Origin of the sequence: Jiella marina, assembly GCF_024359545.1 — a bacterium.
Taxonomy (GTDB): domain Bacteria; phylum Pseudomonadota; class Alphaproteobacteria; order Rhizobiales; family Rhizobiaceae; genus Jiella.
Window position 1 is genome coordinate 1 of record NZ_JAKQZG010000012.1, and the last position, 112,379, is coordinate 112,379.

Sequence of the window (112,379 nt, forward strand, 5' to 3'; positions counted from 1 at the left end):
GGCAGACATAATCCACTCCACTTGCAAGCCCCATTGGGGTGCACAACTTATAGAGTAGGTTTGGGGGTGTTGGCGGGCTTTGTAAACGGCGTTTCGTAGTCCATGTCACACTCGCGGCCCTGCGCTTTGATCTCCCCGGTTCTTGGATCGCGACGAATCACCTGTGGTCCAAGTGATGGATCGCGGGGGCGACCAGCGATGTAAAACCGTTCCGAGGTATGAATACCGCTCTCCGTATTTCTGAAGACCGTCGCCGGGCCTGCGGTCCGGTGGAGTTCATCCTTATGATGCCATTCAAGTTGTTGCGGCCGTCCAAGTTTGTCGAAGACGATCTCCGATGGTGAGTCATCGGGCGGGCTCTGCCGTAGTCCATTGAATGTGGTGCGCTGAAATGTCCGCAAACCGGTATTTCGATCATACACGGTCTCGGTAACGTAAACATCCTCGCTGGGTTTAATGTATTTCACACTCAATGGTAGCGAATACATCTTAAAATTGCAATATTTGTCTCGTTCCCAACTATCTACGCAATTCTCAGCCGTTCCCCGGTCTTACCCGCTTTTTCCCTGACGGCTTGGGAAGCCTTTCGCTCGTCCTCCAGCCACTCTCATCCTCGGACAGGCCGAGAACCCTGTCTGAGCAACGGGTTGGCCAATTCCCGCGAGACACGAAGCTAGCACCGAGAACGGGCCCGTTTTCTCCAAACCCTCAGGAGAGAACGATGGGGTACTGGAAAGACGAACATGAACTCAAGCGTGGACGCATTCTCCTGCCGGACGGGCAGTGGGTTCGCCCGGTTGGGCCGATACTTAAGATTTGGGACGGCGATATCTGGTGCGATCCGAAGGAAGAAATCGATCAACCCACCTATGAACAGGGCCTCGCCCGCTTCATGGAGACGGTCGTGACGGCAGGCTATTGCGGACGCTCGGGAAGTGCGCGGTTTAATTTCGTGTATCAAAACGTCACTGACCGGGCGAAGGGAGACCTCTTCAATTGGGCGGAACGGTTTATCGACCGGGATGCGTTGCCGCGAAACCCGGAAGATGAAGTATCGATCTGCGACCGGTTCGGCTGCGCTCCGCGACGGACCATGAACCGACTGAAGGAGCGGATCGACGCGCCCAGGGAATATTTGCTTCAGGAGCGCGGTCTTTGGCGCATCTGCTATCTCTCGCTGGCGAGGAAGTGCTTCCTTGCTCGCATCGGGTATCCGGGCTTCTGCGTGCGGCAGATTTCCTAAGGTGTCTGGACTGACCGTTTAACAGGTCTTGGACCGGGCCGATCGTTGATTGGCCCGGTCGCTTCGTTCTCAGCTTGCTGTCCGTCCGGCCATTGGCATCGCGCATCACGATGTTCCTGTTCCCGCGAGTGGCCAGTTTGTGGATCAAACATCACGTTGTGGCAGGCAAGGCGGCACACACCGAAGACATGCTTGCCGACTGCGCGCTTCCGCCGGGGTTCGCGAGAACGCATTGGGGGTGCTGCTTCGAGCGAGTCGAAATCGAAGATAACGCCCGGACCGGGCCCTCAAGCATTCGCTGCCTCCTTCAAAGCCGGGGTCTCACCACCCCTAGGAAGGAGACAAGGAAATGACTACTGACGACAAGCCTAAGAAACCCGACCGGCTGAAGAAGCCCGAGCGCGCGCCCTATCTCAGTGCCGTTCTGGTGATCCTGCCGCTGATTTCCGCGATTATGCTTTGGACCGCGCTGCGCAATCTCGGCACCGCCGAGAGCGGGTTCACTGGCTTTCTGAAAACGCTGCTGCTGCCGCTGGCCGCGTTCATCGTGGCCTATGCGGTCTACCGCATGGCGATTGAGAAGGCGGCGACGCTCTTCTCCGTCGGTTATGTGTTGGCCGGGATCGTCGGACTCGTTTCGATTCTGATCGTCGGGGCGAGCCTCTTCATGGGGACGTTACCGGGCCTGATCATCAAGCAGGTGGAAGAGCGCCGACTGCAGGTCTACGCCTCCGAGACCGCGCGTTATTCCGACGTCCGGACGGCCCACGGAGCGCAGGCGGGGCGCGTCGTCCCGGTCGTCATGGCGATCGCTGCCGACCTCGATACCAAGACGGAATGCGAAAAGACGAGTTCCTGCGTGTCACTGCGCGGTTCCGGCGGCTATGGCAGCACGACACGGACGCTGGAAGCGCTCGCCAGCCGTGCGGCGGCGGTGCGGGACGAGGCTGCAGCCGGCCTCCAGCAACGTGATGCGGTGCGCGGCGAACTCGCGGATCATCTGGCGCGGATGGGAACTGTCCTCGCGGATGAAGACCGGGACGTCTGGGAGCGCCGGATCGCCTTGCGGGAACTCGATGCCGGTCTCGAACAGCTGCTGAACCGTCTGGACGAAGCTGTTCCGACGGCCATGCTCGCCGCCTATGCCGGGGAGTTGCGGACAGGCGTGAACATTCCGGACCGGCCCGACGTCACGGCCCGCGTCAATGCTCTGCTGGCGGGCTATGCCGCGAACCTCGAAACTGTTCTGGGTCAGGCTGGAACCGGGGCCATTGAGCGGCCCGCGTTCCCGCCGCGCACAGGGGCCATCCAAACCTTGTCATACGTCGGCGAATTCGCACCGGTGGCATTGCTTGTTCTCAGTGTAGAGCTCGTATTTCCCCTGGTTCTTTGGGTTTATACGGTCCTCTCACTCCTGTGGGCACGGTATCAGGCCAACCCGGATGACAACGGCCCGGCGCCGCGCGAGAGCGATTTCGACGATCTAACCAATCTCCGCCCCATCGACGTGCCGAAGCGTCGCCGCGTGCGGAAACTCGTCGAATCCGACGACGATCAGGACGTAGATGACACGCCGCCGGTTCGCCGGGGCCGCGCCCGCTGAGGCGATATTCGCGAAACTGCTTGATCGGGGGGCCTATGGCCCCCCGATCTGCGTTTGGCGTGAGGGTGGCCGGATGGCGCATTGCCAATTCCGCCCGAACCCCGCCGACGAGTGCTGACGAAACCTCCTAGCGATGACTAGCCGGGCAATGCGCGCGGTTTTTTTCAGTCATCAGGAAAGGCATTCGTCATGCCCATTGATTTCTCCTCAATTCCCATTTCCGGCGGCGTCCTCGTCGCTGGAGCACTTTGGGCCGGGGCCTCCGCCTATGCCCTTGGTCCGCTGGTCGCCGAACGTAGCGCCGAACAAATCGGCTGGACGGCCGATTGCGAGCAGCGGATCGCGGCCGACATCAAGACCCGCCAGCCTGCACCGGAGCCCGGTTTCGCTTTCCAGTGCGGTGATCTGCTCGGCGGTCTGCCGGGTGAGCAGCGCCAGTTCCTCGACATGTTCGGCATGGGTATCGCCTGTGACGCCATGGATCGGGCGCAAGCCCGCAAACGCCATCTCGCGGAACTGAAGCGCCAGCGCATCGAACGCGCTGCTGCCGAGGCCGGATCGCGCTGCGCATGTGCCGTCTCGCACATGACGATGGTGAAGCGCTGGGACTTTGCCCTCGCCGCCGGGACCGCGCGGACAGTCGTCCCGTCGTCCGTCACCAATCTCCGCGCCTCGCTGCTCGAATCCCTCGCCAGCCCCGCCTGCGCGGGCGTCGCGAAACTGGAGGACTGATCCATGATCTTCGGCACTGTTTCCATCGACGGCCACGCCGTCCACACACACCGGGATACCTACCGGATCGCCGATCTCAGCGTGTTCTCGGTCCGTCGTCCGTTTCTCGCCGTCGGCGCGACAATCGCAGCGGGGACGGCCGCCTTCGGTGTCGCCCATGCCGATCTGCTCTATCCGTCCGAATGGCTGGCGATCGTCGGCGTCTCGGTCGTTTCGCTCGCTTGCGGCTTGACCCTTGGGCAGCTGAAGCTTCTGAGCCGCGATCTGCGCGGCACGGAACTGACCGGTGCCATCTACGGCACCTATGGCCATCTCAACCGCGTGCGCAAAGAGGTGTTCTCCGTCCAGCTCAGCCTGCAGACGGGAGGCCGACCATGATCCCCGGCGGTCCCAATCTCCGCGCCATCATCCGCATCAATGTCCAGATCGTCTTCGGTCTCGTCTTCGCGGGCGTGGCGTGGCTCTCCTGGCAGAATGTTTCGGTTCTCTGGTGGCAACTCGGCCTGATCGCGATCCTCACCGCTGCTGCGGCGGTGGGGCTGCTCACGACGGCCGTCGGCGAGATCAAAGGCTTCGTGATGCGCGACCTGCGCGTCAACGCCTATCGTCGCCAGGGCGCGACGCCGAAGTCCGATGGCCTCGTTTCCTCCGACGCGCTGCGCAGCGAGGGGGTCATCAAATGAGTTGGCCCTTCGGAAAATCCAAGCCGGTTCCGGCGACTGCCAGAGCCATCATCGATCCCGAGGGGCGGCGGCTCCTCGGGACGACGTTCGCAGGTGAGCCGATCTGGGCGCCAAAAGGACATTCGCTCCTTTTAAGTGCAAATGGTGGTGGAAAAACCACGTGCGGTGCGATGGTCTGGCTCTATTCTTTGCTGTCCTCGGTCAGTCGCCCTGCGATACTGGCATTCGATAGTAAAAACGGCGAAATGGCTATGCAGGCCGCGCCGATGATTGCCGAGATGGGCATCCCTGTCGGAGTCATCGACGATACATTCGTGCTGGGCCCGGACTTTCCCTTCCGGGTTTCCCTGAACCCGTTCGGCGGGATCACCTCGGTCTATCAGCGGAACCGGGAAGACCTCGTCTTTTCCTCGGAAAACGCAAACCAGGCGCTCATTCCCGATCCACCGAATGATGCACGCAATCAGTACTTTAGGGATCAGCCGAGAACAATCATAGAGTTTGCGACCTACGCGCTGTTGAAGCGCAATGCCCGGCTCGCCACGCCCGGCGGCGTCTGGGGGCTGATTTCAAATCCGAAGATGCTCCTCAAGGTCGCGGCAGTCGAAGCCGACGAAGGCGAAGACATGCTCCAGGCTCTTGCCCTCGACGTGCTCGGCATGGCCGATCACGAGCACTGGCCGCAGCATAGGAGCGCTGCTCTGAAGTCTATGAGGGTGTTCGCCGCCGGATCGCGGCTCCATCGTGCCGGTCTCGATGCGGACACCACCCATGCCGATCTGATCCGCCAGCGTGCCGTTATCTTCCTCGTCGGTCCGCAGGCGTTCATGAACCGAATCGGCAACTATTACGCGCTTCATATCCTAAGCTTCTGCGAGGCGCTGTATGGTGGCGCGGGGCCGCTCACCATGATCGCGGACGAGTTCACGAATGCACCTCTGAAGCCACTGGTTGAATCGCTCACAACGCTACGCGCTTTTGGGGCAGAGTTCCACGGCATTGCGCAGAGCCGCTCGGAGATCGAACGACGGTTCGGACGCCTGGAAACCCAGACGATCGAAGAGAACGCCATCATCAAGCAGTGGTTCGGCTTCTCGTCCTTCGACGAAGCGGCCCGCGTCTCGAAGGCGATGGGCGAAGAGATCGTCGTCTCATCGAACTTGAGCGCCGGTCATCAGGATGTGCGGCTGCAAAGCACGTTCCAGACCAGCAAGGCGCCGGTGATGTCTGGGGCTGAACTGATGGCAATGCAGCGCGGTCATTTTCTGTATCATGCCAAGGGTCTTGGCTTCGGCACGGGCTTGATGACGGGCATGCAGAATATCGATCCGTTCTGCCACATGATCCGCCCCAATGATCTGGAAGGTGGTCGCCTGACGCCCGATCCGAAGTTCGTCTTCCGGATGCCGGGCCGGGAGGGCGAGCAATGATCGTCCTTCGCTATCTCTCGCTCATTCTGTGGGTCGCCGCGCCAGCGGCGGCCCTCGGTATCTATGCCGGCTGGGGCGTGCCGCATGTCATCTTTCAGTACACCTACCGGGACAACGGCCATCCGCACGACCTGACCGTCCCCCGACATTATCTGACCTGCACCTTCGTCGGTCCCTACGGTGCCATCACCGTGGCGGCGGAAAGGGCAAAGTGCGGGTGGGTTCGCTTCTTCAAGGATAGTGCGGATCAGTGAGGCGCGCCGGGCGGATGCCAGATCCGATGCTTCAAGCGGAAGATTTGGGTCAGCTCCGTCCGCGCCATGCCTTTCAAGACGTCGAGCACAAGGTCCTGCTCGACCTCGCGCCGCGCGATTTGCGCGTCGCAGAAAGCCCTGTCCTGCAGGACGAGCTGATACGGCCCAACCGCCTTCCAGAAAGCAGCATAGTCAAGCGGTTCGAGCCACTCGGTCACGTCTTCGATGTGTTCAAAGGCAGGCATGATCCCAGCGTACCAAAAGGCCGGATTCCAACGCAAATTTGTGACGAGAAGGAGCGCTTTCCTTGAGCGACGATCTGAGAAGCGAACTTGCCAAAGCGTTCGATGACGCCGTGCGCAAACACGAAGCGAAGGTCCTCAAAACCTCGCAGGATTGGCGCGCTTACCGCAAGATCGAGGAACGACACACTCGCGCCCGCGAAGATGCCGAGAGGCGCTACCGCGACGAATACGAGACGCGCGTCGAGAAGGCCCGGCGCGACATCATCGCGGAAAAGGCGACACCGGCCCACGAAATCCGCCCGCCTTTCGGAACCGATGAGTTCAAGAAGGAAGATATCGAGCTTCAGGCACACCGGCGTGTCCAGAAGGATCACGAGGTCATGCTGACGGGCATCGATCAGGCCGAGACGGCCGAAAAGGAAGCGTTGCTGGCCGAAGCCGCCGAACGGCGCAAGCTCGACGGTCAGTCAAAAGACCAGTTCGCGAAAGCCAGCGATCGCCGCTCCGGCCGCGATCGCCGCATCAGGCCGTCATTCAGCTGAGCAAACGAACGGAGAAAGGGAGCATTTGAGATGACTGAAGACGACAGCCGTATCACTGCCGCCCGGGAAAGCTTCACCGGCCGCAATCTCACCGGCAGCCAGTTCGACGAGGCGCACATGATCTGCGGGATCATCAAGCGCAGAATTGAGAAGGCCGGTTCCTTCCGTGAAGCGCTGACCGATTACGCTCATGCCTTCGCCCGCTCGGAGCGCTTCGACAGCGTGCAGGCCGAGACGGTTCTCCGCGACATGTTCAAGGCACTGAACGGCCAGACCATGAACGCCATGCGCGAGGGCCTCAAAGAGCGCGACGCTGAAATCGAGCGATCGCCGAGCGAAGACATTCACCTCCTGGCCCGCTCGATCCCGGATCGCATCAAGGACGGCCCGACCATGCCGTTCTACCGCGCCTATGACGAGGCAGGGCTGGAGCTCTCGCAAAAGCTCGGCATCACCGAGCAGACCGCCAAAGCGCTCATGAAGGAGACGTTCTATCAGGCCGAAGGCATGGACCTCTACGAGTTCTGCAAAGAAGTGGAGGAGGCCTATCACCGGCCCGTCCGCGAAGCCGAGCGCGGTGCCCGGAAGGCCGAAGCTGTGGAGAAGCGTCAGTTTTCGCCAACCCGCTAATCTAGCGTGGCGAAGATCATCTCCCGAGCGAACCAGTAATAGGAACTATTTCCTTGACATTATCGGTCGACTTTCTGTAGAGTGTTCTCTTTTTGTTCGAGATAGTAAATCGGACGCACAAAGGAGACGCCAGACGGAAGAAGGAGCAACAAGGCCATGACGCATCCCCCCATATCACCAGACAGCACAGCGAAGCCGGACCTTTCCCTCTCCGTCGATTGGGAGCTCTACGCCTCCTATCTCGAAGAGTCGGACGCCTCGGATGAAGACAAGCAGGCGCTGATCAAAAGCCTCTTTGCCATCGTCCTTGGTTTCGTCGATCTCGGCTTCCGGCTCAATCCGGTCCAGCACTGTGGCGGTGACGGGGGCGAGGAGGCGCTCCGCCAAATCATTGCAGAGCATGCGCAAGAATCGGGTAAACTGCCCCAAGGAGATGCGCATGAGTGAAGACCAGCAAATGAAGGCGGTGATCTACTGCCGAGTATCCTCAAAAGGCCAGCAGGATGAAGGGCATGGCCTCGAAAGTCAGGAGACCCGCTGCCGTCAGTATGCGGCGCTAAAAGGCTATGAAGTCACCGCCGTTTTCCCTGACACGATCAGCGGCGGCGGTGACTTCATGAAGCGCCCCGGCATGAAGGCGCTTCTCGCCTTTCTCGATGCTCAGCCGGACGAGCGCTTCGTCGTCATCTTCGACGATCTGAAGCGCTTTGCTCGTGACACGCGGTTCCACTTCGATCTGCGCGACGCCTTCCGGCAACGCAAGGCGGTTATCGAATGCCTGAACTTCCGCCTCGACGACACGCCGGAAGGCGAGTTCATCGAGACGATCCTGGCGGCACAAGGCGCGCTGGAGCGCAAGCAGAATGGCCGGCAGGTGGCGCAGAAGATGCGCGCCCGCATGGAAAACGGCTTTTGGACATTCAATTCCCCTGTCGGGTATGTCTTCAAAACGATCAAAGGCCGGGGAAAAGTGCTAGTGCCGAGCGAGCCGCTCGCCGGCATCGTCCGCGAGGCCTTTGAAGGCTATGCCGCCGGGCGCTTCCAGTCACAGGCGGAGATCAAGCGCTTCTTCGAGAGCTTCCCGGAGTTTCCGCGCAATAAGGCGGGCGGAATCACGTTCCAGCGCGTCACCGACCTCCTTACCCAGCCGCTATACACCGGCTATATCTGCAACGAGACTTACGGCCTCAACTGGCTCAAGGGCCAGCACGAACCGCTGATCTCGATCGAGACCTTCGACAAGGTCCAGGAGCGCCGCACAGGCCCGGCCAAACTGCCGATCCGCAAGGACATCGGTGACGACTTCGTCTTGCGCGGCTTTGTCGTCTGCGCGGATTGCAGTGTGCAGCTTCGCAGCTGCTGGACCACCGGCAACACCAAGCGCTATCCATATTATCTCTGTCAGACGAAGGGCTGCGAGAGCTACGGCAAGTCGATACCCCGCGATAAGATCGAGGGCGACGTCGGACAACTCGTCCGGACCCTTGAGCCGAGCCAAAAGCTGTTCGACCTCGCCGCGCGGATGTTCCGCGATGCCTGGGCGCGGCGCGCCGCCCAAGCCGCCGAGATGGTCAAATCCGGCAAGGAGCAGCTACGCACTATCGACAAGCGGATCGACGGACTTCTCGGCCGTGTCGTCGAGGCAACCAATCCGGCGGTGATCAAAACCTATGAAGACAAGATCAGCGAGCTCGAACGTGATCGCTTGAGGCTGCGTGAACAAGTCGCCGGATTCGTGCCGGAGGATGGCAGGCTGGAAAATCTGCTAGAACTCTCCCTCCGCTTCCTCGCAAACCCTTGGAAACTCTGGGAAACGGGCAATATCACAGCCCGCAGAATCGTGCTCAGATTGGCCTTCGTGGACCGTCTGGAATACGACCGGAAAACGGGTCCTAGAACCCCAAAAACCACCTTACCATTCAAGGTGTTAGAGGGGTTTTGCACTCCGCTTTTGGGAAATGGTGCGGGTGGTCGGACTCGAACCGACACTCTGTCACCAGAACCGGATTTTGAGTCCGGCGCGTCTACCGATTCCGCCACACCCGCAGTCGCTTCGAAGCCTGTCGCCAAGACGCGTTGCGTCTCGTCCGAGCTTCGTCATCGGCGCATCCCCATCGCACAGTCGAGGCCGTGTCGTCCAGGGTTTATTCCGGCCCGCCCCTGCGCGCTGGCTCAGCGCTCGATCCGTGGCAGCAGAACCTTTGCGGACAGTCCGCCGAGTTCGGAGCGTGAGAGTTCCAGCCGGCCGCGATATTCTCCCGTGACGTCGCGCACGATGGAGAGCCCCAGCCCGCTGCCCGGAGTCGCCTCGTCCAGGCGCTTTCCGCGTTTCAGGGCTTCCCGGATTTCCGCGCCGGTCAGGCCCGGGCCGTCATCCTCGATCGTGACGGCGAATCGTTCGGCCTCTTCGGCGCGGCAGGTCAGTCGAATGCGCGACTTCGCCCATTTTCCGGCATTCTCCAGAAGGTTGCCGACCACTTCCTCCAGATCCTGGCGTTCGCCGGCGAAGACGATGTCGTCGGCCGCCTCGGCAACGAACTCGACATCCAGATGCGGATTGAGCTTCGCGATGACGCGGACGATCCGCTCCAGGACGGGATGAACCGGCGTACGGAAGACGATGCTCTGTCCCTGGGCCGCGACCCGCGCCCGATCGAGATAATGTTGCACCTGCTGGCGCATGCGCTCGGCCTGCTCGGTGACCACACGGTCCTTGCCGCCCTCCATCGCCCGTGCCTCGTTCATCAGGATCGCGATCGGGGTCTTCAGGGAATGGGCGAGATTGCCGACCTGGGTGCGCGAGCGCTCGACGATGCGCCGGTTGTTGTCGATCAGCGCATTCATCTCCGCGGCGAGCGGTTCGATCTCGGCCGGGAAGCCCGTTTCGAGGCGCTCGGCCTCTCCTTCGCGCACGGCCGCGAGAGACCGCCTGACCCGTGCCAAGGGCCGCAAGGCGATCAGGATCACGAGCACATTGACCAGAATGGTGCCGAGTCCTACCCCGCCAAGATAAAGGAGCAGCGTCCGGTCGAAGGCTGCGATATCGTCCTCCACGGTCGCGAGGCTGCCCATGACGCGAAAGCGCGCGGCGTGGTTCTCGGCATCGAGAACCACCTCCGTCTCGGTCACGTGCAGGCGCTGCCGATCGGGGCCTTCGGTGACATAGCTTCGCCGGTACATGCGGTCGAAGGGTGCGCGCGAAAGCGGAAACTCGGGCACCGAAAGGCGCGCAAGGGACGCAGACGACAGCCCACCGCTTGTGTTTGCACTGGCCGGCACGACCTCCCAGTACCAGCCGGAAAGCGGCTGAACGTAGCGAAGATCGCCGAGATCGGGCGTTCCCTGCAGTTCGCCTTCCTCGTCGACACTCACCGTATTGACGAGATTGTAGAGCTGCGCCGTCAGGAGGTTCTCGAAACCGCGCGTCGCCGTCCTTTCGTAGAGACCTGAAATCAGGCCCCCGACCACCACCAGCGCGACCATGACCCAGAGACTGGTGAGCAGGATGACGCGAAGCGTCAAAGACCGGCGCTGGAACAGCGCGGAGATCGGCGCCAACCCCCGCTGCCTTGCCGGCCGCCCGGCCCGCCATTTCCGCAGCGTTTCGGCCGCGGCCCGTCCAACCATCAGCCTTCGCCGCCCGGATCGCGCATCCGGTAGCCCTGACCGCGGATCGTCTCGATGAGATCGACGCCGAGCTTCTTGCGCAAGCGCCCGACGAAGACCTCGATCGTATTGGAATCCCGATCGAAATCCTGATCGTAGAGATGCTCGATCAGCTCGGTCCGCGAGACCACGCGATCCTGATGATGCATCAGATAGTCGAGCAGGCGATATTCGTGGGAGGTCAGTTTCAGCGGCGTTCCGTCGACACTCACCCGGGACGAGCGCGTGTCCAGCCGTACGGGGCCGCAGAAGATCTCCGAGGACGCATGCCCGGCCGCCCGCCGGATCAGCGCGCGCACCCGTGCCAGGACTTCCTCGACATGGAAGGGCTTGGCGACATAGTCGTCAGCGCCGGCATCGATGCCGGCCACCTTGTCGCTCCAGCGATCGCGCGCGGTGAGGATGAGGACAGGCATCTGCCGGTTTTCCCGCCGCCATCGTTCCAGAACGCTGATGCCGTCGATCTGGGGCAGGCCGATGTCGAGGATGACCGCATCGTAAGGCTCCGTATCGCCGAGGAAATGCCCCTCCTCACCATCGAAGGCGCTATCGACGACATAGCCGGCGCCGGTCAGGGCCTCGGTCAACTGGCGGTTCAGGGTTTCGTCATCCTCGACGATCAGAACTCGCATGGATCAATTCCGTCCCTTCCGCCTACCGAATGTTCTGAATTCCCAAACTGGACCGGCCATCCGAAACGCGTGCCGATGCGGCCAGTCGCTCGTCACGGCCGAATGGTGATCGTCCGCTTGCGCGGCCGTTCGTTGCCCTTGCCTGGCACCAGAACCGTGACGACGCAAACCATCTGACCGCCCTGGTTGCGCGTGGAAACGGACAGCACCTGGCCACCGGTCTGGCGGGCGGCGCGACTTGCCGCGCCGGAACAATCGCTGGCCGCCACGCGGAAAGGCGCATCGAAACCCAGATCCGCCCGCGCTGCCGCAGGCGCGGGCCCAAGGCCCATCGCGAGAAGAAGCATCAACGCCAGGGATCGTCTTGCGCGTGTCATCCGAGTCCAATCGAGCGAGCAGGCGGTTTCATCATGGAAGAGACTGCTAGCAAATCCCGGCTGAATGACGAATGAACGTTTCGCGAGAAAGCCCGCCCGGCCCCGAACGGCAACCCTTCGCGCGGGAAGACTAGCCGCTCATCCCGGCCGAGAAAAGATCGCATTGCGAGCCGTGCCGGCCCCCCAGACCGGGCTGATCTGTGCGACCGAGACTGCCAGGACAGTGGGAAGCGCACCAAAGGCGGACATCTGGTCATCGGCCGAAACGACAAGGCCGGCTTGCATCGATTCCGTCGTGACCGCGTTCGCACCCCCATCACCAATTGTGACACGGTAGCGCTCGGCCTCCTCGCCGAGCGGAACATCCCGTGCCGACCAATTGTCGCCGCCCACGCGCGTGCGCCTGATCCAGGACAGGGTCACGCTGCCACCCTCTGCGAAGGCCGCACGCAGATGCACGGGCGAGAGCGGCCGCACCGAACGCTCGCCCAACGCCTGCGTGAGGGTCAGGGAAGCCGGATTGTCCAGGCTGCGGCCGAAAGGGGCGACGACGAAGTCGAGCGCCCGGCCCACCTCGCCGGCCTCGATGCCGAGGGGCAGGCAGGCCTCGTCGAGAAGCGCAAAGAGCGCTCCCGGCGAGGCGCCGGCCGCCATCGCGTCCTCCGTGCCGCCCTGGGCGCGAAGCAGGCCGCGCAATCTGTATTCTCCCAGCGCCACTTCTTCCGCCGTCTCGAACTGCAAAACCTCCAGGGCGCCATTGTCGCAAAGAACCGCGCAGAGGTTGCCACCGGCATAAAGATGAGCGCGCGAAACCGAAGACAGGGTTCCCCGCGGCAACGCGACGTCGAGCGCGTTCATCCGGTCCAAACGACCCTCGGGCCCAGGACCGAGCGGCGCGGTCAGGCGGCCGAGCGTGCCGCGCCTGGTGACCCGCAATCTTTGCCGCAGCGTGCCGTCATCGGCGAGCGTGTCGATCTCGTAGCCCGGGAACGGGCTGGCGCTGAGGGCGACCCGGGCGCCCTCAGCCCCGGAGCCGCCCGGCGGCAGCGGCAGATCGAGAAACGCCGCGAAGGGGCGTGAGGCCAAAGGCGGACGTGGATTCGACCCGACCACAGGCGCGCCCATGTCGATCCCGCCGCCGCGCCGTGGCGGAATCCGCCGCGCCGTGACGCGATGGGCCTCGCCTGTCTCGATCCGGATGACCAGCCATTCGCCTGGCCGGTCGCCGATCGTGACGGCATCACCCGCTTCGAGGACTAGGTCCGCGGCCTGCAGCGCAAAGGACGCCGTCTCGGAGGCGATCCCGCTTTCGCTCAGCATACTCGCCGCGAAGCTCTGTGCTGCCGCTTCGTCCATGACGGCCGGCAGGCTGACGATCTCTTGGCGCGGCGCCGGAACGCTCGCCCGGGTCGCCTCGGCGCTCCCGGTCTGATAGGCCCGCCAGGGGTCGAGAAAGTTCAGTGCCACGGCGTCCACCGTCTCGGCCGCTTCCGAGCGCCGCAATTCGACCAGCGGCTGATCGGCCTCGTCGACAAAGGTCGCGAGACTGCGCTCCGGCGAGACCCGCGCGAGCGAGCGGGCGACCAGCGTGCCGTCGGTGACATGGGCGATCGCACCGGTCAGGCGGAAAAGGCTCTCCAGCGAATCCCGCGCCGAGGCCGGTGCGTTCTCGACCCAGCCGCCCAGCGTGGCTTCGAGCCCGGTCAGATCAATGTCGGCGATCTCGTGCGCGCCAAGGATCTCGGCAACCAGCCGGTCGAGCGGTGCATTCGCCAGGCGGCCGCTCAGCCAGTGGCCGAGGCGCCAATTGTCCCCGTCGCTCCAGACGCCGGTGCGGGTGGGAAAGGCCGGAAACGGGCGCGCATCCCAGGTCCAGACATGAATCGCATCCGGGTCGACCATACGGCCGCCATAAACCGTCGAGACCGGGTTTGCCGCCTCATCGAACGCCTCGTCTTCCGGGTCCCAATAGGCGAGATGGGTTTCGAGAAAGCGCCTCTGGACGAGATCGTCCCGCCCGACGGTCGAGAAATGCGGGATGTCGCTTTCCGACGATTTCGGATCGACGAAGAGGTTCGGCTGATTGGCGCCCTTGTCGATCGCCGGACAGCCGAGTTCGGCGAGCCAGATGGGCTTGGCCATGGGCTGATAGGTGGTCGGGGTGGCCAGTTCGGTGCCGTTCCGACGTTCGTGGTGCGGGTTCGACCACCAGCCGACGAGATCCTTCGGCCGGAAGACCCAGGGCTTTCCGTGGGCGCCATCGCTGATCGGCGCACGGTTCCTGAGCGCGCGATCCGTCTCGCTCGGATAGTACCAGTCGAAATACTCGCCGCCGGCGATGCCGGCCCGCAAGCCGTTGCGATCGTAGATCGAGGGAGCGTCCGGGTCGCTGTCGCCGTCGCGCCAGTCGGTCAGGGGCAGGTAGTCGTCGATGGCGATCACGTCGATCGCCGGAGACGCCCAGAGCGGATCGAGGTTGAAGAAGACGTCGCCCGAGCCGTCGTCGGGGTGATAGCCGAAATACTCGCTCCAATCGGCCGAATAGGATACGACCCCTTCGGGCATCAGCGCCTTCACGGCTTCGGCGATCGCGATCAGCCCCTCGACGAACGGAAAGCGGCCTTGATCGTCGCGCACCCGCGTGAGCCCGCGCATCTCGGAACCGATGAAGAAGGCGTCCACACCGGCTTTCGCCGCCAGATGCGCCTGATGGAAGATCATGCGGCGGTAGGACCATTCGTTCGGTCCCGTGTAGAACAGTCGTCCGCCGACCCAGGAGAAGTCGTCCGGCGTGGCATCGCCCAAGAAACTCTCGATCGCCTGCCGTGCGGCGGCCGTGCCATCCGCGCTGCCGGCCGCGCCGACGGCGATATCGAGCGTGATCCGCCCGCGCCAGGGGAAAGCCGCCTGCTCGGTTCCGCCATAAGGGTCCGGCAGACCGTTCCCTTCGCCGATCTCCATGAGGATGAAGGGATAATAGGTGACCTTCAGTCCCCGCGCCTTCAGATCGGCGATCGCCCGCAAGACGCCCTGGTCGCTCGGCGTTCCGCCATAGGCCGGCCCGCCGTCGCGATAGGCGATGCGCTCGGCGGAGGCCCGGCCGAGCGGCCCGACATGCCAGTCCTCGGTCTCGTCGCGATCGTCGATCTCCACCTTGGGCTTGAACCGGCAGGATCCGGCCCGAAGGTCGTCGCCGAACCAGGCGACCACCAGGGCCGCGCGTTTCAGCGCGGGGCAGAGCGCCGTCAATTCGTTCATGGAAGCGGTGAAATCGCTCTCGCCATGGAGGATATTCCGGTTCAGAAGCGCATCTTCGCCTTCCGAGATCCGCTCGCGCACGACCTCGGGATCGAGGCCGTGTTCGCTCGCGCCGGGAATGACGGTGATCGCCCGGATCTGGCCTTCCAGCTCGCCGATCGGCCGCAGAACCTCGCAACTGATCTGCGGAATGCGATTGCCGTAGCGTTCGAGCGCCAGCCGCTCGAAGACGATATAGGCGAGGCCGCGATAGGCCGGCGCATTGCCCGCGCCCTGCCTCGCCTCGATCAGCGGATCGGGATCTTGCGTCTCGTTGCCGAGATAGACGCGGAAATTCACCTCGGTGAGGTCCATTTCCTCGCCATCGGCCCAGATCCGGCGGATGCCGGCGATCGGCCCCTCGCAGAGGCCAAGGGCGACATTGCCGAAATAGCTGTAGGTGGTGACCTCCACAGTCGGCTGAGCCGACTTGCCACCCTGGCGTTCGGTGTTGACCTCCTCCTCGAATCGGGTGGTCCAGATCACCTGCCCGGCGATCCGCGCGGTGCCGTAGATGCGGGGAATGCCTGTGCCTTCTTCCGCCGCCATGATGCGCAGGCTTTCGAGCCGCGCGCCTTCGATCCGCCGGGTCTCGCCGAAGAGAGACTGGTCGATCGCCGCGCCCGCGAGCGCACCGGCCGCACGGCCGAGAACCGCGCCGAAGGGACCGCCGATGAAGCTGCCGAGCACCGTGCCGGCAGCCTGCAGAACAAGAGTCGCCATCGATCACTCCGGAAAGCGGAAAGAGCCGGAAAGCCGAGCGCGCCAGGCCTTCGGAAAAGCGGAGGAGACAACCGCCGCGCCTTGATAGGCGTGGATGATGCGCTCGCCTTCGTCGAGGATCGCGCAATGGGTTGCCGGCGCGCCCCGCCGCCAGCGAAACAGGAGGACGTCGCCTGGCAGCGCATCAGCGAGATCGATTCTGTGGAGATGCCGTTCGGCCGCTTCCGTCAGCCGATCCGCCCCGCTGCGCAGGCTCCAAGTCACAGCATAGGCGCCGGGCGTTTCGGGCTCGCAGCCGTAAAGTTCACGCCACACGCCCCGGATCAGGCCGAGGCAATCGCAGCCGATGCCCCTGGTCGAGCCCTGATGCCGGTAGGGCGTGCCGAGAAACGCGCGAGCAGCGAGAAGCACTCGCGTTCCGACATCGTCCCTCATGGCACCACCGGCGACCCGTCATGCAGATTGCCGGACTTGGCGACGGCGAGCACCGCGTCGTTTCCGGGGATATGGGGAAACCCGCGAAAGTTCTGCCGGTTGGCGAAGCGGTCCCGGCAGGTGGAAAAGCGCTTGTCGCAGCCCTGGACCAGACGGAACCGATCGCCGGCCTCGATCTCCGCGACGACCGGCTCGGCGAGGATCAGACGAACCGTCCCGGCCCCCGTGGCCGCAGCCGAGGCGATGTCGGCGCCGAGGCCCGCCGCCTTGCCGTCGAGGATCACGGCTCGGCCGAAGAAATAGCAATCGGGAGCGGCCCCCAGCGGCGTCGCCGTCTCAATCGTCTGGCCATCGGCAGAAGACACGACGCATTCGACGGTGTAGGGAGCAGGCGAGAGGTCGAAGCCGCAGCGCGTATCGCCCAGAACGGCATCGCAGCGGCGGCGGTAAAGCCGCCCGCGCACGGCATCGAGCTTCGTCGCCAGGCTGCGGAGTTCGGCGGTGAAGGCGACCGCGCTGCGCTTGACCTCTCCGATCTGCGAGACATCGACGCGCAGATGCGCTGCAGGATTTCGCCAGTCGACGACGAAGGTCTCGACCTTTGCCCCATCATAGCGCCCGGCGGCGATGTCCGCCTCGGTGATGGCTACAGAACTCAGGGCGCCCTCCACTTCCCGCGTGGTCGGGCCGAGACCCAGGGCCGCTTCCGCCTCGCTCGCGCTCAGCCCTGAGGTCGCCTCGAACCGCGTGCCGTCGAATTCGAGCAGCCCGTCATGGTCGGTGAAACCGAAAACGACGCCGTCCTTGCGGGTCAGTCGCCAGCAATGGCTGAGCGTCGTCACCGGGCCGGCGGTCGCCGCCAGCATGTCCGGCGAAAGCGTTCTCATGGCCGTACCTCGATCAGGGGAATGCTGGGAATGTCGCCGGCCTCGAAGGCAGCGATGTTGATGGCGAGCTGATCGAGATCGAAGCGCACCGGCACGTCGAATTCGAACCCTGCCGTGATCGAGGCCGACATCGGCGGCGGCGCGTCGAAGCTCACGATCCCGGTGGCCGCATCCACCGTGACGCCGCTCGCCACAGCCACTCCGTCGATGGCGATCGTCACCGTCCCTGCAACGGGCTTTTCGATCGGCCGGCGATAGGCCCCTTCTCCGCTCCCATAGGACTTCAGGAGCTGGAACTCCGTCGTCGTTCCGTCGCCGGCACCGATCGCCTGGTCGAGGGGCGACTGCGCCTGTCCGAACGGCGCGGAGGAATGGTCGAGCGGGTCGCGAAAGCGAAAACCGGTGAACTTGCCGCGCCGCGCTTCGAAGAACTCGGCGACGGCCACCAGATCGGCCAGGCTCTTCAGCCCCGAACCCGCATCATAGCGATGGACGGAGCGGGCATGGCGCTGATTGCGATGTTCGAAGCCGGTAGACAGCCGCACGATCTCGGTCAGACGTTCCGGTCCGCCGGTGGTGCCGAAGGCGATGCGCAGCGGAAAGCGCTCCTCGCTGAAGCTCTCGATCGCCATCGCCTCACACTCCCCGGCGCCCGCGCACGGCCGCACGGGCCAGCATCGCCTGGATCTGGGCTTCCGCCCGCCGGAAGCTTGGGGCGTCGGGGGTGGCAACGTTGAAGATGATGTTCGGCGCTTCGCGGGAAGCCGGCGCCGCCACGCCCAGCGTTCCGTCGACGCCCCGGCTCAGAGGCAGGATCGCCTCGGCACCCGCCTCCCCCATCAGTCCGGTCTTGCCGCCCACCGGGAAGTAGCTCGGCGTCGAGACCACACCGCCCTTGGCGAAAGGCAGGATGGATCCCGATCCCGAGGCCGCCGATGCTCCTGTCAGTCCCGAAAACAGCTGGCCGATCGCGTTGGAGGCGAGATCGCCCAGGGGTTTGAGTGCGGCGTCGAGCGCGATCGACGAAAGCCGCATGGCGAGCTGGCGCAGCACCCCGTCGAGCGACCGGCTACCGGTGACGGCACTCGCGAAGGCCGACGTCAGGGCGGAGCCAAAGCTCTCGGCCCGTTTCGAAAGGTCGCCCAGCGCCTTGTCGAGTCCGGTCATATCCGCGCGGATCGCGACGGTGAACGTTTCGTCTTCTTCCATCGTGTTGGAATCCGTCATTGAGGATCGTTTGGCGAGCGCCGGTGTCCAAGGGGCTCGCCGATCGCGGAGGAATCAGGAAAGCGCGCCATCAACCGCTCGAACTCCGAGCGCGAAGGCAGGGGCCCGGCCGTGGCGATCCGCGGACCAAGAACGCTTGCCAGTTCGCGCGGCGTCATCCGCCAGAAGGCCTCGGACGAAAGCTTGAGGAGGCCGAAACCGACCGCCATTGCCTCGTCCCAGGGAAACGCTGCACTTCCCTCTTCTGCCGCCCGACGCGGCGGCCCGCTCAAGGGTTTGCGGTGCCTGCGCCGGCCGCCTCCTCGCCGCTGCCGAAGGCCGCCGAGAGAAGTTCCGCTGCAAGCGCAGCCGCCCCGGCAGCCGCCCCGTCGATCCGCATCCTCTCGACCTCGGCATCCTTCACCTCGGCCCCACCCCCGCGAAGGCCCGCGCCGATGATGCGGATGAGATCGCGAGCCGAGAGCCGGCCCGACTGGAACCGCTCCGCAAGCGCGCCGAGATTGTCGGCGGCAAAGGCGTCTTCCAGTTCGGCGAGCGCGCCCAGCGTCAGGCAGAGCCGGCGCTCCGTACCGTCGATGATCGCGGAGACCTCGCCGCGTCGTCTGTTCACCGCCATTGTCAAAGCGCCGCGAAGGTCAGTGCGCCGGCAGATTCGAAGGTCGCCTCGAAGGTGACTTCGCCATCATGCTCGCCGCCATATTCGAGCGCCGTCACCTGGAACGGTCCTTCGATCGTGCCGAAATCGGGGATCACCGCCTGAAAGGCGGCAATTCGCGATTCGAAGAAGAGCTGTCGTAGCTCGGCATCCGAGGTCGCATCCTTGAAGATGCCGCCGCCGGAAAGCGAAGCCCGCTGCACCCCAGCCCCGCCCAAAAGCTCGCGCCAGCGGCCCGCACTTTCGCTGTCGGTGATATCCACCGTCTGGGCATTGAAGGCGATCCGACGGGCGCGAAGCCCGGCGATCGTCTGGAAACTGCCGTCTCCATCCGCGTCCAGCTTGAGAAGAAGATCCTTGCCGCGTTGCGCGCTCATCTCGAACAGCCTCTCCCTCACGGCAAAGTCTTGCCGCGGCCAATAAAAAAGCGGCCCCGAAGGACCGCCGGTTCATGTGTCGATTGTGATGTCGGTCGAAGTCGCGCCCGACCGGCCTCCGTTCAGAGGCTCAGTCTCGGGCCCGTCATCCCTGCGATCAGGAGGCGAGCGGCTCCGTGACTGCCCGGAACCGCAGAATGCCATGATAGGTGGCCGTGTCCGTCTCGCGCCGCGCCTCGGCGAATTGCAGCCGCAGATTCACCAGCTGATGGCCTTCGAGGGTCAGATGCGCGTCGTTCAGCCGTTCCGAGATCTTGTCCATGATCTCGTAGGTCTCGGCCTTGCCGCCACCCTTCGCCCAGACATGGAGCGTCAGAATATGCTCGGCGCCGTCCTCGGTGCCGGTCGACCAGTCGACCACCGCCGTGCGGCCGAAGGTCAGATAGGGAAAGCTTGCCCGCTCCGGCCGCCGATCGAACACCTTGGGCCCGCCGAGAAGCGCCGTCAGCGCCGGGTCGGAGGTGAGTGTCGAAAAGATTGTTTCCTGAAGTTCAGCGCTGGGATGCGCCATTGGACCGGTCCTCGCTCACGGGATCCTACACTATGAAATATAAGTCGAAACGAACGCCTCGTCACGCGGTTCGAGCGTTCCTCGATCAAGTTTTTGCGTGATCGCCATTTCCGGCCGAACCGCTCTCTTGCCATGCCGCTTCGTCATCGTCCCACGGATTGGCGAAAAGCGCCGCAATCGTCCGGTCTCGGTCGAGATTGGAGGTGGAGGGCAGTCCATCGATTGGCCGGCTCCGGCCGGTTCTCGCCATCCGCGCCACCGCCTTTTCCACCCGCCGGCGGAATCCGCGGCTGAGGCCTGCGGTGTCGATCGACACGCTCAACCGCATCGGTCTCAACGCTCCTCTTCGCAGCGGCAGACGAGATAGCGTCCCGTTTCGTCGGGATCATGCACCGAGAGGATCACGAGCCGCCTCGACCCGATCCGCAGCGACATGCCCCGCATCACGTCCCCATTCGCCCGGCAGATCACCCGATGGGTCACGAGCGCCTCACGCTGGTCGAAACGCTCCCGGGAGACGACGGAGACGGGCTCGACGTGAACCGAGAGCTCCCGCACCTCCTGCCAGCTCGTCTCGCCGCCGCCTGCCCCATCATCGCCGATCACCGCCTGGTCGAGCGCCACTTGGCGGTTCAACATCCCGGGGTCCAGAAAGAGCGGCGCCATCAGAGCCGCACCCGGCGATAGGGCGCGATCAAATGCTCGGCGAGCGCTGGCCTCAGCGCCGGCTGCATGTCGCGGGAAACCAGAGCGCGCGCCTCGTAGCTCGTTGCCACCAGCATCTTCAACGCCAGCACCAGATCGGACGGGCGATCCGCATCGGCAAAGCCCGCCTGAAAGGTGATCTCGACGCCGTTCGCCGCGCCCTGGATGACCGGCTCGGCCAGACGAAACGCCTCCGTTCCGCGCGGCCGTTCGGCGATCGCCTCTTCCGCCGTGTAGACGGTGGGCGTACCGTCGGCCGCATAGGCGGTTACGGATTCCACGGTGATCAGCGGCCGCCTGGTGGCGACGATCCAGCCGTCGAGCGGCACCGGATCGAGGATCAGCCGAAAGCTGCGGACCATCAAGGCAAGTTGCGTCTCGCGTTCGATCGCCTCGCGGCCGGCTCGAATGAGGTCAGCGATCAGGTCGTCCTCGTCGTCGCGCTCGATCCGCGCCCAGCTCTTCGCGTCGGCAAGACTCAGCGGCTCCTCGGCGCCGCCGAGATCGATGGTCGTCATGGAGGGGCCTCCGAAAAGAGAAAGGCCCGGCGCAAAGGCCGGGCCCGACAGGTTTTTTGAGCGAATCGCGGATCAGGCGGAGAAGTCGAGGAACTTCGCCGCGTCGAAATCCTGGATGCCGCCGCCCACGCGCTTGGTCGTGTAGAAGAGGACGTAGGGTTTCGCCGAATACGGATCGCGCAGCACCCGCACCCCCTGGCGGTCGACCACGAGATAGAAGCGGGCGAAGTCGCCAAAGGCGATCGCATGCGCTCCGGTGGCGATATCGGGCATGTCCTCGGCCTCGACCAGCGGGAAGCCCATCAGCGTCGCCCGCGCGCCGGCCGAGGCCGGCGGCTGCCAGAGATAATTGCCGTCGGTGTCCTTCAGCTTGCGCACCGTGGCCTGCGTCCGGCGGTTCATGACGAAGCTCGCATTCTGGCGGTAGCCCGCCTTCAGCGCATAGACGAGGTCCACCAGGGCATCGGCAGCCTCGCCGGTGGAAAAGGCCCCGTCGGTCCCGGTCGACACGGTGCCCACCGAACCCCAGGCCCAACTCGCCTCGTCGACGGTCGGATAGGTCATGAACCCCCGGGGCTTGCTCGACCCGTCGCCGGTGACGAAGGCCGCGCCCTCCTGGGCGGCGAAGGCCTGCTCCACCTCCTCGCCGATCCAGCGATCGATATCGACTGCCGCGTCGTCGAGAAGGGCCGCCGTCGCCGCCGGCATGGCGTAGAGTTCCATCGTCGGGAAGGAGAGTTCGGCAAGCTGCGGCGCAGTGGTCTGCGGTCGCGCCGCGGTCTCCGTCACCCAGCCGGTCTGCGCGCCGGAGATGGCAAACGGCTTCTTCAGAACCGCGGTCGAGACAGTCCGCACCGTCGCGATCGAGCGGATCGGCGAGACCGCCGTCAGCCGGCGGCCGATTTCAGTCTCGGTCTCGTCGGGCACCAGGAAGCCGCCATCGGCCCCGGTGAGGCTCGACATCGCCTTTTCCTCGAAGCGCCGCAGCGGCCCTTCGTCTCCGCCCCGAACATAGCGCTCGAAGGCGCTCTTGTGCTCGCTGAAAGGCTGGCCGCGCCGCTCGCCGCCGCCCAGCGCCGGGCGCATCTCTTTCAGGGTCAGCCGCTCGATCCGCCGGTTCTGGCTGTCCAGCGCTTCGGCGATCCGGTCCACCTTGTCGCGGCTGACGACGTCGGACTGCATGCGCTGTTCGAGTTCGGCAAGCCGCGCATCGTTCGCCTCGCGAAAGCTCTCGAAGGTGCGCATCATCTCGTCGTGCAGCCCGGCGGCTTCCGGCTCGATCGTCTTCGTCTCGAACCCGATGGCGTTGTCGTCCATGTCATATCTCCTGATTGGAAAGATCTGAATTGCTCGAAAGCCGGCCCGCTCGGCCTTCAGGCTGCCGCGAGCCGGCCGGCAGACCGGGGAAGCCGGGCCCGCACCGCCCCGGGCGTGATCCGGGCGCGCTCCTGCATCGGAAAGGTCACGAGCGAGACCTCCCACAAATCGACGGTGACGAGGCGCCGGGCCGCCCTGCCCTGGCCGCGCCGCGCAAGCCGGGTGCGAAACCCGATGGACAGGCCGTCCAGCGCCCCGGCCGCGACCAGCGCGGCCGCCTCGCGCCCGCCCTGGGTGTCGAGAGCGAATGCGCCGTGCACCTTCAGCCCCGTCCGGTCCTCGGCGATGTCGAGCCAGCGGCCAATCGGACGACCGGGATCATGCTGCCACAGCATGCGGATATCCCCTGCCCGGCGCCTCATCAGCGAAGCGGCGAAGGCGCCGGGTTCGATCGTGTCGCCGGACAGGTCCGGCGTTCCGAAGATCGCGGCATAGCCGGTGAAGCGAGAGGGCAGATCAACGCTGGACGCCATAACCCACCGCCTCCCGCTTCTCGTCCCGTGTCAGGAAATCTGCCGCACCGACCCGCGCCCACAGTGCCTCGCGTTCGGCGCTCAGCCCCTCGACCTGGTCGAGATCGATGGAAAGCTTCAGTTTGGGAGAACCCGCGTGGGCCGCCAACCAGTCGCCCAAGGGGCCGATGATGCGCTTGATCATCGGCAGGACCGTCAGCCGGTAGAGCGCCCGGTTCGCCTCCTGGTAATTGCTGTAGGTCGCATCGCCCGGAATCCCGAGCAGCATGGGCGGCACGCCGAAGGCGAGCGCGATGTCGCGCGCCGCGCCATTGCGGGCTTCGACGAAGTCCATATCCTTCGGCGAAAGGGCCATCGCCTTCCAGTCCAGGCCCCCTTCGAGCAGAAGGGGTCTGCCTGCGCGTGCCGCCCCGGAATAGCCTGTCTCGAGCTCGGTCTTCAGCCGGTCGAACTGATCGGGCGAGAGATTCCCGCCGCCCTCGGTCTTGTAGATCAGCGCGCCGGACGGCCGCGCCGAATTGTCGAGCAGCGCCTTGTTCCAGAGCGCCGCCGAATTGTGCAGGTCGAGCGCCGTCTGTGCCGCGGCGAGCGGCGGATAGCCCTCATGGTCGGCCAGCGGGTGAAACAGTTTGAGCGCCAGCAGCCTTGCCGGCGCGTCGCCGGCCGCCTCGGCCGGGATGCGCCGAAGGGCCGCCCCGACCCGATACTCATAGGCCTCCGGCCAGCCGTCAGGGTCCTCGATCACCCGCACCCGGTCGGGGCGCAAGACGTGGAGAGCCTTGAGCGCCCCCTCCAGCACGACCGCTTCGACATAGGCCTCGCCGGAGAGGAGCAGGTGGCCGCAGACCGTCTCGATGAAGGCCGCACCGTCGCTCGTCGGGTTCGGTTGCCGCATGAGATCGAGAAGCGGATGATCGGCGACTTCCTTCTCCTCCTCGTAGAGAAGCAGCGGAATCGCCGCCGCCGCCTCGCTGATCAGCCGGACCGAGCGATAGACGATCGGGTTGCGCATGAAGCCCGAGCGCGAGAGCGCCGAATAGGAGCGCTGCGTCCAGGTGCCGTCGCCGGCTCCCGTGAAGACCAGAGCACCGGCCACCGTCCCCATGGATTTCTGCTCGTCCGGTCGGGCCACGCTCGAAGAAGCGGGCAGCCGCGCTGGCCCGCCGCCGAGCCAGCCGGCGATGGATCGCACCAATCCCATGCGTGTCTCCTGATTGTCGTGAAGAAGGCGGCCACGACCGCCAGTCTCGCTAAAGCCCGCGAATGCGGGGTTCCTCGCCGCGCCCGGAAAGCGCCGTCACGGCCCAGACCAGCGCGTCCAGCCGGTCGGGCGATCGCCCGCCGCTCAAACCATCCGGACCGAAATCCGCCATCTCGTCTTCGAGTTCGGGAAACCGGCCAGCATGGCGCACCCGACCCTGCTGATAGAGGGCGGCGACGGGCTCCGCCCGCACCCACTTCCCCCGGCTTGCCCGCACCGCCTGAAACGGGATCGTGGACGCTGCGGCCCTGAGCACCGCTTCCACCATGTCGCCGCCCTGGTTCACCTCGGCGACGATCCGGTCGGCTTCGAGTTCGTCATGGAGCGCGACCGCCGCGCTCGCCCATTCATGCGGCTTCGCGCGCTGTCGGCTCCGGTCCGCGAGAACGAAGATGGTCCCTTCGCCGTCGCGGCCCGCCGCGACGATGCCGCAGGCGTCCGAGCGCCTGGTGGCGCTCGCCGGCGGATCGATCGCCACCACGATCCGGCGAAGCTCGGGGGCCGCGTCGCAGCGATGCCGCTCGATGAGCTCCAGGTCGAACAGCGCGTCCTGGCGCGCCGAGAGGATCACCCCGTCGAGTTCCTGCCGCCCGAGCCGCGTCCCGCCATATCGTTCCCGCATGGCGGCCATGAAGCCGGGCGCCAGATGGGCGGCGTTCTCCTCGGTGCGCATATGCGCCGTGACCGTCGCCGGATCGTCCATCAACCGCTTCAAGAGCGGGATCGGCCGCGGCGTCGTGGTGAACAGCACGCGCGGCCGTTCGCCCAGCCGCAGCCCGAATTGCAGATTGTCGTAGCAGGCCTCGCCATGCACCCATTTCGCCAGTTCGTCGCCCCAAGCGAGATCGAACTGATAGCCGCGCAGCGCATCGGGGTCTTCCGACGAAAAGATCTGGGCAATCGCACCGTTGGAAAACACCAACCGCCGCCGGCTCGCCTCGAAAACCGGCTTGAGACTGCGCGAGACCGCCAGAAGCCCGCTTTCGCCGTCGATCATGACTTCCCGGGCATCGGCCAGGGTCTCCGCGATCAGGCCGACGCGCCCGTGCGGCCGGGTGGCGAACGGCGCCTCCCCCGCCACCATGGCCTTCACCCACTCCGCCCCGGCGCGCGTCTTGCCGGAGCCGCGCCCGCCGATGATCAGCCATTGCCGCCAGTCTCCCGCGGGCGGAAGCTGTGCCGGCCGCGCCAGCGCCGTCCAGGGCGGCGAAGCCATGGCCAGCACCGACGCCTCATACTGCCCGACGATTTCACCCGCTTGCTTCCAGAATTCGGCGTCGCTCAGCCTCTCCGCCGGACATATCCCGCCCGAATCCTCTTCCATCCCCTGTTTCGTCGTCATCCGCGCCGTGTCCGACCAGCCGTCGGGGCCGTCCGCGACCGCCGCCGGGCCGGAGCCTTGCCATCAGCGGTATTCCCGCCGAACAGACCGCCGCGCTCCTTTCGCCGCGCATCGAGTTGCTTGAGCCGTACCAGCAATTCGTCGCGCAAGCGTAGCGTCTCCGCTTCGCTGCCCTCGTCCGTCTCGCCCTCCTGGCGCCGGAGTTCCAAGAGCTTTTCCAGAGCGCGGGTGAGCAGGATCAGCGCATCAGCGCGCTCCTTCAGCCCGGCCTTCGGCCGCGACACGCCCTCGATAGGATGAAAGTCTCCAACCTGCTGCAATTCCAGATGCGCGATTTCCTTTTCCAGAAAGGTGAAAAGCCGGTCCGACAAGAGCGCCGCCATCTGACCCCCGAACGCCTTCATGCACAAGCGCCCCACTGCGATCCGAAGACCGCGGCCGCCAGACATGAAAAAAGCGGCCCGGAGAACTCCGTGCCGCCGACAATTTTTCGACTATGCCTGAACCCTATCCGAAGACCGCGACGCAGTCAAGGCATATTTTCCCAATTATATACGTGACAAAGCATGAGTGATTCGATGGTTGGCTAGCATGACAGGCCGGAGAGTGAAGGCGCACTTCAAATCGATGAAGCGCAGGGTGAGCTTGCGGCAGAAGTCGCAAGGATGCTTCCTGAGTGAGAGGATCGCGACGAGCTGTCTACCGCGTTTTCTTATCGTTTGATTCAAAAAATTCTGCAATTCCAAGAGAGGCTTCGTTTACCCATTTAAATACGCGGCCTGCCAGTTCCTCTGCATCTTTTGCGGCACTTAAGATTGTTCGCGTAGTTATATTTATCTCTTTTTGATTTAGATTCATGCCGCCATGTAGGAAACGGATTAGTTGGTGACTGTCTGCGCCCTCGGCGCGCTTGAGAAGGATGCCGTGCACAATGTCGTGCCGGGTTTCGGATTGAGCCCTAATTTCGCTGAACAGGCGTTCATAGTTCAAGGCGCCGTCATCTGGCATGTTGAGAGAACGAAAGAACCTCTTTAAATAGCCGAGCTTACACTTAAGAGCTCACGGGCGTTCTGGCTCCATGTAAGCCCCGCCGACTTGGTGGATTATGCCAACCATCATATCGAGCCCGGATTCTAAGTGCCCCGTGCAACTGTTGGTCGGCCGACAGACGCGAAGAACATGATCTCATCAAAATCTAACGGGTCCGACAAAGATGGCTCCTGGAGGGATGATGAGCGGCGCGACGAAGTTTTAAAGCGGATGCTGGAAACGCCACCGCAGCCAAAGAGTGGTGACAAAGAGAAGTCAGCTATTGAAAAGCGAGAGGTCGCCGGGAGCCAACGAAAAAAAATGGGGCCCCTTGGATCGTCTGAAGATTAGAATGTGAAACAGAAGTTTGCGGGGGTAAGTTTTTTGGAGTGAATGGAATATCGGCGGCGGCCAAAGCCCTTGCCAAGTGTGTTTCCTGCGAGACCCATATACCAAACGCAAGGAAGTTTCCCGGTTTCGTTGACCCCATCGCAACGTTCCACCCAGAATCGTTAAGAACCCTTCCAATTTGTAAGGCAAAGTAAAGAGCTTCAGGGTCTCCATCCATGAATCGCAAGTTCACCGACCCTGTGTTAATTTTGAGGGATGAAGATAGACTTCTAACTTGATTCGCCGTCAAGGCTCTCCAAGCAACAGATTTTTTGATTCTCTCTGCCTCTAGCTGCGCAAATTTTGCTTCTTTCTCAAGAATTGCGGATCGCTCGTTGGCCTCTGCCGCGCGTGCCCCAGCAACCGCAGCGGCTTCTTGCGCAGACGATATCTCAGCCTGCGCGGCAGTCCTGAATTCTGCGATCTGCCGGTCCTTCTCAGCTGAGATCTTTGCGGAGACCGCAAAGATGAGGACGCTGCACACGGCCGCAATGGCCACAGAGCTTAGGTAAATACCATTTACCCAAGAGTTGATTGTCTCAAGGTTGAGCCCGAACATGCTTCCAGGTTGGTTCATATTGGCTGGTGTCTGCATCATATTGGCAGCATCAGCGTTCCATGTCGTCCTGATTTTTTCGCTTTAATCGCAAAATTTTGCGCGTCTTCTGCTTAGGCGTGTGCGCTTTCGTCAGGCCGCCGATAGGTAAGGCGCTTGCCTTCGATACCAGGAAGGGCAGCATCGCGGCGCTGGATATCGGTGACGCCCAGCTTGACGCGGTGGTTATAGCGGAAATCGAATTCCGCGAGATAGCGGTGGGTATGGGCTTCCTCGCAGTGGTGATAGCCGCCCGTCATGCCGCGCTTGTTTCGCACAATGGCCGCGAAAGCGCGTAGTCAAGCCGGCTCCTCCTCCGGCCACTCGACGATATGGTCTTCGAACTCCTCGAGCGGCATGCCCTCTTCGCTGACCGTACGACCCTTCACGGAGATTCCGGCCTGATGCACCGTCTCCCGGTCGCCGGAGACGAGATAATGCCACCAATAGAGATCACGCTCTTCGGCAACGAGGCGATAGGCGCAGGTCGGCGGGAGCCAGGTGAGGCTGCGAACCGTCTCGGGCGTCAGGCCGACGCAGTCGGGAACCACCTCCTGGCGAGTCTCGTACTGCCGGCAGGAGCACTTGTCGTCGTCGAGCAGCCGGCAGGCGACGTTCGTCCAGGCGATTTCGCCCGTGTCCCAGTCTTCCAGCTTGTTCAGGCAGCAGCGCCCGCATCCGTCGCAGAGCGCTTCCCACTCGCTGGCGGACAGCTCTTCGAGCGATTTCACCTTCCAGAAGGGCGGGTCGGAAATTTCGGACATCAAGAAACAGTGTCGTGATTCTTCAAGATTTTTCCACGGCGTCGTTCTATAACCCGCGCGCTCTCTGACCTAGGATGGTACAAGACGGCACGCAAGGGACGAATGCGGCTCGACGCTAGGCACCTGAGAGGGCGGCGCGGGCCACGAGAACAGGCTGGACCGTGCAGGACGAATCGAAACCCCTTCGCAAGCGCAGGCAGCCATCGCGGCTGATCGAGGTCGATGCGTGGATCGACTCCAGCATCTGGCGCGCGTTTCATTCGTTTTCCGCCTGGTGGGAAAGCGTCACGATCTTTTCCCGCCGGTTCCGGGCCCGCGGCTTCAACCGGGTTCTGGTGGAACTCTCCTGCGAGGGGCTGACGCTTGGTCTCGCCGGCTTCGTCCTGCTCCTCGCGCTCGCCCAGCCGGCAATCGAGGTGACGCGCGACGGTCTGCCGCAGGAATCGGAATACTCGGTTTCGTTCCTCGACCGGCATGGCGAGGAGATCGGCCGACGCGGCATCCTGCGGGCGGCGGCCGTTCCGATCGACGAACTGCCTGACCATTTCATCAAGGCGGTGCTCGCTACCGAGGATCGCCGCTTCTTCGACCATTTCGGCATCGATTTCTTCGGTCTCGTGCGGGCCATGACCGAGAATGCGCGCGCCGGCGGCGTGGTCCAGGGTGGTTCGACCCTGACCCAGCAGCTCGCCAAGAACCTGTTCCTGTCCAATGAGCGCACGCTCGACCGCAAGATTAAGGAAGCCTTCCTGTCGCTCTGGCTGGAATCGCATCTGACGAAGCGCGAGATCCTCGCGATGTATCTCGACCGCGCCTATATGGGCGGCGGCAGTTTCGGCGCACCCGCAGCGGCCGAGTTCTATTTCGGCAAGAACATCCGCGACGTCTCCCTGTCCGAAGCCGCGATGCTTGCGGGCCTCTTCAAGGCGCCGGCCAAATACGCCCCCCACATCAATCTTCCTGCGGCCCGTGCCCGCGCCAACGAAGTCCTGACCAACATGGTCCAGGCGAATTTCGCGACCGAGGGCCAGGTCATCGCCGCGCGGCGCAATCCGGCGGTCGCCGTCGACCGCTCGGTGACCCAGTCGCCGGATTATTTCCTCGACTTCGCCTTCGAGGACGTTCAGCGCATCGCCAGGGAAGCGGGGATCAAGACACGCAATCTCACGGCCCGCACGACGATTGACCTGGAACTCCAGAAACTCGCCGACGAATCGATCGAGTACCATCTTCGCCAGTTCGGCAAGACCTACAATGTCGGCGAGGGTGCGATGGTCGTGCTGTCGTCCGACGGCAGCGTGCGCGCGATTGTCGGCGGACGGGATTACGGTGTCTCGCAGTTCAATCGCGCCACCAACGCGCTGCGCCAACCCGGCTCGTCCTTCAAGGTCTATGTTTACGCCACGGCGATGCAGCAGGGCATGAAGCCGTCCGACACGATCCTCGACTCGCCGATCACCATCGGCCGCTGGTCGCCGCAGAACTACGGCCGCTCCTTCTCCGGCCGGGTAACGCTGTCGAACGCCCTGCGGCGTTCCCTCAACGTGCCGGCGGTGCGCCTCTATCAGAAGGTCGGTTTCGAGAATACGGTCGAAATGGCGAAGGCGATGGGCGTCGAGTCGCCGCTTAGAGGCGACAAGACGATGGCGCTCGGCACCAGCGAGGTCACGGTCCTTGATCAGGCGACGGCCTACACCGTGTTCGCCAATGGCGGCCTGAGCTCGAACCGCCACGCGACCCAGCAACTCCTCGACGCCCAGGGCAATGTCGTGTGGGACGCCCGCCGGGACATGCCGCCGCAAAAACGCGTCTTGAGCGAGGAAGCCACCAAGTCGATGAACGAGATGCTGGTCAGCGTGACCGAGGCAGGGACGGCAAGGCGCGCCCAGCTTCCCATGACGAAGGTCGGCGGCAAGACGGGCACGACCCAGTCCTATCGCGACGGCTGGTTCGTCGGCTTCACCGGCAATTATGTCGGCGCGGTCTGGTTCGGCAACGACAGTTTCGGCCCGACCAACAAGCTGACCGGCGGTTCGCTCCCGGCCATGACCTGGCAGCGTTTCATGGAAGCGGCCCACAAGAACATCGACCTGAAACCGATCCCCTATATCGACAACCCCTTCCCCGATTCGAGCGGCAATGTCGCCGCCAGTGAAGGAAATGGCGAGGGGCCGCCGGCCCCCGAATCCCTGAATCGCAGAACGCAGGAGGTCCTTTCCGACATCGCGAAACGGTTGGAAGATCTGTCTCCGCTCGATCCCTCGCAAGTCGCCTCGGCCGACACGTCCCTCACGGGCGGACCGCCCAGCCGGTCACGATAAGCCTGCGATCGGGTCGACGTCATGCGTTTCACGATTCTGGTCATCATCGCCGTTGCCACGGCGCTCTATCTTGGAGGGTGGACGGCCGCCTGGGCGGTTCGCGAGTCGAGTGAGATCGGCACGGTGAGTGTCGGTGCCTGGGTCGCCAATCCCTTCGCCGGCGCGCCCGATGCCGACCCCTATTCCAAGGCCCGGCTGGCCAAGGTCGGCAACCTTACCCTCGGCATTGGAGAGGGCGTCCTGTTTCGGGCCGAAGAGGATGACAACGGCCAGCCACTCCGGCGCGAATGCAGCTATCTCATCGAAGGAACGACGCCGCCTGCCCGCGTCTTCACCCTGGTTCCCTTTACGCCGGACGGCCGGCTCGTGCGTCCGCCCAGCGGGCAGCCGGGCTGGCTGACCTCGAACAATCTGATGCGCGAGGAGGACAATTCCTTCGCCATTGCCGTCGGCCCGAGAGCGCGAGCCGGCAACTGGCTCGCCACCCAGGGCGAGGGCCCGCTGGTGCTGACGCTTTCGCTCTACGACACGCCTGTCAGTTCGGCCAGCGGTGCCGCGAGCCTGAGACTGCCGAGCCTCGTGCGGAAAGGCTGCCTCGATGGGTAAGCTGGTTCTGTCGCTTCTCATCGGTCTCGTCGGGGCGGGGCTCGTCCATATTGCCGTGATCTTCGCCATGCCCTCGGTTGCCGAGCGCAATGCCTGGAGCCGACTTGCCGATCTCGGCGAGCCCTACGCCCTCGTCCGTGTCCAGCCGCTCGAAAGCGAACCCGGCACGGTCTCTGCCTCGACGGATGCGCCGGTCGGCGACTTCGCCTTCGTCGATCCCGCCTTCATTACTGCCGGTTGCCGCTTTTCGCTCGAACGCGGTCCGGTTCGCATCTATGCCCGCGAGCGCAACATCACCTTCTGGTCGGCCTCGATCTACAATCGCCAGGGTGACAATCTCTACAGTATCAACGACCGGGCAGCGATCGACGGTATCGTGGACCTTCTCGTCGGCACCCGCGACCAGATCGTCGATGCCGAGGCAGAGAACGAAACGGGAGGCAGCCGCATCCCGGTCGAGGTCGAGACGGTCGAAGGCTACATGACCATTCGCGCCCTCGTCGACGAAGAGAGCAAACGGCCCTTCGTCGACTCCTTCATCCAGTCGGTGCAATGCGAAGCGGCCGAAGAACTCGCCGGCCGATAGACGCCTTCGGCTCATCGAGCCGCAAGGACCCGTGGAGCCGGCCGCGAACAAAACCCGGGCGATCGATCACCCTGCAGCGAGATCGATGTCGTCCGAGCGGTTGAATTCCGAAGCCGCCGATCGTCGGGCAGACAAGCGCGGCTGATCTCCCCGACGCGACCGCCCAGCGGCTTCGATCGTCTCGTAACGCACGCACGGCAGGATCACGATCTCCGCACCGTCGGCCTCTTCTGCCGATGGCGACGGTCTTCGCATCCGGTGCGATTGCAACTCGAACTGCAACACAACTCCCATGGTCCTGCCCCCTGACCATTTTCATCAATCCCCGGCGAGAGCCTGTTGCTTCGCGTCTGGCTGACGACAACCGAGGAGAGTTAACAGCTTGCTAAGAAATCTTTCGTAAACCTATCCATAGCCGTCGAATTCACGTGCTCGTGAAGCCAACCGGGCCGCTAGTGTGCCGAATGTATCACAACCGGAAGCCGAACGGCTCGGATGATATCGGTCTGGCGTCTCCGGTCTGGCTCCGAGCCTCGCAGCCGGATGGACCGACTGAATGCCGCGCATCTTCCGAACGCTTGAGAATCGTGGGGACCGCAGCGGCTTCGATACGATCATGCTGGCCGCCGTCACGAGCTTCGCCGAGCTTCGCCGGCCGACCCCGGCGCATATGGCCGATCTCTCCCGTCTGGTCTCCCCGCTCTGGGACAAGCTCGGCCATTCCGCCAAGCGCGCGATCGTCGTCACGCTCTCCCGCTCGCCGCAAGTGCCCCGTCCGATCGTCGAACGCATCCTCGCCGAACCGGCCGAGATCGCGGCGCCGTTTCTCCTGAGCAGCCCCTGCCTGACGGCGGACGATCTGGAACGTTCCGCCGCCAAGCTGGACGGGCACCTGCAGACCCACCCATCCGACATGGCATCGCCGCCAGAAAATCAGACGCCCGTGGCCACGACACCGCTGCCGGAGGCTTCCTCGAGAAAGGCCCAGTCGGGCTCCTCGCAGGCACCGCTGGAAAGTGCTGCGGCGGCAAGAGACGCGCTGCGGGCCTTGGCGGCCCGCTCCACCCGCCGGCCGGTCTCTCGACCGGAATTGCCAAAGGCGCCAGCCCCGGAGATGCACGACCCTAGGGCACACGAGCCACAAGCTCTGGCACCGAAAGCCCACGGACCGATCAACGCCGAGATGTTCCTGGGGCAAGCCAGAAGCGGGAACCGTGCCGCCGTCTGTCAGCTATTGGTCGACTCGCTGGGTCTCGCTCCCGCGACCGCGACATTGATCGAAGCCGATGGCGATGGCCGTAGACTGGCCGAAGCGCTGAAGGCGCTCGACCTCCCAGAGGCAGATGCCATGACCATCATCATGCTTCTCTGCCACCCGGTCGGCCACGACTATAAGGCGTTCGAACGCTTGCGGGAGGAGTTCGCAACGATGACGGTCGCCGAGTGCCGAACCCGCCTCGGCCTTCCCGCAACCGCTTCACCGGCCAGCACCGCCTCCGGCAGATCGACTGGCGCGCAACACCAGTCCCAATTCATGGAGGCAAGACGGCGGGAGCCCGCCGCTCCGCCGCGCGCTGTCTCCTTCGGGCGGCGCTCGGCTGCGCCCGGTTCTGGCAAGCGCCTCGGCAACGGCTGAATCGCTTCGGACCGGATCAGCTCTGGATGGCGAGAATCATGGCCAGGGCAATGAGTGCGGTCACGATCGCCATCGCCCGATCGAAGGCCGCGATCGCCCGGTCGAGATCGTCCGGTGTCAGGTCACGGCGACCAGCCGGGTTCAGGAGCGGCGCGTCGACGATCAACTCACCATAACGGCGTGGACCGCCGAGCGACACGTCGAGCCCGACGGCCATCGCCACCTCGGGCCATCCGGCATTGGGCGAGCGATGCTTCGGTGCATCCCGCCGCGACACGGCCATCGTTTCCCGAAAGCCCGGCGGGCGCCCCTGCCCCATGATCCGCACCAGCGTCGATGCGGCCGCGAACAGAACCGCGGTCGCGCGCGCCGGGATGAAATTCATGAGATCGTCGAGCTTCGCCGAAGCATAGCCGAAATCGCTGTAGCGCGAGTTCATATGGCCGATCATCGAATCGGCCGTGTTCACGACCTTGTAGGCGAGAAGCCCCGGCAAACCGAAGACGAGATACCAGAGAACTGGCGCAATCACGCCGTCCGAGGCGTTCTCGGCCAGACTTTCGAGCGCGGCTCGAACGACACCGGACGCATCGAGCCCTTCCGGATCCCGCCCGACGATCTGCGACACTGCCTGACGACCCGCCGGCAGCCCACCCGTGCGAAGCGCCGTCGCCACCGCCCGGACATGATCGACCAGACTCTTCTGCGCCAGAAACACCGCCACAATCAGCGCCTCGACCACCATGCCGACAAAGCCGAAGGCGTCGGCAAGCGCCGCGACAAAATTGCCGAGGATAAGCGCGCCCAGAAGCAAGAGGCCAAGCGCGAAGAAACCGGCGCGCCGGCGCGTCTCCGGCGTGAAGTCCGGTCGGTTGAGCCGCCGGTCGAGTCCGTCCATCGCCCAGCCGATCACGACGACGGGATGGGACACGCGCTTCCACAGCGCCGGCGGATCGCCCACCAGACGATCGAGGATCAATCCGGTCAACAGAATCCCCAGGCGTTCCATCAGATGGTCTCCAACCGTTCGGAGCATACGCGGCCAAGCCGGCCGGTCCCCGCCTGAAGTCGGAGGCCCGGCTTGTCGAAATCCTTGCTCATCGCCGATCGATCACATGGCAGAACGAGCCCATGACCGAGCCCCGCCTGAGCCCGGTCACACCCAGATCCGTCCCCAACGCGTCCCGTGCAGCGAAAAGCGACGAAACGCCTGTATCCTCGGCCGCCTCGCGCAGAGTGACTGAATAATGGAACTCGTGCCCCATCAACTCTCCCTCGAAGGGCGCTCCTGCCAACGGCCGAAGCCGGCGATAACCGAGATGGAGCCGCCTTTCGGCAAAGCTCGTGACGAGCGGCAGAAGCCCGGTCATCGCGTGGGCCTCGCCCGCGGCATCCACGAGCTCTTCGCCAAGCACCATGTAGCCGCCACACTCACCGTAGATCAGCACGCCCCGCTCCGCCGCCGTTCGCATCCCGGCCTTGAACTTTCCCGCCGCAGCGAGGCTTCCACCATGAAGCTCCGGATAGCCGCCCGGCAGGAAGATCGCGTCGGCTTCCCTCGTTGGCGCTTCGTCGGCAAGCGGCGAAAAGAAGGACAATTCGGCGCCCTGCTCCGCCCAGCCCTTGAGCATGTGCGGATAGGCAAATGCGAAGGCCGCGTCCCGGGCGATGGCGATCCGCTGCCCCAGTGGCCGGAGCATGCGAACGCCCGGGCTTTCCTGGCCCGATCCCGGTGCCCCGAGCGCGGCGAGCCCGTCGAGTTCGGCATTCTCCGTCATCCATCGGGCCGCCGTCTCCAGGAAAGCGGAAAGGTCGCGATGCTCTCCAGCCTGAACGAGACCGAGATGCCGCTCCGGCAAGGCGAGTTCGTCGCGGCGCGGCAGAATTGCCAGAATCGGGATGCCGAGCGGTTCAAGCGCATTGCGCAGCATCGCCCCATGGCGCGGCGAGCCCACGCGGTTCAGGATCAACCCGGCGACACGCGTATCGGCACGAAAGCTGTGAAACCCCGAGACGAGGGCCGCGACCGAATGGGACTGCCGCGCGCAATCGACCACCAATGCGATGTTCAAGCCGAGCCGGGCGGCGAGGTCGGCGGCCGAACCGGTCCCGTCGGCCGCGCCGTCGAACAGGCCCATCATCGCCTCGACGATGAAGGCGTCCGCGCCTCGCGCCTGCTCCGCCCCCAACGCTTCGAGGAGTTCCGGCCGCATGGCGAAGGCATCGAGATTGATGCAGGGTTCACCGCTGGCCGCTGCATGAAACGCCGGGTCGATATAATCCGGCCCGGCCTTGGCCGACCGAACGCGGCGCCCGCTGGCGCGCAGGGCCGCGATCAGGGCAAGCGTCACGGTCGTCTTGCCGGTGCCGGAGGCCGGTGCTGCAATCATCAGGCCGGCCAAACGCGCCCTCCGTGCTCAACACCCGCAATCATACTCAAACCCGTCGCCTCGCCCGTTTCTCGCCCGGTCATCGCGTCACGCGATGTCCTCTTATCAGAACTTGGCTATAAGCGCGCAATGGGCCACAACCTCGAACCCGAAGGCAGAAAACCGAAGGACCGGCCGCTCAGGCGCGGCTGGACGACCGGCGCCTGCGCAACAGCGGCGACGAAGGCGGCGCTGACGGCGCTTCTCACGGGGGAATTCCCCGATCCCGTCGCCATCCGCCTCCCTAAGGGCGAAGAGCCGACCTTCGCCCTCAACCGGGAAACGCTGACGCGCGAGACCGCGATAGCCGCCATCGTCAAGGATGCCGGCGACGATCCGGACGTGACCCATCGCGCGGAAATCGTCTCCACCGTCCGCTTCGGCCCGGTCGGCTCGGGGCTCCGCTTCACCGCCGGCGCCGGAGTCGGCACGGTGACCCGCGCCGGCCTGCCGATCCCGCCGGGCGAGCCGGCCATCAATCCGGTGCCCCGCCAGATGATGCGCGACGTGGTCGAAACCCTCTGCGCCGCTCATGGCCGACCGGCCGATGTGATCGTCGAAATCGGCGTCACCCATGGCGACGAGCTGGCCCGCCAGACCTGGAACCCCCGCCTCGGCATCGTCGGCGGCCTCTCGATCCTCGGCACGACGGGAATCGTCCACCCCTTTTCCTGCTCGGCCTGGATCCACTCGATCCATCGCGGCATCGACGTCGCCCGCGCCGCTGGCCTTCGTCACGTGGTCGGCTCGACAGGCTCGGCCAGCGAATCGCTCGCCCGTTCGCTGTTTCCGGACCTGCCGGAAATCGCCTATCTCGACATGGGCGATTTCGCCGGCGGGCTGATGAAATATCTGCGCCAGCATCCGATTGAGCAACTCACGATCGCCGGTGGCTTCGCCAAGCTGACGAAGCTGGCACAGGGAGCGATGGACCTTCATTCCGGCCGGAGCCAGGTGGATTTGGCGTTTCTGGCCGAACTCGCGTCTGCACAGGGCGGCGATGCAGCGCTGAGCCGCCGTATCGAGGCGGCCAACACAGCCAAGGAAGCGCTCGAAATCGCGCAAACAGAAGGCATCGAGCTGGCCCAGGCGGTCGCCCTGGCAGCCCGGACGGCCGCGACGCAAGTGCTCGCTGATTCAGGTGTCAGCGTCGGTATTGTGGTCGCCGACCGGGCCGGAGGTCTCCTGGCTCATGTCTGAGCTTCCCGCTTTAGATCCGTCCATCCTGCTTCTTGGCGGCACCGCCGACGCCAACCGGCTCGCCGAAGCCCTCGTCGAACGCTTCGGCCCCGGATCCATCATCTTCTCTCTCGCGGGACGAACCGAAACGCCGAGAATGCCGGCCGATGTCGAGATCCGTGTCGGCGGATTCGGCGGCGCGTCCGGCCTGGCCGCTTTCCTGATCGAACACCGCATCGACCTCCTCATCGACGCGACGCATCCGTTTGCCGCCGGCATCGCCCGCAACGCCGCCAAAGCCGCCGACGAGGCTGGCGTCCGCCGCGTCAAGCTCATGCGTCCGCCTTGGACCGCGAAGGCCGGCGACGACTGGCGCCAGGTCTCCTGCCTCGCAGAGGCACGTGATGCACTGCCTCCCGGTGCGCGACCGTTTCTGGCGCTCGGCCGGCAGCACCTCTCCCCCTTCATGAAGCGCCAGGACCTCCGGCCGCTCGCCCGGATGATCGAGCGGCCCGACCCGCCGCTGCCGGATCATTGGACGCTGGTGCTTACCCGCCCTTCGCCTGAGTGGCCGGACGAAGCCGAGCTGATGGAACGGCACGGCGTGACCTATCTCGTCTCGCGCAATTCCGGCGGCACGGCCTCCTACGCCAAGATCGAAGCTGCGCGCCGGCTGGGGCTTCCGGTCGTCATGATCGAACGCCCGTCCTCGGTCCCCGGCGAGACTGCGACGAACATCGAAGAGGTGATGGCGCGGCTCGAAACCCGGCCAGCAGCGAGGACCTGACTAAACCGCGGGCGCAGCTTTGCGCTTCGGCCGCAGAATATGGACGTGCCCCGCATCGTAAAGCTTCGAATCGATGAAGTCCCTGGCGCCCAGCCCGCGTCCGACGAAGATCAGCGCGGTGCGGGTGAGCTTGGCCTCACGGGCCGCGCGATGCACCTCGCCAAGCGTCGAACGAATGAAGGCCTCGTCCGGCCATCCGACCCGATAGGCGATGATCGCCGGGCAATCCGACCCATAGGCTTCGAGCGGGAGAAGCTCGCGCTGAATATGCGGGATGTTGCGGATGGAAAGATGGATCGCCAGCGTCGCGCCGCTCTGACCCAATGTCGACAGCGCCTCGCCCTCGGGCATGGAGGAGGATTTCATCGCCGTACGCGTGAGGATCACCGTCTGGCAGATCTCCGGAACCGTCAGCTCCGTCTTCAGCGCCGCCGCCGCGGCCGCAAAGGCCGGCACGCCGGGCGTGATCTCGTAGGGAATCGACAGCGCGTCCAGCCGCCGCATCTGCTCGGCGATCGCGCCATAGAGCGACGGGTCGCCGGAATGAACCCGCGCCACGTCCTCGCCGCGCTCCTCGGCCGCCACGATCTCGGCGATGATCTCGTCGAGCGTCATCGGCGCCGTGTCGAGCACCCGGGCACCCTCCGGCGCGGCCGCAACCACCTCCTGCGGCACAAGCGAGCCGGCATAAAGGCAGACCGGACAGCGCTCGATCAGCCGCAGTCCGCGCACGGTGATGAGATCGGGAGCGCCGGGCCCCGCGCCGATGAAATGAACCGTCATGAGCCGCTTCGTCCTGCTTGCATCGATGGAATTCTGTCGAAGTGATCGGCTTTCGAGCACAGAAGCGGAGAGCTCACAAGCAGCCATACCGCCGCGATGTCGGTCGAAGTGTCCGCCAGCGCGACGTCGGACAGGCCGGATCGCTCTCTTGGAGAGCGGTAACGGCTTCTCATCGCAGCCGAAACTGGGTAGCCTCCCGGATTATGAAAATCGCCTTCCCCTTCGCTGCCATTGTCGGCCAGGATTCCATGAAGCTGGCGCTTCAGATCGCCGCCGTCGATCCGGCCGTCGGCGGCGTGCTCGTCTTTGGCGATCGCGGCACCGGAAAATCCACGGCCGTTCGCGCGCTGGCTGCCGTGCTTCCCGAAATGACGGCCGCCACCTGCCCCTATCATTGCGATCCCGCCCGCCCCGAAGAGGCTTGCGAGAGCTGCCTGGCCAGGCATGCAGCGGGCGAAAGCCCGGATACCCATGTCCTGCCCGTGCCCGTGGTCGATCTGCCGCTGGGGGCGACGGAAGACCGGATCGCCGGCGCCCTTGATCTGGAACGCGCGCTCTCGGCCGGCGAGAAGCGATTCGAGCCCGGCCTTCTGGCCAAGGCCCATCGCGGATTTCTCTATATCGACGAAATCAATCTGCTCGAGGATCACCTCGTCGATCTTCTGCTCGACGTCGCGGCGTCAGGCGAAAACGTCGTGGAGCGCGAGGGCCTCAGCGTCCGACATCCGGCGCGGTTCGTCCTGATCGGCAGCGGCAATCCGGAGGAAGGCGAGCTTCGCCCTCAGCTTCTCGACCGGTTCGGCCTTTCGGTCGAGGTCACGACGCCGGAGGATCTGAAGACCCGGATCGAGGTGGTGAAACGTCGTGACGCCTTCGAGCGCGACCCCGTAAAATTCGCCGATCTCTATGAGGCGGGCAACGCGGCCATTCGCGACAGTATCATCGCCGCCAGGAGCCGCCTCGCCGATATCGTGGTCCCCGACTCTGCCCTCGAAAAGGCGGCCCAACTGTGCATACGGTTGGGTACGGACGGTCTGCGCGGCGAACTGACCCTGATGCGTGCGGCCCGCGCCTACGCCGCTCTCCAAGGCGACACGGAGGTCGTCTGGTCCCATCTCGCCCGGCTTGCGCCGCTTGCGCTTTCCCATCGCCTGCGCCGCGATCCGCTCGACGAGGCGGGCTCCGTGTCTCGCGTCGCACGGGCGGTGGACGAACTGGAAGCCGCATAGCGAAAGGTTCGATGGTGGCCGCGCCCTCCTCCTCGACTGCTGCGGCCAATGACGACACGGCCGACGACGCCCCGCCCGACGATTGGCGCGACGTCGAAACGGCCCTCGCCCTTTTCGCGACGTCACCCTCCATCGGCCTGCGCCTTGCCGCACGGCCGGGTCCCGCGCGAGACGCGGCCATTGCACTCCTCAAGGGCTGGCTGCCCGCGGGTGATCCGTTTCGGCGAATGCCTGCCACCATTTCCGAGGCTGCCCTCATCGGCGGGCTCGATCTTGCGGCCTCCCTCGACGCCGGCCAGCCGGTCCTGGAGCGGGGATTGCTGGCCTCGGCCGATGGCGGGGTCGTGCTTGCAACGATGGCCGAGCGCATGCCGGGCGAAACCGCCACTCTCGTCGCGCACGCTCTCGACACCGGCGCGATCCGCGTCGAGCGGGACGGCCTCTCCGCAGATCTTCCGTCGCGTGTCGGCGTCGTCGCGCTGGACGAGTCGATGGAAGCCGACGAGGCACCGCCCGAAGCGCTGAGCGAACGTCTTGGCCTTTGGCTCGCCCTTGATGGGGCTGATCCGCGCAAGACCTCCGACCGATCCCTCACGGCGGAAGCGATCGCCGCGGCGCGACGTCGGCTTGCCGCGGTCGAGACCGACGACGCTGCCATCGAGATTCTCTGCCAGGCCGCGGCAGCATTCGGAATCGTGTCCCTGCGCGCGCCGACACTGGCTCTTCGAACCGCGCGCGCTTCGGCCGCCCTTGCGGGGCGGGTGCAGGTAGCGGAACAGGATGTGGAGACGGCGATCCGCCACGTATTGGCGCCGCGCGCCACACGTCTGCCGACCCCGCCCGAGGAGCCCGATCACGATCCGTTGCCGGACGAAGAAACAGACGATCGCGACGCCGACACGCCGCCCGAGCAGGATCGTTCCGCCGAACTGCAGCCTGAGGCGGGTCTTGCGGACCCACCCGAGGACATGACCGTCGAAACGACGAACATGGCCCTGCCCGACGATCTCCTGCGCCGTCTCGCGGCCATGCTGCGGGCGCCGCAGAAGCTTGCGGGTTCGGGGCGCGCCGGCGGACACAGCAAATCGGTGAGACGCGGCCGTGTGGTCGGCACCCGCCCGGGCGATCCGCGCCGCGACCGCCTCGACCTCGTGGCGACGCTGCGCGCAGCCGCCCCCTGGCAGGGCTTGCGACAGAGCGAGACGGAAGCACCCAGCCGTGGCAGTCTGCAGGTCCGCTCATCGGACCTCCGCATCAGGCGCTATCGCGGCAAGTCGGAAACGGCGACGATCTTCGCCGTCGACGCCTCCGGTTCCGCCGCCCTCGCCCGGCTTTCCGAGGCCAAGGGTGCGGTGGAGCGCATCCTCGCGGAATGCTATGTCCGGCGCGATCGGGTTGCCCTCGTCGCCTTTCGCGGCAGCCGGGCCGACGTGCTGCTTCCCGAAACCAAGTCCCTGACCCGCGCCAAGCGCTGCCTGTCGGCGCTGCCAGCCGGCGGAGGAACCCCGCTCGCCAGCGGCATCCTGGCCGCGTTGGCCCTCGCCCGCGCTTCGGCCCGCGAAGGCCGGACGCCCCTCATCACCCTTCTGACCGATGGACGCGCCAATATCGGCAAGGATGGGGCCGCCGGCCGCCCCGCGGCCATGGCGGACGCCCGTGAGGCGGCCATCGCGGTCAGGAAAGCGGGCATCGCCGCCCTCGTCGTGGATCTCGCCCAACGGCCGAGCGAGGCGGCGCGGGAAATCGCCGAGACGATGGGCGCCACCTATCTGGCCCTGCCGCGAGCCGACTCCGCCGCGCTGTCCAATGCTGTCGCCAGCGTGTCGCGAACGCCCGCCGCGTCGACTGCGCACCGATGAGTCGCGCACTCGACTTCGACCGCGACGGCCGCGACTGGCCCCATCGGGAGACGAGCCGCTTCGTCGATGCGGGAGGGACGCGGTTTCACGTGCAGATTCTGGGCCCCGAAGACGCGCCGCCGCTTCTTCTGCTGCACGGCACCGGCGCCTCGACCCATTCCTTCCGTGATCTCGCCCCCCTTATGGCTGGACACTACCGGGTCGTCATGCTCGACCTGCCCGGCCACGGCTTCACCGGCCGGCCGCGCTGGCGCCGCCCGTCGATCACCGGTATGGCCGCGGCCATCGCCGATCTCATGGCCGCGCTCGAAATCTCGCCGCGCTACGCCGCCGGCCATTCGGCGGGCGCCGCGATCCTTCTGCGCATGGCACTCGACGGCCAGCTCGCGCCCGAGCGGATCGTCTCGCTCAACGGCGCGCTGTTGCCCTTCCCGGGTGTCGCGGCCCATCTCTTTCCCGGCCTTGCCAAGCTTCTCTTCCTCAATCCCCTCGCCCCGCGCTTCTTTTCCTGGCGCGCCCGCGGCGGCAACGCGGTGTCGCGGCTCATGGAAGGCACAGGCTCCAACATCTCGTGGGAAGGCATCGCTTTCTATGAGCGCCTGCTGGCCTCGCCCGAGCATGTGGATGCTGCCCTGTCGATGATGGCGAACTGGGATCTGGAAAGCCTGCGACGCGACCTTCCCCGGCTCGCCGTGCCGCTGACCCTCGTCGTCGGCACCAGGGATCGAGCCGTGCCGCCAGACGTGTCCGAGCGCGTCGCCCGCATGGTGCGCCGAAGCGAGGTCGTGCCCCTGCCCGGCCTCGGCCATCTCGCTCACGAGGAAGCGCCGGAGAGGGTGGCCGAACTGATGGAAAAGGCCCTGAATCCGCATCCGGCAGAATAATGATTGCCCCGGCCGCCCCCTGCTTGCGCGGTCCGGGACAATGGCTATGATCTGCCGACCATCGGAGGTTTGATGTTCCACCTATTGTCCGAGGCCCGGTAGGCACCCTGTCGGCGCGTCGCCCAGCCACGCGAAGACAGGGCCGATCGTGAGCAGCCGCGGCGGAAATCCGCCAGCGGCAGAACGGTCACGGCTGCCATTGCGGCAGCGCCCAACGGACATCACGAACAATGGACATTTCGCGCGACGAACAGCGCATCCTGCACCTTCTGGCGCAGGGCGGACGCATCGAACTGGTCCGCAATGACATCAACCGCAAGATCGAGGCGATCCACTGCTATACGCGGGAGGGGTGGCTCTATCCCGGCCTCGATCTCTTTCTGTTTCGCAAGCTCAAACGGCGAAAGGCAATCTCGTCGAGACGGAGCGAACCGTATCGAATCACCGAGAGGGGGCTTCGCCTCGTGAGGGCGCAACTCGACAACAGATAGACCGGACACCTTCGATCTCGGCCCCGGGGAAACAGCCTCCCCGGGGCATCGAACCGCAACCCGCCGCCTACAGGAACCGCCGCGGCATCCGATAGGGCAGCATCCATTGCACGACCGGATTGGCGAAGCGGTCGAGATCGAGGCTCTCGTGGATCGCCGTCACGTCCCGGCCGAGCAGCCGGCTCGCCACCACCGAACGCGTGTAGAACGGCGAATCTTCCAGAGTTTCCAGCACTTTTGCCTCAGCGCCGCGTTCGCATCGGGTGGAACGGCGCATGCGCCAGAAGCTGCGATCGAGACGCGCCGGCGGCGGTGGTTCGAAATCGGTGACGCCGGTCTTCGGATCGAACTTGATCGCCAGCGAGCAGGACTGGTCGTCGCGGTCGAGGAGGTCGTAGAGCACGACCGTTCCCTCCGGCACGTTCGCACGGCACCAGTTCCAGCGGTGGAAGGTCTCTTCCAGAGGAACCTCGCCGGTATTGAAGTCGAAATAGCCGCTCCCCGACCAGGACAAGGAGGGCTGTTCGAGTTCCACTTCTACTCGCGCGCAGGGGGCGATCGGCCACCAGCAATGCCGCGCATCGGCATCGAGCGCCACCGGATGATTGACCACCGCTTCGGGGTAGAGCCGCACGGTGCCCTTCACCCGTTTGGGAATCAGCGGCGTAATCTCGTCGATCGAAACGGTTAGGCTCGTGCCGTCCCAGCGCATGGCGCTGGGCCCCACGGACAGCGTACCGGCGTCGCGATGGAGCGCGTTCGCTCGCCGCTCGGTCATCGTCCAGCGCTTGCCGCGCGAACCGGTCAGCGCGACATTGATCGAGACGTGATTTTCCGGCGCGCTGCGCCCCGCGAAGCGGTAATAGGGCGAAAACACGCTGCCGACGAAGCCGATCAGCGTGAGCGAGTACGCGCCGTCTGCCGAAAGCGCGTCCACATACCACCAGGCATAGCCCCCGGGCGGGACGGTCTGGTCGAAGCGCGGTCCGCCAGGATGGCCTCTGCTGCGAGCTTGCCGGAAAGCGCCGCCATCGGAAGCCCGGCCCCGGGGTGGACGCTGCCGCCGCAGAGATAAAGGCCGGGGAGCTTCGTTCGGGCGCCCGGGCGCTGGAACGAAGCCGTCGACCCATGCGAGGCCCGCCCGTAGAGCGCTCCGCCCGTCCCCGGAAAACGCCTCTCGAAATCTGAGGGCGTCGAAACGTCCATCGCTTCCCAGTCCGGTCGTGCCACCTGCAAGCCCGAGGCTGCGAGTCGGGAAAATGCCGCCGTCACGCATCGTTCGACCTCCTCCTTGTCGAATGTTCTGGTGTCGCCGTCGGCCGGCGCGTTGATGATGAGAAACAGCCGCTCGCGGCGCCCGTAAGTGTCTTCGAGGTCGAGACGGCCGGTATCGTCACGGTCCTCGGCACAGACATAGACGGTCGGATCATCGGGCAGCCGTCGCTCGATGAGGATCTGATCGAACTCGCGGGCATAGTTGGCGGAAAAGAAGACGTTGTGCCGGAAGAGCGTGGCGCCCCTCACCTCCGCCTGCAGCGCGACCGTCAGGGCCGAGAGCGAGCGCTCGGCCGGCGCGAGCGGAGGGTCGACCGCCCTTCGCGCAGCCTCGCCGAAACACCCTCCCGCCAGTGCTGCGACGTCGCAATTGGCCAGCACCGTGTCGACCTCGATCCGCTCGCCGCTTGCGAGCGTGACGCCACTCGCCCGCCCGTTTGCATTCTCGATCGATGCCACCGCCGCGCCGTATCTGATGCGCGTGCCCTTTCGTTCCGCGAGATCGGAGAGCACCCGGGCGAGGCGATGCATGCCGCCCTCGACCAGCCAGACGCCTGCCTGCTCGACATGGGCGATCAGCATCAGAGTCGCCGGCGCGAGAAAGGGCGACGAGCCGTTATAGGTCGCATAGCGCCCGAAGAGCTGCCGCAGGCGCGGATCGGAGAACTGCGCCGTCAGCGCCTTCCAGAGCGTCGTCTGCGCACCGATACGCATGATGGCCGGCAGCCCCGCCGGCCCCGCCCGCGCGACGAGCCCCAAGGGGCCAGCCGGGCGCTCGGCCCGCATGAAGATCGACGACAGCGTTTCGCAGACATCCCGGCTGCGCGCGCAGAAGTCCCGAAACTCGCGCGCCGAACGCGCTCCGGAAAACGCCGCGATCGCTGCTTCCGAGCGCGCCTGGTCGGTGAAGAGGTCGAGCCAGCTTCCGTCGGAGAAGGCATGGCGCGCGATCGTCTGGGACGGACGAAGGTCGAGATGATCGTCCAGCCGCTCCCCGGCCTCGCGGAAAATTTCTTCAAAGACGTCGCGAAGGGTGAGGACGGTGGGGCCCACATCGACGGCGCGGCCTTCAACTTCCGTTTCGGAAAGCTTGCCGCCCGGGGCTTTGGCCGCCTCCAGCAGGGTCACGTCGGCGCCGCGGGACGCCAGCCGAACAGCCGCCGCAAGCCCTCCTATACCGCTGCCGATGATCGCCACATGCATTCGATCGTCCTCGGAACCTTTCGAAGAAGATTGACATGAGCGCCATCTGGTTGTCCAATAAAATTGACAGTAAGACCTGTCCAGAAGGATTGACGATCATGTCGGCCACTGATTCAGCACCGCCCTCCCACGCCTCCGAACGGCCTTCAGGATGGGCGGCCCCTTGGCGGGAAATCCGGCGCTTCTTCAAACCCACGCGGGAATGGTGGCAACAGACGCGAAACCGCCGCCTCGCCGATCGGGACTTCCAGCGAAGCGCTGCAAACTTCTGGCTGACCCGGCCGATCGCACGGCGCAATTCCCGCCGCCTGTTCGATCTCGTCGCCGGTTTCGTCTACTCTCAGGTCCTGACCGCCGGGGTGGAATTGAAGCTGTTCGATCGGCTGTCGGAGCGCCCGCGCACCCTGTCGGAAGTCGCCTTTGCCACGGGGCTGAGCGAAGATGCGGCGCGCCGCCTGTTGCGCGCCTCGGCCGCGCTCGATCTGGTCGAGATCGACGACACGGAAGACGAGACGCTCTATGCGCTCGGTCCCCTCGGTGCCGCACTGATCGCCAATCCCGGTGCCCAGGCGATGATCCGCCATCATGGGGCGGTCTACGAAGACCTGAAGGATCCGGTCGCGCTTCTTAAGGGCGAGCGGAAGGCGACCGCTTTGTCGAAGCTCTGGCCCTATGCCGGCAGTGAAGACGGAACCGGCTCGGCTGACTTCGACGTCGCCGCCTATACCGATCTCATGTCGACCAGCCAGGAGATCGTGGCCGACGAGATCCTCGAATCCTACGACATGTCCTGGTCGAAGCGGATGCTCGATCTGGGTGGCGGCGACGGCCGCTTCCTGGCCAAGGTCGCGAAGAAATATCCCGACATCGACCTCCACCTTTTCGACCTCCCTCCGGTTGCGGAAATCGCGCGCAAGCGGCTTGCCGACTCCCGCTTCGGTCGCCGGATCACCGTCCATGCCGGCAATTTCTTCACCGATCCGTTTCCTGAAGGCTACGACTTCGTCAGCCTCGTGCGCATTCTGCACGACCATGACGATGAGGCCGCGATCCGCCTGTTGACGAAAATCCGCGAGGGATTGCAGCCCGGCGGGGTCGTGATGATTGCCGAACCCATGGCGGGCAACCGCCACTCGGCGCCGATCGCCGACGCCTATTTCGGCTTCTACCTCCTCGCAATGGGCCGCGGCCGGGCCCGGACGCCCGAGGAAATCGGCGATCTCATGAATGCCGCCGGCATCTATCGCGTCCGGGAGGTAACCACCGCGCTACCGGTCGCCACCCGCATCGTCATGGGCGAAATTCCGCGCCGCAATGTCGAGTTTTCTTGACAGTTAATGCTGTAAAGTTAAGTTTACACCGCATCCAAGGAGTCGCCTCGTGGGAATGCCCTCAACCGCCATCGTCTTTTCCGAGCCGCACGCCATCGCCGTGCGTGACCTCGCCCTGGCGGATCGCCAGGCGGACGATGTGCTGGTGGAGATCGAGGCCTCCGGCATCTCCACGGGCACCGAACGCCTCTTGTGGAGCGGCGAGATGCCGCCCTTCCCCGGCATGGGTTATCCGCTGGTCCCGGGCTACGAAGCGGTGGGCCGCGTCGTCGACGCCGGCGATCGCTCGGTTCTTCAGGAAGGCGCACGGGTCTTCGTGCCCGGATCGAACGGTTTTCGCGAAGCCCGCGGCCTATTCGGCGCTTCTGCATCCATGCTGCAACTGCCGGAAACCCGGCTCGTCTCCGTGCCTCGGAAACTTGAGGACGAAGCCGTTCTCCTCGCCCTGTCGGCAACGGCCTACCATGCCGTCGCAGCGTCCGACGCGCTGCCCGAGCTGGTCGTCGGCCATGGCGTCCTTGGACGACTGGCCTCCCGGATCGTCGTCGCCCTGGGCGGCAAGCCGTGTGTCTGGGAGACCGCCGAAACGCGGCGGAGCGGCGCGCAGGGTTACGAAGTGATCGACCCGGCAATGGAAGATCGTCGCGACTATCGGAGCATTCTCGATGTGAGCGGCGATGCCGCGATCATCGATGCCCTCGTGCCGCATCTCGCCCGTTCGGGCGAGATCGTTCTCGCCGGCTTCTACAAGGAGCCGGTGGGCTTTGCCTTTCCCCCCGCCTTCATGCGCGAGGCGCGCTTCCGCATTGCCGCAGAGTGGCAGCCGCAAGACATGGCTGCCGTCCTCGAACTGATCGAACAGGACCGCCTCGATCTCGGTGGCCTCCTGACCCATACGGCGCGCCCGGTCGAAGCCGAAGCGGCCTATCGCACGGCGTTCGAAGACGCCGACTGCCTGAAAATGATCCTGGATTGGAGAGCGATGTGACCAACGCTCTGAAGAACATGACCCCCATCGCGAACGGCTCGACCGAAGACATGGTCCAGCGGCTGAGAGCCGAAGCCGCCGAGGGCCCGGATGGCGTCTCGACCGCCCCGGTCACCAAGGAAACCCAGATCATCGCGATCTACGGCAAGGGCGGCATCGGCAAGTCGTTCACGCTGGCCAACCTCTCCTACATGATGGCGAGCCAGGGCAAGCGGGTGCTGCTCATCGGCTGCGACCCGAAATCCGACACCACCTCGCTGCTCTTCGGCGGCAAGGCATGCCCGACCATCATCCAGACCTCGTCGGCCAAGAAGGCCGCCGGCGAGGAAGTCGACATCTCCGACGTCTGCTTCAAGCGCGACGGCGTCTTCGCCATGGAGCTCGGTGGGCCGGAAGTCGGCCGCGGCTGCGGCGGGCGCGGCATCATCCACGGTTTCGAACTCCTGGAAAAGCTGGGCTTTCACGAGTGGGGCTTCGACTACGTCCTGCTCGACTTCCTGGGCGACGTGGTCTGTGGCGGCTTCGGCCTGCCGATCGCCCGCGACATGTGCCAGAAGGTCATCGTCGTCGGCGCCAACGATCTCCAGTCTCTCTATGTCGCCAACAATGTCTGCTCGGCGGTCGAATACTTCCGTAAGCTCGGCGGCAATGTCGGCGTCGCCGGCATGGTGGTGAACAAGGATGACGGCACCGGCGAGGCGGAAGCCTTCGCCAAATCGGTCGGCATCCCGGTTCTCTCCGCGATCCCCGCCGACGAGGACATCCGCCGCAAGAGCGCGAATTACCAGATCGTCGGCAAGCCCGGCGGACGCTGGGCACCGCTCTTCGAGGAGCTGGCGACCAATGTCGCCGAAGCCCCGCCGCTGCATCCGACCCCGCTCGACCAGGACGGTCTGCTCGCGCTCTTCGACGATGAGGAGACCGGCCGCGAAGTCGTACTCTCCCCGGCGAGCCAGGAAGACATGCTTGGCCGACCCGTGCCGACGCGGCCTTCCCTCGAAGTCGTCTACGACAACGCTTGAGGCCGGCCCGATGGATTTCTCCGACACCGATCTGAGGCGTGACGATGGCGGCGGCGCACATGCCGAAGCCCCCGCGCCGGCCAATCCCGCGCCCCGCGAAGGCGATGCCTCCTGCCACGCCGGCAAGGCGGAGATGCGGGCCGCGGCCCAGAAGGCCGGCCAGAGCGAGATCCTGGACCGCTACGCCAAGGACTATCCGACCGGTCCCCACGACCAGCCGCAATCCATGTGTCCGGCGTTCGGCTCGCTGCGCGTCGGCCTGCGGATGCGGCGCACCGCGACGGTTCTCTCCGGCTCGGCCTGCTGCGTCTACGGCCTGACCTTCACATCGCATTTCTACGGCGCACGGCGCACCGTCGGCTATGTCCCGTTCAATTCCGAGACACTCGTGACCGGAAAACTGTTCGAGGACATCCGCGACGCCGTCCACGAGCTCGCCGATCCCGAGCACTACGACGCCATCGTCGTGACCAATCTCTGTGTGCCGACCGCTTCGGGTGTGCCGCTTCGGCTGCTGCCGAAGGAAATCAATGGCGTGCGCATCATCGGGATAGACGTGCCGGGCTTCGGGGTGCCAACCCATGCCGAGGCCAAGGATATCCTCGCCGGCGCGATGCTCACCCGCGCCCGCTCGGAAGCCGAATCCGGTCCCGTCGCCGCGCCGAGCGGCCCGCGTGCCGACCGGCCGACCATTGCGCTCCTGGGCGAGATGTTCCCCGCCGATCCGATGGTAATTGGCGCGTTGCTCGAACCGATGGGCCTCGCCGCCGGACCTGTGGTCCCGACGCGGGAGTGGCGCGAACTCTACGCAGCGCTCGACTGCACGGTCGCCGCCGCAATCCATCCCTTCTACACGGCATCCATTCGAGAATTCGAGGCGGCCGGTCGGTCGGTGGTGGGCTCCGCTCCCGTGGGAGTGGAAGGCACGGCCAACTGGCTAACTCGGATCGGCGAGGCCGCCGCCGTACCGGCGAGTCGCGTGGCGGCCGCCCAGAACGCCGTCCTCCCGGCGATCCGGGGAGCGCTCGCCGGGGCCCCGGTGAAGGGTCGCATCACCCTGTCGGGCTATGAAGGCTCGGAGCTCCTGGTGGCGCGGCTGCTGGTCGAGAGCGGGGCCGACGTTCGCTATGTCGGAACCGCCTGCCCGAAAACCCGCTGGTCGGATCACGACCGCGAATGGCTGGAGGCCAAGGGCGTTCATGTGAAATTCCGCGCCTCGCTGGAAGACGATCTGGCGGCCTTCGAGGAATTCTCGCCGGACCTCGCCATCGGCACCACTCCGGTGGTCCAGAAGGCCAAGCAATCGGCGACGCCGGCGCTCTACTTCACCAATCTGATCTCCTCGCGCCCGCTGATGGGGCCGGCCGGCGCCGGGTCCCTGGCCGAGGTCGTCAACGGCGCGATCGGCTCGAAACCTCGCTTCGACACGATGAAGGCGTTCTTCGAAGGCGTCGGCGAGGGCTATGCCGCGGGTGTCTGGGAAGACGTTCCGCAAGAACCCAAACCGGCCAAACGCCGGACCGACGTGCCCGTCCGCGCAACCGGCAAGACCGCGTCCTACGACGCCGGCATGGGGGACGTCTGACATGCTCGTCCTCGACCACGACAGAGCCGGCGGCTATTGGGGTGCAGTCTATGTCTTCACCGCGGTGAAGGGGCTGCAGGTCGTCATCGACGGCCCGGTCGGCTGCGAAAACCTGCCTGTCACGTCGGTGCTGCACTACACCGACGCCCTGCCGCCGCATGAGTTGCCGATCGTCGTCACCGGCCTGGCGGAAGAGAATCTCGGCCAGACCGGCACCGAAGGCGCGATGAAGCGTGCCCATTTGACGCTCGATCCAACCCAGCCTTCGGTCGTCGTTACCGGCTCGATCGCCGAGATGATCGGCGGCGGCGTCACGCCGGAGGGCACGAACCTCAAGCGCTTCCTGCCCCGCACGATCGACGAGGACCAGTGGCAGTGCGCCGACCGGGCGCTGAAGTGGCTGTTCACCGAATATGGCCCGAAGAAGGGCAAGGTCCCCGCTCCCAAGGAGCGCAAGGAGGGCGAGAAGCCGAAGGTCAACATCATCGGCCCCGCCTACGGCATGTTCAACATGCCCTCCGACCTTACCGAAATCCGCCGGCTGATCGAGGGCATCGGCGCCGAGGTGAATCTGGTGTTTCCGCTCGGCGCCCATCTGAAGGACGTGCCGAAGCTGACCCTGGCCGAGGCCAACGTCTGCCTTTACCGCGAATACGGTCGGCAGCTCTGCGAGGCGCTGGAGCGCCCCTATCTGCAGGCGCCCATCGGCCTTCATTCGACCACCGCCTTCCTGCGGAAGCTTGGCGAAATGCTCGGCCTTGATCCCGAGCCCTTCATCGAGCGCGAGAAGCACACCACGATCAAGCCCCTATGGGATCTGTGGCGCTCGGTGACGCAGGATTTCTTCGGCACCGCGAGCTTCGCGATCGTCGCCAACGAGACCTATGCCCGAGGCGTCCGCCATTTTCTCGAAGACGAGATGGGCCTGCCCTGTCGCTTCGCGGTCTCCCGGCTGGCCGGCAAGAAGACCTTGAACGATGAGGTCCGCCAGAACGTGAAGGACACCCCGCCCCTCGTCCTCTTCGGCTCCTACAACGAGCGCATGTATCTAGCGGAGACGGGCGGACGCGGCACATTCATCCCAGCGTCTTTCCCCGGCGCCGCCATCCGCCGCCACACGGGGACGCCCTTCATGGGCTACTCCGGCGCGACCTATCTCGTCCAGGAAGTCTGCAATTCGCTGTTTGACGCGCTGTTCCACATCCTGCCGCTCGGCTCGGACATGGACAGGATCGCGCCGACACCCGCCAGACGACACGACGAACTCACCTGGTCGAAGACCGCAAACGAGGCGTTGCAGGCCGCGCTCGAGCGCGAACCGGTCCTCATTCGCATTTCCGCCGCGCGCCGGCTTCGCGACGCGGCCGAAGCGGCCGCCCGCCGCGAACGCTCCGAGAGGGTCGAGATCCGCCACATCAAGGCGCTGACGCCTGCCGAGGAGGCCCTGACATGATGTCCGGCCTTCCATCCCTTCCGCATGACGACCCGCACAGGACAACCAGGGAGACTGCCCCATGAGCCTCGTCCAACGTCACGGCCTGTCCCTCTTCCGCGCCGAGAAGCAGGAATACCGGATGGTCTACGCGCTGACCTTCCCGCTGTTCTTCGCAGTCGCGCTTGTCTCGCGGGTTCTGCCCGCTCGCCTGCGGCCCATCCCGTTCGGCAATGGCGGTTTCTTCGCCGTCTTCCGGGATGCGAGAGCCGCCGCCCATTCCGTCCTTCCCTACGCCTTCATGCGATAGCGCGCGGGGGAAAGAAGCTTCGGAGGCGCCCCGCACTTTCCCGCGCGGCCGGCCCGGAGAACCTGGAAACAAGGAGAAAGGAACATGGCAGAAAACCTAACCGGCCGGGAAGCGGGAACGCTGTCCGGTCTGACCGAGAGAGAGGCGCAGGAGTTCAACGGGCTCTTCATTACCTCCTTTCTCGTCTTCACGGGTGTGGCGATCGTCGCACACATCCTCGTCTGGGCCTGGCGACCCTGGCTGCAGACGCCCGAGGTGAGCTCGGCGGCTCTCGATGTCGCCCAGCCCTTTCTCACGTTGATCGGCTAAGGAGGCTGACCCCATGTGGAGAGTTTGGCTTCTCTTCGATCCGCGCCGGGCCCTGATCGGGCTTTTCACCTTTCTCTTGGTGCTGGCGCTCCTGATCCACTTCATCCTGTTGTCGACCGCGCGCTTCAACTGGCTGGCCAATCCCAATCCGCCGGACGGGACCCAGGTCAGCCAGATCGAACTGCCGATCCACTTCGCCTGAAGCGATCCAATCAAGAATCGGGACGGCGACCGTCGCCGTCCCGGAATCGGCCTTCACCCAGAGGGGAGTGACTTGACATGGCGATGCTCTCATTCGAGCGGAAATATCGTGTGCGAGGAGGCACGCTCATCGGCGGCGATCTCTTCGATTTCTGGGTGGGCCCGTTTTATGTCGGCTTTTTCGGCGTCACGGCGGTGTTCTGCGCCCTGCTCGGCTCGCTCCTGATCTTCTACGACGTCAGCCAGAGCAATGCCGGCATGAACGTCTTTGCCTGGTCGGTGAATCCGCCATCGATCGAATACGGTCTCGGGCTCGCCCCGCTCGATCAGGGCGGCACCTGGCAGCTCGTCACCATCCTCGCCTGCGGCGCCTTCTTCTCTTGGGTCCTGCGCGAGATCGAGATCTGCCGAAAGCTCGGCATCGGCTGGCACGTGCCGATCGCCTATTCCTTCGCTGTCCTCGCCTATGTCTCGTTGGTGGTCATTCGCCCGCTGCTCCTGGGCGCCTGGGGCCACGGATTCCCTTACGGGATCATGTCGCATCTCGATTGGGTGTCGAACGTCGGCTACCAGTTCCTGCACTTCCACTACAATCCCGCGCACATGCTGGCGGTGACCTTCTTCTTCACCACCACGATGTTCCTCGGCCTCCATGCCGGCGTCATTCTGGGCGCGGTCAATCCGGGCAAGGGCGAGACGGTCAAGTATGGCGAGCACGAGAACGCCTATTTCCGCGACTTCATCTGCTACTCGATCGGCCCTTACGGCATTCACCGTCTCGGTCTGTTCTTCGCGCTGAACGCCGGCTTCTGGAGCGCGGTCTGCATCATCATTTCCGGTCCCTTCTGGGACAAGGGCTGGCCGTATTTCTTCGACTTCTACCTGAAGACGCCTGCCGCCATCGGCAACGTTGCTTACTAAGGAGGCGGCACGATGGGTACCTATTCCTCGATCTACAACCGCATTCAGATCCGCGGACCGTTCGATCCCGGCGTCCCGCTGAGAAACTCCAGCGACACGCGGATCCAGACCAAGACCTTCTCCTACTGGCTGGGAAAGATCGGCGATCCGCAGGTCGGACCGCTCTATCTCGGCTGGTCGGGGGCGGCGTCCCTCGCCTTCGGCTTCATCGCCATCGAGATCATCGGTCTCAACATGTGGGCCTCGGTCAACTGGGACCCCTACGCCTTCATCCGCAACCTCGCCTTCCTGTCCCTCGATCCGCCGCCGGCGGAGTACGGGCTCAACCCGCTGGTCCCGCTCGGCGATGGCGGCTGGTGGATCCTCGCCGGCTTCTTCCTGACCACCTCGATCATCCTGTGGTGGGTCAGAAGCTATACCCGGGCTCGGGCCCTGGGCATGGGCACCCATACGTCCTGGGCCTTCGCCTCGGCGATCTTCCTCTACCTCTCGCTCGGCCTGTTCCGGCCGATCCTGATGGGCTCGTGGTCGGAGGCCGTGCCCTTCGGCATCATCACCCATCTGAACTGGACCGCCTCGGTCTCGGTGCTTTACGGCAACTGGTACTACAACCCCTTCCACATGCTCTCGATCGTCTTCCTCTATGGCTCCACCATGCTGTTCGCGATGCATGGCGCGACGATCCTGGCCGTGTCCCGCTTCGGCGGCGAGCGCGAGGCCGAAGAGATCGTCGATCGCGGCACGGCCGCCGAACGCGGCGCGCTGTTCTGGCGCTGGACGATGGGCTTCAACGCCACCTTCGAGTCGATCCACCGCTGGGCCTGGTGGTTCGCCGTACTGACGACCTTCACCGGCGCGATCGGCGTCCTCCTCACGGGAACGGTGGTCGACAACTGGTACCTGTGGGGCGTCAAGCATGGCATCGCGCCCGAATACCCCTCGGTCTATCCGGCCTATCCGATCCCTGACGAAGCAGTGCGGAGTATGGTCCAATGAGCGCCCGTTACACACGCAACAGCCCCATCATCGTGGGCGTCCTCGCGGCCGCGCTCGTTCTCATCGGCCTTGCCGTGCCACCCTGGGTCTTTCCCCCGATCAAATCGGTGGAGACCGGGCCCGCAGCGATTGAAATGGTCCAGTTCATCGACGCCGATCGCGAACTGCCGTACGACTTCCGCCCGGAACCTCTGGAGCCGGCCGATAACACCGACAGCCCTTTGGCCAGCGAGGTCTACCAGAACGTCCAGGTACTGGGAGAATTGACGGACGCGGAATTTACCCGCCTCATGCTCGCCATCACCGAATGGGTGTCTCCCGAGCAGGGTTGCGAATACTGCCATGATCTGACGTCGGAAGAGGGCTTTGCCAGCGACGACGTCTATACCAAAGTGGTGGCGCGCAACATGCTGCAGATGGTCCGCCACATCAACACGAACTGGCCCGAGCACGTCGCCCCGTCAGGCGTCACCTGCTACACCTGCCACCGCGGCCAGAATGTCCCGCCCTGGAGTTGGTACGACCAGAACCGGCCCGGCGGCGACCAGTTCATGGGCAAGCCCCGGCCCTGGCATCTCGAGGCCAAGACCATCCGCCAGTTCTTCCCGACGGTTCCTTACGCGGAATATCTGATGGAAGAACATGCGAGCGCTCAGATCCAGTCGGCGGATCCGCTCGTCTCTCGCACCGGCGGGGCCGAGGTCGCGTTGGAGCAGCAGGCCGAGGATCTCTATCTCTTCATGATGCAGATGGCGAACTCGATGAACGTCAACTGCACCTACTGTCACAATTCCCGCGCCTTCCGCGACTGGTCGCAGTCCACCCCCTATCGCTGGATCGCCTATTGGGGCATCCGGATGACGCGGGACATCAATTCCAACTACATCCAGCCCTTGGCGTCGGTGTTCCCCGACAACAGGCTCGGGCCCCTCGGCGATCCGGCCAAGGCCCATTGCGGCACCTGCCACCTCGGCAACAACAAACCGCTCGGCGGCTATGAACTGCTGGATCATTATCTCGTCGGTCTGACCGAAAACGGCGAAGCGCCGGATCCGGCACCGAAACAGGCGATCATCCTCGGCGAGGCGCAACCGACGGCGGTCACCGGCGAAAACCAGACCGCCGAAGAGCCGGCACCGGCACCGGTCTCCGAGGAGGCGATCGAGCAGTCCGTCGCTCCGGGCGAAGGCGGGAGCGGCCAGGGCGACGGGGTAGACTACAACTCGCAGGAACAGCCGGCAGATACCGGGGGCAACACCGATCTCGGTGGAACCGTCGAACCGATCCCCCAGGACGAAAGCGTCAATCCGCCGTCCTCCGAACCGACCGGGACGGAGGCACCGCAGGGCGCAGCGCCGAGCCAGGTCGACCCGGATTCGCCGGATGCGACGATGGAAGGCGAAGGCACGGCGGATGCTCCTTCGACCGGCCAGCCGCCGAGCAACCCGCTGCCCGAGGACAGCGCACCTGCGAGGACCGAGCCTGAGCCTGCCAGTGGCGAGGGCGAGACCTCCGACAGTGCAGGTCAAGCCGCCACGACCCGCGGCCCTGCACAGGGAACCACGACCCGGTTCGACTGACGGCCTCGGAAAACCATACGATCCTCTGGAATGGCCGGGCCGCCATAGCGGTCCGGCCTTCCTTGTAACGGCAGGTCTTGGATCGCAGGAAAAGGCGACCGGTCCCTGTGTCCGCCGTAACGGGCTCCGTTCCGGGTCATGGTCGGAAGAACTTGGGCCCCTATGATTCCGACTCGTTCCCGCGGTCGCTCGGCCACGAGGTCGGGCTTTCGAGCAGGCTTCCCATGAATCTGCGCCGACACCTGAAATCGCTGAAGACCGCCGTCGGCGTCGAAGAGAGCCCCGCGCAGATCTCCAAGGAGCGATCAAGTCCCGCCAAGCTCCTTCTGCTCGGCTATCTTTCCTATGTCGTCGCAGGCTGGATAGTCCTCAGCCTGCCCATCTCGCAGGCCCAACCGCTCGGTTCGCTCGACACGCTGTTCACGGCGGTCTCGGCGGTCTCGACAACAGGCCTGACCTCGATCGACACCGGCGCCAGCTACACGCTGATCGGCCAGGTCGCGATTCTTCTGATGTTCCAACTCGGCGGCATCGGCTACATGACCGTCAGTTCCTTCGCCTTTCTCTCGGTCAGCGATCGGCTCAATCAGACCCAGGAACAGACCGCGCGAACAGCCTACTCCCTGCCGAACTGGCTTTCATCGAAGCTGTTCATCCGATCCGTGGTGCTGTTCACGCTCGGCTGCGAAGCCGCCGGGGCGCTGGCGCTCTTTCTGCTGCTGCGCGATGCGGGTGATCCCGCGCCGATCTGGAGCGCCATCTTCCATGCGGTCTCGGCGTTTTGCACTGCCGGCTTCAGCCTCAACGCGGAAAGTTTCGTCCCCTATGCCGACGACGTCGGCATCAATCTGGTGCTGTCCATCCTCAGCATACTGGGCGCCATGGGCTTCATCGTTGTCGCCGATGTCATGCGACGGATCGGCGGCAATGCGCGGCATTTCGGCTTCACCACCAAGATCATCGTCCGCACGACGCTCCTGCTACTGCTGATCGGAACAGTCCTGATCTTTCTGGCGGAGCCCATGCTCGACACGGTTGCCCCTGCGGACCGTCTGCTCATCGCCTTCTTCCAGGCGATGACCGCTTCGACAACTGTCGGCTTCAACACGATCGACATCTCGGGCATCGGCAATGCGACCGCCATGGTGCTGATGGTCCTGATGCTCATCGGCGCCTCACCCGCCGGAACGGGCGGTGGCATCAAGACCACGTCCTTTGCCGCGATGCTGGCTCTCGCCCATTCGACCCTGAAGGGCCGTGATGCGGTCATGTTCTTCGGCCGAAAGATGCTCCCGGCCCAGGTTCAGGCCGCGGCCACGACCTTCATCTCCTATATCGGCATGCTCTGCGTCGCGCTGTTCTTCCTGTCCCTCACGGAACACGGCGTGCGCTTCGAGATTGTCGCCTTCGAAGCGGTGTCGGCGATCGGCACGGTCGGGCTTTCCATGGGCCTGACGGACGAGCTCTCCGTCCTCGGCAAGCTGATCATCATCCTGCTGATGTTCGCAGGCCGCCTGGGCATCCTGACCTTCGGTCTGGCCTTGACCGTTCCCGATGACGGCGAGGAGACGAAGGGCGACAACGAACTCGCGCTGTGACCATCTCGCCGCCCGGCGTCACTCGATCGGCACCACCACGAAGCGGACATCGCCATTCGGCGCCTGAAGCAGCAGGAGGGCGTTCCGCCGACCCTCCTCTTTCAGCTTGGCGATCTTCTCCTCAACCTCCGCTGCGCTCGAAACGGTTTCCTGCGCGACTTCGGTGATCAGCATGCCGGCTTCGACGCCCTTTTCGGCCGCGCCGGAATTCGCTGCCACGTCGGTCACCACGACGCCGGTCGCGTCAGCGGCCAGCTTGAACTCGGCCCGCAGTTCCTCATCGAGATCGGCGAGCGTCATGCCAAGCGTCTGGATTCCGCCCTCGGCGTCCGTGTCTTCGGCGGTCGCGCTCTCGTCGCCGCCATCGGCCTCGGCCAGCAGCTTCTCGCCATCTTCGAGACGACCCAGCGTGACCTCCACCTCGCGCTCGCGCGCCGGTTCGCTGCGCGATTCCTTGCGCAGGATCTTGATCGTCACGGTCTTGCCGACCGGTGTCTCCGCCACCATACGAGGCAGGTCGTTGGAGCCTTCGACCGGACGCCCGTCGAAGGCCACGATCACGTCGCCGACCTTCAGGCTGCCATTGTCCGAAGGGCCCCCGTCGACCACGCCCATCACCACGGCACCCTGGGCATCCTCGATGCCGAGGCCTCGGGCGATATTGTCGTTCAGGGCCTGTAGACGAATGCCCAGCCAGCCCCGACGGGTCTCGCCGAATTCGCGCAGCTGGTTGACGACATTGACCGCGAGCTTGGACGGGATCGAAAAGCCGATGCCAATCGAGCCCCCGGTCGGCGAGATGATCGCCGTATTGATGCCGATGACGTCGCCATTCATGTCGAACAGCGGGCCGCCCGAATTGCCTCGATTGATCGCCGCGTCCGTCTGGATGAAATTGTCGTAGGGCCCAGCATTGATGTTGCGGCCCCGCGCCGAGACGATCCCGACCGAGACGGAACCGCCCAGACCGAAGGGATTGCCGATCGCCATCACCCAGTCGCCGATGCGAAGACTTTCCGAATCGCCGAACTTCACGAAGGGCAGCGGCTCCTCGGACTCGACCTTCAGCACGGCGATGTCGGTCTTCGGGTCCGTGCCCAGCAATTCGGCGTCGAGCTGGTCGCCATTGGCGAAATTCACCGTAATCGTGTCGGCGTCGCCGATGACGTGGTTGTTGGTGATGACGATGCCGGACGGATCGATGACGAAGCCGGAGCCTAGGGACTGGGCGCGACGCTCGCCCGGCCCCCGCCTGTCGCGCAGGAGGTCGTCGAAGAAGTCCTGGAGCGGGGAACCTTCCGGCGCTTCGAGAGGCGGAATGCCGCGACCCGGACGCTCCACGCCCTGGGCTGTCGAGACGTTGACCACCGCATCGAGAAGCGATTCGGCAAGATCGGCGACCGAGACCGGTCCATGTTTTGCCGAGGGCGATGTCTGGATCGTCGTTGGCGCCGTCGCGGCTGAATCGGGCAACGGTTCGGGATCCTGAGGCTCCTGCGCCTCGCCGGTCTCCCCATCCGTCGGCGGGACCGGCAGGACGGGCACATCCTCGGCCGTCCCCGCCTCCGGGGCGGGCGTGTCCGGTTCAACCGTCTGAGCGTTGGCAAGAGAAGCCATGGAAAGGAGCAGGCTGGCCGTCAAGACGGAGATCGACGCTCGCGCGCGCTGGGCAATCATCGCGAATCCTTAATCGTCATGCCGCTTGAACGACCTCGCGTCGCACTTGCGGCCGGTAACCATCACGGGAGCGGAGAATTGAGACTGAATCAAGGGGCTTTGCCGCCGCTTGAGAAATGGTGATCGCTTCCGAGCGTGCGAACAGGCTCATCTGCGGCAGGAACGCCCGCCCTTTCGCGAAAGACCTGCGCTTCTTCGCCGCGCATCCGACTTTCGCTCACCCTCGAACGATCCACACGACGCCGACCCCGAGACACACCGCGACCAGGCCTCCGATTCGCAGGCGGTCGGGAGAGGCTTGCGAGGCCGCTTCGGCCATCCTGCGGGCCAGCCCGGGAAACAGGCAATAGACGATGCCCTCGATCACGAGAAGGAGACCGAGGGCATCGAAGAAGTCGCGCATCTACTGAACCGCGGTGCTGGCCGTGTCGTTGTTCGCGGCTTCCGCCTGGCCGCTATTCGCGGTCGGATCCGGCTCGCTCGCCGGCTCCGCAGCGGCGGCGGCCTCCGGCTCCGTCGCTGGCTCTCCAGCGTCGGCCGATTGCGGTTCGGGTGCGGGCTCCGAAATGGACGAGTCCGGCTCGGTGGCCTCCGGCACATTCAGCGTACCCTGAACCGGTTCCTCGGCATCAGGCTGCGCCGCATCCCCCGCCGATTGCGCCGCGTCGGGCTGGCTGGCAGCCGCGCCACCGCCATCCGGACTGGTCGCTTCCGGCTCGGCGAGCCCCGGAATCTGAGAGGGAACGCCCTCCGGCAGATCCTCGCGATCGCGCTTGAAGTAGCGGAAGAATTCCGAATCCGGCGAAAGCACCATGGTCGTACCGGAATTCTGCAGCGCGGTGCGATAGGCCTGCATCGAGCGGTAGAAGTCGAAGAATTCCGGATCGCGACCAAAGGATTCGGCGAAGATGCGGTTGCGCTCGGCGTCGCCCTCACCCTTCAGGATCTCTGCGTCCTTGCGCGCGGCCGAAACCGTCTCGACGACCTCGCGGTCGGCAGCGGCCCGGATTTCACGCGCCGCGACCTGGCCACGTGCACGAAGCCGCTCGGCTTCAGCCAGACGCTCGGCCTGCATGCGCTCATAGGTCTGCTGCGAGACTTCCTGAGTGAGGTCCGTACGCCTGATGCGAACGTCGTCGATTTCGATTCCGAGACTTCCCGCATCGGCCCGGATCTGATCGCGCACCTGGCGCATCATCTCGCCGCGCTCATCGGACAACGCCGCTTCGAAACCGCGCAGACCGTAGACCCGGCGAAGGGCAGCGTCGAGGCGGGTCCGCAGGCGCTGCTCAGCCTGCAGTATCGAGCCCGACACCGTCTGACGGAATTGTGCCGCATCCGCGATGTTGTAGACCACGAACGCGTCGACCTCATAGAACTTGCCGCCGGACACCTGGACGCGGATATCGTCCAGATCGAAACGCAGGAGCCGGTCCGGCAGTTTCTGGACGTTGTCTGCGCCAGCAAACGAGAATGGCAGCTTGAAGTACAGACCGGGATCGTCGACGACGCGGCGGATCTCGCCGAAGCGCAGAACGATCGCCTGCTCCTTTTCATTGACCACGAAGATCGCGTTCCACAGAAGCAGGACGCCGATCGCCGCGGCAATGATTATGGCGTAGAAGCGGTTGGCCATCAGTTGCTCCCTCCCTGGTTCGCAACGCCCTGCCGGCTCGAGTTGCGGCCAAGTTCGTTCAGCGGGAGATAGGGAACGACGCCCTGTCCTTCGCCGTCCACGTTGCGCTCGAGAATGACCTTGTCGGATTCGCGCAAGACGTTCTCCATCGTTTCGAGGAACAGGCGCTTGCGCGTCACGTCCGGCGCCTTGGCATACTGGTCGAGGATCAGCGAGAAGCGCTGCGCCTCACCGGACGCTTCCTGCACCACGCGGTCCTTGTATGCGGCCGCATCTTCGCGGATCTGGGCCGCTTCACCGCGCGCCTGACCGGTCTGCTGGTTGCGGTAGCGATTGGCCTCTTCGACGAACCGGTCCTCGTCCTGCTCGGCACGCTGCACCTCGTCGAAGGCGTCGGCGACCTGCGTGGGCGGCGCGGCATCCTCGATCGAGATCGCGTTGATCCGCACGCCTGCGCCATATTCGTTGAGCGTGTCCTGGGTGATTTCCCGGACTTCCTCGGCGATTCCGGCGCGGTCGTCGCGGAAGACGTCCTGCACAGGGCGACGGCCGACCACTTCGCGCATGGCGCTTTCGGAAACCTGCTGCACCATCGCCACCGGATCGTCGACGTTGAACAGGAAGTTCTTCGGGTCGTCGACCTGATAGAGCACGGCGAACTGGACATCGACGATGTTCTGGTCGCCCGACAGCATCAGGCCGGAATTGTCGCCGCGCTGGTTCGAGCCGAGCGTGATCTGGCTCTCGACGACCGGGACGGTATCCACCGTCTCGAACGGCCAGAGCAGGAAGTGGAGACCCGGTCCGGACAATTCGGTCTTCGGCTTGCCGAAAAGCATCTCGACACCGACCTCGTCCGGCTGAACGGTGTAGACCGCCTTGAACAGCCAGAGCACCGCGGCACCGATGATGATGAGGAAAACCCAGCCGAAATTCGCAGCCCCGCCGCCGGACGAACCGCCGCCACCGGGCATGGCCCGCCGCAGTCGATCCTGGCCGCGCCGCAGAATATCCTCGAGGTCGGGCGAGTTGTTCCCGCCGCCGGTCGGGCGCGGTCCCTGCGGGCGCTGGCCCCAGGGTCCGCCATTGCCGCCGCCTTTCCAACCGCCGTTGCCGGTCTGATTGCTCCAGGGCATCGATGTCCTTTCAATGTACCGGGAAGAGCGAGTATCGAGCCTTTCGGAACTCGCGCTTGATATGTCTCAGCCCTTATAAGAACTGCGAAATTGGCTTTCAACGCATCCGCGACCTTTTCGCACTCGATGATCAGACTTCGCCGCAGGATCGCGTTGCATTTGGCTCAATTTGTGGACCTGCTGGCCGGAGTATTGCGTCGCCGATAGACGACGAAGCGCGTCTCGGCACTGTCACGCTCCCCGCGTTCGAGCGTTTCGGAACGGATTTCGTCCCATTCGGCCGGATCGATTGCCGGAAAGGTCGCGTCTCCCTTGGGCGAGGTCATGACTTCGGTGACGTAGAGTGTCTCGATCTCGTCGAAGAATAGCCGGTAGATCTCTCCGCCCCCGGCGATCACGATTTCGTCGGCGCCACGTGTTTCCGCGCAGGCCCGGGCGATCGCGAGCGCCTCCGTCGCCGTAGCGGCAAGGTGGGCGCCTTCGAACACGCCCTTGCCCTGTCGAGACAGGACGATCGTGTCCCGGCCGTCCAGCACCCGGCCGATCGAATCAAGCGTCTTGCGCCCCATGATCATCGGCTTGCCCATGGTCAGGCGGCGATACCGCTTGAGATCGCTCGGCACGCGCCATGGCATCTCTCCACCGCTGCCGATCACGCGGTTTTCGGCCATGGCCACGACCGCGACCAGAGGAATCGTATCGCTCAAACCGCCACCTGCGCCTTGATATGCGGATGCGCCTCGTAGCCTTCGATGGCGATGTCTTCGAAGCGAAAGCCGAACAGATCGGTCACCCCCGGATCGAGCTTGAGCCGCGGCAGGGGCAAGGGCTCGCGGGAGAGCTGCAATCGCGCCTGGTCGAAATGATTGTTGTAGAGATGGGCATCGCCCAGCGTGTGGACAAAATCGCCCGGCTCCAGTTCGCAGACCTGCGCGACCATGGCGGTCAGCAGCGCATAGGAGGCGATGTTGAACGGAACACCGAGAAAGATGTCGGCCGAACGCTGGTAGAGCTGGCACGACAGCCGACCATCCGCCACGTAGAACTGGAACAGGCAGTGGCACGGTGGCAGCGCCATCTCGTCGACCAGCGCCGGGTTCCAGGCCGAAACGATCAGCCGGCGTGAATTGGGCGTGGTGCGAATGGACTCGACCACCTTGGCGATCTGATCGATATGGCCACCATGATAATCGGGCCAGGAACGCCACTGCGCGCCGTAGACCGGGCCGAGGTCACCGTTCTCGTCCGCCCATTCGTCCCATATGCGCACGCCGTTTTCCTTGAGATAGGCGATATTGGTGTCGCCGTTCAGGAACCAGAGAAGCTCATGGATGATGGAGCGCAGGTGAAGGCGCTTCGTCGTGACCAGCGGAAAACCCGCCGACAAGTCGAAGCGCATTTGATGGCCGAAGACCGAACGCGTCCCGGTGCCCGTCCGGTCGCCCTTGTCGGCGCCGGTCGCAAGCACACGGTCGAGGAGTTCGAGATACTGCTTCATTCGGGTTCTGCTGTCCCCTCGTCGCGCATCCGCATTCAGAAAGCGGCGCCGAAGCACATCGCAAGCGCCGCGGGCCGCCCCATCGGAAACGGCATCGATTCCGCAAAGCCGGGCGCGAGTCGAGACTGCGACCTGTTGGCCGTCGGGTTTTCCAGCGCTTTCCACCCGCATGGTCAACGCACGCAGGAGTCGCGGGGCGGGTGATCTAGCTTCAGAGACTGTCGATCTTGCCGAGATGATCCGCCGCCAGATAGTAGACGACGAGGCGGCTCTTGGCCCGCTCGCCCCGCATTGCCTCGAGCGCGGCGTCTACAGCCCCTTTCGCCGCCTCGGCGGATACGGCGCAGGCTTTTTCGACCCAGGCCGCAGCGCGCTCGACCTCCTTCGGATCGGTCGCAGCGACCATGGCTGCATCCGGTTTGCGCAGCACCAGTGACAGCCTGCGCTCGAGCTTCTTCACCACCTCTTCGCTCGCCTGCGGCCGATATTCGCGAACCTTCGCCAGATAGTCCATTTGCTCCTCCCGGGACATTAGCCGGCCAAGGATAGAACGAATCAAGTCCGAAAGACAGGAGAAGCGCGCCGCTCCTCTTTTCACGCCAGACCAAAGCCCTTATATTCGCGCCTGCCGGTCATTCGGCCGGCTATGGCGATAAACGTTCGATGGAATAAACCTTTCGGACCCGGGGGCGGTACCCGGCGCCTCCACCATTTTCCATCTTTTCCGGGATGGCAAGTGGCGGGGGCGAAATAGGATCGACGAGGGTGTAAAGATCGAATTTTCGCTCGGCATGGTTCCGCCGTTATCGGGCCGTACAAATAGTTGCCAACGACAACTATGCGGAAGCACGTCTCGCTGCGTAAGCAGCGCGAACGCTTCAATTCAAGTCCTGAGGGTTCGCACTCTTAGGCGGGGCTCGGAGGCGCCTGGCAACAGAAGCCTCCACTTTTGTGAGTTGATGCGTCGGCCAGGCCGTACGGATCGTCGGGGGAACGTGAAGGTCGGAACGCCGCAATGGGCCAGGACTTAATCCGCTACGATGTTCTCGCACAGGATGCGCTGCGCGGCGTGATCCGCAAGGTGCTGGGCGAGGTCGCGAAGACTGGCTTGCCTGGCGAACATCATTTCTTCATCACCTTCCTGACCACGGCCCCGGGCGTGCGGATATCGTCAAGGCTTCGGGAGAAGTACCCCGAACTGATGACGATCGTCATCCAGCATCAGTATTGGGATCTCAACGTCACCGACACGGGTTTCGAGGTGGGGCTGTCCTTCTCCGACATTCCCGAGCGCCTGCTCGTCCCGTTCAGCGCGGTGCGCGGCTTCTACGATCCCGCCGTGAATTTCGAACTCGAATTCGACGTTCAGAACGCCGAAGCAGCGGATGATGAGGCGGATGAAACGGCTTCCGCGCCGACACCGCTTGCGCAGCCCGTATCGATCGGCCCCTCCAGATCGGCCGAGGAAGCGGGAGACGACGAGGGCGAAGACGCAGAGACCGAACGCCGGGACGCGGAAGTCGTCTCACTCGACGCGTTCCGCAAGAAGACCTGAATCACGCCGGAATCGGGAATGGCCGAGATCGTCAATCTGCGGCAGGCCCGCAAGGCGCGAAAGCGTCAGGACGAGGCGCAAAGGGCCGAGGAGAACCGCAAGCGGTTCGGCCGGACGAAGTCCGAGAAGACCCTGCAATCCCGTGAGGCGCAACGCGCCGAAGCGCTTCTCGACGGAGCGAAACGTGAAGTGCCTTCGATCGTCGGTGCTCCGACGCCTTCCGGTGGGATGCGTGATGAGCGGCACGAAGACGATGCCGACAACGGTCCCGCCACTTCGTGACAATCGTCAAGCGTTCCATCTCGATCAGCGGTCATTCGACATCGATCAGTGTCGAGGAAGCATTCTGGAACGGTCTGCGCGACATCGCCGAGCGGCAGGAAACCTCGATCGCCCGGCTCGTCGCAGCGATCGATGCCGAGCGCGATACGCAGACCAACCTTTCCTCGGCCATCCGTCTGTTCGTCTTCGATGACGCCTTGCGCCGGGCCGAGCGGATCGAGGACGGAGGTCCGTCCGACTGAGACGAGCCTGTCGCCCCGCCGTATCATTCCTGAACGCATACCGGCCGCCGGTAAGCCAAGGCCGGCCGACGGCCCCGTCAGAACTCGAGCGGATTGCTGACGCCCGGCAGTGAGGGAAATTCCTTGTTCGTCCCACCATCCGCAGCCGGTGGCGGGTCGAAGTTGAGCGTGGCCGGCGATCCGCCGGACCCGTTGCGCGACGGCTCCGGCGTCGGCTGGTTTCGTCGCTGCGCCGCGTTCTCTCGATTTGCGGCTTGCTGGGCCCGCCTCTTCGCGGCTTCGGCCTCGTCCCGACGTGCCTGTTCTTCGGCCGCGCGCTGGGCAGCCGCCTGCTCTTCCGCTTGCCGCCGTTCCTCGGCTGCGCGGGCGCGCTCGGCCGCGACGGTTTCCCGCCATCGATAGAAGCGCGCCTCGCGGCGCAGCCGAAGCTTTTCTTCCAGGCTTTCCTGCATGGCTTCGACGCGCGCCTGCTCGCGCTCCAGCGCCCGCACTGACAGGTAATTGGTCAGACCGGTCGCATCCAGCTGCAGTTCCGGCTGCGAGAGGCGACCGGCCAGTGCGTAGTTGACTACGGGCTCAGCCCCTTCCACACGGTCGACGCCGGGATCGATCGCCAGCCGCATGTCCCCGTCGAGACCGAGATCGGACAGATCCAGGCTCGCGTCGATGGTAAGCTGGGTGTCTCCCTCATCCAGCGTGACGGGTGCGAAGCGGATCGTTCCACCGGCGACGGTGAATTCCGTCTCGGCCTCTTCCACCGGAAAGGCGCGGCCTTTGCTGATCGTCCTAAACGTCTCGGCCGTTTCCGCCTGCGGCCTGAAATCTTCGGAATCCGCAGCGGCGAGAAGCGGTTGCAGGGTGTTCTGGCCAACACCGGGCAATTTTATGCCGCGAACCGTCACGCTGCCCGCCCCCGTCGTCGCCGAAACAAGCGCCTGATAGGACTGGCCGCTGCTTTCGAGGCGGATCTCTCCGCTCATCTGGGCTGGATCATCGGAGCTGGCGGCTGCCGGGAAAAGCCCCGCGAGATCGATGTCCTGTGCCAGGGCGACGAGGGAGAAGCCGCCGAGACCGCCGGTGTTGCGCAGGGTGGCCCGTGCCGTCAGCGGCGCCCCATCATACTGCGCCTTCATGGCGGAGAGCGATACTTCGGAACCGGAGAGCGCGAGATCGGCCGAGACGTCGGACAGTGCCGTCGCCCCCAGCGTCATGCGATCGGCCGTCAGATTCAAAGCCGCCTCCACCGGAGGCAGCAAGGCCGGCCGGAACGATTCCGACGACCAGTCGACCATTCCGGCGACATCCAGCAGAGGGCGGCCGTAGACGAGATTGGCGACCCACGGCAGCGACAGTTCCGACACATGGACATTGCCGCCGAGCGGCTCCTCCGGCCGCTTGTCCAACGCCGCCGAAAGCGAGACATCGGCGATCGTTCCGCCGAGATCGGGCAGATGCCAGCCGCCGTCCTGATAGATCAGCCCGCCACTGACGGAGACGGGGACGATGTCGAAGGATTGCCCGAGATCCACCGCCAGCGCGCGCAGCCAAGGCCCCGCATCGTCGCTGTTCACATAGACGGACAGATCGGCCCCGGTGACGCCGCCGGGGGTCACCTCCAGAACGCCGTCCACGCTGACTTCGTTTCCGGGCGCACGCAGGGTAGCGCTCGTCACCGCCGGCCCCGTCTCGGCGGCCGAGAGCGAGAGTTCGGCTTCGAGCGGCGATGGCGGCGAGACGTCCACGGCGGAAATGCCGAGCTGGCCGAGGAGCACCGTCGGCCGGTCGTTCTTGAGCTGAAGATCGAGGCCGAACCGGCCGCTCTCGGTGCGCGCATAGATGCCATTCTCGATGGCCGAGGACATGTCGATGCGGGTGCCGTCGGCCGTGCCGCGCATGCGCACGAGCAGTGTCGGGCGCTTGCCGTCCTCGCCTTCCACCGCCTCGACTTCGCCGGAGAGATCGAGGGGCGACAGGCGATTGGCCCGCTCCGCCAGCACCTCGATCAGGGGAATGCCGGGGCGGACCCGCCTCAGAAAGTCAAAGAAGCGATCCGGATCCTGCGATTCGAGCGCCACCTTGAGCCTGCCCTTGGCATCGCCGCCGTCGAGATCCGACAGGGTGCCGGAGGAGGTGACGCGCGCGCCGGCCAGTCCTTCGATCACCAGCTCGTCGACGGTCAGCGTCCCGCCATCGAAGCTGAGATCGGCGTTCACGCTGTCGGCCGCCGCATCGGCAAAGGTAATCGGGCCAGCATCGAGGGCAATGTCGAACCGGTCGGCCTCGGCCAGGGAATCATCGCGCCCGGTGAAGAGCCGGGACAGCGCCAGGACCGCGTCCAGATCGACCCGTTCGCCCTGAAGGTCGGCCGTAATCTTGGTGTGATCTTCCGCCCGCACCCGCGCGATCTGGCCGCTGATCTCGTCCCCGCCGACATCGACCTCGAGATTCTCGAAGATCTGCCTGTCTGGCGATAGGGTCGTCTGGGCAGAGAAACCGGCACGAGACAGCGTCCTGACGGCCGGATCGATCGTGCCGGTCAGCCAGTCCGAAAAGCCAGAGGGCTGTTGCGAGGCCACCAACAGGCGACCCGAGAACTCGAAATCCTTGTCGAGACCGACATCTCCGGCCGCTTCGATGCGGGTGCGCCCCGGCAGTTCGGCGGCGAAGCTGTCGAGCCGCCAGCCGGTCGGTTGCGGGCGGGCCACGAGCGCAACATCGCGAATCGTCGTGTCTCCCGCCGTCACCACCGGCAGGGACAGCGCGATCGTCCCGTCGATCGTCGGCCTTGGAACATCGGCAAGGACCGCGCGCATGGCTTCGATCCGGCGGGAAAGCCCGAGCCGCTCAGCATCCGGATCATCCTTGGCCACCGCGCCGGGCGGCAAAGCCTCTTCCTCGGCGTTCAAGGCATCGACATTGACCTGCTCGCCCTCAAGCTCCAGGGCGAAGCTCGGCTCGGCCCCGTAGTCGAGACTTCCGCTTCCCGTCAGAATGTAGGGTTGAGTTCCCCCGCCCGCCTGCATACGCAGCTCGGACACTTCAGCACGATCGGCGGTCAGGCGAATGTTGCCGCCGGCACGCAGCGGCGCTACCGCCGGCTCGGCCTCGGTCATGCTCGGCTGTCCGCGCTCCTGCGGGTCGAGGGAATCGAAAGGATTGGCCTGTTCTTCCGCCTGCGCATCGAGGACCTGATCGGGTACGGGCCGGATCAATCCGAAGCTGCCGGCAAATCCGGGTACGGAATTCGCGGCCGTCGCCGTGCCATCCAGAATGATCCTGGTATCCAGCGCATCGTTGGCCGCTGTGACGCGGACCGGCATGCTGCCATCGTCCTGCGGCAGGCCGGTGCGGACGTCGAACACCACGCGCTGGCCGTCGACCGTGAAGGAGCCCGTCCCATCGACCGGACCAGCCAGAGATTCCGCCGAAAGCGTCGCGTCGATATCGAGGAGAGTCTTGGTCCGCCCGATGCTCTCGTCATCGATGATGACGGTGCCGTCCTCGATGACCACATTCTCGAGAACGACGGTCGCACCGGTCGGGATCTCCGGATTGTCGACGACCCAGCGAATGCTTTCGTCCGCGCGGATCGGCAGACGCACCGTCGGCCGTTCCAGCGCCATCGAATAGATGAAGATCTCGCCGGAGAGATAGGGCGCGAGTTCCGCGTCCATGCGAAAGCGGTCGACAGTGAGAAGCGCCTCGCCTTCCGGACCTTTGACTTCGACCTCGTCGAAGGTCACGGAGGGAAAGGGCAGAAGCCGGGCCGAGGCGGCCCCCTTCACCGTCACCTCGCGGCCGAGGATCTTCGAGGCCTCGCGCTCGAAATCGGCGCGATAGGCCGTCCAGTCGATGAAATACGGCGCCACCAGCGCTCCCAGGAGCGCCAGCACCAACAATCCACCAAACAGGACGAATGCCCGGACCAGAACCCTTCTCCTTCCGCAATCTCTCCCGGTAGACGGCCATCGAGGCCGAGGAAGCGAAAATCACGCAGAGTCTAGCACAGGACGACAGCTTGAACCTGAAAGGCCGAAGCCTGCGCATGATCGCGCCGACAGGATAGGCCAGAACAGACCCGGAATGTCGAGGGGGTTTTGTTGCGTCACAACATGAAGATTTTGCCAGGATTGAGAATGTCTTGCGGATCGAGCGCCCGCTTGATCGTTCGCATCACGTCGACGGCGTCGCCGAGTTCGGCGTTCAGATAGCGGCGCTTGCCCTGGCCGACGCCGTGTTCGCCAGTGCAGGTGCCATCCATGGCGACGGCGCGCTCCGCCAGTCTCGCCATGAACCCCTCGGCCGCCTCGATCTCGCGCTCGTCCTCCATGTCGAGGAGCAGGGTGACGTGAAAATTGCCGTCGCCCACATGACCGATGATCGGGCCGATCAGGCCGTTTTCGTCCAGGTCCGCCTGGGTTTCGCGAATGCACTCGGCCAGCCGCGAGACCGGCACACACACGTCGGTGGCGATCGCCCGGCAGCCCGGCCGCAGTTGCACCGTCGCCCAATACATGTCGTGGCGCGCCTTCCAGAGCTTGGCTCGTTCCTCCGTCCGCTGGGAAGCCTCCAGCGGACCGCCCCCGTTTTCCTCCGCGAGTATGCCGAACATCTCCGCCTGCTCGGCAACGCCGCTCGGCGAACCGTGAAACTCGACGAAGAGCGAGGGCGTCGCCGCGAGGTCGAGCTTAGCATAGGCGTTCGCGGCCTCCATCGAAGCCGCGTCGAGAAGCTCGATCCGCGCCACTGGAATCCCGCTCTGCACCGTCTGGATCACCGTGTTGCAGGCCGTTTCAACGCTCGGAAACGGACAGACGCCGGAGAGAATGGCTTCCGGAATGCCGTAGAGCTTCAGATTGATCTTGGTGATGATGCCGAGCGTGCCTTCCGAACCGACGAGGAGACGCGTCAGGTCGTATCCGGCGGATGTCTTCTTCGCCCGGCGCGCGGTGCGAATGATCCGCCCGTCGGCCATCACGGCCGTCACGCCGATCACATTGTCGCGCATGGTGCCGTAACGGACCGCATTGGTGCCCGAGGCGCGGGTCGCGGCCATGCCGCCGAGGCTCGCATTGGCGCCCGGATCGATCGGAAAGAACAGGCCAGTATCGCGCAGATGCGCGTTCAGCGCCTCGCGCGTCACGCCGGCCTCGACGGTGCAGTCGAGATCCTCGGCATTGACGGCAAGCACCTTGTCCATGCGCGAGAGATCGAGCGAGACACCGCCCTGCGGAGCGTTGATATGGCCTTCCAGCGAAGAGCCTGTGCCGAAGGCGATGATCGGCGTGTCGTGCTCGGCACAGATCGTCACGACCTTCTGCACCTCCGCCTCGGTCTCGGCGAAGACCACGACATCAGGAGCCTGATTCGGGATGTAGGTCGTCGTGTGGGCGTGGGCGCGGCGGACGTCCTCGCCGGTGACCGCGCGGTCCCCGAAGATCTGCTTGAGCGTGCTGACGGCTGTGGCGATGCCCGGCCGTTCGGCCGGTCTTTCGGCGAGAATGTCTTCCAGTGCCATGATCGTCCTTCCCAGGCCTTCCAGATCGCCAGCCTTGCCACACCGGCGAATCGTGCATGACCGAGGACGTCTCGCGTCGATACGGACAATGTCGGCTCGTGGGTGGCAGCGTCGAATACCGAACCAGTGAGCCGATACGCCCTGCAAGATCAAGCCCAAATGCGGATGCCGATTCCACATCGACTCCGGCGCGTCGGTGAGCGAGGGTCATCCGGACGGTGAAAGCAAGATGGAAGGCATGCGCGATGCGAGAGACGATCCCCGCCCCGTTCCGCTCGTCGAAGATGACGATCGAGCCCGCCTGGATCGACTACAACGGCCATCTCAACCTGGCCTATTATCACGTACTGTTCGATCGCGGCCTGGACGAACTCTTCGATGCGATCGGGCTGGGCGAGAGCTATCGCGAGCGGACCGGCTACACGACCTACACGGCCGAGGCGCATATCTGTTACTTGCGGGAAGTCCCGTCGGCAGCGACGGTCCAGGTGACAACCCAGATCGTCGGCCTGGACGCCAAGCGCCTTCATATCTTTCAGGAACTCTACCACGAGGATGGCTGGCTCGCGGCGACGGTCGAGAATCTGAGCCTGTCCATCAACCAGAACACCCCGCATGGACCGAAGGTGGCGCCCTTCCCGGCCGAAACCTTTCAAGGAGTCAAGGCGGCAGCAGAGGCCCACGCGGCCCTGCCCCGCCCAGAGCGTGTCTCCCGCTCGATCAAACCGCTCAAGCTCTAGCCCGGATGTGGAGGTCTCGGGTCTCGCGATATCCCTGATCGATCTCCGCCCTCACAGCATCTACGACAGAACCCGCGTGTTCATGCGGCGGCTGCGCCTTCGGGTGAGCCGCAGCCCGTCCCGCATCTTCAGAGCCATAAGAGCGATGTTGACGCCGCCTGCGACGAGTTCCAGCGCCTGCACGAAGATGAAGACCGTATCGAACTCCCCGCGTGCGGCCTTGGCAGCCAGGAACAGAGCTGACGGGATCAGGATCAGAAGGCCATTCGCGGCGATGATCGGCATCCGCCGCTTCTTGGCTCGCACCAGGTCTCCTTGACGCTTCGAACCGAGCGAAGCGCCGGATGCTCCGACGGCCAGCATCGCCGGCACGAGCAGGATGAAGCCGTAGGGAATGGCCTGCTTTACCGCAGCGACGGCGTCTTGCGACCCGGAAAGCTCCACAGCCACGGTGCTCAGCCAGAACAGCGCGATGAGCGAAAGCGCCAGACCGCCTGCGACGGGATGGATCAGCTTCGGCATGTCATCATCTCCAAATTAAACATAGCATGCTATATATCATTGCATAGCATGCTATGCAAATGCTTGTTGCGTGGATGACTTTCGACAAGGACCGATCTGCCGGCTATCTCGTGAACCACATGGCGCGGCTCTTCGCCCGAGCGCTACAGGAGCGGATCGCGCCGCTCGGTCTGTCGACCGGCACGTTCCCGGTGCTGCTGGTCCTTTGGGAAGACGAGGGATTGACCCAGCGCGATCTCGTCGCGCGTCTCGACATCGAGCAGGCGACCATGGCGAACACCCTGACGCGCATGGAGCGCGACGGGCTGATTACCCGCAAAAAGGATCCGTCAGACGGGCGTGTCCAGCGGATCTGGCTCACGCAACGAGCTCGCCAGCTTCACGAACCAGCCACCCAGGCCGCGAACGAAGTCAACGAGATCGCTCTTTCGAATCTCACTGAAGAGGAAAAGCAAACGTTCCTGGATCTGATCGCCCGAGTCATCACACGACTTGGCGAAGGCGAACGATGATCGCCGCTCGCGTGGCCCTGCCCCGACGCCATTCGGCCCCAAGCCGATTGGCGACCTTCGAATGCCAATCGCTCAAGCCGCCTTGGCCGATCCCCGCGCCGCCTTCGCGCCGGTTTCCCGAAGCTGACGGGCAAGTTCCGAAAGGACCGCGTCGGTTCCCTGCGGCGTCGCGGGCTTTGCGCTCCTGCCGATCGCAAGAGCGTCCAGGACCGCGAGCGTAATCGCCTGCTCACGCTCGCGCGCGTCCTTGGCGAGGCAGTAAATCATGACGTGAAACTGCAGCTTGCCGATTTCGCTCGTCGCGACGGACACGAGAGTGTCGGGACCAGCCGTCTCGACGCCGGCCTTCCGCGTCGCGAACTGGTGGAAGCGGGCGGCGAGCTCCCGGTCGCTGGCCAGAGCCGCGTCCGCGGCATCGTTGATCGTCGCGACAACGTCAGCAGCCGGCAAAGGCTGTTCGAGGGTCAGGGTGAAACGATGGGGCGCGAAATGGCGTGGCTGTGCCTCCACGCGCACCGCCCCGGTTAGTAGAATCGAATTGGGCAGCATGACGGTTCGGCCCGTCCCGGCCGCGCCGAGCCCTGTGGCCGGCAATTCCATGATCGTCGTCGAGAAAAGGCCGTGATCCATCACTTCGCCATGGATACCGCCGAGTTCGATCCGGTCGCCCACCTTGAAGAGATGGCCGCCGAAACGCAGCATCGAGCCGGCCGCACACATGATCAGTTCCTTGGTCGCGACGACCAGCGCGACGAGCACCGCCGTCAGCGAGAGGATCATGTTCTGGATTTCCGACAGCCAGATCGCTAGTAGGCCGATGGCCAGAAGCACGTTGCACAGCGCCCGAAGCTTGAAGCGGCGATGGCGCAGCGCGACCGGATCCGACCGGCGCGTCAGCACCCACTCGCCGGCGATGCGCAGCGCCAGCGAGATCGCCACGAGCACGACAGTCACGGTCAGATTGTCGGCGATGTGCGACGGGATGAAGAAATTCACGACGAGACCTCGCTCTTCCATCTCCGAACGCCAAAAGCCGCACAAGGCGGAGTTCGGCGGGGCTATGAAACGATGCCTCGGTTATCTCCCGGACACGGTTAAGCGAAGCTTTCCGAATCGTGACGATTTGAAGGTGTTTCGACGGCAGGCCGCGCCGCCGCGGAGAAGGCAATGAAGGTGCCCCACTCCCCGTGCGATCCCGCTCAGACCTCCCGCTCGGCCATCGCCCTCGCGATCGCGCGGTCGGCTTCGCGATCTGAAGCCGAAAGCCCGGCGATGGTGCCTTTCCGGTCGGCCTCGGGCTTGTGCTGGATGAGCTTCCAACTGCCCTCGAGGCTCTCCACCGTCAGCCGCAGACCCACGATCGCCCGCGACAGCTTGGTGATGAACTCCTCCGGCGCGTCGGACAGCGCCCAGGGCTCGGGGCGTCCGGCCTCGAACTGGTTGGTGAGAGCGTCGAGATGGGCGGCAAGCCAAGCGTCGTCTGTGATCGCTTCGAGCCGACCCCGGGCCTCGACGATCACATAGTTCCAGGTGGGCACGACCTTTCCATGCTCGCGTTTCGACGCATAGAAGGAGGGCGAGACATAGGCCTGGGGCCCCTGGAACACCGCCAGCGAAACGCGCGACTCCTCGAGAATGCGCCAGTGGGCGTTCGGCCGCGCGACATGGGCCTCGATCGTCAGAACGCCGGCTGTCTCCTTGACGACGACCGGCACATGGGTCGCATGGTAGTCGTCGCCATCGACAGTGACGAGGCTAGCAAAGCGGATGTCGCGCATCGCCTGGATCAGCACGTCGGAGCGGGACTCACGAAACTGATTGGGAATGTACATGACGACCTCGAAAGCGCTGCGTCCGCGCGATTTGCGTCCGCGCCAGTGCTGTCTCAGTTTTCGCCGATCTCCACAAGCGCCTCCCGCGAAGCGACCGCCTGCCCATCCCGCATGACTTCGATCCTGAGACCATAGCGACCTGCGACCGGCGCGCGCTTTCGGCCGGTGAACTGCATATAGGCCGCTTTCGCGCGATCGAGCGGATCGCTCATGCTCTCGCTGAACACGCTGCCATCCGGCGCCGAGATGACGATATGAATGCGATCACCGGCGGCGAGATTGGCGAACCATCCCCAGCCGACGGTGACCGGATCGCCCGGCACCGCTGACGGCGGCGGCCCGTCCGTCACGAAGGTCTCGTATTGCGGCACATGGCCCGCAATGCCGAGCGCGAGGATCGAGCGATCGGCGGCCTTCATCCAGGCCGCCGCTTCCTGCGACCAGAGCGACCCGGACTGAGACGCGTCCTCAACGCATCCCGCATCGAGCGGCCGGCCGCTGGTTGGATCGATGACCTCTCCGTTGCGCCGCAGGATGATTTCCACATGGGGAAACTCGGCATTCCCGGAAGCGCCGACCGCGCCGATGACATCGCCTGCAGCGATCGGATCGCCCGGGCCGACCCGGATCGACCCGCGCTTCAGGTGGCAATATTGGACTTCCGTCCCATCCGAGAGCTCGGCGACGACGCCATTGCCACAATCCTGACCGGCGAGGCGCGCCCGGTCGGCTTCGCTCTGCGCGAGCCGATCCGACATCTCATCGCGCGTCCTGAGTACCCTGCCCTTGCCGAGCGCCCGGACGGACACGTCGCGCCCGACATCGGCCATCGAAAGCACGCGGATATCCGTGCCCTTGTGCCCTTCATAGGATTTGGTCCCACAGAAAGGATCCGCGACACCGTCGCCTGGCTGCATGTCGGGATATTGCTGAACGAAGCAGGCGACGCCCGGCTCGCAGTCGAGAGGCACGGCGAGGCCGGCCACCGGGCTCTGCGCGACGGCCGGCGAGGCCATCGCGGCAAGCCCGACGAGCGCGGTCACGACAAACGTTGCAAAGGCCGGCCGCAAAATCTATTCACCGCTTCGACTTCAGACACGACCCACCATAGACGATCGAGACCCCCATGGCATCCCGCAAGCTCCTCCTTCTTCCCGGCGACGGCATCGGCACCGAAATCGCGGCGGAGGTCGAGAAGCTTCTCGCCGTTCTGAATGAGGAAAGAAGCGCCGGCTTCGAGACGGAAACGGCCCTCGTCGGCGGTGCCGCCTATGATGCGGAAGGGGTCCCCGTCTCCGACGCCACCATGGCGCTCGCGCAAGCGGCCGACGCGGTCCTTTTCGGCGCCGTCGGCGGGCCGAAATGGGATGGCGTCGCCTATGACAAGCGGCCCGAGGCCGGGCTCCTCCGGCTGCGCAAGGAGATGGAGCTCTTCGCCAATCTGCGGCCGGCGATCTGCTATCCCGCGCTGGCCGAAGCCTCTTCGCTGAAGCGAGACCTCGTCGAAGGCCTCGACATCCTGATCGTGCGCGAACTGACGGGCGGCGTCTATTTCGGCGAACCGAAGGAAATCCAGGATCTCGGCAACGGCCAGAAACGGGCGATCGACACCCAGGTCTACGACACGTACGAGATCGAGCGTATCGCTCGCGTCGCCTTCGACCTTGCACGCACGCGGCGGAACAAGGTGACGTCGATGGAAAAGCGCAACGTCATGGTCTCGGGCCTCTACTGGAACGAGGTCGTCACCCGCATCCACAAGGACGAATATGCGGACGTCGCGCTGGAGCACGAACTCGCCGACGCCGGCGGTATGAAACTCGTCAAGAGCCCCAAGATCTACGACGTCATCGTCACCGACAATCTTTTTGGCGACATGCTCTCCGACATTGCCGCGATGCTCACCGGCTCGCTCGGCATGCTGCCCTCGGCCTCGCTCGGCGCGCCGGACGCGGCGACCGGCAAACGCAAGGCGCTCTACGAGCCGGTTCATGGCTCTGCCCCGGACATAGCCGGCACGGGCGAGGCCAATCCGCTCGCGATGATCGCGTCGCTTGCCATGGGCCTGCGCTATTCCTTCGAAATGCTAGCCGAGGCGGACGCGCTGGAAGCTGCCATCGCCGAGACGCTGGAAGCCGGCATCCGCACCGGCGACATCATGGCGGAAGGCTGCACGAAGGTCGGCACCAGCGCCATGGGCGACGCGGTCGCCGAACGCTTCCGGGCCAAGCTCACCGCCTGACCGATACCCCGCCCCGGCAAGGCTTCGCGCCGCGTCTCGACAGATCACGTTTTCTTCAAGCGCGAGACCCGGCGCATCGCCGTAGCGTATCTGCGAGCACCGCCGGACGCGTCGGCCCGGCGTGCGCGACAGTGCGACGACACTGGCAGAGGGACCGGGCGTGACAGACGACAGCAATCAGGCCTTCGACAGCACGCCCCAGCCTGCGCGGGCGAGCGCTCTGTCCCTGTTCGACAACTTTCCGATCGAGCGAGATTTCGAGCGTCTGGCCGACCCCGCCGTCTATCATCCCCTGCCGGACGACTGGGTGATCGGCCTCGCCGACATCGAAGGGTCCACCGAAGCCGTCGAACGGGGGCAGTACAAGGCGGTGAACACGGTCGCCGCTTCCGTCATCGCTGCCGTGGCGAACGCGCTGGAGGGGCGTGACTTTCCCTTCGTCTTCGCTGGCGACGGCGCCGGCTTTGCTCTTCCGGCCGCTCTCGCCGAAAAGGGTCGTGCCGCCCTCGCGGCGGTGGCCGGCTGGGCGGAAGAGACCTTCGGCTTTCATCTGCGCATCGCCATGACGCCGGTCGCGGCGATCCGAGCCCACGGCCATGATGTGCGGGTCGCGCGCTTCGCCGCCTCCTCCGACGTGTCCTACACGATGTTTGGTGGCGGCGGCCTCGCCTATGCCGAAGCCCGCATGAAGGCCGGTGAGTTTCGCATCGAGCCTACCGCCGGCGAGGCCGCCCGGCCCGATCTGACGGGGCTGTCCTGCCGTTTCTCGGCAATCCCAGCCGCGAATGGCGTTATTCTCTCGATCATCGTCCTGCCGCGCGACAACCCGCCCGATGCCCGCTTTTTTCCCCTCGTCACCGACATTTTGGCGCTGATTGCGGGAACTGAGTCTGCCGGCCGCCCCGTGCCCGACACCGGCCCAGAGCAGCGCTGGCCGACAGAGGGCCTGATGCTGGAAGCCCGCACGGCGGCAGCCCGAAGCGGACGGCCCTTGTGGCTCTCCGTCCTGTCCGTCGCAATCCGCTCCCTGCTGGCGCATCTCACCTTCGTCACAGGCAGAAGGGTCGGCACCTTCGAACCGGCCCGTTATCGGGCCGAACTCGTGCGCAATACCGACTTCCGCAAGTTCGACGACGGGCTGATGATGACGGTGGATTGCAGTCTGGAGGTGGCCGATCGCATCGCCGCGCGGATCGAGGAAGCCGAGAGCGAAGGCATCGCTTATGGCGGACTCCATCGCCAGGATGCCGCCCTGATGACCTGCTTCGTCCCCACCGCCAGCCGCAGCGATCACGTGCATTTCGTCGATGGCGCCATGGGCGGCTATTCGGCCGCCGCCGCCAGGGCCTTGCGCGAGCGGCGCGGTGCCAACCATGAGGCGCAGTCCGGCTGAGACGCCCGGCCGATGTTCCGATGTTCAGGCGAAGCGGTCGGCCTTGGCAAAGGCGCTGCGCAGGCCGATCGCGGCGAAGAGCGCCGAGGCGACGGCGTTCCAACCGGCGAAGGACAGTCCCAGGAAGCGGCCTGCCGCATCGTCGCAGGAAGGTGGCCGCGTCGCATCGATACCACTGCCCCCGAGAAGATCGACCGAAGACAGGTCCCCTGCCCCGCCGACCTGGGCGCAGCCGCTGGGCCCTGCCCAGAACTGCCACTCGACGCCGGCATGGTAGACCGCCAGCCCCAGCGAGACGAGCATGATCAGACCGACGATGAGGATGAGCCCCCTGACCAGCGGGGCCGCCCCGCGGCCAGCCGCCAGAACGAAGGCCACCAGGGCCACCGGCACGCCGACATAATAGGGAATGCGCTCGGTCAGGCAGAGCGCGCAGGGGATGAAGCCGAGAGCATATTCGAAAACGAGCGCCGACCCCACGGTGAGCGCCATGCCACCCAGGAGAAAGCCCGAGGCAAGGACCTGGCGAAAGCCGATCGGGCGTCGGAACATGTCGGATACGGCCATCTATAAAACCTTCAGAACACGTAGCGAATGGCGACGAACCCGCCGATCAACAGGACCATGAACAGCGTGAACAGGATCCCGAGATGCTTCTCGATGAAGCCCTGGATCGGGGCGCCGTAGCGGCTCAGAAGCCATGCGACCAGGAAGAACCGCGCCCCGCGTCCGATGATCGAGACCACCGTGAAGACCACGAGGTTCAGGCCCGTGACGCCGGAGAAAATCGTCAGCACCTTGTAGGGAAAGGGCGTGAGCGCCGCAAACAGCACCGCCCAGCCGCCCCATTCGTTGTAGCGCTCGGTCATCAGGGCGAAATCGTCGGCCTTGCCGTAGATTTCGAGGATCGGCCGTCCGATCAGATCGAAGAACAGCGCGCCGATGGCATAGCCGAGAAAGGCGCCGAGCACCGAACCGACGGTCGCAACGAGCGCGATCCGGATCCACTTGGCCCGCTCCGCGATCACCATCGGGATCAGAAGCACGTCCGGCGGGATCGGAAAGACCGAACTCTCGATGAAGGAGATCACCCCAAGCCCGCGCTCGGCGTGACGCGTCGCGGCGAGCGACATGACCCAGTCATAGAGGCGGCGAAGCATGGAGGATCAGATTTCAGCGCGTGGCGGGAGCGAAAGAGCGGATTGCCATTTACCCGCGCTTAGGCCGAAGCGCCGGCAAAGGCAATCCCCGGGACGCACCCGCCGCCAAGCAAAGCCTTTGCGTCGCAGCCCGCAGGAAACCGGGCAGCGAGGTGGCAACCATCCGTCGGACGGCCACCCCGCTTGTCGCGCCATGGCGCGTTACGAGGTCGGAACCTGCGACGAAGCAGTGGTCTCGCCCGGCTCGGTCACGACCGGGATCTGCGGAACACCGTCCGGCTCGAGCTCGATGTTGACCGGATTCGGGTAGTGATCGAGCATGCTCCCGTTCGCCGCGTCGATCCCGACGCCGACCACGCCGCCAATGAGCACGTTACCGGCCATGCTGGTGGCGCCACCCCCGCTGACCTTGGTGCGGACCTCGACGACTTCCGTCTGATAGCCGGCCTTGCTCGCGGTGACCGTGAATTCCTGCTTGCGTGGCACATCGAGCACGCAGGACGTTTCGCATTGTTCGCCGGTCGATGTGGCGATCTTGGTGCCTTCCGGCTTGGCGTTGATTGCCACCTCTTCGGAACTGCCGCGGGTGATCGTGCCACAACCCGCAAGCATTCCCATCGCGCATAGCGCCAGTATAGAATTCCGCATAAGTCCCCCTTCAAAAAAGAAAGGGGCGCGTATCTGCTTCCTCAGGTTGCGTCAATAAAAAATAAGTGGCGCTAACTATCTGTTGTCAAAACAGAACCGGTTCACCGCGGACGTTTTCCGCGTCGAACTCCTCACACGCCGCTCAAGACGATCACCGTCGGGCGGTCCGGCAACGTCCCGACCGAGATAGTGAATCCCGCCGTATCGCGCCAATCCACCGCGAAATCCGGCACCTTGGCAAGGAATCGGTCGATCGGTCCGCGAAAGCGGTGCATCGGCAGGATGATCTGCGAGCGCAGCCGCTCGGCGATCTCGCCCATACCGTCCTGACTCATCGTCATGCCCCCATCCACTGGCACCATGAGAATGTCGAGCCGGCCAATTGCGGCGAAGTCGTCCTCGGTGAGCTTGTGGTGCAGATGGCCGAGATGGCCGATGCACAGCCCTGCCACTTCGAAGATGAAGATCGAATTGCCGTCCGCCTCCATGGCCCCGCCCCAGGAGCGGATATCGGTCGGCACGTTGCGGACATACATGTCGTCGAGGGTCAGGCGATGGCGGGCCGGCCCGTCGCCGTTCGGATTCCAGCCGCGCAGCACGTGGGGTATTTCCGGATCCGGAAATGGCGTGTTGTGGGAGGAATGCGCCTTGTTCATTGTCACGATGTCGGGGAGTTCCGGCCCGGCATAGCCGGCAAAATCGGTTGCGGCGCGCACCCCGTTTGGACTTTCGATCAGAAAGGTCGAATGGGTGACGTAGGTGATCCGGACCGTCCGGTCCGTCGCCTGGTCCTGAAACAGGCCGCGTTCGTTCGAGGAAAACTGAGCGAAGGTGACGGTCGGCGACAGGCTTGCGATCGCGTGGCACTGGCTGGGTCGCTCCTCGGAAGCGGCGCCCGCCTGCGCCATAGCCGGAGCTGACCAAAGGGCGGTCAGACACAAGGTCAGCGGTACGGCCAGGACCAGCGGAACATTGAGGCGAAGGCGCATGACGCTTGAATCCTCTGCTGCTGTCGGATCTCGTGGCGGATGGTTCGGGCCTGCTTGGCCTCCACTCCTGCAACGCAGGCTAGCGGCATCGCCACGCGAACCAAATCAACACCCTGTCATCTTACAGATCGATCCCCTCGGGAGCCTCGTCGCGCGGGTTTGCGGGCTCGGCCGCCAACAGGCTGCGCTCCCGCAGGAAGGGATGGATCGCGACGGCTTCGCGCAATTGCGCCTGTGCCAGACGATGCCGGCCCTGTCGCATCAGGATCAACGCCCGGCCGGCCATGGCCGCGAAATGCCTCGGCTCCAGCGCAATGGCCTTGTCGACGTCCTCCAGCGCGGCGTCGAAATCCTCCTGCAGGAAGCGGACGAAACCCCGCTGATTCCAGGCCTCGGCATAATCGGGAGAACGCGTGATCGCATGGTCGAGAAGCTCGCGAGCCCCGGCGAAATCATATGAGCCGCGACTCTTCATCGCGGCCTCAACGAGTTGCTGCGTCCTGGCATCGGGCGCGTGCATCCAATGCCGCCAGATCCGCTCTTCGATCAGGCGGGCCGCCCGCTCGTCCGTCGCTGCGGCGAGATCGTCGAAGAGCCGATCCTTGCTCTCCTGTCTGCCTTGGTCAGCGGCAAGGCCGCGGTCTCCCGCATCTTGCGCGTAAGACACCAGCGACGCCGAGAGCACGAGACACAGGGAGAGAAATACAGGCAGCGCGCCATGGCGTCGGTCGCCAACCCTTCCGCATCGATGCACAACCCGCCTCCCTGAGCTTTTCCTTTCGACCACCGGAAGCAGCAAGACCACTCCGCCTGCGAAGCACACCAGTTGGCGCTGGTCACGGAAAGTCATAATCTCGTCATTCGGCTGCAATTCGGGGGCCATAGCCTTCGCCGCGGATGGGAAAGAAAGGTCGCTTGCGATGACGATCCACCGGCTGGCCTATGTCTCGCGGCCTTCTCCCGAAATCGACCCCGAAGCGGTTCGCGCCATCGCTGAGGCTGCCCGGGAGCGCAATCGCGATCTGGAGGTGACAGGCCTTCTCGTTCACGAATTCGGCCGCTTCATCCAGCTTCTGGAAGGCCCGATCGCCTCGCTGGAGGAGCTGATGGTCGACATCATCCGTGATCCGCGCCACAGCGACATCCGCATCTTTCTCCAGCAAAGCGGCGCCGAACGCACCATGGAGCGCTGGCTCCTGTTGTCCGATTTCGATCGCAGCGCCACGACGCCTGGAGAGCTGGAAGTGCGTGAGGAGATCGTGCGGGCCGCGCTCGCCAGCCTTGCCGAGCTTGACTACGAACGCCGGCAGGCCGCCATGAAAGAATGACCCCGCCGTGGGTTGAGCCCGATCGGCTGCATCAACGTGGCTTGTCGCCGAGCATTTTTTGCCAACGCGCCTTCATCGCGGCACCCCCATCGAGCGGTCCCTCGGGATAAGACAATTCGTCCGCGCCGATCTTTACGAAAGCCTGTTTCGACCGCGTCCAGATATGGCCGGCCGGGACCAGCCAGGACGCATCGTCGAGCGTGCCTGCCTTGATGTTCAGCCGGCCGGGATCGCCTTCGGAGCGATGCTGGATGCGCACGCCGCATTCCGGACAGAAGTCGCCAAGCCGCACGGTGCCGCTCTCGGCCACACGCCGCGAGGTGGCCATCTCGCCGGTGACCGCGACCGAGGCCGGATCGCAGCGCATGCTTTCCCCGAAGGCGCTTGAGGTCTGGGTCTGGCACTCGGTGCAATGGCAGAGATAGAACATCGCGGGCACGGCGCGGATCTCGTAACGCACGCGGCCGCACTGGCATCCTCCGGTCAGAGGCAGCGACGGCATGTTCAACGTCATCGATTTCCCCTCAATCCGCCGTCGGCAGCCGCCGCATGGTGAACTCGATCTGGTCGCCCGGCAATTGCCGCCAGCTCTCGACCTGCGTCCAATAGGCGGCCTTGGGGTATTTCTCGAACCATTCGCGCGCCTTTTGCCGCGCCTCCGGCCGGGCGAGCGTGAAGGTCTCGCGCACGAAGCTGTCGCCGGCCGAAGCACGCGCTCGTCGCGTCTTTTCAAGCTGGCGCTTCAGCCCGCCAAGTGGCGGGCGAACCGGCGAGACCATGCGAACTCCGCGAAAATTACGTTTTGGCTTGATGCCTTGAAAAGATAGTGTCCGCGGCAAGAATTTGCGAATCGCAAACGCCGCGGCTGAACGGGCCGTCAGCTCGCCCGACCGGCGTCGTGGCACGAGATCTGGGGACGGACGACACCGACGATGAACAAAGCCGATCTGCCCAAAGGCCTGCCCGAGGACATCGACCGCAAGAAAGCGATGGCGCGGGCCTGGTTCGAGGCCTTGCGGGATCGCATCTGCAAGGCCTTCGAGACGATCGAGGACGAATTCGGCGAGGAATTCTCCGACACGCCCGGCCGGTTCGTGCAGACCGAATGGTCGCGCGACAACGATGGCGGCGGCGGGCTGATGTCGATGATGCACGGCCGCGTCTTCGAAAAGGTGGGCGTCCATACCTCGACGGTCTATGGCGAGTTTTCGCCCGAGTTCCGCCAACAGATCCCCGGCGCTGAGGAAGATCCGAGCTTCTGGGCGTCCGGCATTTCCCTCATCGCCCATATGCGCAATCCGAACGTGCCGGCCGTGCACATGAACACACGCATGGTAGTGACCACCAGCCAGTGGTTCGGCGGCGGCGCGGATCTGACGCCGACTCTCGACCGGCGCCGCATGGAAGACGACAAGGACACGATCGCCTTTCACCGTGCCCTCAAATTCGTCTGCGACCGGCATCGCGGGGTGGCGGATTACGACCGGCTCAAGAACTGGTGCGACGAGTATTTCTTCCTGCCCCACCGCAACGAACCGCGCGGCGTGGGCGGCATCTTCTATGACTGGCTCCATTCCCCCGACGAGGCCGGCGGCTGGGATGAGGACTTCGCCTTCACCCGGGACGTCGGCAAGGCGTTCCTGGTGGTCTATCCCCACATCGTCCGCCAGAACGTCGCCGAGCCCTTCACCGAAGAGGACCGGGAAGAGCAGTTGATCCGCCGCGGGCGCTATGTGGAATACAATCTGCTTTACGATCGCGGCACGCTCTTCGGCCTGAAGACCGGCGGCAACGTCCAGTCCATTCTTTCGTCCATGCCACCGGTGGTGAAATGGCCTTGAACAGGACCGTCGAAAAGGAGCGCGGGTCTCGTCCCAGGCGGGTCGTCGGTGCCGCCGGGCGTGCCGGGTCATAAGTCCAATAAAGTGATTATATAGTCCCGGTCAGGCTTTCTTAAAAAAAACGTCAACCGATTGAACTGTTATATGTTTCAGCGTTTCGGCTCCCTATATTACAAGCGTAAGAAGGGAGGCAAAGAACCATGTATGAACTGAATTGCGCCAATGTCATTCCGGGCTCGCGACGCATCATTCGCGCCGAAACGCAAGCGGGCGTGGTCCGCCGTGCCATCGCCCAGGCCAACGCGCTCGGCATCGAGCGGATCAGCCCGGCGATGATGGACACGATCCGCGAGAGAACCGTCGAGGTCGACGAGACCAACGACCGCGCGGCCTGATCGGCTGCTGCGAAGAGGTCTCTCGATCCTTGCAAGGGTCGCGTCGATGACAAGACGGGCGGCATCCTCGGATGCCGCCCGTCTTGTTTTCTGAACCACTCCGGTTCTCAGCTTTCCGTGCGGACTGCGGCAAGCAGGGCCTGCCGGTCCATGGCAAAGCCGCTTTCGGCCCAAAGCCGCTTCAACCGATCGAGTTCGCGGCCGAGTTCCGGTCCCTTGGCAATGCCCGCTTCCTGCAGGTCGTCCCCGCCGAGGGGAAAGCTTGGCACTTCAAAGCTCCCGGCGGTTTCCAGCTGGCGAACCAGATGCGCCATGTCACCGAGAAGGGCAGCGTCCTGCGCGGCCTTCGCCTGTGTCCGGGCGATCGCCAGCCGCAGTCGGTCGATGATCGCCTGCCGGTCGCCGAAATAAAGCCGTGTCCTGAAGTCCTTGTCGCTCTCGGCCGGCTTCGGCTCTTCCGCTGTGGCAAAGGCCACCAGCCGGTCCCGATCCTGGTTCGACAGTTTCAGATGGCGAGCCATTTCGGTGATCCGGGCGGGATCCGGCGGAATGATCGCCATCAGCCGCAGCAACGAGTCCGCTTCCCAGCCCCGGTGCCGCTCGGCCTCGACCAGCCCGTGAATGTGATCGATGCCCCAGCGCTCGCTTTCGGGAAGCACTTTCGTCAGCACGCCGGTCTGCCGCATCCACAGAAGCGCGCGGGAGGGATCGGGCGCGGCGAGGAGCTTCTTCAATTCGGCCCAGACGCGCTCGACCGACAGCCGCTCGAGCCCGTCCTTCATCCGCGTCGCGGCCCTCAGACCTTCAGCATCGGGCCTTCCCCGCCCGTACCAGGCGAAGAAGCGGAAGAAGCGCAGAATCCGCAGACGGTCCTCGAGAATCCGCGTTTCGGCATCGCCGATGAAGCGCAGATTGCCGGCTTCGATGTCGCCTACGCCGCCGACCAGATCCAGGATCTCGCCATCGGCCGAGACGTAGAGGGCGTTGATGGTGAAATCCCGGCGTTCCGCATCGGCCTGCCAGTCGCGGCCGAAGGTCACCACGGCGTGGCGCCCGTCGGTTTCGATGTCGCGCCGAAGCGTCGTCACCTCATAGGGTTGGCCCGCACTGACGACCGTGATCGTGCCATGTTCGATGCCGGTGGGCACCGCCTTCAGGCCGATCGCCTCGACCCGGCGAATGGTCTCCTCCGGGAGCGTGGTCGTCGCGATATCCATATCGGTGACCGGCCGGCCCATCAGCGTGTTGCGCACGGCGCCGCCGACGACGCGAGCCTCATCGCCATCCTGGCCAAGCGCCTGAAGCAGCTGCTGCAACGCCGGATTTTTAAGCCATTCGGCATCGAGTGAAGTCATGCATAGTACCGTTCGTAGAGTGTTCTGAGGATCCCGGCCGTCACGCCCCAGATGAAGCGCTCGCCGAAGGGCATCGTGTAATAGTGCCGGGTAATTCCGTCGAAGATCCGGCTTTCCTGCCGATGATTGGCCGCATCCATCAGGAAGCCGAGGGGCACCTCGAAGACGTCCTCGACCTCGACCGGATTGGCTGTCAGTTCGAATCTGGGAGCGACGATGGCGATCACCGGCGTGATTCGAAAGCCCGTCGTCGTGAAATAGCGCGGCAGGCGGCCGATCGGTTCGACGAGCGCCGGGGACAGCGCGATCTCCTCTTCGGCCTCGCGCAGCGCCGCCGCCTCGGGCGAGTCGTCGGTCGGATCGACCGCTCCACCCGGAAGCGCGATCTGGCCAGAATGCTTGCGCAGGCTGCGGGTCCGCGTCGTCAGGATCACCGTGGCGCCGGCCGGATGGTCGACAACCGGGATCAACACCGCGGCTTCCCGTCCCGGGCTCTTCGCGACGTGGGTGATGAGGTCCGGGTTGAGCCGGTGGTCTCCATAGGCGGGTTCCGGACCGGGCAAGATCTGGCCGCCTGCCACCGCCCCGGAATCACCGCCGCCCACGATCCGGGCTCTGAGATCGGCGGCCGTCAACACGTCGCGTCCGGCCGTCACGAGCGGGCGGCCTCCTCCGCCAGCGGCACATCGAATCGCGCACCCGCGGAGCGGATGAAGAAGCCCTGCGCGTCCTCCTCGATCAGATCGGCGAGGTCATAGGCGAGCGCTCGCGTCAGCCGCGCCTCGAGTCGCCCGCGCACGAGAATGTAAGGACGAAACGCCGCATCGGTGTCCGTTGCAAAGCGCAACGGGTGATTCGGCCCGGCTTCGACAAGATCGCCCACGTCGGTCCGAAAGGTCAGGACAGGCTCCTCTTTGCCTTGCCGGCTCATCTCCACCGCGTTGAACGGCGCGTCCTCGACCGTGATGCCCAGCTTTTCGACCGGCGTGACGAGATAGATCCGCCCGTCCTCGTCCTTGCGCAAGACACTGGAAAACAGGCGCTTCAGAGCCTCACGCCGGATCGGCGTTCCCTTGTAGAACCACGTCCCGTCGGCGGCGATCCGCATCTCGATGTCGCCGCAAAAGGGCGGATTCCAGCGCTCGACCGGCGGCGCGCCCCGGCCCGCACGCTCGGCTCGTGAAACGAGCGCCGAAAGGCTCACATCGCCGCTAGCCGCTTGATTCGCCATAATCTCCGCTTCGATTGCCAGACGACACCACTCGGGCTCCGTCTTATTTTGGCCGGTGTTCGTCCTCACGAAATAGTTGGACCGGCAGCGCTTGCCACCTCGAACGCCCATCGCTTTGATGGATTGACGATTCAGTGTTTTTCGGCACGCTATCGCGGTGCAACATCAGGTTCTCGGATCGGAGACCTCTCTTATGACGATTCTCGCTCCCCAGGAGTCGGCGCTCAGCCAGGACGCCGTCGTGGAAATGGCCGAAAAGGCGCTCGCCGATATCGGCAAGGCCAAGGAGTCCATTGGTCGGGTCATCTTCGGCCAGGAAAGCGTCGTCGAGCAGACCGTGATCTCCATCCTCGCCGGCGGCCATGCCCTCCTCGTCGGCGTGCCGGGTCTCGCCAAGACCAAGCTGGTCGATACGCTCGGCATTGCGCTCGGCCTCGACGCACGGCGCATCCAGTTCACCCCCGATCTCATGCCCTCCGACATCATCGGCACCGAGGTCATGGATCAGGACGAAACCGGCCGCCGTTCCTTCCGCTATGTGAAGGGTCCGGTCTTCGCCCAGCTCCTGATGGCCGACGAGATCAACCGTGCCTCGCCGCGCACCCAGTCGGCGCTCCTGCAGGCGATGCAGGAATACCACGTCACCGTCGCCGGCGAGCCCTACGACCTGCCTGCCCCGTTCCATGTGCTCGCCACCCAGAACCCGCTGGAGCAGGAGGGCACCTATCCCCTCCCCGAAGCGCAGCTCGACCGCTTCCTCATGCAGGTCGACGTCCACTATCCGGACCTCGCCTCCGAACGGCGCATCCTGCTTGAATCCGGCGGCGAGAGCGACCGCGCCGAGCCGGTGCTGACCTCGGACCGCCTGCGCGAGATCCAGGCGTTGGTCCGGCGCATGCCCGTGCCCGAAAGCGTCGTCGAAACCATCCTGACCCTCGTTCGCTCGGCGCGGCCCGGCAGCGGACACAAGGAAGCCGACACCCACATCGCCTGGGGTCCCGGCCCCCGTGCTTCGCAGTCGCTGATGACCTGCGTGCGCGCCCGTGCCCTCTATGACGGCCGGCTCGCGCCCTCGGTCGACGACGTGCTGGCACTCGCCGAACCGATCCTGCAGCACCGCATGGCGCTCAACTTCGCCGCGCGTGCCGAGGGAATGAGCGTGCGCGACGTGATCGCGGCGCTGAAGCGCGACATCGGCTGAGCCGGGACCGCTTGATGCCGATCGGCTCCACCGTCGAACTCACCAGCGCATCGGACGCCCTCGTTCGCGGGCGGCAGCGCGCGATCCTGATGCCCGATCTCCTGATCGAGGCGCGGCGCATCGTCTCGACCGTGATCGCCGGATGGCATGGCCGCCGCCGTCGCGGTGTCGGCGAGAATTTCTGGCAGTTCCGCCCCTTTGTCGAAGGCGAGCAGGTGTCGCGCATCGACTGGCGCCGCTCGGCCCGAGACGATCATGTCTATCTGCGCGACCGGGAATGGGAAGCTGCCCACACGGTGTGGCTTTGGGCCGACCCGTCGCCCTCCATGCGCTATCAATCGCAGGCGGCTCAGGTTTCCAAGGAATCGCGCGCACTCGTCCTTGTTCTGGCGCTGGCCGAACTTCTGTCGCGCTCGGGCGAGCGCATCGGCTATCCGGGCGTGATGGACCCGATCTCGGCCCGCAACGCCGCCGAGCGCGTTGCCGCCGTCCTCATGGGCGATCGGCCGCAGCATGACTTTCCGCCAGACGACAGGCTGAAGCGCTTCTCCGAGATCGTCATCATCAGCGATCTCCTCGATCCGCTGGACGAAATCCTGGAGCGGGTCGACCGGATCGGCCGGCGCGGCATTCGCGGCCATCTGGTGATGATCGCCGACCCGGCCGAAGAGACCTTTCCCTATGCCGGGCGCACCGAATTCCGCGATCCCGAGAGCGGCGGCCGCCTGACTGCCGGACGGGCCGAGACATTGCGCGAAGAATACAGCGAAATCTACATGGCCCGCCGCGAGACCATGGCTCAGCATTGCCGGCGGCTTGGTTGGAGCTTCATTCCCCACCGCACCGACCGGCTCGCCTCGGAAGCGCTCGTCGCGCTCCATGCGCGCTTGTCCGGTGTTCCGCAGGCCACGGGGCGGCGCTCATGATCGGCGGTCTGTCCCTCTCCTTCGGCGCGCCTTTCGTGCTCGTCGGCCTTCTGGCGCTGCCGGTGATCTGGTGGCTGTTGAAGCTGACGCCGCCGCGCCCGCAGACCGAGACCTTCCCGCCATTGCGGATCCTCCAGCGCGTCCTGAAGACCGAGGAGACGCCCTCTAAGAGTCCGTGGTGGCTGACGCTGCTGCGGCTTCTGCTCGCGGCGCTGGTCATCTTTGCGCTCGCCATTCCGACACTCAATCCGCGCGAGAGCCTCGTCTCCGGCTCCGGCCCGCTCGCTCTCCTCGTCGACAATGGCTGGTCGTCCGGCGGCGACTGGGACGCTCGGCGCCGGGCGGCGGAGGACATCATCACCCAGGCCGGCGAGGCGGGCCGCCCCGTCGCCCTCGCCTTTACTGCCGAAGGCAGCGGCGACCCGGCCACGCCGGTCGAGGCCGCCACGGCGCTCGAGCGACTGGCAGCGGCCCAGGTGCGGCCGATCCCGGTGAACCGCACCGCCGCTGCCGACCGCATCGTCACGGCGCTGGAAGGCGAGACACCGGGCTCGCTGATATTTCTCTCCGATGGGCTCGACAGCGAGGACGCCCAGGGCGCGGCCGCAGCCCTCGCGGCCCTCACCCCCGGCGAGGCCATCCTCTATTCGCCGAGCATCGACGACGTGGTCGCCCTGACCAATGCCGACAATTCCACCGATGCTCTGGTGGTTTCGGCAGTACGACCGGCGGGAATCGCCGGCGGCGACTTCACCCTGACGGCGCGCGACGCCCAGTCCCGCGAGATCGGCAGCGCGCCGGTCGAATTTTCGGGCGAGGACGGTCGCGGGGAGGCCCGTTTCGCGGTGCCGGTTGAACTCCGAAACGACATCTCGCGCATCGAGGTTCAGGGGCTTGCCACGGCGGGCGCCGTGCGGCTTCTGGACGATTCCTTCCGGCGCCGGCGTGTCGGGCTGGTCTCGGGCGAATCCGCCGATGCAGCCCAGCCGCTGCTTTCGCCGCTCTATTACATCTCGCGGGCGCTGCAGCCCTTCGCCGATCTGGCGCGGCCCGCCAGCTCCAATCTGGCAGAGGCGATCCCCCAACTGATCGAGCGCAAACCCTCCGTCATCGTGCTCGCCGACATCGGCGTGCTTCCGGCCGAGGCCGAGACCGCGATGGAAAAATTCGTCACGGACGGCGGTTATCTCGTGCGGTTTGCCGGTCCGCGCCTTGCCGCGACCACCGGCGAGGACGATCTCGTCCCCGTCAGGCTGCGCGCCGGCGAGCGTCAGTTGGGCGGTGCGATGTCATGGTCCGAGCCGCAGAGAGTGGCGGCGATGAGCGACGAGAGCCCGTTTGCGGGCATCGACGTGCCGGAGGACGTGACCGTGTCCCGGCAGATCCTCGCCGAACCCTCGGCCGATCTGTCGGAGCGCACCTGGGCGAGCCTCGCCGACGGCACGCCGCTGGTCACGGCCGAGCAGATGGGAGCCGGAACGATCGTACTCTTCCACGTGACCGCGGAAGCCACCTGGTCCAACCTGCCGATCTCCGGTGCCTTCGTCGACATGCTTCGCCGCATCGTCAATCTGTCGCGCGCCACCTCAGGGTCTCCCGACGGCCAGACGACGGCAGACAGCCTGCCGCCTTACCGGCTCCTGGACGGCAGTGGCCGGCTCGTCTCCCCCGGCCCGGAGGCCCAGCCCCTGGTTCCCGCCGCCGATGGGACGCCCAATCCGGTGACGCTGGAAAATCCGCCGGGCCTGTATGGCAGCGAGGATGGCTATGTGGCGCATAATCTCCTCGCCGCCGACGACCGCCTGGCGCCGCTGCCGGAACTCGATCTCGGTGCGCCGGTCGAAACCCGGCCCTATGCCAATGAGGACAGCCTCGATCTGCGCCCCTGGCTCTTCGCTGCCGCGCTCGTGCTCTTTGCCCTCGATGCCCTGGCGCTCCTGTGGCTGAACGGCGCGCTCAACCGGCTCGGCTCGCTGTTCTCGCGGCGCCGGAATGCGGCCCTGCCCGGTCTCGCCCTGGCCATTGGCGGGCTGGGGCTTGCCGCCGCATTGGTGGCCGTGCCGAGTACGCCCGCTTCGGCGCAAAGCCTCGAAGAGGCGCGCAATTTCGATCTTCAGCGTGCCATCGAAGCCACCTCCAAGACCCATCTCGCCTATGTCGAAACGGGTGACGAGGCGACCGACGAGCGCTCCCGGGCGGGTCTGCGCGGCCTATCCCAGTTCATTGCCGCGAAGACGGCGCTGGAACCCGGCGAGCCCATGGGCGTCGACATCTCGAGCGATGAGCTTTCGTTTTTCCCGATCATCTACTGGCCCGTCACCGCCGAAGCTCCGATGCCGGAAGAGGACGCGATCAGCCGGATCGACGCCTATATGAAACAGGGCGGCACGGTGCTCTTCGACGTCGCGGACGACTCGCTGTCGTCCCTCTCGGGCAGCGTCTCGGCAGGCCAGCGCCGTCTCCGCGATCTCCTCGCCGACCTCGACATCCCGCCGCTGGAGCCGGTCCCGCAGGACCATGTCCTGACCAAGGCCTTCTACATCATGGACGAGTTTCCCGGCCGCCATTCGGATTCGCCGCTCTGGGTGGAGTCGCTCGTCCAGGAGGCCGATGGCACTGCCCGCCCCGCCCGCGGCGGCGATGGCGTCTCGACCCTGATGATCACCGCCAATGATTTCGCCGGCGCCTGGGCCGTCGACGAGCAGGGCCTGTTCCTCTACCCGACCGATTCCGCCGATCCCGCCCAGCGCGAATATGCCTATCGCGCTGGGGTGAACATCGTCATGTATGTCCTGACCGGCAACTACAAGGCCGATCAGGTCCATGTGCCTGCGCTTCTGGAGAGGCTCGGCCAATGACTTGGTCCATCGCCTTCGCGCCCTTTTTCTCCTGGCCGATCCTCGCCGCGCTGGCTGTTCCGGCCGCAATCCTGGCGCTCGTCCTTCTTCTGGCGCGCACGCCCGGCTCGATCGTGCGCATCCTGGCGATCGCAGCGCTCATTCTGGCGCTCGCGAACCCCGTTGTGCTTCAGGAAGAGCGCGATCCGATGAAGAGCGTGGTCGCGCTGGTGGTCGATCGCAGCCAGAGCCAAGGCATCGAAAATCGCGGCGCGGAAACCGATGAGGCCGCCGCCGCACTGAAGGCGAGCCTGGCACGCTTTCCCGAGTTCGAAGTCCGCACGGTCGAGGCGAGATCGGGCAGTTCGCCCTCCGGCGACGCGACCACCGCCCTCTTCGGTGCCCTGTCGGACGGGTTGAAGGACGTCGCGCCCGCTCGGGTCGCAGGCGCGATCATGGTCACCGACGGCCAGGTCCACGACGTTCCGGAAGACGCTGGCGCGATCGGCTTCGACGCGCCGGTCCATGGCCTGATCACGGGCCGTGAGGACGAATTCGACCGGCGGATCGAGGTAACGACGAGTCCCCGTTTCGGTCTGGTCGACGAAGAGCAGCGCCTCTCCTATCGCGTCATCGAGGAAGGGGAAGGCGCCGGTACGGCACCCGTCCAGGTCCAGGCCTATCTGAACGGCGACCTTATCGCCCGCGAGCAGGCGACGCCCGGCGCGAACGAGACGTTGACCTTCCAACTGCCCCGCGCCGGCAAGAACATTCTCGAACTCTCCGTCGCAGAGGGCGACAACGAGATCACCGACGTCAACAATCGCGCCATTGCGGTCGTCGACGGCATTCGCGAGAACCTCCGCGTTCTTCTCGTCTCCGGCGAACCCCATGCCGGCGAACGCACCTGGCGCAATCTCCTGAAGTCCGACGCGGCGGTCGACCTCGTGCATTTCACCATCCTGCGCCCGCCAGAGAAGCAGGACGGAACGCCGATCGACGAATTGTCCCTCATCGCCTTTCCGACCCGCGAACTCTTCGTCGAGAAGATCGAGGATTTCGACCTCATCATCTTCGACCGTTACCAGGAACGCGGCGTCCTCCCGTCGCTCTATTTCGACTACATCGCCCAATATGTCGAAAACGGCGGAGCGATGCTGATCGCATCCGGCCCGGAATATGCCGGCAATGAAAGCGTCGCGCTGACGCCGCTGCAATGGATCCTGCCGGCCCAGCCGACGGGCGGGATCGACGAAAGCGCCTATTATCCGCAGGTCTCCGATCTTGGCCGCAAGCACCCCGTTACGCGCAGCCTGCCGGGTTCGGAGAGCGAGCCGCCGGATTGGAGCCCCTGGTTCCGATCGATCGATGTCGGTGAACCGCGCGGCGAAACCGTGATGAATGGGCCGGACGGCAAACCGCTGCTCATCCTCGACCGGGTCGGCGAAGGCCGGATCGCGCTGCTGCTGTCCGATCAGGAATGGCTCTGGTCGCGCGGCTTCGAAGGCGGCGGCCCGCATGTGGCGCTCTTCCGCCGTCTGGCGCACTGGCTGATGAAGGAACCCGAGCTCGAGGAAGAAGCGCTCGAGGCCGAGGCTCGGGGCTCCGACCTCGTCGTGACGCGCCAGACGATCGGTGACGATCCAGGCCCGGCGACGGTGATCACGCCGTCGGGGTCGGCCGAGACGCTCGCCCTGACGAATGTCAGCCCTGGCCGCTGGGAAGGCGTTCTGGAGACCGACGAGCTCGGTCTGTTCCAGGCCGCAAATGGCGATCTGCGCGCGCTCGGAACCGTGGGGCCGATCAATCCGCGGGAGTATCGTGAAGCGATCTCCTCGGAGGAGAAGCTCGAGCCTATCGCCGACGCAACGCGCGGCAGCGTCCGCCGGATCGCCGAGGGCGGGTCCGTCGAGGTCCCTCGCATCGTTCCGATCAGCGGGCGAGCCGACGGCGACGGGCGTGACTGGATCGGCCTGAAGACCACAGAGGAAACCATCCTGCGCGGCGTGGACCGCACGCCGCTCTTTGCCGGTTTCCTGGGTCTCGGCGTGCTTCTGCTGGCGCTTTCGGCCACATGGTATCGGGAAGGCCGATAGTCTTTCCCCACCCAAGACATCGATGTTCTTCGATCACTTCTTCGTCATGTCGCCTGCTTACCCACAAGGCTAGGCTTTTGCCCTCGGCCTTTCGGACCGTGATCCACCATTCCTTCAAGCTTTTCTGGCCGAATTGCACCACGATTCCTATTCGGCCACGCCATGTCCAAACCCGACCCGATCTACAGAGATCTCGTCTTCCGTGTGACGAAGCCTGTCGCAGGATTGATGATCTGCGCGCTGCTCGCTCTTCTGGCGGTCATCGTCCTCGTCGCCGATCGCCAGACCTATTCCGCACAGGAACGTCAGGCGGCCCTCACGCGTCATGCCGTTTCGGTTCAGGCTGAAAACCTTCTCAAGACCGCTCGCGACTACGCCACCTGGACCGAGGCTCTGGACAATCTGGTCATCCGCTTCGACGCCGCTTGGGCCAAAGAGAACATCGAACTCTGGCTCTACGAGAACTTCGACATCGACACGGCCTTCGTCGTCACCGCCAGGGGCGAGATCACCTATGCCTTCGTCCATGGCGTTGGCGGCAACCAGCAGTCCCGGCAAGACGTATCGGACGAGCTTCGACATTATGTGGAGGCCGCGGAGAACGAAGGATCCGTACCGGCCGGCCTTGCGGTGGTGAACGGCCTTCCGGCCAACGTCGCAGTGGCACCGATCGTGAACACCGAAGAGGAACTTCCCTCGGGTGTCGAGAGACGTTTTCTAGTCGTGGTCCAGTCATTGCGACCCAGCGTGCTGGAGAAGATCGCCACCACTTATCTCCTCCCCGGCCTCGCATTGGGCGAGGCCAGTGACAGTGGCGAACCCTCGATCGCACTGATGAACGGAAACGCTCGGACCATCGGAGTCTTGGCCTGGCAGGGAGACCGGCCGGGCGATGCCATGATGAAAATGATGATCCCACTCTGGGGCTTCATGGCACTTGGATTGGCCCTGGTCACCCGCCACATCTTCCGCCAGGCCGACGAGGCCGCCCGTCTGATCGAAGAGAGCGATCATCGCGCGACCCACGACCTCTTGACCGGCCTTCCGAACCGGGCGGGGCTCATCCGTCATCTCGAGGCAGAATGGTCGAAGTTCGAAAACCGCCAGCAGCGCTTTTCGGTTCTCTATATCGATCTGGACGGCTTCAAGAGCGTGAACGACACCCATGGTCATGAGGCCGGCGATCAGATCCTCATGGTCGTCGCCCATCGGCTTCGTTTCTGTCTGGCCAATACGGGCATCGTCGGCCGCATGGGTGGAGACGAATTCATCGTCCTTCTACCCCGCCAGCATGAGACCAGTCGCGTTCGTGCGCTGGCTCTGGCGCTGATCGCCGCGATCGAGCAGCCGATCCAGATGAAGAATGGCGCCATCGCATCGATCAGCGCGACGATCGGCGCAGCAACGGTCACGCCGGGTTGCAGCGATCCGCTCGCCCTCTTGCAGCGCGCCGATAGCGCTCTCAATCTCGGCAAGAAGATCGGCAAGTCGAATGTGCACTTCGCTTCCTTGACCGCGGGAGAAGGCGCAAGTGCCCCCGCCGCACATAATGCGACAGCGAGCGCAGCATCGCTTGAGCCGGCGCGCAGCGTCCGCTGACATCGTGCCTTTCCAGGCCCGCGCGTCTTATCCGGAACTACGCGCCTCTGTCGCAACGGGCCGTGCCGTGACTGCACCCGACAGGCTCTTGCCCGCAGATCCGATCAAATCCAGGATCAGCAATCGCCGCTGATCCACGGGACCTGGCAAAGTGACATCGCCGGGTGGAATTGGTCTGTAGCCGAGAGGCGCATAATAGGGCGGATCGCCGACGAGCAGGATCGTGGTCTCGCCCCGCTCCCGCGCAGTCTCCGCGCAAAGACGCATGAGCGCCTTGCCGACGCCTTTGTTCTTGTAGGCAGGGCGGACGGCAAGGGGTCCGAGAAACAGGCAGTCGACCTCGCCCACCCGGATCGGCGTGAGCCGCACCGAGGCGATGATCGTACCACCGAGTTCGGCGACGAAAGAGAGCGACCGATCATGCGGCGCCATTTCGCGGACGCGCTCGGCCGCACGAGCAAAACGGCCCGGCCCGAAGGCTTCCTCGGCGATTTCAGCGATGGCGAGGTCGTGGTCGGCATGTTCCGGCAGGAGCCGGACGTCGGCAAGCGAGGTCATGGGTGCGCTCTGGGATTTGACGGGACGATCGCATCGCTTCGCGCGTGCGGACCGATAAAGACGCAAGGATGCAGCGGCTCAATGCCTTTCGGCAGAGATGTCCTCTCGTCGTCGGCTTACCCGCATTGCCAGTCTCCCAAGCATGTTCCTGCGGTTACCATCCGGACGATCGAAAATCCAGCGGCCACTTGTCGGATGATTGTCATCACCAGCGTTGACGAACCGTCGCGGCGGCGGGGTGGAACGCGCCCTGATACGAGAGGTTTGACCCTCAAAGCTAATCATCGACGGGACGGAGACAGATGGGACTTCTCGTAGACGGCCAGTGGCAGGACAAGTGGTACGACACCGACAAGACCGGCGGCCGCTTCAAACGCACGGAAACAACGTTTCGCGACTGGATCACGCCGGACGGATCGCCCGGCCCCGACGGTCAGAAGGCCTATCCCGCCGAAGCCGGCCGCTATCACCTCTACGTCTCGCTCGCCTGCCCCTGGGCGCACAGGGCGCTGATCGTGCGCAAGCTGAAGAAGCTCGAAGACGTGATCTCGCTGTCGGTCGTGGACTACCACATGGGCGAGGAAGGGTGGGTCTTTTCGGAACGGCCGGGCGCCATTCCCGACACGGTTCTCGGCAAGCAGCGCCTCTATGAGGTCTATCTGGAGGCCGACCCGCATTATACCGGCCGGGTCACCGTTCCCGTGCTGTGGGACAAGAAGACCGGCACGATCGTCAACAACGAGTCGGCCGAACTGATCCGCATTCTCGATACCGGCTTTGCGGCGTTCAGCGACGTCCCGGGCACGGTCACACCGGCCGAGCATTTCGACGAGATCGAGAGCATCAACGACCGGATCTACCACACGGTGAACAACGGCGTTTACAAATGCGGCTTCGCGACCACCCAGGAAGCCTATGAGGAGCCGTTCGGCAAACTCTTCGAGACTCTGGATTTCCTCGAGGACCGGCTTTCCCGGCAGCGTTATCTGGTCGGGTCATCCGGACCCACCGAGGCAGACTGGCGCCTCTTCACCACCCTGATCCGCTTCGATCCGGTCTATCACGGCCATTTCAAGTGTAATCAGAGGCGGATCGCCGACTATCCCGCGCTCTACGACTACATGCTCGAACTCTACCAATGGCCGGGCGTGGCGGAGACGGTCAATTTCGACCACATCAAGAGCCACTATTACACCAGCCACAAGACCATCAACCCGACCGGGATCGTCCCGCTCGGACCCGAGCAGCATCTGGACCGCCCTCACGGACGGGGCTCAATGCCTCTGGCGGCGTAACCACCGGGCCGGGTTCCCCCTCGGCCTTTTCAAGCCAAGGGCGGCGAGGTGGTTTCCGCGCCGCGCCAGTCCGGTAGTAACGGCTTCGGCGCGCTCTTGGTCGCATGCCGCATCGCCAGCCACTCGGTCGGCGCCATCGCGGTGAGACGGCGGAACTCCCGATTGAAGTTGGATTTGGTCGCGAATCCGCTCGCTAGCATCGCGCCGGTGACCGAAGCGCCGGCAGCCAGTTCGTTGCAGGCGTCGGCGACGCGATACGCATTCACGTGGCGGGAAACGTTCCCGCCGGTCTGCCGGTTTATCGCCTCCGAGACGCGCTTGGCCGGAAGACCAAGGCGCCGGGCAAGGCGCGACAGTGTCAATTCGCTGTCGCGCGACAGGCCCTGATCGCGCAGGAGGTGGTCAAGCTCGGCCATGATGGCCCGGTCCCGTTCCCGCTCCGCAGCGATCTCTCCCTCATCCTGGTTCGGCTGATCACCGAGCCCCGTCTCCGGCGTCGTCTCGGCGTTGCCCAGATTGCGTGACGACGCGCAGACACCGATCAACAGCAGCGTCAGGCTCGACCCGACGCTGACGATCCAGCTCTTCACCCAGCCATCACCCGACAGGACCGCCACCGAGATCGCCGCATCGCTCAGCGCCGAGAAAACCATCGCGATGGCGATCACGCGCCAGATCAGCGGCGGCCAGTCGCCGGCATCGAGACGCGCCTCGGGCAAGGCGTCGGCACCCCGGCGCAAGACATGGAGCATGGCGACGCCATAGCCGGCAAAGATTGCAATGACGGCCGGGTCGATCACCTCGCGCACCCGCCAGATGCAGAAGCCCACAAAGGCCGGCGCCAGAAGATGGAGGAGAGCGGTCCCCTCCAGGCGACCGGAATCGCGTGCCGCCTTCAGGGCGAGCCAGGCAAGCGGCGGGATCAGGGCCGCCGTCACGGGCTGGACGAGACGGAAGGGTGCCACAGCGTAATATTGCGCCAGAGCATTGATCACGCCCTGGACCATGCAGGTCACAAGAAGCGCCGCGAGCGGAGCCGTGATCGCGCCTCTCACGACAAGACGGACGAGCGTATAGGCAAGCGCGAGCGAGACGACGATCGAGATCGGCAGGGCGAGCATGGCGGCGCTCCGTTGGTGACCGGCTCTCGATAGGCCTCAAACCGGATCCGCGCGACCTCGAACCGGTTTCAGGACGCAAAAACTCCTGATCCGGGCGACCGATGGGCCGGGCCAAGCGCCCACCCTCTCGCCAAAGGAAAGCGCCATGCGCCAACACATCTTCGCCTTCGCCTCGCTCGCAGCACTCCTCGCCACCGGTTCGGCCCATGCCGAGCCTCTCGCCGGCTATGACCGGTTCCCGGTCAAGGCGGACCACCGGGCCGTGCTCGTTCCTGCCTCGATCTGGTATCCCGCCGGGGCACGCACCTACCCGGTGCCGATTGGCGACAACGACCTGTTCGTCGGCACGAAGGCGCTGGTCGGCGCTGCCGCCGAGACCGGCAAGCACCCGCTGGTCCTCCTGTCCCACGGCTCTGGCGGGAACATGGACAGTCTCGGCTGGCTGTCGTCAGAGCTCGCCCTGCGAGGCGCGATGGTGCTGGCCGTCAATCATCCCGGCACGACCTCCGGCGATTCCTCCCCGCGCCGCACGCTCCGGATCGACGAGCGCGCAAAGGATCTGAGCGCCGCTCTCGACACCCTGCTCGCCGACCCGAGCTTCGGCCCCTTCGTCGACACCACCCGCATCAGCGCCCTCGGCTTCTCGCTCGGCGGCACGGCCGTTCTCAACCTCGTGGGCGGCCATTTCGAGCGAGGGAAGTATCGCGACTACTGCCAGAGTTTCGTGACGCAACCCGATTGCGTGTTCTTCCGCAAGGGCGGCGTCGACTTCGACAATCTGCCGGAGGTCATGGAAGCGGATGTCCGCGATCGCCGCGTTGGATCTGTCGTCGCCGTCGAACCCGGCATGACCGACGCGCTCTCACATCAGAGCGTGAAAGAAATGAACCTCCCGGTGCTCCTGATCAGTTTCGGCGCGCCCGATCCCTGGCGGGCTGTCGACGTGTCGGCCTCCGGCAGCGACCTCGCGGCACGCCTGCCCGACGCCACTCACGAAACGATCCGCCCCGCATCGCACTTCACGTTCCTCCCGCTCTGCAAGTCCGGCGGCGCTGAGCGTCTCGAAGAGGAGGGCGACGATCCGGTCTGCACCGACCCGGCCGGCGCGAACCGGGCGAAGGTCCACGCCGAGGTCGTTGCAGCAACTGCCCGCTTTTTCGGCCTCTCGTCAGAGGTGAAGCAGGCTGATCTGTCTCACCAATAAGCGTCGAACGCCGAGCGTCCGGCCAACTCGGCGAGCCGCCGGCGGGTTGCGGGCGTCGTATCATCCGGCAGATCGTCGAGAGCGTAGAACCCGCTCTCGGCGATTTCGGTGTCCGGGCGTTTCGGCTCGCTCTGCTGTACGCCGTCACAGTGAAAGAACAGCACGTGGTCGCGGTTGGAGGCGTTCTTGTTGAAATAGACGGCCTTGAGAGAAAGCGTGCCGGTGACGGTCAGATTTCCCTCTTCCTTCAGTTCGCGCACAACCCCCTCTTCCGCCGTTTCCCCGGGATCGACACCCCCGCCCGGCATGTGCCAGCCGGACACATAGGTGTGACGAACGAGAAAAATCCGGCCCGCCTCGTCGAAAGCGGCAGCGCGTACGCCAAGCGTCATCGGGTTTCGGAAGAGATGTATGCCGTGCATCGCCCGGACAAGGATTTTCTCGAAGGCCATGGTTCTACTCACTTCGCTGAAAACTAGATCAAGGGGCTGAACGACAAAGGAAAGCCGATCGATGTTTCGACTCGCCCATCTCTCCGACATCCATCTCGGGCCGCTGCCGGAACTCTCGTTTCGCGAACTCGCCTCCAAGCGGGTGACTGGCTATGTGAACTGGCATCGCAACCGCCGCCGGGCGATGTTCGGCGACACGCTGACGAACCTCCTGCAGGATCTGAAGGAGGAAGCGCCGGACCATGTTGCCGTCACCGGCGATCTCGTCAATCTCGCGACCAAGAAGGAAACCGTCGCCGCCCGGCTCTGGCTGGAAGATCTGGGCACGCCCCACGATGTTTCGGTCGTTCCCGGCAATCATGACGCTTATGTTCCCGGCGCTCTGCGGCGCTCCTATGATGAATGGTACCCCTATATGGTGGGAGACAACGCGCTCCACGCCATGGGGACGTCCTTTCCCTATCTGCGCCAGCGGGGGCCCGTCGCCATTCTGGGGGTCTCCACGGCGGAGGCGACGGCGCCCTTCTTTGCCACCGGGACCTTCAAGCGCCGCCAGGCGCTTCAACTGGCCCGTCTGCTCGAACGCGCCGGGGAAACCGGCCACTTCCGGGTCGTGATGATCCACCATCCTCCGATCTCCGGATCCACCTCCTGGCACAAGCGCCTGATCGGCAAGCAGTTCTTTTCCAAGGTCATGCGCGATGTGGGAGCCGAACTCGTGCTGCACGGCCATACCCATCTCGATACGCTCCATTGGCTGGACGGGCCGCAGGGCAAGATCCCGGTCGTCGGCGTTCCCTCGGCCAGCCAGGGCCCCGGCAGCGAGCATCCGGCGTCGCGATACAATCTTTTCGAGATCACCGGCGAGCCAGGCGACTGGTCCCTCATCCAGCGCGAGCGCGGATTGCGGGCCACGGGGCATGGCATCGGCTGGGTCCGCGAGCGCGAACTGCTCACCGACGGGCGTGCGGTGAACACAGAACCCCGGGAGGATGCCCGCGAAGCGGTTTAGGGCTCTCTCCTGGAGAGCAGGCCCGGCCTCAGCCGACGATGGTCATGCCCCGATAGGAGGCGATCGCCAGAAGCAGGCCGGCGCCGATGACCGCTCCGATCATCAGCCAAGTCAGCGCAATCAGAAACTCGCCGGTCTTCGAGCGCCGCTGCGGCACCTTCAACGGCTCGGTCTCGTCGGTGGTCGCCTTGCCGTTTTTTGCCTTGCCGTCGCCGAGCATGTCGTCGGCGGCGAACGCCTTTTCGCGCTCGACGATGCGCGAGGCGACATAGTCCGTAACATGATCGGCGATGGCCCGCGGCTCGGTGGATTCGGCCAGCGTCAGCCGGCCGAGCCGCGTCTCGCGCACGAAGCGGTAGGTGCGCCGGTCGCGCGCCATCATCACATTGGCGGTTCCGTCGATCCAGAGACGCGGGTGGCTGCCGCCAGCGACGGTGAAATCAAAGAAATCGTCGCCGGGCTCGAGTTCGTCGATCACCGGCTGCAGTTCTTCGGCGAGGATTTCGAGCCGGGCCCGATCGGCCTCGCGAATGTCGACGACGACGTCGGAACGTTGCGCTGCCGCGATCTTGGCCTGCCGCACGGCATCGGCCAGACGCTTCGTTCCCATCAGGGATGCGATATTGTCCTTGCCCTCGCCCATGCTGCGCCTCGAATCATCGTGTCTTAACGTTTCATTTACCGTAGCGGTGTTTGGCACCGAAAGGAACTGCATGCCGCGGTGCGAAGACCGACTCAACCGGGCTGGGCGCCTTCGGCGTCCCGAATCGCCTGTTCAATGATCTCGCGGCACGCCGCGAATGCTTCCAGCATCAGCATATGGCCGGTTTCGGGCAGACGCGTGACATGGAAGGCCGCAGGCAGACCTTCGCACTGCTCGACGGGTGTGACCGGATCATCCTCGCCCCACAAGACCCGGATCGGACAGCCGACCCCCGCGATCGCATCGAGTGGCAGAATGCCCTGCCGTCCACTCCCGAACAGGAGATCGAAGATCTGCCTGATGGCCCGGCGCTGCTCGGACCCGCCGCGTTCGATGAGGAAGTCAGCCGGCAACTCTCCGCCCGGTGCCATCATCATGGCCATCCCGTACCGATAGGCAGCCTCGTCTTCCGCCTCCATGACCGCGCGGATCGGGCTGAGACCGATCTCGGGACCAAAGCCGCCCGGCGCAAGCAGGGTCAGCGAGCGGATCCGCTCGGGCGCGAACAGCGCCGCAAGGCAAGCCACCGCACCGCCCATGGAATGGCCGACGATATGGGCTTCACGAATATCGCGGCGCTCCAGCTCGGCAAGCACGGCGCGCGCCGCGATCTTGGGTGGACCGAAACCCGGGAATTCAAGCGACTGCCCATGCCCGGGCAGATCGAAGGCGAGGCAATGAAATCCCTCGCCGGCAAAGACTTCCGCCAGATTGCGGAAGATCTCCTTGCGCCCGTCGAAACCGTGGAGAAAGACGAGCGTCGGGCCCGCCCTCTCCCCGGTCTCGATCGCGGCAAGAGATGCGGCTTCGCTCACTTCGTCGCCGTTTCGGCAATGATCCGGTTCACCGCCGAGACAAGCGCTTCGAGCGAAGCGGTCACGATATTCTTGTTGATGCCGGCGCCATACAGACGACCGCCTTCATAGCTGACTTCCATGTAGGAGATTGCCCGCGCGTCGGAGCCCGCCCCGAGCGAGTGCTCGGAATAGTCGAACACCGAGAACTCGATCCCGAGATGACGCGAGAGCGCGTCGACGAACCCGTCGATGGGTCCCGTGCCGATGCCGTCGATCGTCAGTTCCTGACCGTTGTCGATGATGGTGGCCTCCACGACACGGCTGCCCTTCACGTCCGGATGCGGCCGGGTGAAGTGATCGACGAAGCGGAAGCGACCTTCCGGCTGCTCCACATAACGCTCAATGAAGCGGTTGTAGATCGCCCGCACCGGCAGTTCGACGCCGGTCTCATCGGTGATCCGCTGAATGTCCTCGCGGAACTCGATCTGCAGATTGCGCGGCAGGTTCAGCCCGTAATCGGCCTGGAGCACATAGGCGATGCCGCCCTTGCCCGACTGCGAGTTGATCCGGATGATCGCCTCGTAGCTGCGGCCCACATCCTGCGGGTCGATCGGCAGATAGGGAACTTCCCAGAACTCGCTGTTGGCGGCGCGATGGGCCTTCATGCCCTTGTTGATCGCGTCCTGATGCGAGCCGGAAAAGGCCGTGTAAACCAACTCGCCCACATAAGGGTGGCGCTCCGGAATGGTCAGCCGGTTGCAGTATTCGTAGACGTCCTTCAGGTGGTTGATGTCGGTGATGTCCAGCCCGGGATCGACGCCCTGCGTGTACATGTTCAGGGCCATTGTCACGAGATCGACATTGCCGGTACGCTCGCCATTGCCGAACAGCGTGCCTTCGACGCGATCGCCGCCGGCCATCAGGCCGAGTTCGGCCGCCGCCACCGCCGTGCCGCGGTCATTGTGGGGATGCAGCGAAACGATCAGATTGTCGCGATTGTCGAGATTGCGGCACATCCATTCGATCTGATCGGCGTGGATGTTGGGCGTCGACATTTCGACGGTCGCCGGCAGATTGATTATCAGCTTGTTCTCCGGCGTCGGCTGCACGATCTCGGCGACCGCATTGCAGATCTCGGCGGCGAACTCGAGTTCGGTGCCGGTGAAGCTTTCCGGCGAATACTGGAAGCGATAACCGCCGCCGGCCTTGGCAGCCATGTCGGTGATCATCTTGGCGGCGTCCACGGCGATCTGCTTGATGCCCGCGCGATCCTTCTGGAACACGATCCGCCGCTGGGCCTCGCTCGTCGAATTGTAGAAGTGGACGATCGGCCGAACCGCACCCTCGAGCGAGTCGAAGGTCTTCTGAATCAGTTCGGGGCGGCACTGGACCAGAACCTGCAGCGATACGTCCGCCGGCGCCCCGGCCTTTTCGATGCACCAGCGGGCGAAATCGAAATCCGTCTGGGAGGCGGACGGAAAGCCGATCTCGATTTCCTTGAAGTTCATCGCCAGCAACATGGCGAAGAAGCGCGCCTTGCGGTCATGGCCCATCGGATCGACGAGCGCCTGATTGCCGTCTCGCAGATCGACGGAACACCAGATGGGGGGCTCCGTGATGGTCCTTGATGGCCACTGCCGATCGGGCAGGTCCACCTGAGGATAGGGGCGGTACTTCCGCGAAGCCGTGGGCATGGTGTGCCGCTTTTCCGCGGACGGCTGGTCCGCCGCAGGAACGGGAGATGTTGCGGATTGAGCGATAGCTGACATCGGTATCGAGCCTTCTCGGGCGGATGGCCGCTCTTGGCGAATTGCGCGACGGCGAAATTGCGGACGCATCCAGATATTTCGATTTCGGGTGAAGTCCAAGGGACTGGAGCGCTGGCCGCAGCCGCGCCGGCTCGACCGCCGGACGCCCCTTGTCTATCGGGTCCGACGGTCGCCGCTAAGGCCGAGAAGGAGAAGGCCCGTGGCCGCACGCAGATCATTCCCGCCGACAGTCGGCAGATGAGGCGCAGTGATGGTTTCGGCCAGACGATTCATGCGGCGAAAATAGCGTTCCGGAGGCCTTTTGCAAGAAATTTTCCCGCCGCAAGCCGGCTACCCATCTTTCGTCGCTGTCGTGGAGGTTTTTACAGCATCTTTACCATCCCCGCCGATGCTGAATCGCACGCCCCACCCAAGCTTGCCCGAGGTCTTCGAATGGCGATATCCGACGAGACGTCGCCCAATCGGCGTTGGCCGATCCTCTCGCTGCGCCTTCTTGCCACGACGATCGGCGTCGCGGCGCTGCAGTTCGCCGGTGTCATCGCGACGGGATTGTTCGTCCACCTGATGCCAGCGGAGACGGCATGGGGGTGGTGGGTTCCGCTATGGATTCCGGCTGGAACCGCGATGGCGCTGGTGCTGTGCTTCGGTCCCATCGTCGCCCCCGGAATATGGCTCGGGGCGCTTCTGGGCGAACTTCACTTCGGGTCGCCTCTGCTGGCCTGGACTATGCTTCCCCTCATCAACACGCTCTGCCCCATCCTGGTGTATTGGGGCTTGAAGCGGCTGCATATCCAGGCCAGCGAGTTTCTGTCGACCACGCACAACGCTTTCGTTTTCCTTGCCCTGATGATTGTGGTCGAGGCACTGTTCTGCGCTACGGTGGGATCGGTTCTTCTGGACCCCACCATCGTGACGGATCCAAATACCTTCTTCTTGCGATGGGGAAGATGGGCGCTTGGCAACATCAGTGCTGATCTTGTCGTCGGTGTCGCGCTGTTCTGCCTGATCCAATCGGTTCGACGTCCCCATGAGCGACCACGCCTGGCCTCCTGGATCGTGATCGTCGCAGGCGTGATTGGTGCGGCGTTCCTCTTCTCGGACTGGACAAACCGCTTCGGCCTGGCATTCCTGCCGGCCAGCTTCGCCCTGTTCCCGCTCGCGGTCTGGTCGGGGTTGCGCCAACGGCAGTCAGAGACCGCGCTTCTGGTCATGGCCATCGCCTTGACCGTCTCGGTTTCGACAGCGATGGGACACGGCATTTTCGCGGCCGCCGGTCCACCGAAACTCAACTCTCTCGTCCTGCAGGCGTTTCTTTTCGCGTTCAGCCTGACGGCGTTCCTGCTCTCGGCAGCCAATGGCGAACGCCTGTCGGTCAATCGCAAGCTCGAAAACATGCTCGACGCGCTCGATCTTCTGGTTGCCGAGCGGACCGCTGCCCTGAACGCGGCCAATGATCAGCTCAAGGCCGAAATCAAAGATGGGCGCAGGACAAGCGCGATCATGCGCGGCCATAGCCATATCATGCAAATGCTCGCCAAGGGTGCGACACGTGAGGCGATGCTCGAAGCGCTTGTCTGCGAGTTTCGCCGTATCGAGCCCCAATTTGAGGCGGCGATCCTCTTGCGGAGCGAGAGCACGGAATGGCGCGTGGTGGCCGGGCCATCGTCTGCCCAGGCTTTCGCCCTGTTCGCAAGACGCCTCGCCCAGACGACACGGGAGGACTACGCCCAGTCGTCGGGGGGCGAGACCGCTCCAAGTCTCATGCGCAAGCGCCTCGCCCATGCCTTCTCCGTGGGGAGCAACGCCAAGGACGAGGCCGCTCTCGCCGCCATTCACGCCCTGACGATCCCGCTTGGCCTCGACGATGACGACGAGGCCCTGTTCTGCGTTCGTGGCAAAGACCCGGCCTCGCGCGGCTATGACGTTGATTTCGTTGCCGACACCGCCCGGCTGGCGGGCATCGTCCTGACGCACACCCATTCGATGGACCGGCTCCATCATGCGGCATCGCATGATTTCATGACCGGTCTCCTCAATCGCCACGGCTTCTTCGAACAGATCGGATCGCTCTGCGAGACACGGCCCGGCACGCAGGGTCCGGATACGCTGACGATGCTCTTCATCGATCTCGACGGGTTCAAGGCGATCAACGACCAGCTCGGACACGAGATCGGTGATCGGCTGCTGATCGAAATCGCTCAGCGCTTCAAGGAAACCCTCGGCCATGACGGGCCGATCTGCCGTTTGGGCGGCGACGAATTCGTCGTCGCGCTGATCGGAGACGGCGACGCCCGGAAGGCCGAGCAGATCGCCGAGCGACTGATCCTTGCCTGTCAAAACACGCGAACGCTCGAAAACACCCGCCTTCGGGTCACGCCCAGCATCGGCATCGCGCAGGGCAACCGAAAGACACGCTCCCCCAGCGCAATTCTCGATCAGGCGGACGCCGCGATGTATGCTGCCAAACGCGAAGGAGGCGATCGGATCCGACTTTTCGAAAGCGCGCCACTAGCATCGGCGGCGATCGCCTGAAGACTACCACTATCTCTACCTGTGATAAATTTCTTGTAAAAATTTTCGCTTTAGTTGTATTTTAGTCTCCCGAAGGAGGCTACCTATGGCAAAGCGCACCATCGACTGGATCATCGTTCGCGATTTCAAAAAGAGAGAAATCGGGGCCATTGGCTTCATTGGAAACAAGGCCGCTGTCATCGGAAGCTTTTACGATTACAGGGACGGCAACATGGATGGGCAGGTCAGCCTCGGCGAACGAATTGCCGCAATGATTTCCCCATTCGACCTAAAAAGACGAGCAATCGTCGAGGTTGCCATGACTGCACGATACGATCCCAACGTGCTGATGCGCGATACAAGTTTCGCCCAAATGGCTGCCCATCACTATCTGAGCTTCGCGGCCGGACTGATCAATGACGGCGTATATGCAGTGTATTTCAGCCGAGGCGTGAAGTCGATTGCTGGCGCCGTTGCAGGTCGCGTCGCAGCCGGAACGATCAAGCAATTTCTCATCCGCAAGGGCATGGAGAAGGCTGTACGTGAAATCTATGATGAAGCCATGATACCGCATTGATCTTCGTCTTCACCTCATAACACCGGCACGCCGACCTGCTTGGCCTCCTCCTCCGGCTCCACATGAATGGAGACACGCACGCCGGTGAATTCCTCCTGTAGCGCGTCCTCGATCCGGTCGCAGATGCAATGGGCGTCGCCGACGGTCATGGCGCTCGGGACGACCAGGTGAAATTCGATGAACATTGCCCGGCCCGCCAGCCGCGTCTTGAGATCGTGGACCTCGAGCGCGCCATCGGCATTGGCGGAGATCGTCTCGCGCACCCGCGCCTCGGATTCCGGCTCGATCGCCTGATCCATCAGTCCGGAGAGCGACGACATGACGACCTTGGCGCCTTCCCGCAGGATGTTCAGCGCGACGACCGCTGCCAGGATGGGATCGAGCACGGACCATCCGGTCACCGTCGCAAGGCCGAGCCCGAGAAGCACGCCGACCGACGTCACGACATCGGCCATGATGTGCCGCCCGTCGGCGGCGAAGGCCGGCGAATTGTGCGATCGTCCGCGGCGGATCAGATACAATGCCCAGCCGGCATTGATCGCCGTTGCCACCCCGTTGATCAACATGCCTTCGAGGGGTGCCTCGAAAGTGCGGGGCACCTGATACGCCAACCATGCCTCACGCAGGATGACGAGCGCGGCAACGACGATGAGCACGCCTTCCACCACGGCCGAGAAATACTCCGCCTTGGTGTGGCCGAACGGATGGTCGCTGTCGGCCGGCTTGTAGCTCACATAGATTGCCCAGAGCGCGACCAGGCCGGCCACCACGTTGACGACCGATTCCAGCGCGTCGGAAAACAGCGCGACCGATCCCGTGACCCAATAGGCGTAGTATTTGATCGCGAGCACCAGCAACGCGACCACAACCGTCAGGGCCGCGATCCGCTTGGCGACCGAAGCTTTGCCATCTGCCATCTGTTCGTCAGCGCCTAGAGCATGATGCGGAGAGTTTGCACGATCCTGCCGACAGGATCATGCGTCAGGACAAGCGGTCGGAGCGGGATGACGAGGAGCTCATCCCGCTCCGTCCCGGGTTCAGGCGGCTTTTTCCCGCGCCTTGCGCGGTAAATGCGCGACGATGTTCTCGATCATGCGCATGCCGGCGTCGCCGCCAAGGCTCATGATGCTCTCCGGGTGGAACTGAACGGCCGCGACCGGCTCGTGCTTGTGTTCGAAGGCCATGACGATGCCGTCCTCGGTTTCCGCCGTCACCTCGAAATCCGCCGGCAGTCGCACCGGATCGGCGAAGATGGAATGATAGCGCCCCACCGTGATTTCGTGGGGGAGGCCGGAGAAGATCAGGCCCGGATTGCCCACGCGAATGCGAGAGGGCTTGCCGTGCACGGGCACGTGCAGCGTCCGGAGCGCGCCGCCATAGGCTTCGGCGAGCGCCTGCAGGCCGAGACAGACACCGAAGATCGCCGAGCCACGCTCGCGGGCCGCGGCGATCGTGCCCCTGCAGTCGAAATCCGCCGGCGCGCCCGGCCCGGGTGACAGCACGACCAGGTCGGGATCGATCCGCTCGAAGACCTCCGCCGGCACCGGCGTGCGCACCGTCGCGACGCTCGCCCCCGTCTGGCGTAAATAGTTCGCCAGCGTGTGGACGAAGGAGTCTTCGTGGTCGACGAGGAGGATCTTCAGCCCCTGCCCCACCCGCGCGGTCTCGCGCACACCGGTCGCGGCATTGGAGGCGCCAGCCTCGCGGATCGCGCCGAGAAGCGCAGAGGCCTTCAGCTCCGTCTCGGCCTCTTCCTCTTCAGGGTTTGAATCGTAGAGCAGCGTCGCGCCGGCCCGCACCTCGGCGATGCCATCCTTCAGCCGGATGGTGCGCAGCGTCAGGCCGGTGTTCATGTCGCCATTGAAATGCACCATGCCGACGGCGCCGCCATACCAGGCCCGCGGGCTCTTCTCGTGCTTCTCGATGAAGCGCATGGCCCAGAGCTTCGGCGCACCGGTGACCGTCACGGCCCAGGCGTGGGACAGGAAGGCGTCGAAGGCGTCCATGTCGTCGCGAAGCCGGCCTTCGATGTGATCCACGGTGTGGATGAGGCGCGAATACATCTCGATCTGGCGCCGACCGATGACCTTCACCGACCCCGGCTCGCACACCCGGCTCTTGTCGTTGCGGTCGACGTCGGAGCACATGGTGAGTTCCGACTCGTCCTTCTTCGAGTTCAAAAGCTTCAGGATTTGCTCGGAATCCGAGATCGCATCCTCGCCGCGCTTGATCGTGCCAGAGATCGGGCAGGTCTCGACGCGCCGGCCATTGACCCGCACGAACATTTCCGGGCTCGCCCCGATCAGGAACTCGTTCTCGCCGAGATTGATCAGGAAGGAATAGGGCGACGGATTCACCGCCTTGAGGCGGCGGGAAATCTCCGAGGGACGGTGTTCGGCCCGTTCGTAGAAGACCTGGCCCGGCACCACTTCGAAGAGATCGCCCCGGATGAAACGCTCCTTGGCCTGGCGGACGAGGTCAGCATATTCGCCGGGCCGATGGTCGCCGCGCGACGGGATGGTGTCGGCCGAGGCGAACGGAGCCGGAGCTCCTCCCCCTTCGCGATCGGCCGTCGAGAGCCCGTCGCGCTCGAAAGCGTAGCGGGTGAGATAGGCCGAGGCGGAATAATGATCGACCTCGAGCAACTCGTCGGGGAGATACAGCACCAGATCGCGGCGCTCCGGATCACGCGCCTGGACCTCCTCCACCGGGTCGAACTGAAAGGCGAGATCGTAGCCGAAGGCACCGTAGAGGCCGATGGCGCCGTCCTCGTCGGAGCGAAACAGCGAGACGATCCGGCGCAGGACCGAGAAGACCGTCGGGATGCGCGAGCGTTCCTCTTCGGTGACGGAACCGGCCGGCTCGGCGACCCGGACCTCCACGCGATCGTCCAGCCGCTCCAGCGAAGCGATCTCCTTGCCGCCTTCCAGGGCGTCGGCGATCCATCCCGCGATGAGCGCGCCCCGCGGATTGAGCGCCTCGATCCAAAGATGCCGCCCCCGCGATGCGATCGCGACAGGAGGGTCGACGAAAGCCACGTCCTGGCGCGTGTAGCGACCGGGATATTCGTAGTTCGAGAACAGGATCGCGCCGCGCCGCGCATCCAGCCGGTCGAAATAGGGCTCGATCGCGCCCGCATAGGCCACGCGTTCGCGCCGGCGCGAGACCGTGATGCCACCGGCGGTCACGTAACGCTCGCTGCCATCTTGAAGATGTTCGCTCACCATCCCTTGTCTCCGGGTCTTCAGCCCCACAGGCCGGACGCTTTGCGAAAAAGGCCGCCCGGATTGCGAGGCGGCCTTCTTGTCTGGTCACAGACGTGACGGTTCGGCCGCTGTTTAGCGCGCCCACCACCAACGGTTCATCGTGACGATCGATTGTCTCATGGAAAAACCGATAGACCGAACGCGATCAAAGGGCAATGGGCGACCGCCGGTCAACGAACGGCGCGCCTCAGGCTGCAGCAACGATCTCACGCTCCTGTTCCTCAGCCATGTCGAATCCGGCCAGAAACGCCGCAAAGGCTCCGATCTCCACGGGTCGCGAGATGTGATAGCCCTGGACGTACTCCACCGCCGGTTTGAGTGAGCGAAGGTGACGCAGGCGCTCCTCCGTCTCGATGCCTTCGACGACGAGCGTCTTGCCGGTCGCATGGACCACCTCGATGGCAAGATCGAGCATGCGCGACTTGACGCTGCCGTTCGGCGCCATGGCAAAGGCACGGTCAATCTTCACACCGTCAACGGCCAGGTCGACGACATTGTCGATGCTGGAGTATCCGGTTC

General features: G+C 64.7%; 112 protein-coding genes, 1 tRNA gene, 1 other RNA gene and 3 pseudogenes (1 of these 117 running past the window's edge). 54 read left to right on the top strand and 63 right to left on the bottom strand.

The features are described 5' to 3' along the window. Positions 1-47: 47 nt before the first annotated feature. Positions 48-488: a hypothetical protein gene (locus MF134_RS18235; RefSeq protein ID WP_255340919.1), complete on the bottom strand. Its 441-nt coding sequence runs from the start codon at positions 486-488 to the stop codon at positions 48-50. 233 nt (positions 489-721) lie between these two features. Between MF134_RS18235 and MF134_RS18240 the strand changes: the two genes are divergently transcribed. From MF134_RS18240 to MF134_RS18270, 7 genes are all read left to right on the top strand, one after another. Continuing rightward, positions 722-1,243 carry a hypothetical protein gene (locus tag MF134_RS18240; protein WP_255340920.1) on the top strand — a complete coding sequence of 174 codons (522 nt, stop codon included), beginning with the start codon at positions 722-724 and terminating at the stop codon, positions 1,241-1,243. Positions 1,244-1,670: 427 nt separating this feature from the next. Further along, positions 1,671-2,846 carry a hypothetical protein gene (locus tag MF134_RS18245; protein WP_255340921.1) on the top strand — a complete coding sequence of 392 codons (1,176 nt, stop codon included), beginning with the start codon at positions 1,671-1,673 and terminating at the stop codon, positions 2,844-2,846. Positions 2,847-3,035: 189 nt separating this feature from the next. Continuing rightward, a complete protein-coding gene (locus MF134_RS18250; RefSeq protein WP_255340922.1) occupies positions 3,036-3,578 on the top strand; it encodes a hypothetical protein in 543 nt (180 codons plus the stop codon). A 3-nt stretch (positions 3,579-3,581) separates the two neighbouring features. After that, the gene (locus tag MF134_RS18255) at positions 3,582-3,956 is read left to right on the top strand and encodes a hypothetical protein (RefSeq protein WP_255340923.1); all 375 of its coding nucleotides are present in this window, start codon (positions 3,582-3,584) and stop codon (positions 3,954-3,956) included. After that, complete coding sequence (locus MF134_RS18260) at positions 3,953-4,261, top strand: hypothetical protein (protein ID WP_255340924.1); 309 nt, start codon at positions 3,953-3,955, stop codon at positions 4,259-4,261. Before MF134_RS18255 ends, MF134_RS18260 begins: the two co-directional genes overlap by 4 nt. Beyond that, positions 4,258-5,691 carry a type IV secretory system conjugative DNA transfer family protein gene (locus tag MF134_RS18265; protein ID WP_255340925.1) on the top strand — a complete coding sequence of 478 codons (1,434 nt, stop codon included), beginning with the start codon at positions 4,258-4,260 and terminating at the stop codon, positions 5,689-5,691. Before MF134_RS18260 ends, MF134_RS18265 begins: the two co-directional genes overlap by 4 nt. Next, complete coding sequence (locus MF134_RS18270; protein ID WP_255340926.1) at positions 5,688-5,945, top strand: hypothetical protein; 258 nt, start codon at positions 5,688-5,690, stop codon at positions 5,943-5,945. Before MF134_RS18265 ends, MF134_RS18270 begins: the two co-directional genes overlap by 4 nt. On the opposite strand, the gene MF134_RS18275 is transcribed toward MF134_RS18270, so the two are convergent. Next, positions 5,939-6,190 carry a hypothetical protein gene (locus MF134_RS18275; protein WP_255340927.1) on the bottom strand — a complete coding sequence of 84 codons (252 nt, stop codon included), beginning with the start codon at positions 6,188-6,190 and terminating at the stop codon, positions 5,939-5,941. The genes MF134_RS18270 and MF134_RS18275 overlap by 7 nt on opposite strands. Before the next feature lie 62 nt (positions 6,191-6,252). On the opposite strand from MF134_RS18275, the gene MF134_RS18280 reads away from it, so the two are divergent. The 4 genes and pseudogenes from MF134_RS18280 to MF134_RS24085 all read left to right on the top strand — a co-directional run. Further along, positions 6,253-6,732: a hypothetical protein gene (locus tag MF134_RS18280; RefSeq protein WP_255340928.1), complete on the top strand. Its 480-nt coding sequence runs from the start codon at positions 6,253-6,255 to the stop codon at positions 6,730-6,732. Between the two features lie 30 nt (positions 6,733-6,762). Beyond that, a complete protein-coding gene (locus MF134_RS18285) occupies positions 6,763-7,362 on the top strand; it encodes a hypothetical protein (RefSeq protein WP_255340929.1) in 600 nt (199 codons plus the stop codon). A 156-nt stretch (positions 7,363-7,518) separates the two neighbouring features. Further along, positions 7,519-7,809 (top strand): hypothetical protein, encoded by a 291-nt coding sequence (locus MF134_RS18290; RefSeq protein WP_255340930.1) that lies wholly within the window; start codon positions 7,519-7,521, stop codon positions 7,807-7,809. A 10-nt stretch (positions 7,810-7,819) separates the two neighbouring features. Next, positions 7,820-8,815, top strand: a pseudogene (locus tag MF134_RS24085) (recombinase family protein); the annotation flags it as partial. Between the two features lie 506 nt (positions 8,816-9,321). Here the strand turns inward: MF134_RS24085 and MF134_RS18300 are convergent. The 24 genes and pseudogenes from MF134_RS18300 to MF134_RS18415 all read right to left on the bottom strand — a co-directional run bounded on the left by MF134_RS18300 (position 9,322) and on the right by MF134_RS18415 (position 28,654). After that, positions 9,322-9,408 (bottom strand) — tRNA-Leu (locus MF134_RS18300). A 126-nt stretch (positions 9,409-9,534) separates the two neighbouring features. Further along, a complete protein-coding gene (locus tag MF134_RS18305; protein WP_255341078.1) occupies positions 9,535-10,845 on the bottom strand; it encodes an ATP-binding protein in 1,311 nt (436 codons plus the stop codon). Positions 10,846-10,988: 143 nt separating this feature from the next. Next, positions 10,989-11,660, bottom strand: a complete 672-nt coding sequence (locus MF134_RS18310; protein WP_255340932.1) for a response regulator transcription factor — start codon at positions 11,658-11,660, stop codon at positions 10,989-10,991. A gap of 92 nt (positions 11,661-11,752) precedes the next feature. Continuing rightward, positions 11,753-12,007: a hypothetical protein gene (locus tag MF134_RS18315; protein ID WP_255340933.1), complete on the bottom strand. Its 255-nt coding sequence runs from the start codon at positions 12,005-12,007 to the stop codon at positions 11,753-11,755. Positions 12,008-12,175: 168 nt separating this feature from the next. Beyond that, positions 12,176-16,057, bottom strand: a complete 3,882-nt coding sequence (locus MF134_RS18320; RefSeq protein WP_255340934.1) for a baseplate multidomain protein megatron — start codon at positions 16,055-16,057, stop codon at positions 12,176-12,178. A gap of 3 nt (positions 16,058-16,060) precedes the next feature. Beyond that, entirely contained in the window at positions 16,061-16,492 is a 432-nt protein-coding gene (locus tag MF134_RS18325) for an NlpC/P60 family protein (RefSeq protein ID WP_255340935.1), read from the bottom strand. Then, positions 16,489-17,379, bottom strand: coding sequence for a DUF2163 domain-containing protein (locus MF134_RS18330; protein WP_255340936.1), 891 nt, complete (start codon positions 17,377-17,379; stop codon positions 16,489-16,491). The genes MF134_RS18325 and MF134_RS18330 overlap by 4 nt, the downstream gene beginning before the upstream one ends. Next, a complete protein-coding gene (locus MF134_RS18335) occupies positions 17,376-18,011 on the bottom strand; it encodes a DUF2460 domain-containing protein (RefSeq protein ID WP_255340937.1) in 636 nt (211 codons plus the stop codon). Before MF134_RS18335 ends, MF134_RS18330 begins: the two co-directional genes overlap by 4 nt. A gap of 4 nt (positions 18,012-18,015) precedes the next feature. Then, a complete protein-coding gene (locus MF134_RS18340) occupies positions 18,016-18,606 on the bottom strand; it encodes a phage tail tape measure protein (protein ID WP_457590024.1) in 591 nt (196 codons plus the stop codon). Continuing rightward, complete coding sequence (locus MF134_RS18345; protein ID WP_457590025.1) at positions 18,603-18,815, bottom strand: rcc01693 family protein; 213 nt, start codon at positions 18,813-18,815, stop codon at positions 18,603-18,605. Before MF134_RS18345 ends, MF134_RS18340 begins: the two co-directional genes overlap by 4 nt. A 59-nt stretch (positions 18,816-18,874) precedes the next feature. Next, complete coding sequence (locus MF134_RS18350) at positions 18,875-19,222, bottom strand: gene transfer agent family protein (RefSeq protein ID WP_255340939.1); 348 nt, start codon at positions 19,220-19,222, stop codon at positions 18,875-18,877. Between the two features lie 2 nt (positions 19,223-19,224). Then, positions 19,225-19,638, bottom strand: a complete 414-nt coding sequence (locus MF134_RS18355; protein ID WP_255340940.1) for a phage major tail protein, TP901-1 family — start codon at positions 19,636-19,638, stop codon at positions 19,225-19,227. 157 nt (positions 19,639-19,795) lie between these two features. Next, positions 19,796-20,209, bottom strand: a complete 414-nt coding sequence (locus tag MF134_RS18360; protein WP_255340941.1) for a DUF3168 domain-containing protein — start codon at positions 20,207-20,209, stop codon at positions 19,796-19,798. Positions 20,210-20,542: 333 nt separating this feature from the next. After that, positions 20,543-20,848, bottom strand: coding sequence for a phage head closure protein (locus MF134_RS18365; RefSeq protein ID WP_255340942.1), 306 nt, complete (start codon positions 20,846-20,848; stop codon positions 20,543-20,545). A gap of 26 nt (positions 20,849-20,874) precedes the next feature. After that, positions 20,875-21,432, bottom strand: a complete 558-nt coding sequence (locus MF134_RS18370) for a head-tail connector protein (protein WP_255340943.1) — start codon at positions 21,430-21,432, stop codon at positions 20,875-20,877. Between the two features lie 72 nt (positions 21,433-21,504). Then, positions 21,505-22,749 carry a phage major capsid protein gene (locus MF134_RS18375; RefSeq protein ID WP_255340944.1) on the bottom strand — a complete coding sequence of 415 codons (1,245 nt, stop codon included), beginning with the start codon at positions 22,747-22,749 and terminating at the stop codon, positions 21,505-21,507. A gap of 56 nt (positions 22,750-22,805) precedes the next feature. Then, positions 22,806-23,282: an HK97 family phage prohead protease gene (locus tag MF134_RS18380; RefSeq protein ID WP_255340945.1), complete on the bottom strand. Its 477-nt coding sequence runs from the start codon at positions 23,280-23,282 to the stop codon at positions 22,806-22,808. Then, complete coding sequence (locus tag MF134_RS18385; protein WP_255340946.1) at positions 23,266-24,483, bottom strand: phage portal protein; 1,218 nt, start codon at positions 24,481-24,483, stop codon at positions 23,266-23,268. The genes MF134_RS18380 and MF134_RS18385 overlap by 17 nt, the downstream gene beginning before the upstream one ends. Before the next feature lie 49 nt (positions 24,484-24,532). Beyond that, the gene (locus tag MF134_RS18390) at positions 24,533-25,759 is read right to left on the bottom strand and encodes a DNA-packaging protein (RefSeq protein WP_255341080.1); all 1,227 of its coding nucleotides are present in this window, start codon (positions 25,757-25,759) and stop codon (positions 24,533-24,535) included. 122 nt (positions 25,760-25,881) lie between these two features. Continuing rightward, positions 25,882-26,289, bottom strand: coding sequence for a hypothetical protein (locus MF134_RS18395; RefSeq protein WP_255340947.1), 408 nt, complete (start codon positions 26,287-26,289; stop codon positions 25,882-25,884). Between the two features lie 295 nt (positions 26,290-26,584). After that, positions 26,585-26,875, bottom strand: coding sequence for a hypothetical protein (locus tag MF134_RS18400; RefSeq protein WP_255340948.1), 291 nt, complete (start codon positions 26,873-26,875; stop codon positions 26,585-26,587). A 319-nt stretch (positions 26,876-27,194) separates the two neighbouring features. Further along, entirely contained in the window at positions 27,195-27,902 is a 708-nt protein-coding gene (locus tag MF134_RS18405) for a hypothetical protein (protein ID WP_255340949.1), read from the bottom strand. A gap of 71 nt (positions 27,903-27,973) precedes the next feature. Then, positions 27,974-28,168: pseudogene (locus MF134_RS18410) on the bottom strand (IS1595 family transposase); the annotation flags it as partial. Positions 28,169-28,198: 30 nt separating this feature from the next. After that, positions 28,199-28,654 carry a YcgN family cysteine cluster protein gene (locus MF134_RS18415; protein WP_255341081.1) on the bottom strand — a complete coding sequence of 152 codons (456 nt, stop codon included), beginning with the start codon at positions 28,652-28,654 and terminating at the stop codon, positions 28,199-28,201. Positions 28,655-28,824: 170 nt separating this feature from the next. Here MF134_RS18415 and MF134_RS18420 point away from each other — a divergent pair, with 170 nt between their 5' ends. The 4 genes from MF134_RS18420 to MF134_RS18435 all read left to right on the top strand — a co-directional run bounded on the left by MF134_RS18420 (position 28,825) and on the right by MF134_RS18435 (position 33,812). Next, positions 28,825-30,984, top strand: coding sequence for a transglycosylase domain-containing protein (locus MF134_RS18420; RefSeq protein WP_255340950.1), 2,160 nt, complete (start codon positions 28,825-28,827; stop codon positions 30,982-30,984). Positions 30,985-31,005: 21 nt separating this feature from the next. Next, the gene (locus tag MF134_RS18425; RefSeq protein WP_255340951.1) at positions 31,006-31,590 is read left to right on the top strand and encodes a DUF1214 domain-containing protein; all 585 of its coding nucleotides are present in this window, start codon (positions 31,006-31,008) and stop codon (positions 31,588-31,590) included. Beyond that, positions 31,583-32,176: a DUF1254 domain-containing protein gene (locus tag MF134_RS18430; protein ID WP_255340952.1), complete on the top strand. Its 594-nt coding sequence runs from the start codon at positions 31,583-31,585 to the stop codon at positions 32,174-32,176. The genes MF134_RS18425 and MF134_RS18430 overlap by 8 nt, the downstream gene beginning before the upstream one ends. Positions 32,177-32,732: 556 nt before the next feature. Then, positions 32,733-33,812, top strand: coding sequence for a DUF2336 domain-containing protein (locus MF134_RS18435; protein WP_255340953.1), 1,080 nt, complete (start codon positions 32,733-32,735; stop codon positions 33,810-33,812). 16 nt (positions 33,813-33,828) lie between these two features. On the opposite strand, the gene cbiB is transcribed toward MF134_RS18435, so the two are convergent. Both cbiB and MF134_RS18445 read right to left on the bottom strand, forming a co-directional pair. Next, positions 33,829-34,821 (bottom strand): adenosylcobinamide-phosphate synthase CbiB, encoded by a 993-nt coding sequence (gene cbiB / locus MF134_RS18440; RefSeq protein ID WP_255340954.1) that lies wholly within the window; start codon positions 34,819-34,821, stop codon positions 33,829-33,831. A gap of 88 nt (positions 34,822-34,909) precedes the next feature. Continuing rightward, positions 34,910-36,214: a cobyrinate a,c-diamide synthase gene (locus MF134_RS18445; protein WP_255340955.1), complete on the bottom strand. Its 1,305-nt coding sequence runs from the start codon at positions 36,212-36,214 to the stop codon at positions 34,910-34,912. 117 nt (positions 36,215-36,331) lie between these two features. Here MF134_RS18445 and MF134_RS18450 point away from each other — a divergent pair, with 117 nt between their 5' ends. Then, positions 36,332-37,441 (top strand): cobalt-precorrin-5B (C(1))-methyltransferase, encoded by a 1,110-nt coding sequence (locus MF134_RS18450; protein WP_255340956.1) that lies wholly within the window; start codon positions 36,332-36,334, stop codon positions 37,439-37,441. Then, on the top strand, positions 37,434-38,207 hold the full coding sequence (locus MF134_RS18455) for a cobalt-precorrin-6A reductase (protein ID WP_255340957.1): 774 nt from the start codon (positions 37,434-37,436) through the stop codon (positions 38,205-38,207). The genes MF134_RS18450 and MF134_RS18455 overlap by 8 nt, the downstream gene beginning before the upstream one ends. On the opposite strand, the gene cobM is transcribed toward MF134_RS18455, so the two are convergent. Beyond that, positions 38,208-38,990 (bottom strand): precorrin-4 C(11)-methyltransferase, encoded by a 783-nt coding sequence (cobM, locus tag MF134_RS18460; RefSeq protein ID WP_255340958.1) that lies wholly within the window; start codon positions 38,988-38,990, stop codon positions 38,208-38,210. It abuts the gene before it with no gap. A 203-nt stretch (positions 38,991-39,193) separates the two neighbouring features. On the opposite strand from cobM, the gene bchI reads away from it, so the two are divergent. The 4 genes from bchI (at position 39,194) to MF134_RS18480 (ending at position 43,453) form a co-directional block, all read left to right on the top strand. Then, on the top strand, positions 39,194-40,219 hold the full coding sequence (gene bchI, locus MF134_RS18465; RefSeq protein WP_255340959.1) for a magnesium chelatase ATPase subunit I: 1,026 nt from the start codon (positions 39,194-39,196) through the stop codon (positions 40,217-40,219). Positions 40,220-40,230: 11 nt separating this feature from the next. Next, a complete protein-coding gene (locus MF134_RS18470; RefSeq protein ID WP_255340960.1) occupies positions 40,231-42,078 on the top strand; it encodes a magnesium chelatase subunit D in 1,848 nt (615 codons plus the stop codon). Then, the gene (gene bchO / locus MF134_RS18475) at positions 42,075-42,962 is read left to right on the top strand and encodes an alpha/beta fold hydrolase BchO (RefSeq protein WP_255340961.1); all 888 of its coding nucleotides are present in this window, start codon (positions 42,075-42,077) and stop codon (positions 42,960-42,962) included. Before MF134_RS18470 ends, bchO begins: the two co-directional genes overlap by 4 nt. 230 nt (positions 42,963-43,192) lie before the next feature. Further along, a complete protein-coding gene (locus MF134_RS18480) occupies positions 43,193-43,453 on the top strand; it encodes a YjhX family toxin (protein WP_255340962.1) in 261 nt (86 codons plus the stop codon). A gap of 67 nt (positions 43,454-43,520) precedes the next feature. Here MF134_RS18480 and MF134_RS18485 read toward each other — a convergent pair whose 3' ends face one another. Further along, on the bottom strand, positions 43,521-44,390 hold the full coding sequence (locus MF134_RS18485) for a carotenoid 1,2-hydratase (RefSeq protein ID WP_255340963.1): 870 nt from the start codon (positions 44,388-44,390) through the stop codon (positions 43,521-43,523). Beyond that, entirely contained in the window at positions 44,348-45,931 is a 1,584-nt protein-coding gene (crtD, locus tag MF134_RS18490) for a 1-hydroxycarotenoid 3,4-desaturase CrtD (RefSeq protein ID WP_255340964.1), read from the bottom strand. The genes MF134_RS18485 and crtD overlap by 43 nt, the downstream gene beginning before the upstream one ends. A 98-nt stretch (positions 45,932-46,029) precedes the next feature. Here crtD and MF134_RS18495 point away from each other — a divergent pair, with 98 nt between their 5' ends. The 12 genes from MF134_RS18495 (at position 46,030) to MF134_RS18550 (ending at position 58,204) form a co-directional block, all read left to right on the top strand. Continuing rightward, positions 46,030-47,262 (top strand): acetylserotonin O-methyltransferase, encoded by a 1,233-nt coding sequence (locus MF134_RS18495; protein WP_255340965.1) that lies wholly within the window; start codon positions 46,030-46,032, stop codon positions 47,260-47,262. A 55-nt stretch (positions 47,263-47,317) separates the two neighbouring features. After that, positions 47,318-48,250: a chlorophyll synthesis pathway protein BchC gene (gene bchC, locus MF134_RS18500; RefSeq protein WP_255341082.1), complete on the top strand. Its 933-nt coding sequence runs from the start codon at positions 47,318-47,320 to the stop codon at positions 48,248-48,250. Between the two features lie 17 nt (positions 48,251-48,267). Further along, entirely contained in the window at positions 48,268-49,272 is a 1,005-nt protein-coding gene (locus tag MF134_RS18505) for a chlorophyllide a reductase iron protein subunit X (RefSeq protein WP_255341083.1), read from the top strand. A gap of 10 nt (positions 49,273-49,282) precedes the next feature. Beyond that, a complete protein-coding gene (gene bchY / locus MF134_RS18510) occupies positions 49,283-50,857 on the top strand; it encodes a chlorophyllide a reductase subunit Y (protein ID WP_255340966.1) in 1,575 nt (524 codons plus the stop codon). A gap of 1 nt (position 50,858) precedes the next feature. Then, the gene (bchZ, locus tag MF134_RS18515; RefSeq protein WP_255340967.1) at positions 50,859-52,310 is read left to right on the top strand and encodes a chlorophyllide a reductase subunit Z; all 1,452 of its coding nucleotides are present in this window, start codon (positions 50,859-50,861) and stop codon (positions 52,308-52,310) included. Between the two features lie 61 nt (positions 52,311-52,371). Beyond that, complete coding sequence (locus MF134_RS18520; RefSeq protein WP_255340968.1) at positions 52,372-52,599, top strand: hypothetical protein; 228 nt, start codon at positions 52,372-52,374, stop codon at positions 52,597-52,599. 84 nt (positions 52,600-52,683) lie between these two features. Continuing rightward, complete coding sequence (pufB, locus tag MF134_RS18525; protein ID WP_255340969.1) at positions 52,684-52,908, top strand: light-harvesting antenna LH1, beta subunit; 225 nt, start codon at positions 52,684-52,686, stop codon at positions 52,906-52,908. A gap of 13 nt (positions 52,909-52,921) precedes the next feature. Continuing rightward, on the top strand, positions 52,922-53,110 hold the full coding sequence (pufA, locus tag MF134_RS18530; protein WP_255340970.1) for a light-harvesting antenna LH1, alpha subunit: 189 nt from the start codon (positions 52,922-52,924) through the stop codon (positions 53,108-53,110). Positions 53,111-53,187: 77 nt separating this feature from the next. Further along, a complete protein-coding gene (pufL, locus tag MF134_RS18535; RefSeq protein WP_255340971.1) occupies positions 53,188-54,030 on the top strand; it encodes a photosynthetic reaction center subunit L in 843 nt (280 codons plus the stop codon). A 12-nt stretch (positions 54,031-54,042) separates the two neighbouring features. Beyond that, positions 54,043-55,026, top strand: a complete 984-nt coding sequence (pufM, locus tag MF134_RS18540) for a photosynthetic reaction center subunit M (RefSeq protein ID WP_255340972.1) — start codon at positions 54,043-54,045, stop codon at positions 55,024-55,026. Next, the gene (gene pufC / locus MF134_RS18545) at positions 55,023-56,606 is read left to right on the top strand and encodes a photosynthetic reaction center cytochrome PufC (protein WP_255340973.1); all 1,584 of its coding nucleotides are present in this window, start codon (positions 55,023-55,025) and stop codon (positions 56,604-56,606) included. Before pufM ends, pufC begins: the two co-directional genes overlap by 4 nt. Positions 56,607-56,830: 224 nt before the next feature. After that, entirely contained in the window at positions 56,831-58,204 is a 1,374-nt protein-coding gene (locus MF134_RS18550) for a TrkH family potassium uptake protein (protein WP_255340974.1), read from the top strand. Positions 58,205-58,222: 18 nt separating this feature from the next. Here the strand turns inward: MF134_RS18550 and MF134_RS18555 are convergent, their stop codons facing one another. The 7 genes and pseudogenes from MF134_RS18555 to MF134_RS18585 all read right to left on the bottom strand — a co-directional run bounded on the left by MF134_RS18555 (position 58,223) and on the right by MF134_RS18585 (position 64,665). After that, positions 58,223-59,881 (bottom strand): DegQ family serine endoprotease, encoded by a 1,659-nt coding sequence (locus MF134_RS18555; RefSeq protein ID WP_255340975.1) that lies wholly within the window; start codon positions 59,879-59,881, stop codon positions 58,223-58,225. A gap of 217 nt (positions 59,882-60,098) precedes the next feature. Continuing rightward, positions 60,099-60,284, bottom strand: a complete 186-nt coding sequence (locus MF134_RS18560; RefSeq protein WP_255340976.1) for a DUF2065 domain-containing protein — start codon at positions 60,282-60,284, stop codon at positions 60,099-60,101. Between the two features lie 243 nt (positions 60,285-60,527). Further along, positions 60,528-61,517, bottom strand: a pseudogene (gene hflC, locus MF134_RS18565) (protease modulator HflC); the annotation flags it as partial. Further along, a complete protein-coding gene (gene hflK / locus MF134_RS18570; protein ID WP_255340977.1) occupies positions 61,517-62,653 on the bottom strand; it encodes an FtsH protease activity modulator HflK in 1,137 nt (378 codons plus the stop codon). The gene hflK and the pseudogene hflC, both read right to left, overlap by 1 nt. Before the next feature lie 164 nt (positions 62,654-62,817). Next, the gene (locus MF134_RS18575) at positions 62,818-63,360 is read right to left on the bottom strand and encodes a dihydrofolate reductase (protein ID WP_255340978.1); all 543 of its coding nucleotides are present in this window, start codon (positions 63,358-63,360) and stop codon (positions 62,818-62,820) included. After that, positions 63,357-64,151 carry a thymidylate synthase gene (locus MF134_RS18580; protein ID WP_255340979.1) on the bottom strand — a complete coding sequence of 265 codons (795 nt, stop codon included), beginning with the start codon at positions 64,149-64,151 and terminating at the stop codon, positions 63,357-63,359. Before MF134_RS18580 ends, MF134_RS18575 begins: the two co-directional genes overlap by 4 nt. A 211-nt stretch (positions 64,152-64,362) precedes the next feature. Further along, a complete protein-coding gene (locus MF134_RS18585) occupies positions 64,363-64,665 on the bottom strand; it encodes a DUF2853 family protein (protein ID WP_255340980.1) in 303 nt (100 codons plus the stop codon). Between the two features lie 73 nt (positions 64,666-64,738). Between MF134_RS18585 and ssrA the strand changes: the two genes are divergently transcribed. From ssrA to MF134_RS18605, 4 genes are all read left to right on the top strand, one after another. After that, positions 64,739-65,099, top strand: a transfer-messenger RNA (tmRNA) gene (ssrA, locus tag MF134_RS18590). Positions 65,100-65,166: 67 nt separating this feature from the next. Beyond that, positions 65,167-65,706 (top strand): SspB family protein, encoded by a 540-nt coding sequence (locus MF134_RS18595; RefSeq protein WP_255340981.1) that lies wholly within the window; start codon positions 65,167-65,169, stop codon positions 65,704-65,706. An 18-nt stretch (positions 65,707-65,724) separates the two neighbouring features. Continuing rightward, positions 65,725-65,988, top strand: a complete 264-nt coding sequence (locus MF134_RS24090; RefSeq protein ID WP_369695438.1) for a DUF4169 family protein — start codon at positions 65,725-65,727, stop codon at positions 65,986-65,988. Beyond that, a complete protein-coding gene (locus MF134_RS18605) occupies positions 65,985-66,230 on the top strand; it encodes a ribbon-helix-helix domain-containing protein (protein WP_255340982.1) in 246 nt (81 codons plus the stop codon). The genes MF134_RS24090 and MF134_RS18605 overlap by 4 nt, the downstream gene beginning before the upstream one ends. Before the next feature lie 77 nt (positions 66,231-66,307). Here the strand turns inward: MF134_RS18605 and MF134_RS18610 are convergent, their stop codons facing one another. Both MF134_RS18610 and MF134_RS18615 read right to left on the bottom strand, forming a co-directional pair. Next, positions 66,308-70,159 carry an AsmA family protein gene (locus MF134_RS18610; RefSeq protein WP_369695439.1) on the bottom strand — a complete coding sequence of 1,284 codons (3,852 nt, stop codon included), beginning with the start codon at positions 70,157-70,159 and terminating at the stop codon, positions 66,308-66,310. 176 nt (positions 70,160-70,335) lie between these two features. Beyond that, complete coding sequence (locus tag MF134_RS18615) at positions 70,336-71,748, bottom strand: FAD-binding oxidoreductase (protein WP_255340983.1); 1,413 nt, start codon at positions 71,746-71,748, stop codon at positions 70,336-70,338. Positions 71,749-71,993: 245 nt separating this feature from the next. Between MF134_RS18615 and MF134_RS18620 the strand changes: the two genes are divergently transcribed. Further along, on the top strand, positions 71,994-72,488 hold the full coding sequence (locus MF134_RS18620) for a thioesterase family protein (protein ID WP_255340984.1): 495 nt from the start codon (positions 71,994-71,996) through the stop codon (positions 72,486-72,488). 60 nt (positions 72,489-72,548) lie between these two features. Here MF134_RS18620 and MF134_RS18625 read toward each other — a convergent pair whose 3' ends face one another. Continuing rightward, positions 72,549-73,010, bottom strand: coding sequence for a hypothetical protein (locus MF134_RS18625; protein WP_255340985.1), 462 nt, complete (start codon positions 73,008-73,010; stop codon positions 72,549-72,551). Between the two features lie 74 nt (positions 73,011-73,084). Here MF134_RS18625 and MF134_RS18630 point away from each other — a divergent pair, with 74 nt between their 5' ends. After that, positions 73,085-73,522, top strand: a complete 438-nt coding sequence (locus MF134_RS18630; RefSeq protein ID WP_255341085.1) for a MarR family winged helix-turn-helix transcriptional regulator — start codon at positions 73,085-73,087, stop codon at positions 73,520-73,522. Positions 73,523-73,594: 72 nt separating this feature from the next. Here the strand turns inward: MF134_RS18630 and MF134_RS18635 are convergent, their stop codons facing one another. From MF134_RS18635 to MF134_RS18645, 3 genes are all read right to left on the bottom strand, one after another. After that, positions 73,595-74,539: a mechanosensitive ion channel family protein gene (locus MF134_RS18635; RefSeq protein WP_255340986.1), complete on the bottom strand. Its 945-nt coding sequence runs from the start codon at positions 74,537-74,539 to the stop codon at positions 73,595-73,597. A gap of 182 nt (positions 74,540-74,721) precedes the next feature. Beyond that, positions 74,722-75,354, bottom strand: a complete 633-nt coding sequence (locus MF134_RS18640; protein WP_255340987.1) for an FMN-binding negative transcriptional regulator — start codon at positions 75,352-75,354, stop codon at positions 74,722-74,724. 53 nt (positions 75,355-75,407) lie between these two features. Beyond that, entirely contained in the window at positions 75,408-76,397 is a 990-nt protein-coding gene (locus MF134_RS18645) for a M23 family metallopeptidase (RefSeq protein WP_255340988.1), read from the bottom strand. An 83-nt stretch (positions 76,398-76,480) separates the two neighbouring features. Between MF134_RS18645 and leuB the strand changes: the two genes are divergently transcribed. Beyond that, positions 76,481-77,596, top strand: coding sequence for a 3-isopropylmalate dehydrogenase (gene leuB, locus MF134_RS18650; protein WP_255340989.1), 1,116 nt, complete (start codon positions 76,481-76,483; stop codon positions 77,594-77,596). A gap of 160 nt (positions 77,597-77,756) precedes the next feature. After that, a complete protein-coding gene (locus MF134_RS18655; RefSeq protein WP_255340990.1) occupies positions 77,757-78,989 on the top strand; it encodes a DUF3095 domain-containing protein in 1,233 nt (410 codons plus the stop codon). Positions 78,990-79,013: 24 nt separating this feature from the next. On the opposite strand, the gene MF134_RS18660 is transcribed toward MF134_RS18655, so the two are convergent. From MF134_RS18660 to MF134_RS24095, 5 genes are all read right to left on the bottom strand, one after another. After that, positions 79,014-79,556: a disulfide bond formation protein B gene (locus MF134_RS18660; RefSeq protein ID WP_255340991.1), complete on the bottom strand. Its 543-nt coding sequence runs from the start codon at positions 79,554-79,556 to the stop codon at positions 79,014-79,016. Between the two features lie 11 nt (positions 79,557-79,567). After that, a complete protein-coding gene (locus tag MF134_RS18665) occupies positions 79,568-80,149 on the bottom strand; it encodes a YqaA family protein (RefSeq protein WP_255340992.1) in 582 nt (193 codons plus the stop codon). Positions 80,150-80,350: 201 nt separating this feature from the next. Beyond that, positions 80,351-80,761 (bottom strand): translation initiation factor 2, encoded by a 411-nt coding sequence (locus MF134_RS18670; RefSeq protein ID WP_255340993.1) that lies wholly within the window; start codon positions 80,759-80,761, stop codon positions 80,351-80,353. A gap of 167 nt (positions 80,762-80,928) precedes the next feature. Next, on the bottom strand, positions 80,929-81,786 hold the full coding sequence (locus tag MF134_RS18675; RefSeq protein WP_255340994.1) for an MBL fold metallo-hydrolase: 858 nt from the start codon (positions 81,784-81,786) through the stop codon (positions 80,929-80,931). 121 nt (positions 81,787-81,907) lie between these two features. Then, positions 81,908-82,453 (bottom strand): tetratricopeptide repeat protein, encoded by a 546-nt coding sequence (locus MF134_RS24095; RefSeq protein WP_255340995.1) that lies wholly within the window; start codon positions 82,451-82,453, stop codon positions 81,908-81,910. A gap of 253 nt (positions 82,454-82,706) precedes the next feature. Between MF134_RS24095 and MF134_RS18685 the strand changes: the two genes are divergently transcribed. Then, positions 82,707-83,114 (top strand): BLUF domain-containing protein, encoded by a 408-nt coding sequence (locus tag MF134_RS18685; RefSeq protein WP_255340996.1) that lies wholly within the window; start codon positions 82,707-82,709, stop codon positions 83,112-83,114. 31 nt (positions 83,115-83,145) lie between these two features. Here MF134_RS18685 and MF134_RS18690 read toward each other — a convergent pair whose 3' ends face one another. Together MF134_RS18690 and MF134_RS18695 are read right to left on the bottom strand one after the other, a co-directional pair. Then, positions 83,146-83,628, bottom strand: coding sequence for a GFA family protein (locus MF134_RS18690; RefSeq protein WP_255340997.1), 483 nt, complete (start codon positions 83,626-83,628; stop codon positions 83,146-83,148). Positions 83,629-83,638: 10 nt separating this feature from the next. Continuing rightward, on the bottom strand, positions 83,639-83,893 hold the full coding sequence (locus tag MF134_RS18695; RefSeq protein WP_255340998.1) for a hypothetical protein: 255 nt from the start codon (positions 83,891-83,893) through the stop codon (positions 83,639-83,641). 153 nt (positions 83,894-84,046) lie between these two features. On the opposite strand from MF134_RS18695, the gene hemF reads away from it, so the two are divergent. Next, positions 84,047-84,955, top strand: a complete 909-nt coding sequence (hemF, locus tag MF134_RS18700; RefSeq protein WP_255340999.1) for an oxygen-dependent coproporphyrinogen oxidase — start codon at positions 84,047-84,049, stop codon at positions 84,953-84,955. Positions 84,956-85,155: 200 nt separating this feature from the next. Next, complete coding sequence (locus tag MF134_RS18705) at positions 85,156-85,350, top strand: DUF1059 domain-containing protein (RefSeq protein ID WP_255341000.1); 195 nt, start codon at positions 85,156-85,158, stop codon at positions 85,348-85,350. A gap of 107 nt (positions 85,351-85,457) precedes the next feature. Here MF134_RS18705 and MF134_RS18710 read toward each other — a convergent pair whose 3' ends face one another. The 3 genes from MF134_RS18710 to MF134_RS18720 all read right to left on the bottom strand — a co-directional run bounded on the left by MF134_RS18710 (position 85,458) and on the right by MF134_RS18720 (position 87,936). Then, a complete protein-coding gene (locus MF134_RS18710; protein WP_255341001.1) occupies positions 85,458-86,705 on the bottom strand; it encodes a CCA tRNA nucleotidyltransferase in 1,248 nt (415 codons plus the stop codon). After that, a complete protein-coding gene (locus MF134_RS18715; RefSeq protein ID WP_255341086.1) occupies positions 86,702-87,286 on the bottom strand; it encodes a CoA pyrophosphatase in 585 nt (194 codons plus the stop codon). Before MF134_RS18715 ends, MF134_RS18710 begins: the two co-directional genes overlap by 4 nt. Before the next feature lie 71 nt (positions 87,287-87,357). Continuing rightward, the gene (locus tag MF134_RS18720; RefSeq protein WP_255341002.1) at positions 87,358-87,936 is read right to left on the bottom strand and encodes a DUF1285 domain-containing protein; all 579 of its coding nucleotides are present in this window, start codon (positions 87,934-87,936) and stop codon (positions 87,358-87,360) included. A 193-nt stretch (positions 87,937-88,129) separates the two neighbouring features. On the opposite strand from MF134_RS18720, the gene MF134_RS18725 reads away from it, so the two are divergent. The 5 genes from MF134_RS18725 (at position 88,130) to MF134_RS18745 (ending at position 96,595) form a co-directional block, all read left to right on the top strand. Next, positions 88,130-89,137 (top strand): AAA family ATPase, encoded by a 1,008-nt coding sequence (locus MF134_RS18725; protein ID WP_255341003.1) that lies wholly within the window; start codon positions 88,130-88,132, stop codon positions 89,135-89,137. Between the two features lie 11 nt (positions 89,138-89,148). Next, positions 89,149-90,063: a DUF58 domain-containing protein gene (locus tag MF134_RS18730; RefSeq protein ID WP_457590027.1), complete on the top strand. Its 915-nt coding sequence runs from the start codon at positions 89,149-89,151 to the stop codon at positions 90,061-90,063. Next, the gene (locus MF134_RS18735) at positions 90,060-92,921 is read left to right on the top strand and encodes a DUF4159 domain-containing protein (RefSeq protein WP_255341005.1); all 2,862 of its coding nucleotides are present in this window, start codon (positions 90,060-90,062) and stop codon (positions 92,919-92,921) included. Before MF134_RS18730 ends, MF134_RS18735 begins: the two co-directional genes overlap by 4 nt. Continuing rightward, positions 92,918-94,996, top strand: coding sequence for a hypothetical protein (locus tag MF134_RS18740; protein ID WP_255341006.1), 2,079 nt, complete (start codon positions 92,918-92,920; stop codon positions 94,994-94,996). The genes MF134_RS18735 and MF134_RS18740 overlap by 4 nt, the downstream gene beginning before the upstream one ends. A 162-nt stretch (positions 94,997-95,158) precedes the next feature. Further along, positions 95,159-96,595, top strand: a complete 1,437-nt coding sequence (locus MF134_RS18745) for a sensor domain-containing diguanylate cyclase (protein WP_255341007.1) — start codon at positions 95,159-95,161, stop codon at positions 96,593-96,595. 27 nt (positions 96,596-96,622) lie between these two features. Here MF134_RS18745 and MF134_RS18750 read toward each other — a convergent pair whose 3' ends face one another. Then, positions 96,623-97,153, bottom strand: a complete 531-nt coding sequence (locus MF134_RS18750; RefSeq protein ID WP_255341008.1) for a GNAT family N-acetyltransferase — start codon at positions 97,151-97,153, stop codon at positions 96,623-96,625. Between the two features lie 302 nt (positions 97,154-97,455). On the opposite strand from MF134_RS18750, the gene MF134_RS18755 reads away from it, so the two are divergent. Then, positions 97,456-98,448, top strand: a complete 993-nt coding sequence (locus MF134_RS18755; protein WP_255341009.1) for a glutathione S-transferase family protein — start codon at positions 97,456-97,458, stop codon at positions 98,446-98,448. Between the two features lie 29 nt (positions 98,449-98,477). Here the strand turns inward: MF134_RS18755 and MF134_RS18760 are convergent, their stop codons facing one another. Then, positions 98,478-99,569: a helix-turn-helix domain-containing protein gene (locus tag MF134_RS18760; protein WP_255341010.1), complete on the bottom strand. Its 1,092-nt coding sequence runs from the start codon at positions 99,567-99,569 to the stop codon at positions 98,478-98,480. Positions 99,570-99,714: 145 nt separating this feature from the next. Between MF134_RS18760 and MF134_RS18765 the strand changes: the two genes are divergently transcribed. Next, positions 99,715-100,773: an alpha/beta hydrolase family protein gene (locus MF134_RS18765; protein WP_255341011.1), complete on the top strand. Its 1,059-nt coding sequence runs from the start codon at positions 99,715-99,717 to the stop codon at positions 100,771-100,773. Here MF134_RS18765 and MF134_RS18770 read toward each other — a convergent pair. Then, positions 100,764-101,225 carry an NUDIX domain-containing protein gene (locus MF134_RS18770; protein WP_255341012.1) on the bottom strand — a complete coding sequence of 154 codons (462 nt, stop codon included), beginning with the start codon at positions 101,223-101,225 and terminating at the stop codon, positions 100,764-100,766. The two genes, MF134_RS18765 and MF134_RS18770, sit on opposite strands and share 10 nt — an antisense overlap. 61 nt (positions 101,226-101,286) lie before the next feature. Here MF134_RS18770 and MF134_RS18775 point away from each other — a divergent pair, with 61 nt between their 5' ends. After that, on the top strand, positions 101,287-102,237 hold the full coding sequence (locus tag MF134_RS18775; protein ID WP_255341013.1) for a metallophosphoesterase family protein: 951 nt from the start codon (positions 101,287-101,289) through the stop codon (positions 102,235-102,237). A gap of 28 nt (positions 102,238-102,265) precedes the next feature. Here the strand turns inward: MF134_RS18775 and MF134_RS18780 are convergent, their stop codons facing one another. From MF134_RS18780 to leuA, 3 genes are all read right to left on the bottom strand, one after another. Further along, positions 102,266-102,880, bottom strand: coding sequence for a hypothetical protein (locus MF134_RS18780; protein WP_255341014.1), 615 nt, complete (start codon positions 102,878-102,880; stop codon positions 102,266-102,268). A gap of 92 nt (positions 102,881-102,972) precedes the next feature. Continuing rightward, a complete protein-coding gene (locus MF134_RS18785) occupies positions 102,973-103,755 on the bottom strand; it encodes an alpha/beta fold hydrolase (protein ID WP_255341015.1) in 783 nt (260 codons plus the stop codon). Beyond that, entirely contained in the window at positions 103,752-105,506 is a 1,755-nt protein-coding gene (gene leuA, locus MF134_RS18790; RefSeq protein ID WP_457590028.1) for a 2-isopropylmalate synthase, read from the bottom strand. Before leuA ends, MF134_RS18785 begins: the two co-directional genes overlap by 4 nt. A gap of 432 nt (positions 105,507-105,938) precedes the next feature. Between leuA and MF134_RS18795 the strand changes: the two genes are divergently transcribed. Together MF134_RS18795 and MF134_RS18800 are read left to right on the top strand one after the other, a co-directional pair. Then, positions 105,939-108,038: a diguanylate cyclase domain-containing protein gene (locus tag MF134_RS18795; protein WP_255341017.1), complete on the top strand. Its 2,100-nt coding sequence runs from the start codon at positions 105,939-105,941 to the stop codon at positions 108,036-108,038. A gap of 85 nt (positions 108,039-108,123) precedes the next feature. Next, entirely contained in the window at positions 108,124-108,594 is a 471-nt protein-coding gene (locus MF134_RS18800) for a hypothetical protein (protein WP_255341018.1), read from the top strand. Between the two features lie 14 nt (positions 108,595-108,608). On the opposite strand, the gene MF134_RS18805 is transcribed toward MF134_RS18800, so the two are convergent. From MF134_RS18805 to MF134_RS18815, 3 genes are all read right to left on the bottom strand, one after another. Next, the gene (locus MF134_RS18805; protein WP_255341019.1) at positions 108,609-109,511 is read right to left on the bottom strand and encodes a cation diffusion facilitator family transporter; all 903 of its coding nucleotides are present in this window, start codon (positions 109,509-109,511) and stop codon (positions 108,609-108,611) included. Positions 109,512-109,631: 120 nt separating this feature from the next. Continuing rightward, entirely contained in the window at positions 109,632-111,821 is a 2,190-nt protein-coding gene (locus tag MF134_RS18810) for an anthranilate synthase (protein ID WP_255341020.1), read from the bottom strand. Positions 111,822-112,047: 226 nt separating this feature from the next. Next, positions 112,048-112,379: the 3' portion of an EAL domain-containing protein gene (locus MF134_RS18815; protein ID WP_255341021.1), read on the bottom strand. Its footprint extends 1,291 nt past the window's final position; 332 of the gene's 1,623 nt are visible here — the last part of the coding sequence; its start codon lies off the right edge, out of view; it ends in the stop codon at positions 112,048-112,050.

Bases quoted from the DNA above. Each gene is read 5' to 3' on its own strand.
- MF134_RS18735 (WP_255341005.1), top strand. From the start codon at position 90,060: ATGATCGGCGGTCTGTCCCTCTCCTTCGGCGCGCCTTTCGTGCTCGTC.
- bchC (WP_255341082.1), top strand. From the start codon at position 47,318: ATGCCCTCAACCGCCATCGTCTTTTCCGAGCCGCACGCCATCGCCGTG.
- MF134_RS18520 (WP_255340968.1), top strand. From the start codon at position 52,372: ATGAGCCTCGTCCAACGTCACGGCCTGTCCCTCTTCCGCGCCGAGAAG.
- cbiB (WP_255340954.1), bottom strand. From the start codon at position 34,821: ATGGAACGCCTGGGGATTCTGTTGACCGGATTGATCCTCGATCGTCTG.
- MF134_RS18750 (WP_255341008.1), bottom strand. From the start codon at position 97,153: ATGACCTCGCTTGCCGACGTCCGGCTCCTGCCGGAACATGCCGACCAC.
- MF134_RS18660 (WP_255340991.1), bottom strand. From the start codon at position 79,556: ATGGCCGTATCCGACATGTTCCGACGCCCGATCGGCTTTCGCCAGGTC.
- MF134_RS18320 (WP_255340934.1), bottom strand. From the start codon at position 16,057: ATGGCGACTCTTGTTCTGCAGGCTGCCGGCACGGTGCTCGGCAGCTTC.
- MF134_RS18375 (WP_255340944.1), bottom strand. From the start codon at position 22,749: ATGGACGACAACGCCATCGGGTTCGAGACGAAGACGATCGAGCCGGAA.
- MF134_RS18380 (WP_255340945.1), bottom strand. From the start codon at position 23,282: ATGGCGTCCAGCGTTGATCTGCCCTCTCGCTTCACCGGCTATGCCGCG.
- MF134_RS24090 (WP_369695438.1), top strand. From the start codon at position 65,725: ATGGCCGAGATCGTCAATCTGCGGCAGGCCCGCAAGGCGCGAAAGCGT.
- MF134_RS18285 (WP_255340929.1), top strand. From the start codon at position 6,763: ATGACTGAAGACGACAGCCGTATCACTGCCGCCCGGGAAAGCTTCACC.
- MF134_RS18675 (WP_255340994.1), bottom strand. From the start codon at position 81,786: ATGCGCCTTCGCCTCAATGTTCCGCTGGTCCTGGCCGTACCGCTGACC.
- MF134_RS18635 (WP_255340986.1), bottom strand. From the start codon at position 74,539: ATGGAAGAGCGAGGTCTCGTCGTGAATTTCTTCATCCCGTCGCACATC.
- MF134_RS18595 (WP_255340981.1), top strand. From the start codon at position 65,167: ATGGGCCAGGACTTAATCCGCTACGATGTTCTCGCACAGGATGCGCTG.
- hemF (WP_255340999.1), top strand. From the start codon at position 84,047: ATGAACAAAGCCGATCTGCCCAAAGGCCTGCCCGAGGACATCGACCGC.
- MF134_RS18620 (WP_255340984.1), top strand. From the start codon at position 71,994: ATGCGAGAGACGATCCCCGCCCCGTTCCGCTCGTCGAAGATGACGATC.
- MF134_RS18370 (WP_255340943.1), bottom strand. From the start codon at position 21,432: ATGACGACCATCGATCTCGGCGGCGCCGAGGAGCCGCTGAGTCTTGCC.
- bchZ (WP_255340967.1), top strand. From the start codon at position 50,859: ATGCTCGTCCTCGACCACGACAGAGCCGGCGGCTATTGGGGTGCAGTC.
- leuA (WP_457590028.1), bottom strand. From the start codon at position 105,506: ATGTCAGCTATCGCTCAATCCGCAACATCTCCCGTTCCTGCGGCGGAC.
- MF134_RS18330 (WP_255340936.1), bottom strand. From the start codon at position 17,379: ATGAGAACGCTTTCGCCGGACATGCTGGCGGCGACCGCCGGCCCGGTG.
- MF134_RS18455 (WP_255340957.1), top strand. From the start codon at position 37,434: ATGTCTGAGCTTCCCGCTTTAGATCCGTCCATCCTGCTTCTTGGCGGC.
- MF134_RS18740 (WP_255341006.1), top strand. From the start codon at position 92,918: ATGACTTGGTCCATCGCCTTCGCGCCCTTTTTCTCCTGGCCGATCCTC.
- MF134_RS18430 (WP_255340952.1), top strand. From the start codon at position 31,583: ATGGGTAAGCTGGTTCTGTCGCTTCTCATCGGTCTCGTCGGGGCGGGG.
- MF134_RS18710 (WP_255341001.1), bottom strand. From the start codon at position 86,705: ATGACTTCACTCGATGCCGAATGGCTTAAAAATCCGGCGTTGCAGCAG.
- MF134_RS18265 (WP_255340925.1), top strand. From the start codon at position 4,258: ATGAGTTGGCCCTTCGGAAAATCCAAGCCGGTTCCGGCGACTGCCAGA.
- MF134_RS18255 (WP_255340923.1), top strand. From the start codon at position 3,582: ATGATCTTCGGCACTGTTTCCATCGACGGCCACGCCGTCCACACACAC.
- MF134_RS18505 (WP_255341083.1), top strand. From the start codon at position 48,268: ATGACCCCCATCGCGAACGGCTCGACCGAAGACATGGTCCAGCGGCTG.
- MF134_RS18345 (WP_457590025.1), bottom strand. From the start codon at position 18,815: ATGGCGGTCGGTTTCGGCCTCCTCAAGCTTTCGTCCGAGGCCTTCTGG.
- MF134_RS18810 (WP_255341020.1), bottom strand. From the start codon at position 111,821: ATGGTGAGCGAACATCTTCAAGATGGCAGCGAGCGTTACGTGACCGCC.
- MF134_RS18335 (WP_255340937.1), bottom strand. From the start codon at position 18,011: ATGGCGATCGAGAGCTTCAGCGAGGAGCGCTTTCCGCTGCGCATCGCC.
- MF134_RS18325 (WP_255340935.1), bottom strand. From the start codon at position 16,492: ATGAGGGACGATGTCGGAACGCGAGTGCTTCTCGCTGCTCGCGCGTTT.
- MF134_RS18555 (WP_255340975.1), bottom strand. From the start codon at position 59,881: ATGATTGCCCAGCGCGCGCGAGCGTCGATCTCCGTCTTGACGGCCAGC.
- pufC (WP_255340973.1), top strand. From the start codon at position 55,023: ATGAGCGCCCGTTACACACGCAACAGCCCCATCATCGTGGGCGTCCTC.
- MF134_RS18665 (WP_255340992.1), bottom strand. From the start codon at position 80,149: ATGCTTCGCCGCCTCTATGACTGGGTCATGTCGCTCGCCGCGACGCGT.
- MF134_RS18390 (WP_255341080.1), bottom strand. From the start codon at position 25,759: ATGGCTTCGCCGCCCTGGACGGCGCTGGCGCGGCCGGCACAGCTTCCG.
- MF134_RS18495 (WP_255340965.1), top strand. From the start codon at position 46,030: ATGTCGGCCACTGATTCAGCACCGCCCTCCCACGCCTCCGAACGGCCT.
- MF134_RS18550 (WP_255340974.1), top strand. From the start codon at position 56,831: ATGAATCTGCGCCGACACCTGAAATCGCTGAAGACCGCCGTCGGCGTC.
- bchY (WP_255340966.1), top strand. From the start codon at position 49,283: ATGGATTTCTCCGACACCGATCTGAGGCGTGACGATGGCGGCGGCGCA.
- MF134_RS18795 (WP_255341017.1), top strand. From the start codon at position 105,939: ATGGCGATATCCGACGAGACGTCGCCCAATCGGCGTTGGCCGATCCTC.
- MF134_RS18800 (WP_255341018.1), top strand. From the start codon at position 108,124: ATGGCAAAGCGCACCATCGACTGGATCATCGTTCGCGATTTCAAAAAG.
- MF134_RS18270 (WP_255340926.1), top strand. From the start codon at position 5,688: ATGATCGTCCTTCGCTATCTCTCGCTCATTCTGTGGGTCGCCGCGCCA.
- MF134_RS18355 (WP_255340940.1), bottom strand. From the start codon at position 19,638: ATGAGCGCGCAACGCGGCAAGGATCTTCTTCTCAAGCTGGACGCGGAT.
- MF134_RS18720 (WP_255341002.1), bottom strand. From the start codon at position 87,936: ATGGCGAATCAAGCGGCTAGCGGCGATGTGAGCCTTTCGGCGCTCGTT.
- hflK (WP_255340977.1), bottom strand. From the start codon at position 62,653: ATGCCCTGGAGCAATCAGACCGGCAACGGCGGTTGGAAAGGCGGCGGC.
- MF134_RS18585 (WP_255340980.1), bottom strand. From the start codon at position 64,665: ATGGACTATCTGGCGAAGGTTCGCGAATATCGGCCGCAGGCGAGCGAA.
- pufM (WP_255340972.1), top strand. From the start codon at position 54,043: ATGGGTACCTATTCCTCGATCTACAACCGCATTCAGATCCGCGGACCG.
- MF134_RS18780 (WP_255341014.1), bottom strand. From the start codon at position 102,880: ATGGGCGAGGGCAAGGACAATATCGCATCCCTGATGGGAACGAAGCGT.
- MF134_RS18395 (WP_255340947.1), bottom strand. From the start codon at position 26,289: ATGAAGGCGTTCGGGGGTCAGATGGCGGCGCTCTTGTCGGACCGGCTT.
- cobM (WP_255340958.1), bottom strand. From the start codon at position 38,990: ATGACGGTTCATTTCATCGGCGCGGGGCCCGGCGCTCCCGATCTCATC.
- MF134_RS18425 (WP_255340951.1), top strand. From the start codon at position 31,006: ATGCGTTTCACGATTCTGGTCATCATCGCCGTTGCCACGGCGCTCTAT.
- pufL (WP_255340971.1), top strand. From the start codon at position 53,188: ATGGCGATGCTCTCATTCGAGCGGAAATATCGTGTGCGAGGAGGCACG.
- MF134_RS18630 (WP_255341085.1), top strand. From the start codon at position 73,085: ATGACTTTCGACAAGGACCGATCTGCCGGCTATCTCGTGAACCACATG.
- MF134_RS18350 (WP_255340939.1), bottom strand. From the start codon at position 19,222: ATGGCGGTGAACAGACGACGCGGCGAGGTCTCCGCGATCATCGACGGT.
- MF134_RS18315 (WP_255340933.1), bottom strand. From the start codon at position 12,007: ATGCTTCTTCTCGCGATGGGCCTTGGGCCCGCGCCTGCGGCAGCGCGG.
- MF134_RS18450 (WP_255340956.1), top strand. From the start codon at position 36,332: ATGGGCCACAACCTCGAACCCGAAGGCAGAAAACCGAAGGACCGGCCG.
- MF134_RS18705 (WP_255341000.1), top strand. From the start codon at position 85,156: ATGTATGAACTGAATTGCGCCAATGTCATTCCGGGCTCGCGACGCATC.
- MF134_RS18435 (WP_255340953.1), top strand. From the start codon at position 32,733: ATGCCGCGCATCTTCCGAACGCTTGAGAATCGTGGGGACCGCAGCGGC.
- MF134_RS18385 (WP_255340946.1), bottom strand. From the start codon at position 24,483: ATGGGATTGGTGCGATCCATCGCCGGCTGGCTCGGCGGCGGGCCAGCG.
- MF134_RS18725 (WP_255341003.1), top strand. From the start codon at position 88,130: ATGACGATTCTCGCTCCCCAGGAGTCGGCGCTCAGCCAGGACGCCGTC.
- MF134_RS18340 (WP_457590024.1), bottom strand. From the start codon at position 18,606: ATGACGGATTCCAACACGATGGAAGAAGACGAAACGTTCACCGTCGCG.
- MF134_RS18695 (WP_255340998.1), bottom strand. From the start codon at position 83,893: ATGGTCTCGCCGGTTCGCCCGCCACTTGGCGGGCTGAAGCGCCAGCTT.
- MF134_RS18775 (WP_255341013.1), top strand. From the start codon at position 101,287: ATGTTTCGACTCGCCCATCTCTCCGACATCCATCTCGGGCCGCTGCCG.
- MF134_RS18275 (WP_255340927.1), bottom strand. From the start codon at position 6,190: ATGCCTGCCTTTGAACACATCGAAGACGTGACCGAGTGGCTCGAACCG.
- leuB (WP_255340989.1), top strand. From the start codon at position 76,481: ATGGCATCCCGCAAGCTCCTCCTTCTTCCCGGCGACGGCATCGGCACC.
- MF134_RS18360 (WP_255340941.1), bottom strand. From the start codon at position 20,209: ATGGCGCATCCCAGCGCTGAACTTCAGGAAACAATCTTTTCGACACTC.
- MF134_RS18625 (WP_255340985.1), bottom strand. From the start codon at position 73,010: ATGCCGAAGCTGATCCATCCCGTCGCAGGCGGTCTGGCGCTTTCGCTC.
- MF134_RS18480 (WP_255340962.1), top strand. From the start codon at position 43,193: ATGGACATTTCGCGCGACGAACAGCGCATCCTGCACCTTCTGGCGCAG.
- MF134_RS18640 (WP_255340987.1), bottom strand. From the start codon at position 75,354: ATGTACATTCCCAATCAGTTTCGTGAGTCCCGCTCCGACGTGCTGATC.
- MF134_RS18685 (WP_255340996.1), top strand. From the start codon at position 82,707: ATGACGATCCACCGGCTGGCCTATGTCTCGCGGCCTTCTCCCGAAATC.
- MF134_RS18805 (WP_255341019.1), bottom strand. From the start codon at position 109,511: ATGGCAGATGGCAAAGCTTCGGTCGCCAAGCGGATCGCGGCCCTGACG.
- MF134_RS18260 (WP_255340924.1), top strand. From the start codon at position 3,953: ATGATCCCCGGCGGTCCCAATCTCCGCGCCATCATCCGCATCAATGTC.
- MF134_RS18615 (WP_255340983.1), bottom strand. From the start codon at position 71,748: ATGGCACTGGAAGACATTCTCGCCGAAAGACCGGCCGAACGGCCGGGC.
- bchO (WP_255340961.1), top strand. From the start codon at position 42,075: ATGAGTCGCGCACTCGACTTCGACCGCGACGGCCGCGACTGGCCCCAT.
- MF134_RS18250 (WP_255340922.1), top strand. From the start codon at position 3,036: ATGCCCATTGATTTCTCCTCAATTCCCATTTCCGGCGGCGTCCTCGTC.
- MF134_RS18760 (WP_255341010.1), bottom strand. From the start codon at position 99,569: ATGCTCGCCCTGCCGATCTCGATCGTCGTCTCGCTCGCGCTTGCCTAT.
- MF134_RS18690 (WP_255340997.1), bottom strand. From the start codon at position 83,628: ATGACGTTGAACATGCCGTCGCTGCCTCTGACCGGAGGATGCCAGTGC.
- MF134_RS18670 (WP_255340993.1), bottom strand. From the start codon at position 80,761: ATGCTTGCGGGTTGTGGCACGATCACCCGCGGCAGTTCCGAAGAGGTG.
- MF134_RS18770 (WP_255341012.1), bottom strand. From the start codon at position 101,225: ATGGCCTTCGAGAAAATCCTTGTCCGGGCGATGCACGGCATACATCTC.
- MF134_RS18365 (WP_255340942.1), bottom strand. From the start codon at position 20,848: ATGTTGAACCGCCAAGTGGCGCTCGACCAGGCGGTGATCGGCGATGAT.
- MF134_RS18470 (WP_255340960.1), top strand. From the start codon at position 40,231: ATGGTGGCCGCGCCCTCCTCCTCGACTGCTGCGGCCAATGACGACACG.
- MF134_RS18560 (WP_255340976.1), bottom strand. From the start codon at position 60,284: ATGCGCGACTTCTTCGATGCCCTCGGTCTCCTTCTCGTGATCGAGGGC.
- MF134_RS18580 (WP_255340979.1), bottom strand. From the start codon at position 64,151: ATGAAGCAGTATCTCGAACTCCTCGACCGTGTGCTTGCGACCGGCGCC.
- MF134_RS18305 (WP_255341078.1), bottom strand. From the start codon at position 10,845: ATGGTCGCGCTGGTGGTGGTCGGGGGCCTGATTTCAGGTCTCTACGAA.
- MF134_RS18290 (WP_255340930.1), top strand. From the start codon at position 7,519: ATGACGCATCCCCCCATATCACCAGACAGCACAGCGAAGCCGGACCTT.
- MF134_RS18240 (WP_255340920.1), top strand. From the start codon at position 722: ATGGGGTACTGGAAAGACGAACATGAACTCAAGCGTGGACGCATTCTC.
- bchI (WP_255340959.1), top strand. From the start codon at position 39,194: ATGAAAATCGCCTTCCCCTTCGCTGCCATTGTCGGCCAGGATTCCATG.
- pufB (WP_255340969.1), top strand. From the start codon at position 52,684: ATGGCAGAAAACCTAACCGGCCGGGAAGCGGGAACGCTGTCCGGTCTG.
- MF134_RS18235 (WP_255340919.1), bottom strand. From the start codon at position 488: ATGTATTCGCTACCATTGAGTGTGAAATACATTAAACCCAGCGAGGAT.
- MF134_RS18745 (WP_255341007.1), top strand. From the start codon at position 95,159: ATGTCCAAACCCGACCCGATCTACAGAGATCTCGTCTTCCGTGTGACG.
- MF134_RS18405 (WP_255340949.1), bottom strand. From the start codon at position 27,902: ATGATGCAGACACCAGCCAATATGAACCAACCTGGAAGCATGTTCGGG.
- crtD (WP_255340964.1), bottom strand. From the start codon at position 45,931: ATGCATGTGGCGATCATCGGCAGCGGTATAGGAGGGCTTGCGGCGGCT.
- MF134_RS18755 (WP_255341009.1), top strand. From the start codon at position 97,456: ATGGGACTTCTCGTAGACGGCCAGTGGCAGGACAAGTGGTACGACACC.
- MF134_RS18310 (WP_255340932.1), bottom strand. From the start codon at position 11,660: ATGCGAGTTCTGATCGTCGAGGATGACGAAACCCTGAACCGCCAGTTG.
- MF134_RS18765 (WP_255341011.1), top strand. From the start codon at position 99,715: ATGCGCCAACACATCTTCGCCTTCGCCTCGCTCGCAGCACTCCTCGCC.
- pufA (WP_255340970.1), top strand. From the start codon at position 52,922: ATGTGGAGAGTTTGGCTTCTCTTCGATCCGCGCCGGGCCCTGATCGGG.